The sequence below is a fragment of the Legionella sp. genome (genome assembly GCF_965140895.1).
GTDB lineage: Bacteria > Pseudomonadota > Gammaproteobacteria > Legionellales > Legionellaceae > Legionella.
In genome coordinates this window covers 1-101,908 of the sequence record NZ_CBCSKT010000004.1, presented here as the reverse complement: position 1 = coordinate 101,908, position 101,908 = coordinate 1, and the positions used below count along the sequence as shown (strand labels likewise).

Below are 101,908 nucleotides of genomic sequence, written 5' to 3'. Positions count from 1 at the left end.
CAATACTACTTGCGCAAAGGAAATATCCTTTAATGAACGCTCAAATATGGGTTCACATACCGTACGAATAGCACTTTCAAATTCATCCACGCGGGTGTCGCGAGCTACCCATCCTGATTCAACGTGCAATTGTGCAACACGTCGGTAATCTCGATTAAAGAAGGCGAGCAAGTTTTCTGCAAGATAGCGTTTGTCGTTATCATTTAGGGTACCCATGATCCCAAAATCGATGCAAATATATTGCGGGTCTTTAGGATGCTCATGAGAGACGAAAATATTACCTGGGTGCATGTCTGCATGGAAAAAACAATCGCGGAACACTTGGGTAAAAAAGATTTCTACACCGCGCTCGGCGAGTTTTTTTACATCCACACCTTGAGCTTTCAGGGTACTTAAATCGGAAACCGGAATGCCGCGAATACGTTCCATAACCAAGACATTATTGCGGGTATAATCCCAATAGATTTCCGGGATATACAAAATGTGGGAACCTTCAAAGTTACGCCGTAATTGTGCCGCATTAGCTGCTTCTCGGGATAAATCGAGTTCATCAAGCAGGGTATGTTCAAATTCTTTAACGATTTCTCGCGGTTTCAAACGTCGGCTTTCTGGCCAATAGCGATCCGCCCACTTGGCGATCGTGTGCATAATGCTTAAATCACTCTCAATTAACCGCCGCATATTCGGTCGTAGCACTTTAACAATGACCTCTTGACCCGTACTTAGGGTTGCAGCATGTACTTGGGCCATGGAGGCTGAGGCTAGCGCTTCCGGATCAAATTGTGCAAAGACATCATAGGGTGATTGGCCGTAAGCTTGTTCAATGATTTGCATGGCTTTTTCACTGGGAAAGGGGGGAACGCTGTCTTGCAGCTTAGTTAGTTCCAGTGCGATTTCCGGGGGTAAAATGTCTGGGCGCGTAGACAAGGCTTGGCCAAATTTAATAAAAATGGGACCTAGCTCTTCCAATGATTTACGCAAGGCCTGGCCATGGGTTAGATGCTCTTTACGAAACCAATTCCATGGATTTAAATAAACGATAAAGCGAAACGGAGCAAAAAGTCTTAGCGAGACCACGACATTATCGAGTCCATTTTTGGCTAAGATGTAATTGATGTGCAGTATACGAAAGAGTTGTTTAATCGATTTCATGGCGACTTATTAAATGATTTACATGGGCTTGTAAGCGTTCTACGCTCAACGACAATTCATCGACTTCCTTATAGAAGTCTTCCAATTCATTTTGGGAAGGCAGAATGCGTAATTCCTCTTGGAGGTATTCCGACATATTCTGACGCATTGATTCATCAATCCGTTTGGTAAAGGATAAGCCTTTACGCATAAAAGAACCAAGCTGATGGGCAACAACATCGCCGGTAAAATGAGCTAAATGACCTTCCCAATCGATATCCATTTCATCAAATAATTTTTTAACTTGCTGTCCCAGCTCCATATTACCGGACATGCGAATTTTATCGTTAAATAGGGAGCGGGCTTTGGAGGCCGGTAAGAGGCTAAGACGAATTAAACCAAGAGGACTGCTATGAATTACCGTATCTGCTTCGTCCTCAGAATGATCTAATAATTCGACAGTACCTTGGTTAAACTGAATAAAAAAACGGACATTTAATGGCGCAATAATCATTTCCAGTGTTTTGCCATTTAATTCCTGTAGTTTGAGGGGCATCTGCTCATCTAATAAGATGGCTGTATTTATTGCTTTTTGTAAGGCTTTTAATGAATATTTTTTTAACATAATCAACTCAATACTTATAAGCAATGTGTAAGGCCACGATTCCACCGCTTAGATTATGATAGGTACAATCTTCAAATCCGGCATCTTCAATCATCTTTTTCAATGTTTGCTGATTAGGGTGCATGCGAATTGATTCTGCAAGATATTGGTAACTCGCTTCATCTTGCGCAAAGAGTTTCCCTATTTTCGGTAAGACATTAAATGAATACCAGTCGTAAACAGGCTTTAAGCCCGGAAAGGTCGGTGTAGAAAACTCTAAAATCATCACCTTTCCACCTGGCTTGCAAACGCGAAACATGGAGCGCAGGGCTTCGTCTTTATCGGTTACGTTGCGCAGGCCAAAACCCATGGTAATGCAATGGAAATTATTGTCTACAAACGGCAGGCATTGAGCATTGGCTTGGACAAAATCGATGTTTTTGTATAGGCCTTCATCAAGTAAGCGATCGCGCCCTACATTGAGCATAGCCGAGTTAATGTCTGCCAAAACAACGCGGCCGGCATCGCCAACTTTTTTGCATAATAAGCGAGTAAGATCACCGCTACCTCCGGCTAAATCGAGCACTACTTGCCCTGGACGCACATGGCTTAATTCTATGGTATAGCGTTTCCATAAATGATGGATGCCTAAGGACATCAGATCATTCATCACGTCGTAGTTCTTCGCTACCGAATGGAAAACTTCAGCGACTTTCTTTTCTTTGTCATCCCAGCCTACCGAGGTATAGCCGAAATGTGTCGTTTTCTTTTGATCGCTCATAAATAGGGTGGGTTTATTAAGAAAGGCTACATGTTAACTGATCTTAAGCAAGATACCCAGTGTTGCCAAGAATAAATTCGTTGTGATTAATTGCTTGTCGGTGTAATTCATCGTCCAGATAGAGCCTGGATTATAAAAAAGAAGTGTTATCAATGAGCTATTTTATTTAAAAAAATCAATGTATTCTTTAGCCATTAAATGGAACGATGGATAGGACTAACAAAGTAGATGGTTAAAAAGCAGTTATTGATGTGTCTCTTATTGAGCTTCTTTACGTATCAAAACGCCCATGCCGGTGCCTGGGTTCGTGGTAAGGGGGAATTTCTTAATATTGCCACGGGACAATATTATCAAAGCACCAACTATTGGACGACTGGAGGTCATTTGCGCTCTAGCCCGATTTACAAAAAAGGCTATGGCAGTGATTATTTTGAATACGGTGTTACGGATAAATTCACCTTTGGCGGATATTTTTCTGGATTGCAAAGCCACACACAAGCTAATGGTACTCAAGGAGGCGGCAGTGATAATTTACTTTTAGGACGATTTTTACTCTGGAAAGGGGATTCGGTTGTTGTATCTACCCAGCTGCTTGTGGATGCTTTAGGGCATGGTGCTCATCTCAATATTCCACCGCAAAATGGTCGTTTAAATACCGGAGAGGCTCTGCTCATCGGTACGGGTGGTTCCTCAAAGAATAAAAAAATGAACTGGTTTTTTGATGCCTCGGTGGGAGTGCTCCAACGCTATGGTCCTGGAGATCAGGCCCAAGTAATTTTTGAGGGGGGCTTAAAGTTCTTCGACGATCGCTTTTGGCTGTTTATTCAAAACTGGAACACCATTGGCTTGGCAACTCCCGAAAAGGGTTCCTATAATTTACTTACGATCGCACCGAGTATTGTGTATTGGCCAACTAAAAAGATTGGTCTGCAGTTGGGGTTAACACAAGACGTTTACGGACAAAATGTAGGTGAGGGTATTGGGCCATTTGCGGCACTCTGGCTTTATCTCTAAGGATAGTATGTGAAACTCGGCGAATACCTTATCAGTCAGGGGCTAATTACTGAAGAAGAATTGCAGCACGCACTAGCAGAACAGAAACTCAAAGGTGGTAAGCTGGGCGATATTCTGCTGGCAACAACACCAATGAAGGCGCAAGATTATTACCGCTCGCTTTCTGCTCATTTCAAACTGCTCTTTGTGCAACTTTTAAAATATCCCATTGATGACAACTTACTGACTGAGGCCGAGAAAGATTTTTATTTAGAGCATGAGGCCATTCCAGTAAGCTATGCCAATAAATGTTATACTGTGGCAACTTCGGATTTAACCGAAGAAAACTTTGTGTCAATTAAAGCACATTGGGGGGCGAACACCACTATTTTAGGGACCTCCAAGTACGATGTGTTGGAAGTTCTGCAAAGACGTTACAAACACGCCTACCTGACAACCGCTATTGAGCAACTGGCCTCAGCCACTTATCACCTTAGCTCGAAACGTACGATTTCCACTTGGCAGCGTCTTTTCCTTTTCTTCGGGCTTATTGTGTTAGTTGCTTGGGCGGCTCAGGAGCCAAAACAGTTTTTTTTGGCATTGAATTGCTTTTTTATGGTGTCGATTGTCGGCATTCTTATCTATAAATTTACCTTATCGTTAATTGCTGCCAGCATTCATTCACATGTGAAGTTGCCCGAAGTGGTTACTGGTGCCGAGGAGGCGTTACCTATTTATACCGTTCTGGTTCCCTTATATAAAGAGAACGAGATCACCTTGCGAAATTTATGTATCAATCTTGAGAAACTGGATTACCCCAAACATAAATTGGATATTAAAATTTTATTGGAACAGGATGATGACGTTACCATTAACGTATTAAAAAGCTTTCAGTTACCGCGGTACATTAATTTTGTTTATGTGCCGGCATCAGAGCCACGAACCAAAGCGAAGGCTTGTAATTATGGGCTGCAATTTGCTCGGGGTAAATATTTGACCTTATATGATGCAGAAGATAGGCCCGATCCGCGACAACTCAAAATTGTATTAAATGAATTTGCCAAGGGAAATGATAAATTGGCCTGTGTGCAGTGCCGCCTAAATTTTTATAATGCCAATGATAATTGGCTCACCACCGTTTTTGCAATTGAATACATTTATTGGTTTGATCTGTTACTTCCTGGTTTAGAATATTTGAGGACACCTATACCTCTCGGTGGCACCAGCAATCATTTTAGAACGGATTTCCTGCGCATAGTGAATGCATGGGATCCCTTTAATGTGGCTGAAGACGCGGATCTGGGCGTGCGCCTGACACGATTGGGATATCATAGCTCGGTCGCTCCATCGACTACTTATGAAGAAGCAACCTGCCATGGCTACAGTTGGATCAAACAAAGAACTCGATGGATTAAAGGATACATGCAAACCTATCTGGTACATATGCATAGGCCATTGCAATTATTTCGCTCGCTGGGCATTCGCGGGTTTATTGGTTTTCATTTGTTCATTGGGGGCACCATCTTAACGAATCTTGCCAATATACTGCTGTGGATAGTTTTTTTCATGAGTTTTTTCAGCGACCTCTCTTTTTTATTCCCAGGAAATACCATGCTTTATGCGCGTATTAATTTCTTCATAGGCGCGGTATTGATGATTATGCTGAATATGTTTGCGGTGATGAAAAAAGACCCTAAAAATGTACGCTTTATTTTATGCGCACTGACCTCTCCACTGTATTGGCTTATGATGTCTATTGCCTCTTACCGGGCTTTATACCAATTGCTGTTTAATCCCAGCCATTGGGAGAAGACAACTCATGGAGTGAGCAAGACATTGAATTAAAACAAAGGGGGGCGGGCTAATCCCCAAAAATTAGGGAGCTGTAAAAATCACAGAATATGGCTGCGGTACGTTGCGACATTAATGGCGAATCTAGTCCCCGGGGATCTGCATAGTAACCATATTGTGGTATGGCCGGAGTATCCTGGATTTTTGTTCGGAGCAAAAACTCCTTTACAAACCGCAGTGAAATCCAGGGGTAATGACGGCTGTGAACTCACTATTATAAAGCAGACAGAGTCGCCAAATAACCCAGCTCATCCGGTGGTAAATTATTTTTTTGCGAACGCCACAAGCACTCAGCCAATTGCTCCATCATTAAATGCTCAACAGCCAATGGATCCGTATATTTTTTCAATAAAAGCTGATAAATCGCATTGATTCCCGTTGGACGATCCGTCGTTATTTGTTCGCGAATCCCCAGATGCAATCCCATATGTAAAAAGGGATTCGTTTCTCCAAGCTCTGGATAATAAGATTGCTGTTGAAACTTATTCTGATTTTCAATGGTTTTATGATATTCAGGATGCGCCAATATGACTTGTACAATTTCATTTTCTAAAGGGGTTAAAGGTTTTTTCTGCTGATACTTTTCCCAACTGTTAAAAAACATTTGTCGGGTTTCTTGAATGGTGTCGCCGTAAAACATGATGATTAATATCGCTATGAAAAGATCGAGTGTAACGGAATAAAATCAGAACAACAATGCTTGCTTGCAGAGGAATATCACAAATAGTTACATTGTTTTTGGTAAATAAGTTGACACTAATCGGTGCTTATGAGATATTCACTCTGCGAGGTTGGACTTGCTATGTGTCATTCCACTGGGTCAATTGGCGACACACTGATTGGCCCTTTCTAATTTAATGTCGTTCTAATAATTCCAAAACCAGATTCATCCCATCAGCACCTAATTTAATTCCAATGGTCACCATCAACAAACCACTAATTAATTCAATTCTTTTCCATACCGCATCGCGTGCTAAAACATCGGAAAAATATCGGGCTGTAAAAGTCAATGAGCTAAACCAGATGAAACTTGAAGTAATTACCCCCATTAAGAAATAGAGCTGTTGGTCAGGATATTCACTGCTGCCGCCACCAATTATGACTAGCGAGTCGATAATTGCATGGGGATTGAGTAAGCTAAAGCCTAATGCCAGGAGGATGATTTGGCTTTTGTTATGTGGTTGCAGCGTATGTTCAGTTGTCCTCTCTTGTTCAATAAAAGCATTTTTTAGCGCTTTCAATGCGTAAAATAGTAAGAACGCACAGCCAAAGAACATCATCCAAACTTGCAGCATCGGACGTATCGCAAGCAACTCATGCAATCCAGTGATGCTGGCGCAGATTAGGATTAAGTCGCAAACAAAACAAATTGTCGCTGAAAGTAGGGCGTGATTTTTACGAACACCTTGTTTGATTAGAAAAACGTTCTGTGGACCCAAGGCAATGATTAGAGATAAGCCCAAAAGCAGGCCATTTAGATAAACAAACATAGTAAAACAAATTAAATAAACTAAGAAGATCGCGATTATAACATTGCAACTTATCCGTTGTAGAGTATAAAATGCATCGGTTATTCTATCTCCTTATGAGAAGCGTGCAAAATAAGAACAAATAGGAGGGAGCGTGGGCTCTTTGTTACTAAGAAAGCTAACTATTGCTGCAACCGCAGCAGTGTTAGGCATGATGGGGCAATTATTACAAGCTGAAACTGCACCTGCGACTACTTCGCAGAAGTTATCGGTTATTGATGGTTATTACCCTGCTTATCCACCTACTGCCCCAGCTGAAGGTGCGCAACAAGAATTAATTAAGAAAGGGGAATATCTTTCTAAAATGGGCGACTGTATTTCTTGCCATACTGATGTGCACGCAGGGACTCCTGCATACGCCGGTGGCTTGCCTATAGAAACCCCTTTTGGAACGTTCTATAGTCCTAACATCACCCCAGATAAAGAAACGGGTATCGGTAAGTGGACCGAACAGGATTTTATTCGTGCGTTGAAAGACGGACATAACCCTGATGGTGATAATTTCTTCCCTGTATTCCCATACTACTATTTTTCTTTAGTTACTGAGGAAGATGCTCGTGCATTGTATGCATATTTCATGAACATACCTGCAGTGAGTCAAAAAAATAAGTCATTACCATTTCCTTTTAATGTTCCCGGTGCTCGTCTTAGTTTGTGGGGATGGAACTTATTGTTCTTCTATCCTGAAACTCGTGAGTTTGACTACGATAAAACTCAGTCTTCTGAATGGAACCGAGGTAGATACATTGTTGATGGCCTAGGCCACTGCAGCATGTGTCATACACCATTGAATCCATTCGGTGCCCCTAAGAATAAATATTATTTAACTGGTGCATTCATTGATGGTTTCTGGGCTCCTAATATTACTAAATTCGGTTTGGAATCAGCCAGCCATGAAGAAGTGGTTGATGTATTCAAAAAGAATCAGTTAATTAACAATGCTGGCCCAGTTGCAGGCCCGATGGCTGAAGTCAATCATAACAGTATGATGTATCTGACTGATGCTGATTTAATGGCGGTTGCGACCTACCTTAAAACCGTAGACACGAAAGACCCCTTAGGTGTACCACCCTCTAACGCTGCTCCAACCCTGGATCGCGGTAAGAAAGTGTATTTCACCGCCTGCGTGATTTGTCACCAGAATGGAGAAATGAGCGCGCCGCTTCTCGGTGATGCTGTGAACTGGTATTCACGCTTGAAGCTCAGTGGCTTAACAGGCTTGTATCGTCGTGCAATTCATGGATATAACTCCATGCCAGTTAAAGGTGCTTGCGTTACCTGTTCGGATAATGATGTTATTTCTGCAGTGGATTATATTCTTAATGAATCACTGACCCGTGCCGAATTAGCTGATCTCAAATCTGGGGGCGCTGCGAAATATCCTGCTAATGGTAAGGATATTTACAATGAAAACTGCGCTACTTGCCATAACGAAGGCAAGGATGGAGCTCCTAAAATTGGCGATAAAGAAGCGTGGAAGCCATTGATTGCTAAAAATATGGACGTATTGATTGGAAATACCGTGAATGGGAAAAATCATCCTAAAAATGGTGGTTGCAAACAATGTTCTGGTGGTGAAGTAATCGAAGCCATTAAGTACATGATCAGTAAATCTAAAACTGAAGGTAATTATTCATTGTGGTAGACGTGAAGCCTTAAAAGGGGCTTACTGACGACCTGGCTTGGCATCCAGGCTAGGTCATAAGTTGACGCCATTAACTTAATCGCAGTAAGTACTTACCGAAGTAGGTATTAAATCGCCAGGCTTGCTTGGCTTCTTGATAAGATGAGGAATTGGGATGTTAAACAGGTTACCTATCTGTAGATTAATAGCAATGCTTGCGGCATTGATAGTTGGTCAGCCAGTTTTTGCCGCCGATGCTGCAAACAATTGGCAGTTAAATATGAGTCAGGGTGTGACCCCTATTAGTCGGGATGTTTACAACCTGCATATGGTGTGTATGGCGGTTTGTGCCATTATCGGGGTTGTGGTCTTTGGTGTGATGATCTATTCCTTAATTCATCACCGAAAATCCAAGGGTTATAAGGCTGCTTCATTCCATGATAATCCACGATTAGAGCTTATTTGGTCGATTATTCCTTTTCTAATTCTTGTAGGATTAGCGGTTCCCGCTACTCAAGTTTTAATTCGTATGGATGACACCAAACAATCAGAACTCACCGTGAAAATTGTTGGTTATCAATGGCGCTGGCAATATGAGTATTTAGATCAAGGCATTAGTTACTTCAGTACCTTATCTACTCCTTTATCGCAAATCCAGAACAAACAAGCTAAAAGTGAGTGGTATCTTTTAGAAGTAGATAAACCCTTAGTTGTGCCTGTAAATAAAAAAATTCGTTTCTTGGTTACCTCAAATGATGTAATCCATTCCTGGTGGGTTCCTGAATTGGGAATTAAACGCGATGCAATCCCTGGATTTATGTATGAAGCATGGGCAACCATTGAAAAGCCAGGTGTGTATCGTGGTCAATGTGCGGAGCTTTGCGGTATTAACCATGGCTTTATGCCAATTGTTGTTGACGCTGTAAGTCAAGCAGACTTTGATAAGTGGGTTGCTGCGCAAACCTTAAAGCAAGACAAGTACGCAAGCGCAGAGGCGCAACCAACTGCTCAAAAAACAATGCAACGTAATGAACTCATGACTTTAGGAAAACATAAGTACGACCAGCTATGCGCTGCCTGCCATCGTGAAGATGGAAAAGGCCTACCGCCAATGTATCCAGCACTTAAAGGCAGTTCAGTTGCAGTAGGTAATCCTATTTCGCGTCACATTGATATTATCTTAAATGGTATACCAGGTTCTGCAATGCAAGCCTATAAAGATCAATTAAGTGATGATGAAGTTGCGGCGATAGCAACCTACGAGCGTAATGCTTGGGCTAATAACACAAACGATCTTATCCAACCTGCAGATGTGGCTGCAGAGCGGCAGAATGCGAATAAACAACCAACCATGGTGAATAAAGTTAACGCTGGAGGTTTAAAATGAGTTATACAATAGCGCATGACAATGATCATCACGATGATCATGGCCCTGAGCAGGGTAAAGGTGTTTTGGGATTTATAAAGCGCTGGCTTTTTACAACCAACCATAAAGATATTGGTACTCTTTATCTGTGGTTAGCTTTATTCAGCTTTTTTGCTGCCGGAGCTATGGCTTTAATCATTCGTGCGGAGCTATTTCAGCCTGGCCACCGTTTTGTTGATCCAAACTTCTTTAACCAAATGACGACCTTACATGGGTTAGTCATGTTATTTGGTGTGGTGATGCCGGCATTTACCGGAATGGCAAACTGGCAAATCCCGATGATGATTGGTGCGCCAGATATGGCTTTACCACGCTTGAACAACTGGAGCTTCTGGATTTTACCTTTTGCGTTTGCCTTGTTGTTTTCTACCATGTTTCATAGCGGCGGTGGACCTAACTTCGGTTGGACCATGTATGCACCTTTATCCACTAAATATGCTCCACCAAGCACCGACTTTATGATTTTCTCCATTCATATGATGGGTCTATCATCGATTATGGGTTCGATTAATATTATTGCAACCATCTTAAACTTACGTGCTCCAGGCATGACAATGATGAAAATGCCCATGTTCGCATGGACTTGGTTGATAACCGCATTCTTATTAATCGCGATTATGCCTGTATTGGCAGGTGCGGTAACCATGATGTTGGCGGATCGTCACTTCGGTACCAGCTTCTTTGAGGCAGCCGGAGGAGGGGATCCTATCTTATTCCAGCACGTTTTCTGGTTCTTTGGACATCCTGAAGTCTATGTATTGATTTTACCTGCTTTTGGCGTTATTTCTGAAATTATTCCTACCTTCAGTCGTAAGCCATTATTTGGTTACCATTTCATGGTTTATGCGACTGTAAGTATTGCCATACTGTCGTTTATTGTTTGGGCGCACCATATGTTTACCTCCGGTATTCCATTGGGGGCAGAACTATTTTTCATGTATACCACTATGTTAATTGCGGTACCGACTGGTATTAAAGTATTTAACTGGGTAAGTACCATGTTTAAAGGGGCGATGACTTTTGAAACGCCAATGTTGTTTGCCTTAGCATTTGTGTTCTTGTTCACCGTTGGTGGATTTACTGGCTTAATGTTGGCATTAGTGCCTGCGGATTACCAATATCAGGACAGCTATTTCGTTGTTGCGCATTTCCACTACGTACTTGTACCTGGGGCTGTCTTTTCTCTGGTTGCCGCAACTTATTATTGGTTGCCGAAGTGGACTGGTCATATGTACAACGAGTGTCTTGGTAAATGGCACTTCTGGTTGTCAGTAATTTCAGTTAACTTGGCATTCTTCCCGATGCACTTCTTAGGTTTAGCGGGTATGCCACGTCGAATTCCTGACTATGCACTACAGTTCACCAACTTTAATATGATGGCAACTGTTGGCGCCTTTATTTTTGGATTTTCGCAATTACTGTTTTTATACAACATTATTGCAACAGTAAGAAAGAAAGGCACTAAGAAGGATCTGGCGACTTCTCAAGTTTGGGAAGGAGCACAAGGCTTAGAGTGGACCTTACCTTCACCGCCACCATACCATACATTTACAACTCCGCCTCAGTTGAATGTATAGTTTTTTAGAGTAAATGTTGCATGAGTAATGAACGTAATCACCGTAAGTTACTGATGATTTTAACCGGTGTTGTATTAGGCATGTTTGCGTTTGGTTTTGCGCTGGTGCCTATATACAACAGCCTATGCCAGACCCTAGGGATCAATGGCAAAATCAAATCAGAAGCAGTAGCTTATGATGCGGCAACGGCTAAAATTTCTAAAGATCGAGAAGTTTTAGTTGAGTTCGTCGCAACTAATAATAGTGCCGTTCCTTGGGCCTTTTATCCCAAGACACGGAAAATAAAAGTGCATCCAGGGGAAATTGCCAGGCTGGATTTTTATGCGGAAAACAAAACGGATCATCCAATGACCGTGCAGGCAATACCGAGTGTAACACCGGGGATTGCGGCGAAATATTTGAAAAAAACCGAGTGTTTTTGCTTTGCTAGACAGACTTTGAATGGACATGAGGCAATGAATATGCCTTTGTTATTTCACTTGGATATAGATTTACCCGAAAAGATAAATACGGTGACGTTGTCATATACTTTATTTGATGTGACTGATAGAGAATAAGTATTCACGGGAATAAAAATAAAAAATGGCCGTTAGTGCGGACGAAGTGAAGCCCCCCAGTACCGACTGTTAATGATGCATCAGTTCTGGGGAGGGGGCACTAAGGCTTGCAATGACGAACTAAGCAGTGTTGTACTATTGAAATGCACACCAGTTATAACAAATTATTGATACAGGAGACGTAGATAGAATGGGAGCACACGGTACTTATTATGTCCCCAAGCCCAGTCACTGGCCTTTGGTTGGATCATGCGGATTAACCACCTTTTTGGTGGGTGCAGCGTCTTGGCTTCATCATGACTGGTATGGACCATACATCTTTACCTTAGGGCTGGCACTTATTGTCAGTATGCTGTTTGGTTGGTTTGGTCAAGTTATTTATGAAAATAACAAAGGTGTTTATGACCTGCAGGTTGATAAATCCTATCGTTGGGGTATGTGCTGGTTTATTTTCTCGGAAGTGTGTTTTTTCGGGGCATTTTTTGGTGCCTTATTTTACGCGCGTATGTGGATTGTTCCACTACTTGGCGGGGAAATACATCCCATCACTAATTATACCATATGGCCTGATTTCTCAGCGGCTTGGCCATTGTTGAATAACCCGGATAATCAAGTATTTACCGGTGCTCATGAAGCAATGGGGGCATGGGGTTTAGCAGCAATTAACACGCTGATTCTTTTAACCTCGGGTGTCACTATTACTTGGGCGCATTGGGCTTTAAAACTAAACAAACGTAAGCAATTATTATGGGGCATGTGCTTAACGATCGCCCTAGGTGTTCTATTCTTGACCTTTCAGGCATATGAGTATTATGAAGCCTATACGCACTTGAATCTAACGTTAGCCTCAGGTATTTATGGAACCACGTTCTTTATGCTAACGGGTTTCCATGGTCTGCACGTGACTTTGGGTACCATCATGCTGATCGTAATTACTGTACGTTGCAAACGCGGTCATTTTACGCCAGAACGCCACTTCGCATTCGAAGGCGTGGCTTGGTACTGGCACTTTGTTGACGTAGTTTGGTTATTCCTTTTTATCTTTGTTTATTGGTTGTAAATGGTTGATATTTGGTGCTCATAAAACCTAATTGTTTTTTATGAGCACACATACTAAACTCCCATCATTAAATACTCCGTCATGCTGATACTAAAACCACCAAGGCTAAGTGGCAGTAAGCTTTTCAGCCAGCTAATGGGATTGGTTTGTTTCTCATCTATTCATTGATTACTGTTCTTACGCATTTAAAGACTATAAAGCTTAACTTTAACCTGTTTTAAAGGATTAATGAATCAAGACGGGGAATTTACTCTACAAGCGTGTATTAATTAATAGACCAGGCTGGAATTGAATCTCTTCAATGTTCATTTGATAAATGAAATGGAGTTTAGCATGGGTAATTCCTTGAATACGTGCATGTCCACGGAAATATTTGCCCTGAAATGAAACCAGAGTTTTTTTCTCAAAATAATGGCTGCATTTTAACTCTAATTCACGATCAGACAGGCTGAGCATTTGCCCCATATAATCTTCCTGATTCAATTTTATCACTATAAAAACGGGATCTACAGGCTGAATCAACACATCAATCTCCATGATTTTGTGTGAAACAAAATGATCACAACTTATATGTATAGTCTAGTTCAAATAAGGGGTGTATGGATTTTTTCTTGCCAAATTTATTGGATTTTAATTAGTTCCTTCGAAGTTTTTTATGAAATCAAGTTGAGCTTATAAATATCTTTATGTATAATCAAAGAACAAAATTGTTCAGTTACAGTTTGCCCATAGACGCTTCACTGCATAGTGATAGCTAATAGAGAATTACACTATGAAAACAGCCAGCGAAGTCATAAAGGAACAATTCAACAAGTTAAACCAGCAATTTAAGTATTTCAAAAAAAATAGCAAGCACACTGGAGATTGTGAGCAGCAATTTATAGAGCTAGTTAACCTCTATGATAAGCAAGATGGGCAAAGCTTATGAGCAAGCATATAAATTGCTTGTACTCTTTGGTAGGAACGATTTAAAAACCTCTATGGATGCTCTTACACGCTATGTTAAAAATTTTAATTTTAAAGATAAAAAAAATAACTTAGATGAACTCGTGGATTTTAGCTTGCCAGTTTGTGCCGATAACTTACATTTGCCTACCTGGCGGGTGAGCATCATGGTGAACGGACCACAGGCGACAAAATTATTTGAGTATGCCACCGCGATTCAAAATATGCTAGGGTACACACCGAAAACCTTTGAAGAAATAAAAAAAGCAGTGGCGCAAATAAAATATGCGCGGTTTAAAGAGAATCCTGAACTTGCTGAACTATGGCAACAGTACGAGCTTCCAGAAGATGGTTTTAATAGGGCACTGGAATATAAACCTAATCCTATAGATATTATTCCTGATGCCTCGATTAGAGGCACGGGTGATGATGAGCGCTATCATTTGGTAAAACTACCTTCTAATGATCTTAACGCTTATGTGCTGGGTAAAATAGTACATTGTTGCCAATATGTAGGGGCGGAGGATGTTATGCGAGCAGTGAACAATTTATATCAATACACTATTCTCGACAAATGCGAACAAGTTATCAGAGGGTGTTCTAAACACACGTATTCTTGGGTAAGTGGTGCATTAATTAAATTACATGAAAATGGTTTATTAGATACCTATCTTCCCTTTCTTGAGCAATATCCAGATAAAGCGAATCTTGCTGAAGTGTGCTATGCGCTCGTTAATTTACATCACGTCCCTGAAAAAACGATTTTAAGTGGGGATTTGCACGCGTTTAATAATATAGATTTGATTAAGCAGCTCCTTAAGTCTTTACAGAATAACACTGTTCCTGTGGATGAGCAAATCACTATCCAGAAACAGCCTGAAGATGTATCTATGGAACCATCAACGTTTAGCCTACGCCAGTTTTTGGCAAACCTTTGGCAAGGTCTTAAGAATACGGTTAATCGCTTAATTCGTTTCGTTACCTCTCTTTTTACGTATAGTACCGATGAGCGAGTTCAAACCGATATGGGCCATCGTTTTGTTGATGAAACGAGGGATCCGATAACTGAGGATAGTTACTCGCGAATGGCGAACAACATTACATTGAATAGCGACGACTCCGCGGCAATAGCTCAATCAGCAAATAATAGTGCGACTAATAGAACCACAGTGGAGCCACCGGTACCTGACAGGAATGAGACTCGTACCGCAGTACGAGAGGAGCATGAAGAAGAACCTATAAGTATTCGGTCTTTTTTATAAGAAAAGGGGTTGTACGTCATCCTGGGGATGACGTGTTTTCTGGTCACGGAGCTAGCCTAATAACTGCTCCATAATTTTCTGCAAATCGTGCACGCCATCATATTGAATAACCAGCGAGCCCTTTCCTGATTTTCCAGGTTTTAACTTGATCGATGTTTGCAATTGTCGCGCTAAATTATTGACTTGTTCCTGATAATGAAAGGCGATTGGCTCATTACTTGATGTGCTTTCTGTTGCTGCTTTGCCTGCTTTAATCCGTTCTACTAATTTTTCGGTTTCACGGACAGATAGATTTTTCGCTACAATTAGCTGTGCCACTTGATTTTGCTGCTCTTCTTCAAGCATGAGCAGGGCACGTGCGTGCCCCATATCGATGTCACCATGCTCCAGTAGTTTTTTTACAGCCGTTGACAAGGCTAATAGGCGTAAATAATTGCTTACTGCCGTACGTGATTTACACAGCAGATCGGCAACTTGTTGATGAGTCAGTGAAAATTCATCAGTAAGACGGTGCATCGCGCGTGCTTGATCCATCGCATTCAAATCTTCGCGCTGTAAATTTTCAACCAAGGCAATAGCCATAGCGGTCTCATCATCAACTTGCTTTAAAACAACAGGAACCTCCGTTAATCCTGCAAGCTGACTTGCACGCCAACGACGCTCACCTGCAATGATTTCATAGTGGCCATCGCTGAGTTCACGTACGATCAGAGGTTGTAAAAGACCTTGTTTTTTAATCGATTCAGCTAATTCAGTTAAAGCAGCTTCTTCCATTTCACCACGAGGTTGATATTTTCCTGGTTGCAAGCAATCTACTGCTAGCTTAAGGCCATCAACTGGTGGTTTTTCATTTAAAAGGCTGCCATTGGGTTGGCTTAGCAAGGCGGATAGATTACGCCCTAAACCACTACGTTTTACTGTCATAAATTACCCCAATTATCCCGTTACGGTCTGTTTATTAATCAACTCAGAAGCAAGTACCATATAGGCCGCGGCTCCTGGTGATGTTTTGTCGTAGTGTAACGCTGGCATGCCGTGACTGGGTGCTTCTGCCAGTCGCACATTGCGCGGGACTACGGTTCGATAGATTTTGGTGGGAAAATGTTCTATTAGTTGTTTGGATACGTCGGAACACAGGCGATTACGCGCATCATACATGGTTCGAAGTACTCCCTCGAGATGCAGACGCGGATTCACCGAGGCTTTAACTTGTTCAATGGTCGATAAAAGTGCCGCTAAACCTTCTAATGCATAGTATTCGCATTGCATGGGGATGAGTACTGAATCTGCTGCAACGAAGGCATTAATGGTTAATGTATTCAATGCAGGAGGGCAGTCAATGAGTATATAATCATAACTGCTTTGTAAGGGTTGTAAGGCTTTATAGAGAAAAGTCTCGCGATGATTACGCTCCATGAGGCTGACCTCAGCAACGGTTAAATCATCATTACCTGGGATCAAATCATAGCCGCATGCGGTTGTCAGGCAGGCTTGTTCGGCCAGACAGTCATGCAGCAAGACGTCATTAGTGGTATGAACCAATTGGTTTTTATCAACACCACTGCCCATGGTAGCATTTCCTTGTGGATCTAAATCGATCAACAAAACCTGTTGACGATTTGCCGCCAGGGAGGCAGATAAATTAATGGCAGTAGTAGTTTTGCCTACACCACCTTTTTGATTGGCAATGGCTATGACTTTCGCCATGATATTAGTTCCTTGATTTTGTGTTTTCGATAAGCACGCAGCAGCGTTCACCCTCAACACCTTCAACAGTATAGTGTTCTACTTTGCAGTTTTGCTCTATTTCTTGCAGTTCGGCATCTGGATAACGGCCTTTCATTGCCAACCATATCCCATCGTTGGCTACGAGGTGCTTTGTCCAGTGAATCATTTGTGCAAGGCTGCTAAACGCTCGACTTATAACTGTATCAAAACCTTGAGTCGGGTGGTAGTTTTCAACGCGAATTTGTACAATTTCCAGATTCTTTAAATCAAGCTGTCGTTTTACCTCGTTAAGGAAGCGTGTTTTCTTCCCATTGGAGTCTAGTAAAACAAAACTTTTTTCTGGGAGCGCAATGGCCAATGGAATCCCAGGTAAGCCCGGGCCTGTGCCTACATCGATGATGCGTTTACCTTGTACCCATGGCACAATAGCCAGACTATCTAAGAGATGTTTGTTGACCATTGATTCCAGATCGCGGACTGCGGTCAAATTATACGCTAAATTCCACTTTTTAAGTAAGAATAAATAATCCAATAATGGAGCGCTAATTGCCTCAAGGTTAAATTGCTTCAGCCCTTGTTCAAGTAAATGTTTTATTGTTAATTCTTCGCTCATGCCTCAATCCGTTGTTTCTTTAAGTGAACGAGCAGTAGGGATAAGGCTGCCGGAGTTACTCCAGAAATACGGCCTGCCTGTGCTAATGAAGTTGGTTTTATCTTCGATAATTTTTGAATAACTTCCGTTGATAATCCCACTACTTCGGTGTAATCAAGTGCTTCAGGCAAAGCGGTATGTTCATGCTTGCGCATTTTTTCAATATCTTGCTGCTGTCTTTCTATATAGCCGGCATACTTATTTTGGATCTCTATTTGCTCACTGACTTCGGCAGGTAGCTCTGGTAGGCCGAGGTCTTCAAGCATTAATAAATGTTGATACGTAATTTCAGGACGCTTAATAAATTCAGACGCACGATTATCATGTTGCATCGGATTCTGAAGAATCTCTTTAAATAGGTCGTTATGAGCCACACGTACCCAAGAATTATGTAACAATGCTTGTGTTGACTCGATGGCTTCGCGTTTGGCTGAAAAATGCTGCCAACGCGCATCGCTCACCATGCCTAATTCTCGACCTTTAGCTGTTAAACGTAAATCGGCATTATCTTCACGCAGGAGTAAGCGATATTCTGCACGTGAAGTAAACATGCGATAGGGTTCTTGCGTTCCGCAGGTAATTAAATCATCAATTAACACCCCGATGTACGCTTCATCACGGCGTGGGCACCATAATTCTTTTTCCTGTACGAGTAGGGCTGCGTTCATCCCGGCGATGATGCCTTGCGCTGCTGCTTCTTCATAGCCTGTAGTACCATTAATTTGTCCGGCAAAGAATAAATTAGCAATGGGCTTGGTTTGCAAAAATGAGGTTAAGCCGCGTGGGTCAAAGTAATCGTATTCAATTGCATAACCAGGGCGAGTAATATGCGCATTCTCAAAACCTTTAATGGTACGTACAAATTGCACCTGCACATCAAAAGGAAGACTGGTGGAAATGCCATTAGGGTAAATTTCTTCGGTAGTTAAGCCTTCAGGTTCAACGAAAATCTGATGCGATAATTTATCTGCAAAACGTACAACCTTATCTTCAATTGAAGGGCAGTAACGTGGGCCAACACCTTCAATGACGCCAGCATACATCGGTGATTGATGCAAATTGTTGCGAATAATTTCGTGAGTTGCTTCGGTGGTGTGCGTAATATGGCAAGAAACCTGCTCTGGATGATCGCTGACGCTACCCATATAAGAAAATACAGGCAGGGGGGTATCACCGGGTTGCTCGGTCATTTGACTGTAATCAAGAGAGCGTCGGTCAATGCGCGGCGGGGTTCCTGTTTTTAAACGACCCACAGGTAAATCCAGAGCACGTAAGCTGTGTGCCAAAGCAATCGCAGGAGGATCTCCAGCGCGGCCACCTGCAGCTTGGCTCATCCCTACGTGGATTTTTCCACCAAGAAAGGTACCAACTGTAAGCACGATGGCACGTGCACGTAAGGTGTAACCCAGTTGCGTTATTACTCCAGTGACTCGTCCACCCTCAATAACCAAATCATCAACGGCTTGTTGAAATAGAGTTAGGTTCGGTTGTAATTGCAATTGCTCGCGAATGGCCTGGCGATATAAAACTCGGTCTGCCTGTGCACGGGTCGCACGTACGGCAGGTCCCTTGGACGCATTTAACGTACGAAATTGGATACCGGCTCGGTCCGCTGCCTTCGCCATGGCGCCATCGAGCGCATCAATTTCTTTCACCAAATGCCCTTTACCAATACCTCCGATTGCGGGGTTACAAGACATTTGTCCCAATAAATCCATATTATGGGTCAGTAATAAGGTTTGAGCCCCCATCCGTGCTGCCGCTAGAGCTGCCTCTGTGCCTGCATGGCCACCACCTACGACAATAACATCATATAATTTTTCAAGATTCATAATCTGGTCATTAATTGTGTAACAAAATGAGCAATTATACACTTTTTTTACAATAAAACGTAGTCTGTATTAGCGTATAGGCGTAACTTAAGGAATTTCACCAGTATTGGATAATTTACCTACTGCAAGTTTCACGTCTTTCCCCTTCATTCGCTGCGAGCCATGGAGAGCCGAAGGCGCGGGCGAGTAGTCCCTGGTAGCCTTAGGGCCGGATGTTTTTCCGTAGGAAAAATATAAGGCATCCGAAAAGGCGTCAGTCATTGGGGAGCGCAGATTTTTAGTCCCGAAGGGGACTCAAAATCAAGGGGGACCAGGACGTCCAGGGCCTTTAGCTTCGCGCGTTGGCGAGTCGATTTCGGGGACTGGGACGTCCCGGAATCTTTCACGAGGTAGCGCGACCCTTATCACTAAAGCTTTTTGTTTTCATCTGTAGAACATTTAATAAGCTCTTCTAATGTCGGTTGCATAAAATCATAACGTTCTTGTGAGAAGAACTCCAAACCTGGCATGCCCTTGCCTCTTTTTAACGCGTGATTTTCCTTAAGTTGACACCGATACGCATTAGCGCATTGTAATTGGGCTCTTAAGCCGGATTTATCGGTGGCAAACTCGTGGTTTTATTTTTAGGCGTGGCGTAAGTCTGCTTGAGATTACTGACACTCCGCCACAGCTCATCCCCATGCCACGAAGCCTTCTCACTCTCTTGATATAAGACTTGTGATAAAATGTGGACCTGTTTTTTAAATTGCATATCAGTCGAGAGACGCGTTAAATCCGCCAAATTTAATATTGACGCATCTGGCCAATGTAAATTCGCCCATTTCAATAAGCTATCGCGGCAACGCTGCGGGTTATTTTGGTGGCACGCATCATGGAGTGCTTGCAAGGTGCGCTTATAGGTTCCTTTTCCTGGAGCGCGGCTGCGTTTTTGCCAAGCCCATAAGCCTAAAGTAAGTAACCAGGCTAGCGCGAATAGGGCGGCAACAATCCAGGCCCAATTATTAGTTGCTGTAGGTAGTGATCTGGTTTCTTCGGTTTCATGGTTGGTTTGTGGTGTAAGTGCCTTACCCTGATTGGCGCTTAATGCATTGGATAGGCCCGTTTTCGAGGGTATGACTTCAAGAGTGCGTGGCGCTAAAACGGCAATCTCTTCTTTACCTGTTACGGTATTAAACCAAGGAAGTTTTAACTCGGGGATGGTTACTTTACCGATCTTATTAAATAAATAAGTGACCTTAATTTCTGAGCGGCTAACGATCTCGCCTTGATTCACTTGATTTCTTTCTTTTCCTTTCTCTGGGTAGACATTAAAGGCATCCGAGTCTGCAAAATGAAGGTTCGGTAGCAATTGCGCGGGAATGCCAATCCCTTCTAGAGTCATGGTGCGTACTAAAGTGCTGCCTTGGTCTATGGTTTGCCTTGGGTTTTCATAAGCGTCATTCAATTTAATTTGTTTCGCAGGAACCCAGGTTTGCCCACTAAATTGCGCGGGAATAGGCTGCACATCCAGGGTTATATCTTTGGTACTTGTTTTGATGTGTTGCGGATCAAAACCATAAATAAGTGCGGTAAATGCGGGTGAGGTAATCGTTAAGGGGCCGCTTTTTTGTGGAAAAATAGCATAACTTTGTTCCTCAACCAGGTAGGTCACATTATTTTTTTGCGTTTGATAGCGTTTGTCATTGCCTAAAGGAATTAGCAAAGCATTCTCTACCTTCGGTCCTTGATAGCTTGCATCCAAGAGTTGTTTGGAATTATATAGGCGTACTTTGTAGGTAATTTGTTGATTGAGATAAGGTTTTTTTTCATTAACTTCCGTAGTTAAAAAGATATCTTGCTGTTGCTGATCATTGCTGGTGCTTTGTATGGATGTGTCCACTGCCGAAACATTAATTGTTAACGGACTGCTGTGATCTGTTCCCATTCTTATAGCCGGGATGGTTACTGGGCCTACTTTTCGCGCCTTTAGGGTGATAACCCAAGTGCTGGAGGCCTGTGTTTGCCCGTTGATCACTGAGTAATTAACGCTTCGTTCGGTGCCCAAAATCATAAAATCTTTACGAAGAGGTGTTAAATCAGGAATGCCATTGGCGGATTGCAGACTAGGCTGCGTTAATAATAAGCGAAATGGCTCACCTTGGCTAATCTCAGCAGGATCAACTTGAATTTGTATTTCGGCATGAGCCAAGGTGTTAATTAAATAAAAAAAGCTAATTATTATTAATTTTTTCATTGATACCATCCACGTTCTCTTCTTAAGTGGTCACGTAAAAACTTTTCTCGCAGTAAGCCACCTGGATCATCAGGAATTAAGCGCAACCATTGCTCTTTTGCCTGTTGTTTCTCTTTATCTGCTTTACTGTTTTTCTTAGCTTGCTGGTCCTGTTTTTGCTGGTCCTGCTTTTGCTGGTCCTGCTTTTGCTGGTCCTGCTTTTGCTGGTCCTGCTTTTGCTGGTCCTGCTTTTGCTGGTCTTGCTTTTGCTGGTCTTGCTTTTTCTGGTCCTGCTTTTGCTGGTCCTGCTTTTTCTGGTCTTGCTTTTGCTGGTCCTGTTTTTTCTGGTCTTGCTTTTTCTGGTTCTGCTTTTGCTGATCGGGGTTTTTCTGTAAAAGTTGTTCCATCAATTTACGATTATCAATGGCATCCTGATTTTTAGGATTTTTGGCTAAAGCTTTATCGTAAGCAGCGATGGCCTCTTTATATTTACCCAAGTGAGCTAAAGCATTGCCTTCGTTATAATAGCCTTGTTCATCTGGTTGCTTTTGATAGAGTTCGCTAGCTTTTTGGTAATCTCCCGCACGATAAGCTGCCGCAGCTGCCCAGTCATCGCGGTTAAAGGTCGTCCCCGCTTCTTTATATTGCTGCTTGCTCATTAATTCTTGCCCTTGCTGATCAGGGGTAGACCACAGGTCTTGCCATTGCCAGGCTTGGGATGATAACGACAGGAGTGACGTAATTAAGAGGATTAAATAACGCATCATACAACGATCCTTTGCAGCCAGCCACGTTGAAATACCGGGAGCAGTAATAATAAAGCGGGGATTAAAAACCAACGCCCTTCATCACGCCATAATGGAATATCATCATCTTTACTCAAGGCAAATTGCTTTTGGGCGCTCGCATCGATCCACTGATCCAAATTACTGGCATCCGAAGTGTATCTTACTAATTGGCCCTCTCCTGCATCAGCAAAACGTTGAAATAACGGGTTCAAATTGGCATCGGCCTTAATGGGCATAATGGAGGTGAAGATTTCTGATGCTGCTAATTTCTTTACTTCCGCAATTGCATCTGTTGATGGGGAATCCGCGGTTAATACGAGAATTTGCCCATGATTATAACCTGCCTGTTTAATTAATAATGCGGCCTCAGTTACCGCACTTTCCAAATTATGGCCGGTTACGGGCATGATGTTTGGAGTCAATGAGGATAATAAAGCGCTAATGGTCTGGCCATCATCCGTAAGCGGAGAAACGACAAATGGTTCACTGGTAAACGCAACTAGACCAAATTGACCAATGTCCTTACGCGCAAATAAATCGCGCAACTTAAATTTAGCACGGCTTAGACGATTAGGGCTTAAATCTGACTCCATCATATTTTCAGACATATCTAACACCAAGACACGTGGTTGTATGGGCTTATAGGTCGTCACGGGAAATTTATGCCATGCGGGTCCAGCAATACTCGCAATCATAAAGAGGATGCTGAACAATAAGCAAAAAATTGCCCCCATTCGCTGTCTTTGTCCTTTCTTTTGCAGCAAATGATTAAGCAAATGAGGGTCACAAATTTCTGCCCATGCATGTAGCTTAGGATGCCTTTGCCAGCTGGCAAAGGCGAGTCCCAATAAAGGGAGAATCATAAGCAACCACAAAGGTCTTAAGAAATGAAAATCAGCGATCATGATTTAAAGGCCTCCGGATTTGCTCTAGTTGCAGGAGCTTTGATTTGCAAATCAGTTTTACTTGCCAGCCAATAGAGGCAGAGCAAGAGAGCTAAGCCAACAAACCATGGATAATAGTCTTTTTGCGGGCGGATGGTTGCTTGCTCTTGATTTACTTTTTCTAATTGACTAATTGTTTCATAAATGGTGTGTAAGCTTTCCATGTCGGTGGCACGAAAGTAGCGTCCATCCGTCAGTGCTGCGATTGCTTTTAAGGTATCTTCATCAAGATCCGCGGAGGCATTTTGCATGAGAAAGGCACTGGTTATAGCTCGAGGATCGGCAGTGGCACCTAAGCCAATGGTATATATTTTGATCCCTTCATCTTTTGCTAATTCAGCGGCTTTTAGAGGCTCAAGGACTCCTGAGTTATTTGCACCATCGGTTAAGAGAATAAGAATTCTTCCTTGTGGTGGCACACGCTCTAAGTGTTTAACGGCCAAACCGATGGCATCGCCAATGGAGGTTGTTTTTCCGGCTAAGCCTGAGGTTGCATCGATAAGGCGCAGCAAAACGGTTTGTCGGTCGTAGGTTAATGGTGTTTGCAGATAGGCGTTACTACCAAATAAGATGAGGCCTATTTTGTCGCCAGCCCGTGCTTGTACAAATTGTTCTGCGGCGTTTTTTACCACACTAAGGCGACTGGCTGGGCGTCCATTCAACATCATATCGGGTATTTCCATACTGCCCGATAAATCTAAGGCCATCATAATATTGTAGCCTTCACGCTCAACTGGTTTGGGTTCACCAATCCAACGTGGACCTGTTAAAGCAAAAACGAGCGATAACCAGATTAATGCGGGCAGTAATAAAGAGTATTGCGCGCTAAATGAACGTTGTGCTTGGCTGGCAATTTCTGCCACGGCCTTAAAAAATGGAACGTTTAAGGCCGTAGGCAGGTGAAGCTTGGCTTTGGGCATGAACAGCCAAAATAGCAAGGGTAAGGGAACGAGTAATAATACCCAGGGGTTGGCTACGGTGAACATGGTACTCCCCTTTGTTTAATCCAACGCTTGGCATGGGTGAACAATGGACTTAAATCGATGCTTGTATCGGTTGCTTTAAAGGGAGCATCTAACAGCAGTGCACGTATGGCATTAAAGTCTATGCCGTTGCTGGTTTGGTTCAAAAACTGCAACCAGGCATCACCATGCAAACTGGCAACTTCGGTGCGCGGATAATAGACTAGGGCCACCCGGCGCAATAATTCAGAAATTTGTGCGCTGCTGCTTGGCGTATTATGTTCTTTTTCATAGTTTTTTTGATAACTTGCTAATAAAACCAAGGCTTGTTTTTTGGCTAAGGCATAATGGTGTCGTCGATAGATATACGCAGCCAACACGACAACGAGCAGAATGAGCAGCGTAATGAGGGCATACCAGCCTGGTGCAAGTGGCCACCAGCCAATTGCACCAGGCAAATGAATGTCTTTAAGCTGGGTTAACGGATCGCTCTGATTAGCCACGAGACCTCCTGGAAAAAGTACGGCGTACCAGCTGCGTTAAATCAAGATCCGCTGTGGTTTGTACGTATTGAATGTGTACGCGTTTAAATTGTTCTTGCAACTGGTTTATTCGTTGCTGACAATATTGTTGATACGCTTCGTTTACCGAGCGTACTCGCGTATCAAGGAGTAATTCCTGCTGCCCATTGGTAATGGCATATTGTTGCGGCTTAGGAGGCGCTAATTCCACACGGTCACAAATATGATAGGCAATAATGTCATTATGACTGCATAAACGATTCAAGTGCTTTTCACATTCTGCATCCATAGTATAAAAGTCACTGATCAATACCAGGATACTACCTGGGCGGACTACTCGACGTAAACGTAATAGTGCATCACTTAACAGAGTGGGGGCGGCTTCACGTTGGGCATCGGTTTGTTCGGTGTATTGGCTTAGAGCGGCAAGCATGGGAAGAACGCTGGAATCGCGTCCTCGAGGAATAAATTCACTATGCTCGGTTGCAGAGAAGAACACTCCGCCCACGCGATCCCCTTGTTTCGTCACTGTCCAGGCCAACATGGCGGCTAAACGAGCGGCAACTACCGATTTGAAGGCAATCCGCGTACCGAAAATCATTGAGGGATTAAAGTCAGCCAGAATCACTACAGGCCGTTCGCGTTCTTCTTGAAAAATTTTAACATGGGGTCTGCCGGTACGGGCGGTAACTCGCCATTCCATGTGACGAACTTCGTCTCCAGCTTGATAATTGCGTACCTCGGCAAAGTCCATGCCGCGGCCACGTAATTTGGACAGATGATTTCCAGCACGAATCGCCCGTCCTTCGGGTTGATAGCGAATTGATTGCGCATAACGGCGCAAGTCGATCAATTCATTTAATTCTGCAATAACTCCATCAGCCATAAAAACCTCATGTTACGGAACAGCGACTAACCGTAATAGAAAATCAATAAAGTCGTCACTACTGATTCCTTCGGCTTCTGCTTCAAAACTTAATAAAATGCGATGCCGTAACACATCATGGGCAATCACATGAATATCATCCGGCGTGACGTAATCACGACCAGCAAGCCATGCATGTGCTTTCGAACAGCGATCCAGCGCAATCGTAGCACGAGGGCTTGCGCCAAAACGTAACCAACGACCTAATTCTTCATTGTATATTCCAGGGTTACGGGTGGCGACTACCAGCTGTATTAGATAATTTTCTAATGCCTCACTGGTATGTACTTTCAGCACTTGTTTACGCGCCTCAAATAAGGTGGCTTGTGGTAATTTTGCGAATACTGGCTTGGGTGCTGCCATCGCAGCCCCTAATGCTTCTCGACGTGATAGAGCCAAAATATCTTGTTCTATCTTCGCATCTGGATAGCCAATTTTCACATACATCAGGAAACGGTCTAGTTGCGCTTCAGGTAAGGGATAAGTTCCTTCTTGCTCAATCGGGTTTTGCGTTGCCATTACCAAAAATAATTCTGGCAAGGGATAGGTTTTTCCACCAATGGTGACTTGTCGTTCAGCCATCGCCTCCAGTAATGCCGATTGCACTTTCGCTGGAGCTCGATTGATTTCATCGGCTAGTAGGAGGTGATGAAATATTGGGCCTGGTTGAAATACGAAAGAGCCATTTTGAGGATGATAGACATCCGTCCCAGTCAAATCACCAGGCAATAGATCAGGAGTAAACTGAATGCGATGAAAATCACCTTCAACTCCATCGGATAATTCTTTAACTGCACGGGTTTTCGCTAAACCAGGTGCCCCCTCTACCAATAAATGACCATCAGCCAGTAAGGCAATCAACAAACGGGAAATTAAGCCTTCTTGCCCCAAAATTTGCGCATTAAGATGCTGGCGTAGTTGCGCTATTTGTTGTTGTACCGAATTGACAACTGTCTGGTCTTTTACTTGCTCCATGGCGATACCTACCGAGGTTTAAAAAAACTTATCCTAACGTGAAATTTACGTGATGCCAAGTGGTTACAAAAAAAGTAACCTTGATATGATGCTACATCAAGGCTACTTTTTAGCTATTGATAATCTGGATGCAATTCCAATGGCATCATCAGTTGTAAGCGTTGATACAAAGAAATAATTTCTTCGCAAAAGACATGTTGTTGCTGCTGATTTTCCCAGAGGTCATATTCTGAGCCTTTATGAAAAGCTTGTTGCCGGGATAGCGTTTTTAGCAGATCAATTTCCTGACGAGAAAAACCTAAATGGCTGTTTAATTCGACTAGCTCCATTAGGTTTTTATATTCTTTAATCGGACGCTGTTCGTGCAAGCAATATGCTTTTAAGGTTAATTGAAAAGCATGATACATCAGGGACGTAATTGGTGTAAGGATGAATAAGGCTTTACGTGAACTGATGGCTTCATAGTCTAGCTGTTGTAACAGATTATCCGCTGCATAAGCATGTTGGGTTGCAATATTAAGTAATTCCAATGGGGATAAATAATGTTTGTCCATAGTTAATGCATATTCCTGGTTAGTTCGATTTTTTGCAGAATAATGTTAAAATTATTGTCATTATAGCTTTGAATTAATTTGATGCACGCTTTTATTAATAGTCCTCTACAAATAGGGTCTCTTACTCTACCCCACCGTTTAATTCAGGGGCCATTGGCAGGGTACAGTTGCGCGCCATTTAGAACCTTATTTAACCGATATACCCCTCCAGCATACTGCGTTACTGAAATGAGCTCAGCGCTGGATGTGGTGCATCGCCATAGCCAAAATTCTCGTTATATTTACCGCTCACCTCAAGAGCAGCGCTTGGCCTATCAAATTTCAGGGACCGATCCTATGGTTTTAGCTCAGGCTGCGATGCAATTACAGACTTATGGTGCGGACCTGATTGATATTAACTGCGGCTGCCCAAAGCCTAAGATTCGCAAGAAAGGTGCGGGTAGTGCTTTATTAGAAACGCCAGAACTTTTAGAAGGCATCGTGAAGGCTGTACGTACAGCCATTACGATTCCACTTACGGTTAAAATTCGTATTCAAGATAGTCAAGACGATGTAGTTTTGGCACAAAAAATCGAAGCAGCTGGGGCTGATGCGTTAATCGTGCATGGTCGGCGGTGGGTTGATGATTATGATGTGGCGGTTAATTTTCAGCAAATTGCACGCATTAAGCAGGCGCTGAAAATACCGGTAATTGCTAATGGCGATATCGATTCCATTGCTAGCCTGCAGCAGGCAGTGGAGTTTAGTGTTTGCGATGCCTTCATGATTGCTCGTGCTGGCAGTGGGCATCCTTGGCTGTTTCAGGAATTATTGGAGCAGCGCATCATTAATGTAAGTGGGGTGGAAAAAGTCAGTTTATTTATGACCCATTTACAGGATTTGGCGGCATTGGAAGATGAGTTTAAGGCTATTTTACAAAGTAAGTCTTTGGTGCGGTATTATTTTGGGAAAAATCTGGATGCTGCTTGGTTGAATGGGTTTTATCAGTTGGATTCTTTGGCTGGTATTGAGGCGTTTATCGGGCATTTAGCCTGACACGGGGGTACAGCCATTAAGTTAGCGATTATATTGCTACCAGTGGTTGAACAATTTACTCTTAACTTAAAGGCGGTGAGGAAGAGGTCTTCCTCTAGTTCAAACTCCGACCCCCATCAACCTGTATGATTTGCCCTGTAATAAAGGGATTCTCTGCCAAAGCCAACACCGCCTGCGCAATAAACTCCGGATTCCCATGCCGTTTTAAAGGCGTTTCCGCAATAATTTTTTGCTGTATTTCCTGGCTTAAACTATTTTCATTTTCTGGCCAGGCAATCGAACCTGGAGCAACTGCATTGACGCGAATTTCCGGGGCAAGCTCCCGCGCCAGGCTTTTCGTCTGCATTTCCAGGGCGGCCTTCGTCTGGCAATAAACCGAGTAGCCTGAAAGTGGTTTTTCCGCATGAATGTCAGTAATGTTGATAATAGCTCCGGAGTTCTTCGCTAACAGCGGGCGGGCGGCAAGACTTAAGAAAAAGGGAGCTTTCACATTGGCATTAAAAAGAAGATCCCAATTCTGCTCTTCAGTCTGATGACAATCGCTGCGTATAAAAACCGAGGCATTATTTACCAACAAATGCAATTGTCCAGCCCACGCACTAAGGGCGGTTATCAGATCCTGTGCGGCATGAGCTTCGGTTAATTCTTTTTGTAAAACAAGGGCGCTATCTGTGCGTTGCTCATTTAATTGCTTCGCTAGCTCTTGTGCTTCGGCGAAAGTATAGCGACAATGAATTGCTACTTTGTATCCTGCACTATGTAGTTTTTTCACAATGGCAGCCCCAATACGTCGTGCGCCGCCCGTGACCAAAGCTACTTTTGCGGCTTGTTTGTTTATTGGATTCAATGTATGTTCCCCACTCTAGAAAAAATGCCAAGGATAATGGCAGTATTTAACGACATTATTAATAAGTTATGAGTATACAACAAACATTACAAGCACGGCTTAGTGACGGACAGGGGCTTCCTTTTGTGGAATTCATGCAATTGGTTTTATATGCACCGGGAGAAGGTTATTACAGTTCCGGTTTGCAGAAGCTAGGTAAGCATGGTGACTTTATTACAGCTCCTGAGTTAACCCCACTTTTTGGACAAACTCTGGCGAATCAATGCCAGCAAATTATGCAGGTGCTTAAATCGCCTAAGGTTCTTGAGTTTGGTGCTGGAAGTGGTGCGCTTTGTGTGGCTTTATTGGTCCATTTGGAGACACTCAATTGCTTGCCTGAACACTATTATATTTTGGAAGTGAGTGCCAATTTACGCCACCGACAGGCAGAGCTGGTTCAGCAAAAAATTCCTCATTTGGCTCATAAGGTAATCTGGTTAGAGCAGTGGCCAGAGACTCCTTTTAATGGGGTTGTGTTGGCCAATGAAGTCCTGGATGCTATGCCTGTGCATCGTTTTATGCTAAACGAAGACGGTATTTTCGAAAGTTATGTTATCCTTGACGAGCAGCAGCAATTAAAGGAAGTCTTTAAACCCTGTGACAATTCACCGCTACAGGAGTACATCCAGCAACGATTGAATATAGAAACGTTGCCTTATCTGTCTGAGGTGAATCTGTTTATTGATGATTGGATCGTAAATATTTACCGCAGCTTGAATCAAGGGACCGTGTTATTAATCGACTATGGCTTTCCGCGCCATGAGTATTATCATGCCGACCGCCGTCAAGGAACCTTGATGTGTCATTATCAACACCAAAGTCATCCTGATCCTTTACTGCATCCAGGAGCGCAGGATATTACTGCCCACGTTGACTTTACGCATGTGGCAGAAGCGGCACAACAGGCGGGGTTTCATGTTGCCGGTTATACTGACCAAGCCTCTTTTTTGCTCGCCAACGGTTTGCTGGGCTTAATTAATACGCTGGATGATGAAGTAGAACAAGTCAAAGCAAAACAAGCAATAAAACAGTTGACCTTACCTAGTGAGATGGGGGAGTTGTTTAAAGTAATCGCTTTAAATAAGGATATGGACATCGATTTACTTGGGTTTCAACTATTAGATAAACGAGTGAGTTTATGAAGATACAAAAATACCTGACTACGGTTGAGTTACAGAAAGAATCGATGAAGTTTTCGGCAGGACACACCACTATTTTTTCTGCCACTGAGCGAGAGCCTTTGCATGGCCATATGTATGGCGTTTATCTTGCCCTAACCACCTGGGTGGAAGAAAATGGCATGACCTTTGATTATCGTTATTACAAAAAGCGCATTCATCACTTATGCAGCCATTTGAATCAAACCTTTTTAATGCCGCAATTTTCGCCTTTTTTAGAATATGCTGATGATGAAGAGTATTACTATTTTACTTTTAATCACAAAAAAATCCCGTTTCTAAAAGAAGATGTGACGATGTTGCCCATAACCAACATTACGGTAGAAGAATTATCTCGCTGGTTTGTTAATGAATTAATTAAAGATATGGACGAGTTAGACCGTCATCGCATTGATAAAGTAGTGGTGAAGGTATTTTCGGCCCCTGGGCAATCTGCAAGCCATGAATGGCAAAGACCGGCATGAAAACGGTTTATCAGGTTTGTATTCCTCATACCAGCCGTGATTTTTTTGATTATGAAGCCGATGCAGGACTTAGTCCATGCCTTGGCGGGCGGGTATGGGTGCCTTTTCGCAAGCAGACGCGCTTGGGAATTGTGGTAGGCAAACTTGAATTAGCAGAAGTAACAACGCCATTAAAAAGCATTAGTGAAGTAATCGATAGCGAGCCTTTAATCCCGGACGATTTATTGGCTTTATGTTCCTGGATAGGAACCTATTATCAATCCGCATTATCTGAAGTGTTGCCTTTAGCCTTACCGAAAAAATATCGCTTAGGGCAGGCTTGCCAGTTACCTCAGGGTGATTTTTACCAATTAGCGCTGAGCGTTGATGAGGCAAAAAAAATAGTGCCGGCACGCGCGCGCAAGCGGTTGGAGTTGATAGACTTTTTAGCAAGCCATACGGAGCCTGTAAGTAAGCAATTGTTGGTACAGCAGGGTTTTACTTCAAGCCAGCTAGTTAATTTATTAGCTACAGGGGTGGTGGATTTATCCCAGCAGGATATTTTGCCTACCCAGACCACTACGACGCCATCTCATCCGTTACCATTACATCCTGAACAAGCCGTTGCGGTTGCCGCCATAAGTGAACAGTTACACCAGTATCAATGTTTTTTATTGCAGGGGGTTACTGGCAGTGGTAAGACGGAAGTATATTTACAGGTAATTGCTCAGGTTTTGGCGCAAGGCAAACAAGTTTTAGTATTGGTGCCTGAAATTGGCTTAACCCCACAATTACTCGCTCGTTTTACTGCACGCTTTAATGAGCCTATTTCCGTAATTCATTCCAATTTAAATGAATCCGAACGCCAAGTTGCCTGGCAATTAGCCAAAGAAAATAAAGTGCAAATGGTTATCGGCACCCGTGCTGCTATTTTTACCCCTATGCCTAATTTAGGTTTGATTGTTATTGATGAAGAGCATGATGCGTCACTAAAACAAATGGAAGGCGTGCGTTATTCTGCTCGTGATACCGCACTAATGCGTGCGCATCTGGCAAATATCCCGATTATCTTGGGTTCTGCAACTCCGAGTTTGGAAAGTTTATATAACTGCAAACAAAATAAATATCAGCGCTTACGTTTGACCCATAAGGCCTTATCTACCACGCCCTTGCATTATCAGCTGATTGATTTGCGGGCGCAAATGCTACAGCATGGTTTGGCCACACCGACGTTGAATGTAATTAAAGAACATTTACAAAAGAAAAATCAGGTTTTAGTGTTTATTAACCGCCGTGGTTTTGCCCCTGTTTTATTATGCCATCAATGCGGATGGATGGCAGATTGTCGTGCCTGCGATAGCCATTTAACCTTGCATAAGCAGGTTGGGCAAATGATTTGTCATCATTGTGGACTGACCCAACGCACCCCAGACCATTGCCGCAGTTGTCAAAGCCATGAGTTGATTCCAGTGGGGGCGGGGACCCAACGGGTGCATGAATTTTTAAGCTCCTATTTTCCAGATAGCAATGTGGTGCGTATTGATCGTGATGCGGTGCGTAAAAAGCATGCCTTAGATGAGCATTTGGAGATGATCCAACGAGGCGAGGCGCAGCTTATTGTCGGCACACAAATGCTGGCAAAGGGGCATCATTTCCCGCGTCTTTCTTTGGTGGTCGTATTGGATGCCGATTCGGGATTATACAACCAAGATTTTCGTGCTTTGGAGCAGTTAGGTCAGTTGCTTACTCAGGTTGCTGGGCGGGCGGGGCGGGCCGAGCGGGCGGGGCAGGTAATCATCCAGACGCATTTACCGGATCATCCTTTATTGAATTTATTGATTCAGCAAGGCTACGATCCCTTTGCCGATGCCTTACTGACTACACGCCAGCAAGCGCAGCTCCCTCCTTATCATTATCTTGCCGTGATTCGTGCACAAGGAAAAATTTCAAGTAGCGTATTAAACTTTTTGCGTGCAACAAAGGAGCAAATGCTCAATCACCCGCTGACGATTATGGGGCCAGCTCCCGCGCCTTTACCGCGTAAAGCAAATCAATACCGCATGCAATTATTAATTAAGTCGCCGTCTCGCAAAGTATTAAAGAGCTCTTTGACACAATTGCGGGAGTGGTTAACAATGAATAGATTAACTAATGGCATTCGCTGGAATGTGGATGTTGACCCTATGGACTTATCATGACTGAAAAAAAAATTACCGTACACGAAAAAACCTTTGCCATTGCTTGGGGCGATATGGACGCTTTAGGCCATGTAAATAATGCACGTTATTTTGACTATTTTCAGGAGGCACGCATTGAATGGCTACGTGAGCTGAATATAAAGATGACGGAGCAAATGGGTCCGGTGGTTATTCATGTTGCTTGTACTTATTTAAAACCGGTAGTATACCCTGCGACCGTAACTTTACGTTCCAGAATATATAATATGGGTAACTCCAGCATGATGATGGATCATGATTTGTACCAAGATGAAGTATTAATGGCTCAAGGCAGCTGTAAGGTCGTGTGGGTTGATTATACGAAAAATAAATCCGTACCATTACCCGATAGTATTCGTACTTTTTTGAGGGACGTATCTAATTGATTTAATATCGTCAGGGCTGAAAATCCCTGGTTGTCAAATGAATATCTCAAAAATAGTCTGGTTGCTTATTGATCGCGCCCTGTATTCTCGCTGCGTGCAAAAGTAAGGAAAAAGAACAATAAGTTACTGCCTTCACCTTAATCCCCCTTCACCTGTATCCACTTTGGAACATGATTGCAAGGTTCGATTAAGAAGCAACTTATTGTACAAGAAAGTTCTTTTCTATTTCTTTTTGTGTTAAATTTAGCTATTTTTGTCTGATATAAGGTTAAACAATGAGACCTCCTTTAAATGAAAACAATGTATTTGTTTTTGATGAGGACTTGAGTGCCCAGTTGTTTAAGAGGCTCCAAGGTAAACTCGGAGCAAGTACAAAATCATTTTTGTTTAAAAATATTAATAATAGTATTAATTACCAACGAAAATTCTTAGAAACAGTAAAAGAAAAACTGGGCGGAGCAATAACTGATTTTAGCAATTATGTCAGACCGGAACATTTCATAACAGCAAATATGCAGTGGAGCAAGCGACATAAAAGGAAGAAGAAGGACCCTCACATTAAGGTCAAGCTTATTGGGTTTTTGGCTGAAGAGGAGTCCAAAGAAAATGAGAATGCAACTGGAGAAAAGCCTAAGGAATTACAACTAGGTTTCAAGATGGCTGCCTGGTTTTTTTGGTTTAATTCTTCTGGACTCATTCGTTGTATGAAAGACGAGGATATGCCTAACGAGCGTATACTCTTCGCGCAAGACGTGATTACTCTAAAAAATAATAATCAGATTCGCCGTTTGATGAAGGGTTTTATTGAATATCTAATCAGTTGTAATGGTGCTGTGACTTATGATGAACAACAGTTTAATGAGGCTCATTTTGTTAAGTATTGGCTTGAATATTATGGAATTTGGGATAATGTGTCCATAATAAAAAAACAATATTTAGAGCAGTACTGCAAAAATAGGACCTTGCCAAACGTTATAGTGGCAAGTTGCGACTTAGCACATCTAGAAGTTAATTTGGATGCTTTATGTAAAGAACATGGTGTGGCAAAACAACAAGCATCAGAAGATCATCCAATAATATTAAGAGCCGATGATGTGATGCAGTTTGACGTTTTATTCAGTAATATTAATGATAAAGTTCTGGCGCTTGGCTGTATAAGGCCCTCCGCGGAATTGGCTCAATATATGGTAATTAAGCAATATGGCGAGTCTAATATTAAACTCCCCCGGCTCCCTGGTTATACTTTCCATAAGTCGATGTATAATTATACTGGTTTTGATCTATTGTTAAGCATGTTTTCAGAACAATATGGCCCGGTGATAGAACTCGATGATGATGTGCCTGGTGAACAACCTGTAGTGCAACAATCTGTAATTGAGCAAAAACCGATTGTTCATTTAGGCGGCTTTAATTTACCTATTCAGAAATCACTTGCTCGTGTAGAGAAGAAAGATGAAGGGGACTGGATCAGTTTGATATTTTATGAGTCCTCTGAGCTGAAACAAGTCCAGCAGGAACTACTCAATATCGGAATGGGTAATGGGCGCGTTAGTAACGAGCCTCGTAAGATTACGTATGAGCAGGACAACCAAAAAGATGTTTTCACCATGAAACTGAGCAAAGTAGAATATGAGGCCATCATGGGGGAGGGTGCTCAAGCTGAACCAGTCATAGATAACAATCATCCTCAATACTCTAACTTGTTGCGGAGCCACTTCTTTGGCGAGAGTTCGAAGTCTACGCATGACAGGCAAAAAGTAAATACTAACTTAACCATATCGTCCAATATAATGGTCTAAATTAGCTATTGTTGTATCAATCCATCGATGTGCGTTGGCACGTCGAAAAAGGAGCGGAGCTTCTGAATGAGGCGTGCACTAACTTGAGTACCCTAAATAATCCATTTTCCCAACATTCATTCCATAATGGCGTAAAATATCGTGGGTGGTGGTGAGATGAAAAAATATATTTGGCAGCAACATAGACAATAAGTAGGTGTGGGCGCTGAGAGAAATATTTTTCTGGCGTACTTTGATTTCAATAAGGCGATTATCATCGCCATTAAGTAGTTCAGGCTTAATATCCTGTAAAAAACCAGCTGTTTTAGTAAGACGCTCTTTTAGTTCGTCAAAAGTCGATTCGGTATCTGGAAAACGCGGGGTAGCTTGGCAACTCCATTGCAAATCAAGTTAATACTAAAAGCTTATTAGAGCAACGCTGGCTTGTAAAACTTGCAGTAGCAATTTAGCTATTTATGCAAATAGGATTAAAACGGTATGCTATAATCTAGAAAAAGCCAAGGAGCCGATGATGGAAAAGGCAGAATCAATAAAGCGCAACAAAATGGATGTAATGGATGCGATACATAATCGCCGGGCGGTACGCAATTATTTATCGCAAAAAGTCGATGCCGAGATTATTAATCAACTCTTAGACGCAGCCGCTCATGCCCCTTCAGCGCTTCATGAAGAATCTCGAGCATTTGTGGTGGTTCAGGATAAATCTTTATTAGACCGTATCTCTGCCAGTGCTAAGTTACTCACCAGCACCAAGGAGCATAAAAACTTGCAGGAAGAGCACGTTTTACAAGTGGTGCAACAAAAAGAGTTTAATGTTTTCTATAATGCGCCTATGTTAATTGTTATTTGTAGTACCTTTAAGGGCGAGTTTGTTAGTGCCGATTGTTGGTTGGCTGCTGAAAATTTAATGCTTTCTGCGCTGACTTTTGGCCTTGCTTCCTGTGTTATTGGTTTTTCAGTTCCGGCGTTAAATTTACCTGAATGGAAGAATGAGCTAGGAATACCTGAAAATATGACGGCTGTGGTTCCGATTATTCTTGGTTGGCCTGCAACGCCTACCTTAGCTACCGCTCATAATCCACCACAAATTCTCAAGTGGGTCTAGCTGCCGCTGTCATTCGGTTAAGATTTTATCCCGAGTGTAGGGGCGATCTCCAGCATCCGGTTCCATGCTTGCATCGGAGTTCCCTCCCCTCGTTTGGCTGCCTTTTTCCTTAGCTTAATGCCAATGCCTTCTTTACAAAAGAGTAAGGCTGGTTATGTTGAGATCAAGTTTGTCTATTTATACCCATATTGAATGTTCGGTAATTACGTATGCCCATATTTTTTGCTTTGTGCTTTTAATTGAGCATCGTATAAAGTACACTCCGCTTTTTTAATCAACGTTATTATTGAAATTATGCCACCAAAAAAAGAAAAACAAGTAAGTTTTGATCCTAGAACCGAAACCCATAAGTTTGTTAAGAATGTACACAATAAGGTTAAGACGATGCTCACGGAAGATACGACGAGAACAGAGGCTGCTGCGCAAATTAACGAGGCATTTACTACATATCTTGGACAGTTAAAGCAAAATTTTCCAATGATTGTGGTTGTCGATAACAGAGCGAGAGAAGTAGATCCTCGTATTACTGTTTATTATGTGTTGATGGATTGTTTGGCTAAAAATGATGCGAAGTTACCCTCCAGTTATAAACAGACAGACTTGGCGTTCCATGTTAGTGGTTGGCCAGTTGCTTCTGATGATGAGTCTTTTGTTCAATGGGGTGTTTTTACCAGGGCAGCAGTTGCCGCATTTCAAAAAGCATTTCCTGATGCTAATTTAACGGCATGGGCTGTTCCTCATTCTAATGCTCAAGTTGGGTCACAACCTGTTCCAGAAGAACTGGAAAATTATGATTTTGATGCTTGGCAAGCACCCGTAGAATTAACGGCTTTACGAGCGAGTATTAATGCAATGCATGCTTATGGTTTGCGCTTAAAATCTGCATGTCCTCAAAAAGCTCATGCAGCCATGCAATTGGCTATAGAGCTGACTCAAGATTTACAAAACTATTATGAAGCTTTACCTGAGGAGCAAAATAAGGAAGCTTTTGTAACCGCGTTTCATACGAAACTGCATTCTCAAGATGACTTAATGTCTACTCACCGTCATTATTCGAAAGTGGTTCTCGTTAATATTGCTATTGCGCTAACTGGCGTAGGCCTGGCCGCGATAGTTGTCTCGTTATTGATTCGCGGACATGGTTTTTATAGTTCGACTCAAGGCCAGAATACAGTGAATGATATTGACCAGCAATTTGATAAATCGCTAAAGGTAACGTAGTTCTTTAGTGCTGCGCTACCTATTTATTTTAGAGGATCACTTTTTATGACTATACTTGAAATATTTAAAACAATTTTTTGTTGTGGGAGTTCGACTGTCTCACCAGAAAAAGAGCGTATTTTGTCTGCAACAGGTTCTAGTCTTAATCCCCAGACTTATATCAATATAGGGGATATGCTAGGAGCGAGTGGAAATACAACCGTATCTGTGGGGGCAACGGTGGAAGAAGACGAAGACGATTATTCTCTGGGTAGAACACCACCTACAAAGTGGGTAGGAACGGGTAGTACTTCTTCTTCTCCTGCCTATGCTTTGGGCGTAAATACTCCGGAAAGTCTTCGTTCGAAACATCGGCGTACGTCTTCTTCGTCAACATCTATTGATGTTGAGCAGGACGTGGAACAGACGACAACACCTATAAAACAATCAACCGGTGCTAAGAGTACAACGTCATCGCCAGGTTACGGTTTAGGGTCCCCTACACCAAGTCACTTGTCAGAGAGAAGCGTTGGTAGCAGCAATTCTTCTCATGGTTATTCTTTGGGACAAGTTGACGATGACGAAGATACGCTTACACTGCAATTGGAGCCTTAATCGTAGGATGGGATTGATAATCCACAAACTCAAAATCTTCATAAACATAGTCAAATAAGGAACTTACTTTCCGTTTGATATGTAAGCGAGCCAAAGGGAATGGCTCCCTGCTTAATTGGGTACGTGCTTGTTCCACGTGATTTAAATACAAATGACAATCGCCACCCGTCCAAATAAACTCACCCGCTTCTAGCCCACATTGTTCTGCCACCATATGCGTCAGCAGGGCGTAGGATGCGATATTAAACGGCACGCCTAAAAAGACATCCGCGGAGCGTTGATACAATTGGCATGACAGGGTGTTATTGGCTACATAAAATTGAAACAGGGCATGACAGGGCATTAAGGCCATTTGCTCTAGTTCCCCTACATTCCAGGCACTGACAATTAAGCGACGGGAATCGGGGTTCTTTTTGATTTGCTCCAGTACTTCACTGAGCTGGTCAATATGACGACCGTCAGCGGTAGGCCAGCTGCGCCATTGTTTGCCATAAACGGGGCCTAAATCACCATGGTTATCAGCCCATTCATCCCAAATGGAGACGCCATTTTCTTTGAGGTAGGCAATATTGGTGTCACCCTTTAAAAACCACAGTAACTCATGCACGATGCTGCGCATGTGTAGCTTTTTCGTGGTGACTAAAGGAAAACCCTCACGTAAATCAAACCGCATTTGATGGCCAAAGACGGATAGGGTTCCCGTACCTGTTCGGTCGGTTTTTTCAGTTCCGTGTTGTAAAATATGCTCTAATAATTGCAAGTATGTTTTCATCGTTTAGCTCGCCACCATAAAAAAAGGCCCAATAGTATCATAGGAACGGATAAAATTTGACCCATAGTTAACCATCCAAATGCAAGATAACCTAATTGAGGGTCTGGTTGACGGAAAAATTCCGCGATAATGCGGCATACGGCATAACCGATAAGGAATACTGCCGATACTCGGCCAGCAGGGCGGGGCTTGCTGGCATAGCACCAGACTAAGATAAATAAACCAATACCCTCTAAACCAAATTCATAGATTTCTGATGGATGGCGAGGTTGTGCGTCAACGTGGCTATAAACCATGCCCCAAGGCATATCGGTTACGCGCCCCCAGAGTTCACCATTAATGAAATTACCAACACGCCCAGCGCCAAGGCCGATAGGAACTAAAGGCACAATAAAATCCCCGACTTCCCAGAAGGAGCGTTTGTATTTGCGCGCAAACAGCCATAAAGCGCCAATAACACCTAATAAACCACCATGGAATGACATTCCTCCTTCCCAGATTTTAAATAATGACAAAGGAGTATGGATTAATACAGGGAAATCATAAAAGAGCATGTAGCCAACACGACCACCGATGATGACGCCGAGTGCGGCATAAAAAATCAAATCACTAATTTGGTCTGAATTCCAATCTAATTTGTAGTGTTTCATGCGCCAATGAGCGAGAAGCCAGGCGCTCACAAAGCCAATGAGGTACATTAAGCCATACCAGTGTACCTGGATGGGACCCAGTGAAAACGCAACCGGATTAAGGTAAGGGTACTGAAGCATAAGCGATAAATTCCTTTAGAGAAGCATTTTTATTGAGGTTAAAATAAGCAATACGATAAAGCCATACTTTAATTGATGGACTGGTAATTTGTAGTGCAACTTCGTGCCTATGGGGGCGAACATACTGCTGGTAGCACCAACTAGAAGAATAGCTGGCCAGTAAACATAACCTAGGGTATAGGGGATTTCCGTTGTTTCATTGAGGCCGGTAATAATAAAGGTTATCGCGCCAATCACGGCTATAGTAAAGGCACATGAGTTGGATATGCCTGCAATTTTGCGTGCGGGGATACCACAGTAAATCATGAAGGGAACGATTAAAATTCCCCCTCCAACCCCGAGCAGTCCGGAAGTAAGGCCAATAAAAAAGCAGACGAGAAAGATTATCCATGGTTTAGGAAATGATTCAGAAGGCTCTTTGGACTTATCGAACAACATTTTGAGGGCAACAAAAAGTAAAAAAATACCAAAGAATATTTTTAACCAGGCATTAGGTATCTTCGCTGCAAGAACAGAGCCTGATATTGTCCCGGCAATTAAGCCCAGCCATAGTTTCTGCAGCACTGACCACAGAATATTGCCCACCTTGTGGTGCGCTATGACCGCTGAAAGCGAGGTAATAATCATGATGGCCAAAGAAGTACCAACGGCAACATGCATGAGCATCTCATGAGGAATCACCGCCATTTGTTGAAAGACAAAGACCAGGCTTGGAATGACAATTAAACCACCACCAATTCCAAATAAACCCGCAACAATTCCTGCAAAGGCGCCAATTAATAAGTAAATGACTCCATGAAGAATTACAAGCGTCACTATATGGATTTCCTAGCTCTAATTAAGCCGCCTAGGCCTTCTGTCTCCAATGCTTTTTCCAAATGCAGGCGAATTTCTGCGGGATGTTCGAATTCAAGTACTTCAGCAAGAATTTTGCGCGCATTGGCAATCGCAAAATTACGAATTACGTATTTTACGCGGGGTAAGCTGGCTGAGTTCATACTTAAGGTATCAAAGCCCATTGCAATTAATAAAATTACGGCTAAAGGATCACTGGCCATTTCACCACAAATACTCACTTCAACCCCGGCCGCATGGCCTCCTTCAACTACTTTAAGTAAAATGCGCAACATGGCAGGATGCATGGAGTCGTAGAGACTCGCTACACGCGCATTATTTCTATCTACCGCTAAAAAGTATTGGGTTAAATCGTTACTGCCAACGGAAATAAAGTCAACCCGTTTGGCGATTTCGCGTGCTAGATAAGCTGCGGCAGGAACTTCGATCATCACCCCTAATTTGGGTTTGGCGATGTTACAACCCTCTTCCAGCAATTCAGCATAGGCTTGGTCAATCAGATAAGTTGCCTCTTCTACCTCACTTAGTGTGGTCACCATCGGCAGCATAATACGTAAGTTATTTAACTCTTCACTGGCACGCATCATGGCCCGTACTTGCATTAGGAATACATCCGGGTGATCGAGGGTAACGCGTATACCGCGCCAACCCAGGTAGGGGTTATCTTCTTCCACTGGGAAATAGGGTAACACTTTATCACCGCCAATATCGAGCGTACGCATGGTCACTGGACGTGGGGCAAATGCTTTCAGGGTTTGCCGATAAATAATGGTTTGCTCATCTTCAGAAGGGAATTGATCCCGACTCATAAATGGAACTTCCGAGCGGTATAAACCAACTCCTTCAGCGCCCACGCTCATGGATAGACCGGCGTCCATGGCAAGTCCCGTATTCACCTGTAAGGAAATCTTATAACAGTCAGTGGTTTCTGCAGGCTTATCGCGAAGACTGACCAAGCTTTGGTTTAGCGCCCGTTCTTCTTGTTTTAAGAGTTTAAATTCAGTTAATACGGCTTTCGATGGCGAAACGTGTACCTGTCCAAAATAACCATCGACAACAATGGCGCGGCGGTTAACATACTCTAGTTTTAAACCACGAACCCCCATCACGGTGGGCACACCTAAGGCACGTGCTAAAATAGCGACATGGGAATTATTTGAGCCTTTGGCGGAAACAACACCTGCCAAGCAACCTTCGGGCACTTCAGCAAGGGCTGCAGCGGTTACTTCATCGCCAATCAAAATGGTACGGTTTGGATAAACTAATTCTTCATGCTGTGACCATTGTAAGGCCGCCAATACGCGTCGACCCAGATCCCGAAAATCACTAGCACGTTCTCGTAGATAGGAATCTTCCATGCTTTCAAACTGTGCCACATGCTTTTTGATTATCGTGGCTAACGCGGCTTGCGCACTGATTTTTTCTTCGCGAATGACTTGTACGACTTCCGCACCTAAGCTGTCTTTATCCAGGATACGTAAATACACATCAAATAATGCATGCTCTTCTTCCGCAACCACGGCCTTCATACGTCGCCCTAAGCGTAACATGTCATCTCGAGTCGCTTCTAAGGCCTCATAAAAGGTGCTGATTTCTTCATCCAAGGTTTCTACCGGATGACGAGGAACCGCATCAATATCCGCAGGGGGATATACCACAACCGCGGTACCAATCCCGATACCAGGAACAGAACCAATACCGGCTAAAGCGGTGGCATTGGATTCAATTTTTTCCATACCACCCATAGGCTTGGGCTGGGTTAATTCGGCTAATTCGCCCGTGGCTTCCGCATGAGCAATAATACCGCCCAGCTGGGCGGCCAGCGTAATTAGGAAGGATTCTTCCATATCATCAAAACAGCGTTGTTCGGTTTGCTGAATAATTAAAACACCGTAGAGTTTACGATGTTGAATGATGGGAACCCCAAGAAAGGCTTTAAAGCGTTCTTCACCTAATAATGAATGATGATAAAAATCAGGGTGGGAGGGGGCATCTTCCAGATTAATGGGTTCTTCACGTCGTCCTACTTGACCAATTAAGCCATTGTCGAGTGCGACACGAACTCGAGACTCGGCTTGTTTATTTAAGCCTTCTGTCGCGATGAGTACGTACTCAGCATGTTTTGTATCAATAAGGTAAACGGATACCGCCTCGGCATTAATGGCTTTATTAATTTGTTGCACCAATATGCCAAGGGCCTCGGAGAGCTGTTGGGCTGCGGTGACTTCTTGAACTATTCGTTTCAGTACCTTAAGCATCTACGCCAATGATTACCTCTTTTTCCGTTTCATACCGTAGGGAGTACGACGATTTTTTTTTAATAAAGGTTCTAACTCTTTTAAGGCCTGAGAATAAACTTGGCGCTTAAAAAAGATAACCTGCCCTTCTGGCTCATGAAAATCGATCCAACGCCAGCTATCAAATTCTGGCGAATCGCTCAGATCCAGTTTTACTTTTTGTTCACTGGCAACAAGTTTTAGTAAAAACCATTTTTGTTTTTGGCCAATTACTAAGGGCTCACTGCCATGACGCAAATATTGTTTCGGAAGTCTGTACTTAAGCCAACGCTTAGTAGAGCCTATTACTTCAACATCTTCTTTATCTAAACCTATTTCTTCATGCAACTCTCGGAACATTGCTTGGATTGATGTTTCCCCAGCGGCTAGTCCACCTTGTGGAAATTGCCAGGCATCATGTCCACTTCTTCTTCCCCAAAATACTCTGTTTTGGTCGTTGACTAGGATAATACCTACATTCAACCGATAACCGGCACGATCAATCACCATGATGTCACTGTTTAGACTAAATCGCTAATACCTTGATTTTTCCATAAACTGCAAGAACTTGGCAATTAAATCCGTAATTATTATTAAAAAAAATGTAACTAGTACTAAAATTTTGAGTGAACGGAGCTAATTAACGCGCAACATGTAATAAAACAAGAACTCACTTTGCTTTAACCTTGTTCAGGTTAGATATATAATTAGGACAAATACTCAAATCTAAAGTCTGATGAATAAACATATTTTAATTATTAACACCGGAGGAACGATCAGTTGTATTAAAACTGAAAATGGATATGAACCAGCGGTGGGATATGTTGCTTCCGCATTAAAGCAAATCCCATTATTAAAACATCAGGACTTACCCGAATATACGATCAAGGAGTATCATCCCTTGCTGGATTCATCAAATATGACCGTAAGCGATTGGAATCGAATCGCTAAAGATATTGCGGATCATTATGATGCTTTTGATGGATTTATTGTTTTTCATGGCACCGATACAATGGCTTACACGGCTTCCGCCTTATCGTTTATGTTGGAAAATTTAGCAAAGCCGGTCATTATCACCGGATCTCAGATTCCTTTATCTGAGGTGCGTAATGATGCAATTGATAACATTGTTACCTCGCTATGGCTTTGTGCGCATCAACCAATTAATGAAGTATGTATTTATTTCAATCAGCATTTATTGCGGGGTAATCGCACGCAAAAAATAAGTGCGCAAGGATTTAATGCCTTTGGTTCACCCAATTATCCGCATTTAGCAACCATAGGAATCGATATAAAGGTTCATCAGGAGCTATTATTACCGCCTTGCGAAAATCCATTTCGTTTGCAAATGGTTGAACCCCAATTCATCGCTAATTTCCGGCTCTTTCCAGGTTTTGCTTCTGATGTTTTAGCCTATATTTTAAATCAGCCTCTATGTGGTTTAATTTTGGAAACTTATGGTGCGGGCAATGCGCAAAATAATGATCCCCGCTTTTTGAGTTTGCTCAAAGATGCCTGTGACCGTGGAGTCATTATTATTAATTGTACTCAATGCCAAGAAGGACGGGTGGAAATGGACCAATATGCAACAGGCCATACTTTAAAGCAGGCAGGGATTATTAGTGGTCATGATATGACCCCTGAGGCTGCACATTGTAAGTTACTCTATTTATTGAGTAAAAAATTGGATATTCCGCAAATAAAAACCATGATGGAAATGAACCTTTGTGGCGAGTTGATGTCTTAATTTGCTCTATAGGTATTTATTGAAGCAACCCAGGGTTTTATGCTTCGAACTCTTTGGTTGCTTCGTGACGTGCTTCTTGCCGTGATGGCTAATAAATCGAGTTATATTTTATAACTCGCTCTATTGCAGATTTGCAGCGATTTTGGGTTTGTTTTCTTCACACAAATCTTTAATATCATCACTAGCATTCTCCATCGCTACTCTTAAACGTCCTCTGCTGGGTTTAATCGGCGATGCTTTAACATTGAGGCCAAGTCCGGAGAATGAGACGATGGGTAATGAGGCAACAGGCTTTGATTCTTCACAAATATCTGCATTTTCTCGCGTAATTGCTTTGATTGCGTCAGTAACAAAGGTTAGGCAAAGATCTGCATATTCATCTCGTTCGGTGTCTAAGCCATCGAGCTTTTTCTTACAATCGATAAGGTTTTTAATTAGACATTCCTCTTTCTTGGCTCGAATCTCGATGGGTGAGATAGAAACTTTGCTCGCAATGGCATCAAGGGCTTTGGTAAAAATATCCTCTTCGACTGGGCACATAATATTTTCACCTAAATAGTACGCAGCATAAAAGCAAAGAATATGGAATGCTTCCGTATTATCTTCCATATCAGCCAGTTTGAATGTCTGGGTGGAAATCAGATTATAAAAGCGGTCTAATGTTGAGTTGATATTAGTTAATGTTTTATTAAGAAGCCCTCGATCCCATTGTTTGAGCTTTCGTTGTTCTTGTACGATAAGATCGGTGTCAGTAACCAATTTTTTTAGGGCTGCGAGACTTCGTTCATCCGAATCCAGGCTATTGAAGGCGTCAATTTCTTTTTGTAAGTCTCTGGTTAGCTCTCGTTGTTTGTCAGAAAGATCCTTATCTCTAAACCAACTAAAAAGGGTTTTTTTATCTTCGGCGATGGAGTCTTCAATCGACTTAAGTAAAACTCTATTAATTAGATCTTTAGCTGCTTTAACAAATATCGTCATTGCTCTACTCCTTTAAATGCAATTTGTTTATCATAAACAAAACTTAATCTACTGATAACGTAAAAATTGCTTCATTGCATACCTGTTATTGTTTTTAACCTAGGGAATAACAAATCTCATGAATCTACACGTCGTAATATTAGCTGCAGGACAGGGCAAAAGAATGTATTCCAATACTCCTAAGGTGCTTCATCAGATTGCTGGAAAGCCCATGTTAGTTCGAGTAGTGGAAACCGCACAGCAATTAAATCCTGATGCAATCCATGTTATTTATGGTCATGGTGGTGAACAAATTAAGAACTCACTCCCTGACTTACCTGTACATTGGGTCCATCAGACAGAACAATTAGGTACCGGGCATGCATTAATGCAAGCGCTGCCTCATATTCCACCTCAAGCACAAGTTCTGGTTTTATCTGCTGATGTGCCTCTCATTCAAGCAGATATCCTTCGATCTTTAGTTGAATGTAGCAAACCAGCGGATATTCATCAATCCGTTTTGGCACTTTTAGTTGCCCACCTTGAAAACCCCTTTGGTTTGGGTCGTATCATTCGCGATCTTCAAGGCAAAGTTTATGCGATTGTAGAAGAAAAAGATGCAAATGAGCAAGAAAAGAATATTAAAGAAATTTATACGGGTATTTGTTGCGCAAAAGCGGAAAATTTAGCGCATTGGTTACCCCGCTTAAGCAATAAAAATGCACAAAATGAGTACTACCTAACCGATATTATTGCCTTAGCGGTGGCGGATGATGCAATGATTGCCACCCTAAAAACCAAGGATGTATCTGAGATTAATGGCGTTAACAATCGCTTACAATTACAGCAACTAGAGCGTATCTGGCAACATCGTGAAGCAGAGCGATTGATGCTGCAAGGGGTTGCTATTGCGGATGGCCATCGCTTTGATTTACGCGGGGAATTAATTTGTGGTAAAGACGTGTTCATCGATGTGAACTGTGTTTTTAACGGAAAGGTGGTTTTGGGAGATGGCTGTGTTGTCGGACCTAACTGCGTGTTGACTGATGTAACGCTTGGAGCCGGTACTGAAATTTATGCTAACAGTGTATTGGAAGGCTGTAGTATTGGTGATGAATGTGCGATAGGACCTTTTGCTCGTTTACGCTCTGGGACGCAATTAGCGGCAAAGTGTAAGATTGGTAATTTTGTGGAAACCAAAAAGGCAGTCTTTGATGAAGGCAGTAAGGCTAGTCATTTAAGTTATTTAGGCGATGTGCAACTAGGTAAAAAAGTTAATGTAGGTGCTGGGACCATTACTTGTAATTATGATGGGGTAAATAAGCATAAGACTGTGATCGAAGATGGTGCTTTTATTGGTTCAGATACCCAATTAGTAGCTCCAGTAACCGTTGGTGCTAATGCTACTATAGGCGCGGGCAGTACCATTCGTAAGAATGTGCCACCAAGTGAATTGACCCTGACGGAATCAAAGCAAAAAACAATTTATGGCTGGAAGCGCCCAGAGAAAAAAGATTAATCCATTAATTGAACCGTGCCTGTATTACGCTGCGCTAATACGGGCTACGGTTTTACTGACATTCTTTTCAATTTGATTGCAAAACTTCAGAATCAAGGGCAGTAACAAGATGGTGATAAACAATTTATACTGCCAAACATTAGCGACTAAATTAATAATTTGATCGCAAGAATAAATCCCACCAAACAATAGGCTGTAGTCAATCAAACATAATAATGAGTTCGCGCAGACATTCGCAATCAGGATCCGTAAAGGCCGTTGTACCGCATGACGCTTAAGATAATGTAGTAACAAGGTATTACTCATAAAGGTTGCGGATAAAGTTAGAAACGTTGCCGGCAATCGTCGCATCATAATATATTGGTAAAAAGATTCTGAGTTACAAAAGCAAGGCGATGGAAGAATCACAATGATCGATAATAAAATATCAAAAATCACTTGAGAGGCGATGATAATCAAGCTCAATTTTAAATTCGCTTTATAGCCCCATAACTCACCCATCAAGGTGCTAATCGCTAAGGTAACCGGAAAGAACAAGGCACTGGCGGCTAAAATCCAGTGACGATTAACCAAGGTGACAATACGATACTCGCAGGCCAGGCAAATCAGCATAATTACTACAGCAAAGCCACTTAAATAGTAACAGAGAGGGAATAGTTCATTATCACGTTGGAGGGTAAATGGAGTGTGTAGGTATTTTAAATAAATCATTAAATAGATGATGCCTATTACTAGCAGCAAGGAGGTGGCAATCATTAATGAATCGAGCATAATTTGGTTAAAGTTATGGAGATGCTCGCCTGCAAATAAAAGGAAAAAATTCAAAATAAAAAAGCTTAAGCCACCAAATAATGCTAAAAGCATACAGTGTTTTGTTGAAGAGAAAATCTTCGGAGTCCTAGCGCTGCCTAAGAGGTGGGGCACATAAAAACTGAGCACAAAGGAAATGGTCACCGCGAAGAATTTTTTAGGAAGATCATCAAACACAATTTGATAAACAGGATTTTCCCGCATGTGTCCTACGGTTGGTAAGTTAATTAATACATAAACGCCAAGACAAAAGGCATATAAAGACATGAGTGAAATATTTAGTATATGGCGTTGCTCTTTCTGCGTGCATTTACGCAATCCGATAAGATACAAACCTGCAATTATAGGGCAAATAATCGCATGAATAGAAAATACCAATCCTTTCAATACTACGATTTTAAATGAAACATTAATAAGTAAGATCAGGGACGTAACTATACCCATAGTTACGCAAAGAAATCCTGGTGCTTTGGGGGTGGACAATGTTTGATTCATATTCCGAGTATCTTGAAAGGTGTATTTTAATGGGCTAACCAGCTCGTAAATATAGCACTAGAGCACTTTAAATAGCAAGGTGTAATCATAAATGGCAGGGCGATCAGAAATGATGTTCATTTAACCAAGTTATTTTAATTAACTTAATTGTTTTTAATGTATTTTAAGGCTGGCTGTTAAGCCCCGCTCCGGGAGAGGCGCAAACAATCAAGGCTAGGCTTGTCAGTCTAGCCTGGTAGTCATTAAGTATTTACCATAACTAATTATTATTTAAAAATAATTGTTCTGTATGACTTTATTCAAAGAAGTTGACGTAGAAGATTCTTGTTCTGCTTCCATCCTTGGAGGCGGCTTTCGGTGAAGAAGTGCATAAGGGTTTAATTCTCGTTGACTTTGCCTCGAATTAATTTTTAAGTCGACTAATGGTTGGGCTTCCGTGGTTAGAGTCCGAAGTGGTTGGCTATCACCTTTATTTCCGGTTAGTAGTGGGGGTGTTTCACGGGACTCATGTAATGCAGACACTTGCGAATCGCTGGCCGTTGCTAAGGGAGGAGCTTCGCGCAAGTCGTGGCGTTGCAACCATTGCTGTAGTGCTTGCACAAACGTCCAAAAATCTTCATCAGAACATAAGGTTATAAGAAAGTCTGTGACCTTGGGTGAGATGCCATAGCGCTGATACAGTAGCTCTGGTACGGCTTTTCTTATGGTTGCAGCAACTAAGGGGATGTGCGAGTGAGTCAGGTTTGCTACAGGAATTCCAGCCATTTTTACAATATCGATAATATCAAGCCCAAGTTCGTGCATGTCTGGCCAGAAAATACGGAATACCGGATCATTGATTGCGGCTTTGGAGTCGTAATAAATGCTGGGAGCAATTTTCTTGGCGACTATTTTTAAATGACTTGGTTTCGGTCTGTCTAATCGCTCCAAGTCACTATTTAGTATTGCCGTTAGCTGTCTTAAAATGTCAGGCACGGAAATTAATGGTTTTTTATTGGGTTGAGGTTGAAATAGTCTGGCAATTTCAGCTTTGGAACCAGAAATAATCACATCAGCGAGAAAGCCAGTGGCTTTCCCATAGGTGACGACAGGGTCCAGTAAAGTATACTTTCCTGGAGCAACATAGTCGATTTTCATATGAGTTGCATTATTAATAAAAAATAGCATTAACATGTGGCGCATGGTTCTATGCGCTGCATAAGACGGTATGCCAACAGTTGATTGTAGTGCTTTGTCTAAAAGCATTTCGGTGATCACGTAGGCGACACCTAAAGACCATATTTTCGACCGCTCTGCTGAAGCCCTGTGCCGTTCGCAAAGATCTAAATTTGCGCCCCGAGTAATTAGATCGCCAGAAAAGCCTGTTTTTAAGATTAAAGCGACTATTTCACCAGCATAGGGTAGATAACTTACTCCCCCAGTTAATAAATCATTTAAGAATAATACGAAGAATTCACGAAGCGAGCCTTTTACCTTACGTTTTAAATTACAATGCTCCTTTTCGCAGGGTGTAAGTTCTTTATTTTTAGGTTTGGGCTTGGTTGTATTAAACGCGGCAGCACCCATGGTATCAATGGCCAAGGTTTGAGCGAGCATATGAGATGACCGTTGGGTAGTCCATACCCAAACTGCCCAATCAATGGCGGTAGCTGCAGGAATCACCATGGTGTTGTATAAAAGGGTCGTTTCTTCTTCTTGTTCACGTCCAGTTTTAACCGCTGTTTGTAATGAGGTATTTACCATATTGACTACGACTAAGGGCATAATCTGATAGACCGCGATATTAGTTGCTGCTTTAATTATTTTATATGATTGCTCCGAGCCTAATGCTGGAAGTGATGTTTTTAACGCTTGCGCTTGTTCTAATGTCGAAAACACCATGTTTACTGCAAACGTAGAGATTTTGACTGCAGGGGTATAGGTCCAGTCCCAAACCCATTTTACCGTATCGGTAACAGTATCTTTTGCTACTTGTGCTCCATTTACAATTGTATTCCACCATCCCATATTATTTCTCCCTGAAACATCGAAAATTCATTCTAGGGGCAAATTTTGAGGAATGCTATACCCCTAAACAATCATTTTTACATAGTGTAGAAATTTCGCGATTAAAAGGGTTAAATGTTATCATTTAGGGTGTTTTGTGAGCATTTATGCAAGGTTTTTATCGGTAAATTCACAGAGGTCTTGGATAATGCAGGTGCCGCACTTAGGTGCGCGTGCAGTACACACATAACGTCCATGCAAAATTAACCAGTGATGGGCATCCTGTAAAAATTCTGCAGGGATGTTTTTGATTAGCCCATGCTCAACCGCCAGAGGTGTTTTTCCTTTAGCAATGCCGATACGGTTGGCGACACGAAATATATGAGTATCTACGGCCATGGTCGGCTCACCAAAAGCCGTATTCAAGACCACATTCGCCGTTTTACGCCCAACGCCTGGTAATGATTCGAGCGCCTCACGTTGCCTGGGAACCTCGCCATGGTGATGTTGAAGTAATAAGGCGCAGGTCTTGATGATATTTTGCGCTTTACTATTATAAAGGCCAATTGATTTAACATATTCTTTTAATTGGTCTAAACCTAAATCTAAAATGTCCTGCGGTGTATTGGCTACCGGAAATAATTTCGTGGTAGCTTTATTGACGCTGACGTCTGTTGCTTGAGCTGAAAGAATAACCGCAATTAATAACTCAAAGGGCGAGTGATAAACTAATTCCGTAGTTGGATGAGGATTTTGTTCCCGAAAGAGGGTAAAAATTTCTCGAATCTTTTGCTTATTCATGCGTCTTCTTTGCCTTAACGCGAGCTAGGGCTTGTTGGATATAATCTTGTTTGGCTTTGATGTCTTGCGACTGAGTAGCCGAGTTGTTGGTTAACAGCCGTTTTTCTCGATAAGCCTGCTGCTTTTGATGCTCATCACGCAACATGCGGGTTTGTTTGTCATTAAAGCGTTGACGTGCCAAATCCTTATCATAATCCGGCTCCGGCAGCGTTACCATTTCAATGCAGTCCACTGGGCAGGGTGTCACGCATAAACCACAGCCAGTACACTCATGACTAATAACGGCATGCATTAATTTGCCGCTACCAATAATGGCATCTACAGGACAGGCTTTAATGCATTTGGTACAACCAATACAATCTGCTTCACGTATAACTGCTACCGATGGCGCTCGGGTATTTGCCATCGCCTCATCAAGATAGGAGCTTGCATCAAGATTAAGTAATGCCGCTAGCGCCTTAACGGTTTTCACTCCGCCAGGAGGGCATTTATTAATGGTGGCGCTGCCTTGCGCCAAAGCTTCGGCGTAAGGCAAGCATCCGGAATAATTGCACTCGCCACATTGAGTTTGTGGCAAAAGGGCATCGATTTCTTTAACTGAGGGCATTAGTCACCTGTTTTGATTGCTCGAGCATGGCGTCTATTTTTTCTTTTTCAACACGAGTTATTAAGGGTTGGAATGGATTCAGCTGATGGTTTAACAAGGGCGCATCAATCGCTGCCCAGGTTAATGGCTCACAATTTAAAAATTGTTCTGCAGCTTGCGCCATCAGAGGTAATACCGGTTTCAAGTAAGTCATGAGTACGCGGAACAAATTAATGCCCATAGTGCAAATATCTTGAACTTCTGCCAAACGATCTTCTTCTTTCGCCAGTACCCAGGGCTTATGAGTATCAATGTATTGGTTTACTTTATCTGCACAATCCATAATGAGGCGAATGGCGCGTGCGTAATCACGTGTCACATAGCCATCAATAATTGCTGGACGCATTTCCAATAATTCCGCATACAATTGTGGCTCACTAAGGCTATTACTTAAACGGTTTTCAAAACGTTTATTAATAAAACCGGCACAGCGGCTGGCGATGTTTACTACTTTACCCACTAAATCGGCATTAATACGGTTGGTGAAATCTTCAAAATTCAAATCCAAATCGTCAACACGCCCATTGAGTTTTGCCGCATAATAATAACGCAAATATTCAGGATGTAGATGATCCAGATAGGTGCGAGCCTCCAGGAATGTTCCGCGAGATTTAGACATCTTTTGTCCATCAACCGTTAAAAAACCATGGGTATACACGGCAGTAGGTAGACGATGATCGCTGGCAGCAAGCATTGCCGGCCAGAATAAGGCATGGAAATAAACAATATCTTTGCCTACGAAATGATATAATTCGGTTTTAGAATCCTTATCCCAGAATTCGGCAAAGGAAAGGTCTTGTTCATCGCAGTATTTTTTGAAACTTGCCATGTAGCCTATAGGGGCATCCAGCCAAACATAAAAATACTTATCGGTAGTCCCGGGAATTGGGAAACCAAAGTAAGGAGCATCTCGAGAAATATCCCATTGTTTTAGACCTGCAGCAAACCACTCATCGAGTTTATTCGCGACCTCTGTCTGTAAGTGTCCATTACGAGTCCAGTCTTTTAATAAACCTTCAAAACGCGGCAAATCAAAGAAATAATGTTCTGAATCTTTTTCGATGGGTTTGGCACCAGAGATTGCTGATACCGCATCAATGAGGTCGGTTGGTGAATAGGTGGAACCACAGACTTCACAATTATCACCATACTGATCCTTTGCACCGCATTTAGGACAGGTTCCTTTCACGTATCGGTCAGGCAGGAACATTTGTTTCAGTGGATCAAAGGACTGGCGAATGGTTTTTTTAACGATGCAGCCACTTGCTTGCAGTTTTTCATAAATAGCCGAGGCTAATGCCTGATTTTCAGGGGAATGGGTTGTATGATAGCAGTCGTAGTCGATAGCAAAACGCTTGAAGTCATGCTCGTGACTTAATTTAATTTCTGCGGTTAAGGCTTCAGGAGTAATGCCCATTTGCTCTGCTTTTAACATAATGGGGGTGCCGTGTGCATCGTCTCCGCAGACACTTATACATTGAATACCTAACATTTTGTGCGTGCGCACCCAAACATCGGTTTGAATGTGTTCTACCAAATGTCCTAAATGCAGATGTCCATTTGCATAGGGAAGGGCGCTAGTGACTAACATTTTACGTTCTGTATGGTTTATTGACATGTTCAATGACTCCTCATTACCCATAGTTTGTCGTAGGTATAAATGCGCCCGATTATAACGCAAACAGGGATTAAATGCTGCAGTAAACTGGATGAGAATAAAAAACGCGGCTCAAGCCGCGTTTTAAGTGATTATTTTGCTAAACATCTTAGTTAGCCGTTTGCAGTTGACTTCCAGTCGCGAGACCTAGCTCTTCAGCTTCATCGTATACTTCTTCTTTTGCACTTTTATGGACTGAGCTAGTGTGTACGGGTTTTTCATCCGTGCTTTGCTTTGCTGCAGTTGGGGCGCTATTTAAACGCTGCATTAGTCGTGGACCACTATTTCCGTGAGCGAGTTCCTCTGCTTGCATGCCTTCTTCTGGATGTTCAGGTTGCGGATTACATGCATTTTTAATCGCAGAAATCAAATTAGCCACAGAGGTTACGGCATAAGTAGCTAGTGAAGTCGCAGTAAAAGCCAGACCCGCTGCAAAGCCCATTTGCAATAATGGATCGGCACCAACAATGCCCGCGATGGAATAGCCATAAATAGCATAATCAGCTACTAACGTTAGAGCGGCAGGCCACAAATAAAGGGTTAAACCAACAGCACCACCAACAGCTAAAGAAGCCCAAAAAGCAATAGATATTGCTGCCTTATGATTGTCAACAAAAGAAGAGATTCCTCTTCCCAGTGCTCCGATGCCTTCTAAAACCAAACCTAAAAGCCCAGCAAATACAATTGGCTTCCCTTCTTTGTTTATTTTAACGTTACCGTCTTTATATCTTTCGGTAGAGCCAAAGACTAACTTAGCCATACCAAATAATATAGTTCCCGGAAGTTCTACTGCACCAATGGCAAAGTCTCTTAAACGTCCCATATATTCACTCCATGATAGTTATAAATCACCACAAAGCATAACAATGATTCGTAATGTCGTGAATCAAAAATGCTCAATTTGTTGTAACAGAAGTGTAAAGCCAATGTTCGCTGCAGCTCGTATTCATCAGTGTATTACGGATACGGCGAGAGATTATTGATACAGTGTTGGATCACTGACATTAGCACCAGCAAAACCTCGTTTTCTAAAGGTACAACTATCGCAATTGCCGCAGGCTCTGCCAGCATCATCTGCTTGATAACAGGAAACCGTCAAACTGTAATCCACGCCTAAGCCTAAGCCTAATTCAATGGTTTTAATTTTACTTAAATGTTGTAAGGGGGCATGGAGCGTAAATGAGTCGCCGTTTACCCCTGCTTTTGTTGCTAAATTAGCTAAAGTTTGAAACGCAGCGATAAATTCAGGACGGCAATCAGGATAATGAGAATAGTCGATGGAGCTTGCGCCAATGTAAATATCTCGGGCGCCAATTGATTCAGCGAAACCTAAAGCCATCGCCAAAAAAATAGTATTACGTGCTGGTACGTAGGTAACTGGAATTTCAGGGCTGTCCTGAAACTGGGGAACATCGAGCGAGGCATCGGTTAACGCGGAATTACGAAATAATCCCGTGTCTAAGTTAACAATTTTATGGCTTGCCGCTTGATAATATTGGGCGATACGTGTTGCAGCCAGCAGTTCGGCTGTATGTCTTTGCCCATAGGAAAAACTCATTGTATGGCATTCAAAACCCTGTGATTTGGCCAAGGCAAGGCAGGTTGTCGAATCCAAGCCGCCTGATAACAGTACAACCGCTTTTTTCATAATGTGCATTCTCGAACAGATTGGGTAATTGCCGGTAATTTTACCATAGTTCACAAAAAGTGGTTGACTTTTCTTAAGCACTTGATTGTTTTCTGTCTAATATATGAAAGATAGCGAAAATTTTAGTATCAAATGTGTAAATCGATGCAGGATTCGCTTGTTACCAAAATGATTGCTATGTTATAAAAAAGAGCATACTTATTTTTTTTACTACTACTATTATTAAAAGAAAGAATGAGTCGCCAGTAACTACTCAACTTTAGAGGTGACATGATGATAACAAGCAGCGGAATTCTTCAATCTTATCTTATCCATTCGCTTAATGCGAAGACTAAGTTACGCCATGAAGAATTGCTGAAACGTCATAAAGAGGAATTACTGAAAAATAATCTCTATGCTGTCGATGGTGGTTTTCTTACCCCCTTAACTTTTTATACCGGTATTTTAGCTGATACGGACGAAATTTTGATTTCGTACATGAGTTCTGAAAAAAAAGCTCAGCGAACTCATGATTTGCAAATTGCTTATTTACTGTTACTCACACAAAAAGAGTATGAGTTAAGGCATCAAAAAACCGAAAATATAGCGGATTATAACGAGAAGATCAAACAATGTGAAACAATGTTGGATAAACTTAATCCGGCTTGGCAGGCGCGCATTGATAAAGCGCCAGAACAAGCGTGTTTTACTGATGGTAAGCCCGTCAAATACTTAGGTATTGCTTTAGGTGAAGAGTTTGCTCAGCAATTAGTTGATTCTGGAAAATGCAAAACCATCAGAGAGTACATCGGTGCTTTAAACGGTAAGCGTTTGTACTGGGTATGGGGTTCTTCATTTTTGAAAACCATGCTGAGTCTGGTTCCTGAAGGCTTTCGTAATGCAGAACAAGCCGGAGAGATAGTTAAAATTCCAGATCCTTATACAGGCTGTTTAAGTTGGGGCTTATATTACTTCCGCTTCTCAATGAATTTCTTTTTATTGCTTAAACATACTGTTCAGCATCCGTGGATGAGCCAAGACGAAATTGATGAGGGCGTGATTAATCGTTTCAGCACCCAATGGGCACACCGTAAATTTACTTTATTGAATGACTCGCTGTGGGCAACTGCGAATTTACTGTGCTTCTTTTGGTTGACTGGTAAAGGCGTATTGGGAACTGCGGGAGACGCTCTAACCGTAGTCTTGTTATTATTCGATGCAAGTGTCGCACTTTGGGATTTTGCAGAGCAACAAGCCTTGCATAAGGCACAAATTCAACAATATCACGATGATATCAAGCAATTAAACGCTGAAATAAACAAATTAATTGGTGATGATGAAGCAAGTAAAGCAAAAAAAACACAACTGAAACTGCAAAAAAATGCTTTAGAGCATGAGATAAAACAGTGCATCAGCAATTGGACGCTGCAAAAAATAGGTTTATACACCAATATTGCTTATGCCGTAGGCTTAATGGCTGCTTTTGTGGTGATGGCGATGCCTTTTATACCTATTGCCGCGGGATTGGCTTCTACGCTTGGCATCGTTGGGGCGGTCGTTTGTTTTGCCATGACGGTTATAAATAATGCCGTTCAGAGCGGTATCGAAATCCATAAGACTAAATCTGCTTTACAAGATAATGAAGACAATTTTATGGTACAGGTAGGCTCATTGAAGCGTCAGATAGTACTTATAAAGTCACAATTGCCTGATGATGCAATGAAACTGTTGTTTTTGGAAATAAAAAGACTGGATGCAAGAACAGAGCACCAACAACAAACAATTAGTTTGCAAATCGCACACTTAATCCGCTCCATTACTTTGGAGGCATTTATACCGGCCGCAATTTTTTCTTGTTTGGTATTTATGCCATTGGGTATTGGTTTAAGTGCGCTTGCCGGAGGACTCGCTTTGGTAATGGCTTCTAATTTGTTAATTAGCTCTTCATTGACCCCTGATGAGGAAATGCTGAAGGTAAAACCCTTTGATTTAGACGAATATGATGACTTCTGTGCTCTACTTAAGGATGATAAGGCATCATCTAGGGATTATCATGCATTCTTTAAAAGTAAAGGGACTTTATTAAAGTACGAGTCCCAATCCTTAATCGACCAAAATGATGAGGATATTCGTCCGGTGTTATGAGCTAAAAACTATAGCCTGGATGTCGCGTTAGCAGCCAGGCTATGGATAAATTCCCCATCCTCGCTATCTAATTCGTCATCACTGAGCGTAGTGAGGGCGTTTCTCTCTCGCTCTGATCCATTGTGGGAGCGCCCTTAGACGATAAATGCCAATATTTCATACCCCGAGTTCAAAATTTTATCATTAAAAATCATGATGTTAGTTTGATTCAATAAAGGCTGGCTTTCAGAAAAGTCTTATGTATAATTGCTGAATCAAGCTCTTTCGGAGGGTAAGCAATGATAAAATCTAGCATTTCGTGCTTGTTTTTTGTTTCATTGAGCGTGAATGCCTCAGGTAGTTGCGATATGAATGCAGGGCTTTCTGATTCCAATGTTTTAGCACTTAGTTCTCAACCAGGTTTTTGCCAAACTTATGGTTATGAGGCAGGCAAACCCGAATGTTCTCATTTATCTAAAAATTCTTATCAAGCACGTCATCTCACCTTGCATGGCTTATGGCCCAACCAGAATGCTTGTGGGCAAAGTTATGGTTTTTGTGGCGTTTCTCAACGCAATAATCATTGTGATTATTCCCCTCTTGATTTATCTACTGAAGTGGCTGAAAGCTTACAAACAATGATGCCTGGCTATAAATATGGGAGTTGTTTGGAGCGTCATGAATGGAACAAACATGGAAGCTGCCAGGCATTAAGCGCCGATCACTATTTTACCCTCGCTATGCGTTTGGCTATCGAGATGGATCAATCTGCTTTTGGTAGTTATGTAACAGAAAATTCCGGTAAAACCGTAAGTCGAGAGTCATTACGTAAAATGCTTGATGAAACTTTAGGAAATAAAAACGCAGGTAAAGTTTATTTGGGATGTAAGCGAGGCATATTAGTCGATATTTATATTGAACTTCCCGCATTAGTTCCGGTAGATGAGCCATTAGAGTCCTTAGTTGATAAGGCACCTAATTATCATTACCATGATTCTTGTCCTGCAAACGTAAAAATTTCTGATTTCACCAAAGGTTCTATCCTCTCTGTGACTGGGGAAAAAAGAGTTAACCTGGGTTAGCCTTGAATGCAGCCAGCATTCCGCATGCGCGGGATGACGGTGTCGCAAGAAAAAACAGTAACAAAATTCTAGACTTAAGCGAATTTACCGCCTTGCACATTGAGAGAACTTCCTCTAATGTAGAGGGATTATAACTCCAGGAATGATGATTATGTTGAAGCGGTATGGTTCATTGATTTTAATTGCCTTTTTATTGGCATCTTGTGCCCATCAAGGAGTTAAAAGAACCCCGGTGGCTGTTCAGCCGACAGTTTATAAGAGTACAACCCAATATAAGCCGGTAGCTGGTTTTTCTCAGGTTGAAGCTCAAGGGCAAATCAATGTAACTTTGCATACTGGCTATCGTAAACCTCAGGTTGTGTTAAGAGGAGATCCTCGTGATTTAGAGCAGGTAAAGGTTTTTGTATCAGTAAATACACTTCACGTAGTTTTAGGTAAAGGCTTTCCACACCATGGGGCCGTACACGCTGACATTCAAGGGCCATATCTAGCTCGTTTTAGCTTTAAAGGAGAGGGAACGATTACCGGAAGCCAATTACGTACTGGCTCATTGGATCTCTTTATCGCTAATACTGGAACCACAAGATTAGGAGGCTCTATCGGTTTGCATCAGCTCGTGGTTGCCGGTAATGGTTTTACCGAGATCAGTGGCGTTAATAGTTCCGATGTAAAGATTAGCTTCTTACAAGGTTCACCTAAAGTTCAATTATCAGGCGTGGCAAGTATTACTACCTTAAACATGAAAAGCGATGCTTGGTTCAGCATGTACTGGCTTAAGAGCGATAGTTTGACCATTCGCGCTAAAGACAGAGCACGCATTCAGTTAGCAGGTACTGCAAATCGCTTGGATGTTGAGCTATGGGGTAGGGCGCATTTCAAGGGGTGTTATTTACGTGCACAGCGTAGTTTTGTCAGAACACATGGTCATGCGATTGCAGAAATTTCCTCAGTGAATCACCAAAGTACTCTAGCAACCGATGCCAGTGATATTTTTTACTATAATTTGCCCAATACTCGCGAAGATTTTATGGCCTACGATGGTTCCGTATTAGATATGCGTGAGTGGGATCGAGTTAATCTACGTGACTTTGATCGCTATAACAAACAATTCCCATAATATAGCCTGGTTATTTTCAACCAGGACTTCCTTAAACAAAGATACAATCCCGTATTAGCGCAGTTTAATACGGGATTACTGTTTGATGACAATCATTACTTTTCGTTAACACAAGCAACGATTTGTCCAAGATCATTATCTAAGGGCAACACATGCGCTGAATTTGCCAGCCAGTGCATGGAAACATTAGGCAAATCCTGAAATAGACGTTCCACCGCATCTGAAGGTACAACCGCATCATGCGCACCTAAAAAAAGATCAACAGGAGCATTTGGCGGAGTCCATTGATGTTGCAATACCAAATTAAACATTTCTTCAATGGCTGTAAGTGGCAAACGCTTATAAGAGATTTCTGCCTGGGCGTTGCTTCGTAAATTACCTGCAGCACCCCGTAATTCCTTGAAGCCTAAACTTTGTAAGAAGTTAGCTAGTTTTAAATTAGAAGTGACATTTATCTTAAGTTTTAAGGCTGGAGCCAAAAGAAACATATGATTAAATGCAAATCGTTCACTTAGTTTGCAGGCGAGTAAACCACCGAGCGAGAATCCCATTACATCAATCTTTTTGTAGGTCTTGAATAACTCTTCACAGGCACAGGTTGCTTCAGCAACCCAATCAGCAGCGGTTGCTTTGGAGAATGCGTCAATACTTTTTCCATGTCCAGGAAGGACTGGACACATAACCGCATCATAATTCTTTAATTGGGGGATGAGAAGCCGATATACTGCTGGGGTGGATGAAAATCCATGCAAGAGCAGAAGTGCTCGTTCATTTTTGTTGCTGTGATTATAAACTGATTTAATAAGAGAAAAATCTTCTTCTTTTAAATCATTTACTTGTTTCCCTTGACGAAAATAGCGAAAATCGTTTTTATTCATAGAGCCTTCATTGCAAAATTAATGTAAAAATAGGTCTGAAGAATTTATCAAACGGCTAATCTTGATATTATCTACACTATTAATAGTAGTCAAAAATGGCAGAATAGAGGTTATATTCTTATAGCTTGTTGATATATTGTTATGCACTGTGTGCTATCTTTATATTAGGGCGGTTTGTCGAGGGTCGATGAAATGAGTACTGGAAAAGATGAAATTTCGAAAAAAGAGGATGAAGCACTAGTCTCCACGCGTCAGATGTTTGATGCTGTCGGAGCAGAGGATGAGGCTATAGAGGCAGTGGAAGAGGCAGAGAGAAATGCTTCCGTAGACGATGCGGTTGCAGACGCTGATGCGGATGCAGAAAAGGCTGCAACCAACGAGGATTCACCAGTTCCTAAGCCTGCTGCTGCTGATGATGACAAAAAGAAAAAGCAGAAAGACCCGATGATGGAGCTCGTAGATGAGTTGAATGGTTTTGTTCAAGCAGTGAATGACCAGATCACGGGTTTTGTCAAAGAAAAAGGTAAGGATGCATGGGATAAGTTGAATGATACTGAGCCCATGAAAACCTTAAATGGCGCTATGAGTGAATTAAGCCAGTTTGCCAAAGATAAAATTGGCGAAAAGGTGGATAAGATAACTGATTCTCAAGAAGTAAGTGATGCAAAGGATTTTATTAAAGGCCTTCAAGATACCGTCAATGGCGCTTTTTCCAAATTGATGAACATGGCTGCAAATTCAGTTGCGAATGCTGTTAAGGGTATAACCTCGTCAGGTCCATCTACATCCCCAGATCCGGATCCCTCTCCTCAAGCGTCAGAGGACACTGCAGAGGATGCTTTTGCAAAAGATGGTATTGACGAACTGGATGAGCTAAATGCTGAACCTGAACTTGCGAATGAAGATGAGGTCGAGATAAGCGCGAAGATGGACACTCCATCGGATTCGTTAACCAGTACGACTGATGAGCCTATGAACGCATTATCTGACTCAATGGGTGATATGGGAGGCCCAGGCAGCGGAGCTCCTGGAGTGGATTCTGATCTGACCGAAGAGGTTTCTTCAGGTTTGTCAAACGCGATGTAATGAGTTGTTGATGGGCTTTATTGTTTCGCTAAAAAATCGAGCAAAACAAGAGGCCGACAGCCAAGGGGGATTATACCCCCTTTAATATGGGATGAAATTACACCTCAAATAACTTATGTGGCAAGCTCTCGATACGGCCAGCTTGTGTAACCACAACATAATTTAATTTACGCTGTAATTCACTAATCGTATCTGCTCCAGCATAAGTCAAGCCAGATCTTAAACCACCAACAATGTCACCAATAATGACGTCGGCATTTTCTTTGTAGGCTACTTCCGTGGCGACGCCCTCAGCGGTTTTCCACTCATGCATTTGCCCTAAGAAGTTTTCTTGAGCTTCTTTAGATGCCATACCACGGTAACGTTTTACCTTGCTGCCATCTTCTTTTTCAATAACTTGCCCCGGAGTAGGAGATGTACCCGCCAGCATACCGCCAATCATGACAAAATCCGCACCAAAGGCTAGGGCTTTAACGATATCTCCAGACGTTTTAATACCCCCATCAGCAACAATTGAGCGGTCTGAACGTGAGCAATCTTGAATACAGGTTAGCATGGGCACACCAAAACCGGTTTTAATACGCGTACTACAAACGGAACCACCGCCAATACCTGCTTTAATAATGTCCGCACCACAGGATGCTAAATAGTCTGCACCAGCATAGGTTGCAACGTTTCCAGCCATAATGCAGCGATCTTGCAGCAATAGTCTTAGATTTTTCAGCGTTTTACCCACATATTTTGCATGAGCATGCGCAACATCCACGCAGAAATAATCAGCGCCGGCATCACGCAATGCTTCAGCTCGTTCTAATTCAGCCGCAGTACAGCCAATGGAAACAAAAACTTTTCCAGTACATTTTTGGAATTCTTTGATGTTGTCTTCCACACTCATAAAGCGGTGTAGCGCACCCATTGCGCCTTTGCCAGACATAAAGTTAGCCATGTTACTTTCAGTAATGGTGTCCATGTTGGAGCTGATTACTGGAAGTTCTAAGCTGAGTTTAGCTAAGCGGTCGGTGCTGGTAGTGTCCACCACGCGTCGGGACTCGTGGTGGTTGTAAGAAGGAACAAGTAGAACATCATCAAAAGTGATGGCTTGATCGGTCATGATACATCCTCGTAAAACGTATACTATAAATGCTCTGCAGCATAAAATGCAAGTCTTGAACGCTCTCCTCGAGTTAAACTCATATGTGCACTATGTTCCCAGTGTTTAAAACGGTCTACCGCAAAGGTGAGTCCTGAAGTAGTTTCACTTAAATAGGGGGTATCAATTTGCTTAATATCGCCTAAACAAATGATTTTGGTTCCTGGACCCGCACGAGTAACCAGTGTTTTAATTTGTTTGGAAGTTAGGTTTTGCGCTTCATCAATGATGATGTAACGATTCAAGAATGTCCGTCCCCGCATGAAATTGAGTGAGCGTATTTTAATTTTATTTTGTAATAAATCTTGAGTTGCACCGCGTCCAAAACTGCCACCTACTTGCGAACTATGCAGCACTTCCAGGTTATCCATTAACGCACCCATCCAGGGGGTCATTTTTTCTTCTTCGGTTCCGGGTAAAAAGCCGATGTCTTCACCTACTGGAATAGTGACTCGCGTCATGAGAATTTCATTATAGCGATTTTGATCTAAAACTTGGGTAAGTCCCGCCGCAATGGTTAATAAGGTTTTTCCAGTACCCGCAGGGCCTTGCAGCGTAACAAAATCAATATCGGGATCCAGCAGTAAGTTCAGCGTAAAGTTTTGCTCTCTATTTTTGGCATTAATGCCCCAGACGGAATGTTTTGCTTGCGTGTAATCGCGTACTAATTGAACAATAGCCTGGTCTTTATCTAATTTTTTCACTATAGCCTGGAATTGGTTGTCTTCGGTACTAATACAGTCATTAGGGTTCCATTGGCTAATTAAAGGGCCGGCCACTTTATAAAAAGTTTTGCCACTTTCCTGCCATGAGCCCATGTCTTTGGCATGAGTATCCCAGAAATCATTGTCTAAGATATGTAAGCCTCGATGTAATAAATTAACATCATGAAGAACTTGGTCATTGTAATAATCTTCAGCAGGAATACCTAATATTCCGGCTTTAATACGTAAGTTAATGTCTTTAGAGACAATAATTACCTGCTTGCTGTTGTTGTATTTTTTTTGCAAGCCTAAAGCCGTTGCTAAAATGGTATTGTCTACTTTGTGGCCGGGCAGGGTAGTTGGCACTACTATGTCAAACTCATCGGTTTGGAAATAGAGTTTTCCACTGCTGGCTTTCTTGTCTGAATTAATGTAGCTAGGAATGGGTAAGCCGGAGGCAATTTGTGCATGTGAGGCATTACTCATCAGCTCAACTAACATGCGGTTAGTTTGTCTTACGTTACGTGCGACCTCTGATGTGCCGGTTTTATGGCTGTCTAATTCTTCCAAAACAACCATTGGCAAATAAATATCATGTTCTTCAAAATGATAAATGGCGGTTGGATCGTGCATTAAAATGTTAGTATCAAGTACAAACAGTTTTTTTTGTATGTTGCTAGTATCCATGATTCACCTCAGTTATCAAACAAAACTGTTTTTTATAACAACGCTACAGCACAGGAACAAAATTTCTTTTGCTTAACTCTAATTGTGCTAAGGCTAAGTACTTGAGTCAAGAACAATATTTTTATTTTTAAAACCGTTTTATGCTGAAACTTAGTCTATACTTAGGGTTCGGATGTAGTTATGAATTTAATATGCGCAACACGTCATCAACATGTCCTTTCACGCTCACTTTACGCCATTCATGGGCTAAGTTACCTTCAGTGTCAATGATAAATGTACTACGCTCAATACCACGCACTTGTTTTCCATACATACTTTTCATCTTGATTACATCAAAGAGCTGACATAATTGCTCATCTGCATCACTGATTAATTCAAAAGGAAAATTTTGTTTGGCTTTAAAGTTTTCATGAGATTTAATGCTGTCACGAGAAATACCAAAGATTTGCGTATTTAAGGCTTGAAATTGGGGATAGGCATTACGGAAGTCTTGACCCTCTGTAGTGCAGCCTGGGGTCGAGTCTTTGGGGTAAAAATAAAGGACAACATACTGTCCTTTATAATCGCTGAGATGAGCCTGTAGGCCAGAGGTTGCGCTAAATGCGAAATTTGCTACAGAGTCACCAATATTCATTACTCTCTCCCTGTCTTTTTCATAATTCGCGACCGGTCTCTACTCCACTCGCGGTCTTTGATGGTATCTCGTTTATCATGCTCTTTTTTACCCTTGGCCAGGGCAATTTTGAGTTTAATTTTATTCCTTTTCCAATACATAGATAAGGGGATAATCGTATAGCCTTGGCGTTCGACACTGCCAATCAAGGTATTCAATTCTTTTCTATTTAACAAGAGCTTGCGTGTACGTGTTGGGTCTGGAATTGAATGGGTTGAGGCCGTTAATAAGGGTTGAATTTGGGCGCCAAGTAAAAAGGCTTCTCCGTATTTGATAATCACATGAGAATCTGACAAATTAATTTTGCCCGCACGCAAGCTTTTGACTTCCCAGCCTTCAAGAGCGAGTCCAGCTTCGAACTGTTCTTGAATGAAGTAATCAAAGCCTGCTTTGCGATTCATGACAATGGTTGAATCGGGTTGTTTTTTACTGGTCATAATTTAAAGCCCGTACTTTTCTTTGTTTTTCTTGTGTTTATGTCTGTATTCTAATGGCAACTGAGGATAAACGCGTGCTAAGTCCGCGTCAACAGCCACTCGATTATCGAATACGAAACATTGGCCATCCCATAGTGATTTTTCTTTGGGCATGGTTTCAATATAGTGCAAAATCCCGTCTTGTAAATGGTAAACCTCAGGGAAGCCTAAATCTTTTAAATAAGCAGTTGATTTTTCACAACGGATACCGCCAGTACAGAACATGGCAATTTTTTTATCTTTTTTATCAAGTAAATGCTGTTCTACATATTCAGGAAAGTTTCTAAAATTTTCAGTATTGGGGTTTATCGCATTTTTGAAGGTACCTAAGTCATATTCATAATCATTGCGAGTATCAATAAGAATGACCTCAGGGTCTTGAATTAGCTCATTCCATTTTTCTGGAGAAAGGTAGGTGCCAACAGTTTTTAGCGGATCAACATTAGAAATGCCCATAGAAACAATTTCTGTGCGTAACTTTACTCTGGCCTTTTCAAAAGGATTTTCTTTATCAACGGTTTCTTTGAAGCGTAAATCGGCTAAACGCACATCTTGACGCATGCATTGATAAAAACGGTCTATATTTTCACGAGGACCAGCAACGCTACCATTAATCCCCTCGGCGGCTAATATAATGCTACCCTTAACATGGTGGGTGTTCATCTGCGCTAATAATGGCTCACGCATTGATTCATAATTGTCGATAGGAACAAATTTATAAAATGAGGCGATGATTACTTCTTGCATTGAACTGCCTGGGCGGTAACAAAAATAATCGCCGAAAATTAACATTTAATCACTAGTTAATCAATAGAGATGAATAAAACACATACAGCAAACCTCACTTTTCCTGATGTTCTCATACATGTATTTTGTGGATTTTTTGCGGAGCGAAGAGAATACATTTATTCTCTCCTGGAGGCCATTATAAAGTTAAGCAAATGCGTTGACAAAAACTAACCAGTGATCATACTGTTATATACAAGGACAAATAACTTTTAGTAAAAAAATTGGATGGTGGCATTAGGAATGTCACGGAGAAGTTATCAGGGACATCTGTATTCGTGGTGTACAGATTTTATAAGGAGATAATATGGTTAATTATACTAGCGTGTGTCGTTGGTTTTTCGCACTAATCTTGTGCATTCCCCTTGTTAGTTTTGCTGTCCCTAAGCCTGTAAAGTCTATAGTGCTTTTTGGTGACAGCATGTCAGATATAGGCAACACCACCCACTTACTTAAAAGTCTACGCCAGGAAGATGATCCTGCATTCTTAGTAGCACCATTTAAAATCTTCGTATTAAACAAAATGGTTGAGTTTGCAGACGAATACTATGTACCTCAAATGGTTTTAGAATCGGGTATGGCGGTAGTTACTGAGTTTTTTGACAAAGAGTTAGCACCTTATATTGCTAATTTAATTAGTAAAATTAGATTAGTACCCATACTACCTGGTCAGCCTTATTGGAATTCCAGATTCTCTAACGGTAAAGTTTGGAATGAATATTTAGCGAAGATGATTTCCGTAAATCAAAACGACGAAGATGTTTATTTAAATCGTTCCTTTGCGGGAAGCTGGGCTGTCACTTATGACTATCAATTAACGGTTTGGAACTTAATTCGTCATCCCCTCGGCACGATTAAAAACCTGATTGTAGGCAAGCTAGTACCTCCAAGTCTTGGTCTGACGGTACAAGCGTACTTAATGGAGCACCAAAAGCTTAGCGATGAAACCGTATTCTTCCTTTTTGCCGGAGGTAACGATTACATTAATGTTTTATTCTTTGAAGATAATTACAACACGGCAGTAATGAGCGCTTATGTTGATAATGTTCTGTCTGGTTTAGGTTCTTCAGTGAATAAATTAATGCAAGCTGGTGCACGTCGCTTTGTTATCATGGGCGTTCCACACATCGGGGATACTCCACGTGCGGTGAAAACTACGGATCGCGAAGTGTTAAATGCCGCAGTTGATCAACACAATGAGCGTTTACGCACACACATTCAAGAATGGCAAAAACTGTACCCAGATTCTGATTTTATGTTCGTGGATATGAGTGAATACATGCAGCGCGTGTTAAGTGAGCCACAAACTTATGGATTTACTAACACAACTGATGCATGTATCGATGTGAAATTGCCAATGTATCATGAATTCAATAATTCACCATTTGCCAACAACTTTGTTTTACGCTACGTGCAAGTGCTGAAATATAGAGACAGCAGTTTTGCGGCGGGTGAAAAGAACTACACTGTCTGTGACAAACCGGAACGCTATTTATTCTGGGATGAGATTCATCCCAGCACTCGGGCACATGCTTATCTTGCCTTTGAAGTATGTAAGGACATGAAATATCACGGTTATGGTGTAAACTGTAAAAATCCACTTGATTAATTAGGTGGCACTCAGATTAGGGGAAAATGTACCCTAATCTGAAGTTTTATGTTGCAATAGATTCCAATATCTTCATTTTTTTGGTGGATTAATTCTCATTGTGTTCTAAAATTACCTTTATGACATAAATAGGCTTAGTTCTTTTTGGAGATGTTTGTGGCATAATTCTGATTTTTCTACTTATCCCCAAGATACTTTACAATGCTTGGTTTGGTGTGAACCGTTTTTCGCCTTTGGCGTAAACCACAATCGCACAGTGAGAGTATTTGGGAATATTATACGTTAGCAAGTGTTAACACGAGGAGCTGGTGATGTGCGGAATTATGGGTGCTGTTTCTGAAAGGGATATCAGTAAGGTCTTGTTGGAAGGTTTGCGGCGTTTGGAATACCGTGGTTATGACTCTGCAGGAATTGCGGTAATTGATGGTGATTCGCAGTTGAAGCGTGTCAGAATTCAAGGTAAGGTGCAAAACTTGGCTGATGCCATGTTGGAAACCGCTGTTTCGGGTAATACGGGAATAGCCCATACACGTTGGGCCACTCATGGTAAGCCCTCAGAGCTGAATGCACACCCGCATTTATCACATGGTGAAATCGCCCTCGTTCATAATGGTATTATTGAAAACCATGAGCATTTGCGCCAAGAGTTAATGGCTAAAGGCTATGCTTTTACGTCAGAGACAGATACCGAAGTTGCAGCGCATTTAGTTCATTATTATTATCTTAAATCAGAAAATTTATTAGAAGCGGTACAAACTGCGGCAACTGAAATGCATGGCGCCTTTGCTTTAGGCGTTATCCACCAACATCGTCCCTCTGAGTTAGTTGCGGTGCGTAAGGGTAGTCCCTTGGTTATCGGCTTGGGTATTGGTGAGAATTTTATCGCTTCAGATGGTTTGGCATTAAAATCATTTGCGCAATCAGTTTTGTATCTCGAAGAAGGTGATAGTGCTTTGATTACGGCCAAGCAAGTTACTATTTACAATGCATCCAAAGTTCCAGTGCAACGCCCAACTCATCTATTAAGTAGTGATTCAGAAATCGTGAGTAAAGGGCGATATCGCCATTTCATGCTCAAAGAAATTTTTGAACAATCCAAAGTTTTAACGGATACCGTTGAAGGGCGTGTGAATAGTCTTGAAGTGCTTAGATCTAGCTTTGGTGAACGTGCCTCTCATTTATTTCCTTTAGTGAAACAAATCCATATTGTTGCTTGTGGAACCAGTTATCATGCGGGCTTGGTTGCTAAATATTGGCTGGAATCCTTAGCTGGTTTACCAACACAGGTTGAAATTGCTAGTGAATACCGTTATCGCGATGTGGTTGTCCCTAAGGATACCCTATTTATTACCGTATCTCAGTCAGGGGAAACAGCCGATACGCTGGCAGCGTTAACTAAAGCAAAATCCTTAAATTATCTTGCTAGCCTGGCAATTTGTAATGTAGCAACCAGTACCTTAGTACGAGAAGCCGATTGTGTCTTTTTAACGCGTGCGGGCACTGAGATTGGCGTTGCGTCTACTAAAGCGTTTACTACCCAATTAGCGGCGTTTTTGATGCTGTCTGCTGCTCTTTGCCATGATCTGCGCGCAGAAGATGTAATTACGCAATTGCAAGAATTGCCACGATGCTGTGAGCAGGTATTGCAAATGAATGACGAAATCGAAGAGTTATCGGCTTTGTTCGTTAATAAGGCCCATGCCCTATTTTTGGGACGCGGTGTGCAATATCCGGTTGCATTGGAAGGGGCTTTGAAACTCAAAGAAATTTCCTACATTCATGCCGAAGCTTATCCTTCCGGAGAGTTAAAGCATGGTCCTTTAGCCTTGGTTGATGAAGACATGCCCGTTATTGCGGTAGCACCCAACGATGAGCTTTTGGATAAGTTGAAATCTAATCTACATGAGGTGAGTGCACGTGGTGGTCAGTTGTTTGTTTTTGTAGATGGAGCGCATGCTTGGAAGGCAAACGGAGCACGTTTAATTGAGGTTGCTTCTTGTGGCTCCTGGATTGCACCTATAGTGTACACAATTCCGTTGCAGTTATTAGCTTATCATGTTGCCGTTGCAAAAGGTACGGATGTGGATCAACCACGTAACCTTGCCAAATCGGTAACTGTTGAGTAATAATGTCGCGATTTTTTATCATGTATTCGGGGATGTAAATGACTCAAGAAATGTTGACGTCAGCGTCAATTATTGCGCAAGAACTTAAGGTTAACGTTGCGCAGGTTGAAACAGCGATTCGTTTGCTGGATGAGGGAGCAACAGTGCCTTTTATTGCACGTTATCGTAAAGAGGCTACTGAAGGATTGGACGATTCGCAATTGCGTTTTCTTGCTGAACGTTTACTTTATTTGCGTGAATTGGATGAACGTCGTGAAGTGGTCTTGCAGTCCATTCGTGAACAAGAAAAATTAACTCCAGAGTTAGAGAAAAGCATTCTTGCCGCAGACACTAAAACTCGTCTTGAAGATTTATATCTGCCTTATAGACCGAAACGCCGCACTAAAGCGCAAATTGCGGTGGAAGCAGGCTTACAACCCTTAGCGGATGCGTTATGGAATGATCCTTCTTTGGATCCAGATGCTCACGCGGTGCAATTTATTAATGCTGAGGCTGGGGTCGAAGATGCAAAAGCTGCTCTTGAAGGTGCTCGTCACATATTAATGGAGCATTTTGCTGAAAATGCCGACTTAATTAATGAATTACGCGAATACTTATGGCAGCATGCGGTTGTGAAATCTGTGGGGAGTTCGAAGAAAAAAGAAACTGTGAATAAATTTGCAGATTACTTTGAATACGAAGAACCCATTAAGAAAATCCCTTCTCATCGTGCTTTGGCTTTATTCCGCGGTCGTCGCGAAAGTGTATTACAAGTTAGCCTGACCTTACCTGAGACGGATTTGGCTTATGGCGAAACTAAAGTTGCAGCTCACTTTAAGATTACTGATCAACAAAGACCTGCGGATCCATGGTTATTAGAAACGGTTCGTTTAACCTGGAAAGTGAAGTTATTCACTAAACTTGAGTTGGAGTTATTGACGCGTTTACGTGAAATGGCTGATGAAGAAGCCATCAAAGTATTTTCCAGAAACTTGCGCGATTTACTCCTTGCTGCTCCTGCCGGTCCACAAATCACCATTGGTCTTGATCCTGGGATTAGAACTGGAGTGAAAGTAGTTGTGGTTAATGCTACTGGAAAGCTTTTGGACTTTTCTGTTATTTATCCATTTGCGCCACAAAACGAATGGCATCAATCAATTACTGATCTGGCTAAGCTTGCTGCAAAGCACCAGGTGAATTTAATTAGTATTGGTAATGGAACTGGTTCTCGCGAAACAGAACGTTTAGTCGCTGACTTAATTAAAATGTACCCAGACTTAAAACTGACTAAAATTGTAGTTAGTGAGGCTGGTGCATCGGTTTATTCTGCTTCTGAAGTTGCGGCAAAAGAATTCCCTGATTTAGATGTGACCTTGCGCGGAGCGGTTTCTATTGCTCGTCGTTTACAAGATCCTTTGGCGGAATTAGTAAAAATTGAAGCGAAGTCTATTGGGGTCGGTCAGTATCAACATGATGTAAACCAAGCCCGTTTAGCACGTAGCTTAGAAGGTGTTGTTGAGGATTGTGTGAACGCGGTTGGAGTGGATGTTAATACTGCTTCCGCAGCGTTATTATCGCATATCTCTGGTTTAAACGAGACTTTAGCGAAGAATATTGTCCAATATCGCGATGAACATGGTGCGTTTAGTAACCGCATGCAATTGAAGAATGTTAGCCGTATGGGTGAAAAAGCATTCCAACAAGCTGCTGGATTCTTACGTATTATGAATGGTGATAATCCCTTGGATGCATCTTGTGTTCACCCTGAAGCTTATCCATTAGTAGAAAAAATTATTGCGGATAAAAAGGTCGCAATTTTAGAGCTTATAGGCAATAAAGACACTTTAAACAGCGTTAATGCGGCCCAATTTGTTGATGACCAATATGGTATTCCAACAATTCGTGACGTTTTACGCGAATTGGAAAAACCTGGTCGTGATCCTCGGCCTGAGTTTAAAACAGCACAATTTAAAGAAGGTGTTGAAGACATTGCCCATTTACATGAAGGAATGATTCTGGAAGGTGTGGTAAGTAATGTCACTAACTTTGGTGCCTTTGTTGATATTGGGGTGCACCAGGATGGCTTGGTTCATATTTCTGCAATGACCAATAAATTTATTACCGATCCACGCACCGTAGTTAAAGCGGGTGATATCGTTACGGTCAAAGTGGTTGAAGTGGACAAAGAGCGCAAGCGTATTGGTTTAAGCATGCGTTTGGAAGAAGAAGCTACTGCTCCAATTGTTAAGAAAAAAGCGAGGGCTTCAGACGCTAAAAAGCAGCCTGATGGTGCTAGACCAGAACATCGGAAGAAACCTGAGATGGCTAAAAAGGCCGAACCAGTGAAAAAGACGGTGTTTAACACGGCTATGGCGGATGCGTTAGCGAAGCTGAAGCGAAATTAAAGCTAGAACGTAGCCCGTATTACCGTAGCGTAATATGGGTCTATGTGCCACAAAAACTCGTATTACGACGCTGTCTAATATGGGCTATTCGTTTTGTGGAGAGGGTATAGGTGAGGGGCTAGCAAAAGCCCCAACCTACATAACTAATAAGTGGTGGAACCCAATGACTCATTCCCCAAAAGGCGAATTAACCATCCAAACTTTGGCAATGCCTGCCAATACGAATGCCAACGGTGATATATTTGGTGGTTGGATCGTATCGCAAATGGACTTAGCCGCTGGTGTTTTGGCAAAAAAACTAGCTGTTGGGCGAGTAGCAACCGTTTCTATTCATTCAATGTCCTTTTTAAAACCAGTTCATGTAGGTGATCTAATCAGTTGCTATGTCACCCTCGTTAAACAGGGCACCACCTCTATGACCATGAATGTAGAAGTATGGGCCTTGCCTGCTGCAACGCAAGGCGAACCTTATCAAGTGACCGAAGGTGTTTTTATTTTTGTCGCTATTGATGAACAAGGAAAATCAAGACCGGTGCCTAAAATAATATGACCAATGATTCGGTAGAATTGCAACGTTTACTTACGGAGATGGCAACACTAATTGAGCAAAAGGCCGATCCGGATCCTCAATTATATATGCTGTTTTTTCAACAACCAGAACTCTCTTTTAAACTCGTTGATATTATTAATAATCTTGATGAAAGCCTGGATGATGGGCTTGCTGTTTATTCAGCCTGTGTTTTTGCCTTAGATATTTGTGTGGCTCAGTTGCAAGGCGCTGCTGAGGCCAATAATAAATTAAGTGCAAAGGTTTTATTTAATTTGATGGACCATTTGGCAGAGCTTATTTATTCGCAAAAACACAGTTTAAGCTTTTGGCTACCCATTTTGAATTCCTTTTATGAAGCGCATGTTGAATTAAGTGAAGAATTAAAAAATGCTTATTTTGATTTGGCAAATCAAGAAGAGGATCGTATTGAGGATGAGTTACTTAATGGCGAAGAGCTACCCTCACACTTAGATGCCATTCGCGATTTAATTCAAGAATTATCTGATCTCAGCGTTTTTGAAATAGCAGAAAACTTTTTCGCGCAAAGCTATGCTATGCCACCTGATTTCTTCACAGATTTAATCATCGATTTGTACAGTATTGAAGAGGGCGCGGATATCGCCTTATTTACCTTGTTGCATCCCAAAGCCGAGGTGAGAGACATTGCGATTACCACCTTGGGGCAAATTATCGATCAGGTTACCTTTTCCTCCGCCTCATTATCGCGTTTGCAAAATATAATGTATTGGTACCCAGAACGTTATCATCCACTATTTAACAGCTGGATAAAAATTCAACGTAAAAAAGGTGTGGTGTTTGCTCCTGAAAGTGAAAAAGCGACTGTGCTCATTAAAGCAACGGAAGTCGATGGCACCGGAGCCCAGGGTATTTTTATTCATGCACGCAAAAATAGAAAAAACCGACTTTGTGGCTTATTACTCAAGTTCAATATAGGGATTAAAGATGCGTGGATGACACCGGTTGTTAGTATCAAGGAAGTGAAAGATTATTACGGCCAGGCATTTGATGAAAATGTCACTTTGCGTGATGTGGATTTACCTTATTTCATTATGATGGTTGAGCATTTCCTAGCAGAAACCATAGCGCATGGTGATATACCTCATGTGCATTTCTTAGAGATTCAAGAATTATTAGGTTTGCGCCTACGCCCTCACAAATTGGATTTAGATGAGATTTTCGCACAACTTAGTGTGCAAATAACGCCATTTACACCAGAAGCAATTACAGAATCCTTACAGCGCTCAAAGTCTTGGTTAAAAAGCAAAGCTTTTACAGAGTCTTGGTATATAGAAAATCAGGTAATTGATAAAATAGTGAATCATTACAGTAGCTTTGTCGATGGCATCCGGGTGTGTAATTTAGAAAAGGCAATGACAGAGGTCTTTGCCGAAGAAATGGAGTATCATCGAGATAAATGGCAGTTTCATTTCCTCTGGATTGCATTGTGGATGAAATCCAAAGAACGCCTGAATGAAAAAATCTGGCGAGATAGTTTTCTGATAGCCTATTCCATTCATGGTGGTGTGGCATTAGAAGAGATTCCGGTGATGCGGGAAATTTGTCGTCAGACGGTAATTAATAGTGTGGAAACAATGCATGAGCGCAGAACGCATTTAAGCCAGGAGTAGTTGGACTGTAGCCCGATTCTCTCGCCCTTTCCCGCGCTCACGTACCCCCTATTACTCAAATTTCTTTCGCGAGCAGGGGGGCGTTGATGCGTTTTAACGTTAGAATCATCGCCTGAATATGCTATACGGCTACCGGGCAACGTCCTTTGTTATGGATTAATCATGTTGCAAAAGAATAAAAATAAATACATAAGCTACATCGATGGACTAAGAGCTTTTGCAGTTATTGCTGTTGTATTATTCCATTTAAATGTCCCCCACATCACCGGTGGTTATGTGGGGGTAGATATCTTCTTTGTCATTAGCGGCTTTTTAATCACTCGCCTGATTGTGAATGAATTGGAACAAACAGGCTCCTTTAATTTTACTAACTTTTATTGCCGCAGAGTAAAACGTATTTTTCCGGCACTCTTTTTTACCTTACTCTGTAGCCTGGTGGCCGGACTTATTTTACTAGCACCAAGTCATTTGCGCGCGTTAGGACGCACTATAGCTGCGGCCGCATTTTCAATCTCTAACTGCCTCTTTTTATTTGAAAGCGGCTATTTCAATGCGAACGCCATCTACAAGCCTTTATTACATACCTGGTCTTTAGGCGTTGAAGAACAGTTTTATTTTGTTTGGCCATTTATTTTATTTATTGTAGCAACCAAGTTAAACAAGCGATTTTTGCCGTTGACGATTATTGTTTTAGGCTTAATTAGCTTAGGCTTAAATTTACTATTCCAAAAGAGTTATCTTACAGCGCTATTTTATTTGATGCCTTTTCGCTTTTTTGAGTTTTGCATTGGCGCGTTGATGGTTTGGCTCATTAAATACAAACCAAAGCAGTCGTTTTTCTCCGAGCTGGCTGGTCTTCTCGGTTTGGGGATGATGCTGTATGCCGTGCTCCTTTTTAGTAAAGACACCTTGTTTCCTTCGTATAATGCCTTAATTCCTACCTTGGGTGCAGCCTTAGTTATTTATGGGGGTAATGCCAGGTACATGGGACGGCTTTTTAGCAATAAGATTGCGGTAGGTTTAGGGTTAATCAGCTATTCACTGTATTTAGTTCATTGGCCAATACTTGTATTTTATTCCTATGTAAGTGCCACAGAAATTAGCACCACTGGAGTACAGTTATCGCTCATCCTTTGCTCCTTATTGGCCGCTCTGTTTAGTTATTATTTCATTGAGCAACCATTTAGACATACACCAACCCAAGGTACGAAAGCACAACGTACTTTGATTTTGCAATGGATTCCAGGCATTGCTTTAACCGCAAGTTGTGGATTTGCTTTATATTTAAGCTATGGCTTATTATGGCGGATTCCTGCACTTGATGGCCCGCAATTTAGCCCTGGGCAAATTGCTTTGGACCATCACAAGGCTCATTTTGGCGGCCAAGGCTTTCCTTACCCATTTGGCTGGACCTATAAAGCAGAACATGATGCACCAGATATTGTCTTGCTAGGAGACAGTCATGCGCAAATGCTGCAGTATGGATTAGCAAATGAAATCGCCAGGCCCTACCATAAATCCATATACATGGCCGGCTCAAGCTGTTTGATTCTCCCTGATTTATCACGTACTACTCCAGGTGAGGATTGGAATACGATCTGTCCTAATGTATTAAAACAAGGTTTGACGCAGTTACAGAAAAAGCCAGATTCAATTTTGATTATTTCTCAATACTGGTTATTCCAAATTTTAATGGCTAAGGATTTAAGCAATCAACAGGCATGGCATATTGATTTAATGAGCAGCAAGCGCAAAGATTATCAGCCCTTATTGGCTAAGCTTGATCAATTGCGACAATTAATTGGAAATAGATCCTTAATTATCTTAGGCGATGTTCCTGGGGCGGGCATTAACGATCCTTTTGCCTGTTTAACACGACCTGGTTTATCTAAGACTCATTGTTTGGCAAAAATTGATACGCGTACCCAATCAAATATTAAAGCGCTTAATATTAATAAGGTTCTCAGATATTTTGCGCAGCATAATCCGCAAACCTATTTCTTCGATCCTTATTCGGTATTTTGTAATGAAACGATTTGTCATTCGTTGAATGCTCAAGGTGAGCCTTACTATAGCGATGACAATCATTTATCCGAAGTTGGTTCCAGTTATTTATTCGCTGCACTGAAACCACGGTTGTTGCCCATAATTTCATAGATGCCTCCGGATTGCCTACAACGTACTTATGTACTCGAATTACCGCGGCTTGACAGCGGTATCCATAAGTAGGCAGTGACAGCAATATAAAATCCGTACACCAGGGGTAAGACGCCGTAATTCGCTCTTTAATACGCTACATAACACTATCTGAGGCAAGGACTACTTAAGTAAGTCTCCTTAGTAGCTTACACGTTCAGACTTCATCAAAAAAAGTAAATAAAACACGTATCTACACGCTCAATCTGTATGAAATACATGCGCTCCTTGCTATGATAATCGCATTTTAACGTGACAGTTGTTTTTTCTGTACTCCGTAGTACTCAAGGTTTTAGAGTTCAGATAAGTTAAGGGTGGTTGAATGAAGGTTTTGGTGACTGGTGCCGCAGGTTTTATTGGGTTTCATGTAGTACAAAAATTATGTGAGCGAGGGGATGAGGTTATTGGGATTGATAATCTTAATGATTATTATGACGTGAACCTTAAAAAGGCACGCTTACAAAAATTAGCGGATTATTCCCAGTTTAAATTTATTCGTATGGAGCTGGCTGACAGAGAGCTGATTGCGCAATTATTCGCTGAGCATGAATTTCAACGGGTGATCCATTTGGGGGCGCAAGCCGGAGTGCGTTATTCGCTAGAAAATCCACATGCTTATATTGACAGCAATCTTGTTGGTTTTATGAATATTCTCGAAGGCTGTCGACATCATCATATTGAACATTTGTCTTATGCGTCTTCAAGCTCAGTTTACGGTGCGAATAAAACCTTACCGTTTTCGGTTCATGATAACGTGGACCATCCTTTAAGTTTGTATGCCGCAACCAAAAAAGCGAATGAATTGATGGCTCATACTTACAGCCATCTTTACCAGTTACCCACAACCGGACTACGTTTTTTCACCGTTTATGGTCCTTGGGGGCGTCCGGATATGGCAATTTTTAATTTTACACGTAAGATTCTTAATGATGAACCCATCGATGTTTTTAATTTTGGTAATCATCGCCGCGATTTCACCTATATAAATGATATTGTTGAGGGTATAATCCGCGTCCATGATCGAGTAGCACAACCAAATTTAGAGTGGTCAGGGGAGTCTCCTGATCCAGGAACCAGTGCGGCACCTTGGCGAGTTTACAATATTGGCAACAGTAGCCCTGTACCCTTGCTCCGCTATATTGAGGTTCTGGAAGAATGTTTAGGTAAAAAAGCAAAAATGAATTTATTGCCTATGCAGCCTGGTGATGTGCCTGATACTTATGCTGATGTCGATGCCTTAATGCAGGATGTTGGTTATAGACCAGGAACTCCAGTGGAAGTAGGTGTGAAGCATTTTGTCGCGTGGTATCTTGATTATTATGCAGTATCTAAGAGTCAAAATATAAAACAACAAGTCAACATAGAAGTATGATGAATAGGGGAAACCCACAAAGAATGGATGAAATTTTGATGTTAACATCGGTTGATGAACGAAAACTTGCTCTAATCGGTCTAGGCTATGTCGGTTTGCCCCTGGCTGTTGAATTTGGCAAAGTACGCTCAGTCATGGGCTTTGATATTAATGACGAGCGCATAAATGAATTAAAACAAGGGCATGACAGTACCTTAGAAGTAAGCCGTGCGGAATTACTGGAAGCGCGCCATTTATATTTAACGGCTAATGTGCAGGAAATTGCTTTTTGTGATACCTACATCATCACTGTGCCTACCCCCATAGATGAATACAAGCGTCCAGATTTTACCCCTTTAATCAAGGCTAGTGAGCTGGTTGGCTCCATATTGCAATCTGGAGCGGTTGTCGTTTACGAATCTACGGTTTATCCGGGGGCAGTGGAGGAGGTTTGTGTACCTGTTCTTGAACGGATGTCTGGTTTGACGTTTAACCGTGATTTTTTTGCCGGTTATAGCCCAGAACGAGTAAATCCTGGTGATAAACAACACCGAGTCACCAACATTATGAAAGTAACCTCAGGGTCTACGCCTGAAGTTGCAGGAATCGTTGATGAGCTCTATAAGCAAATTATTGTGGCAGGAACTCATAAGGTTGAGAGCATTAAGATTGCTGAGGCCGCAAAAGTTATTGAAAATACCCAACGTGATTTGAATATCGCGCTGATTAATGAGTTAGCTATTATTTTCAATAAAATAGGCATTGATACTGAGGCGGTGCTAAAAGCTGCTGAGACTAAATGGAACTTTTTATCTTTTCGTCCAGGTTTAGTTGGAGGACACTGCATTGGTGTGGATCCCTACTATTTAACACACAAGGCACAGGCGATAGGCTATCATCCGGAAATCATTCTGGCCGGACGACGCTTAAATGACAGCATGGGGGCTTACGTTGTTTCGCAATTGATTAAATCGATGGTCAAAGAGCGTATCCATGTTCAAGGAGCCCGGGTTTTAGTCATGGGTTTAACCTTTAAAGAAAACTGCCCAGATATTCGTAATACGCGTGTGATTGATATTATCAATGAACTTAAAGAATATAATGTTGCAGTTGACGTGTGTGACCCTTGGGCTGTCGCGGAAGATGTTACTCATGAATATGGGTTAAGCCTGCTTGAACAACCAGAACAACAAGCATATGATGGAGTTGTCATCGCTGTTGCTCACCAACAGTTTAAAGAAATGGGCATCACCGCGATCCGTTCTTTTGGTAAAGCGCAGCATGTGCTTTATGATTTGAAATATCTATTCCCCGCTGACAGCAGCGATTTACGTTTGTAGGAGCAAGATGAGCGAGCGACGATTGTTGTTCATAGTTAATGATGCAGCATTTTTTATCTCTCATCGCCTACCTTTGGCTATTGCGGCTAAGGGAAATGGATTTGAGGTACATGTCGCTACTCCTGAAGCTCACGCTAGTGCACAGATTAAAGATGCCGGATTAATTTTTCATGCGATTCCTTTATCCCGCAGTGGTAAAAATCCCTTCGTGGAATTAAAAAGCTTATTTGCATTTTATCGTTTGATGCGTAAAATGAAACCAGATTTGGTACACTTAGTCACGATTAAGCCGATTTTGTATGGTGGCTTAGTTGCGCGTATGCTGAAAGTTCCTGCAGTTGTGGCTGCAGTTTCCGGGTTAGGCTATTTATTCACCACGCAGCAAACCAAGACTAAACTGTTGCGTCAGGGGGTGAGTCAATTATATAAACTTGCCTTAGGCCATGCTTATCTGAAGGTAATATTTCAAAATCCTGATGACCGCCAAGTCTTTGTGCAAAATGCGACTTGCACTGTGGATCAAACCATATTGATTCGTGGCTCCGGCGTGGATCTAAATATTTATAAGGCCTTGCCAGAACGCACTGATAAAATTGTGGTGGCGATGATTTCGCGCCAATTAAAAGATAAAGGGGTGTTGGAATATGTGGCTGCGGTCAAGCAACTTAAAGCTAAGGGCATTGCAGCACAGTTTCTGTTAGTTGGTGATATTGATGAAGGAAATCCTGCTTGCATCGATAAAGAGCAATTAGCGCAATGGCGCAAGGAAGGGGTTGTTGAACTCGTGGGGTTTCGTGATGATGTTGCCCAATTAATGGAGCAAGTGAATCTGGTCGTATTACCCTCTTATCGAGAGGGCTTACCCAAGGTATTGGTTGAAGCTGCAGCATGTGGGCGGGCGGTGATTACCACGGACGTTCCCGGTTGTCGTGATGCAATTGAACCCAGCCATACGGGTTTATTAGTACCTGCTCGTGACAGCCAGGCTTTAGCGTTGACAATGAAACAATTAATTGAAGATCATGCTTATCGCCAACAATTAGGCAATGCAGGACGGGTATTGGCAGAGCGAGAGTTTGCTATAGAACGGATTGTTGATGCTCATCTTAATATTTACAAAGAGCTTTCTTTATTAACGCGAGGATGTAAGTCATGATTTGGGATTTGCCTAATTTGTTGGTATGCCTAATGATTGTTTTTGCCGCGTACTTATTGGGCAAAATTAAGGCCTCGCATGCACTTTGTTTGGCGCTTCTCAGTTTTGCTCCCTTTTGCTTGAATGGAGTATTATTTGATCCGCGTTATATGCCCGATCAGTTTACTTATTGGCGTATGCTAAGTGCCATAAGAGACTTTAATTACAATTCTAATTTTTATAATTCACGAGTCACCGAAGCCGCTTATATGTATGCCCTTTTTCCCCTACCTTTTGTCGAAACGGTAAATAGCCTGGGTTTTTTTAATAAGTTTTTAATGATTTCGGTATTTATCTGGGCTTCAGCGGTATTAAGACTACGTGGTTGGGTTTTATGGTTTTTACTATTTTATCCTAGCTTAATCTTATACAGTTCTTTAGGCTTGCGTGATATGTTGATTTGCACGATGATGCTCATGGCCTTATGGACCTTAATGCGCGGATGGTACTTAGTTACGCTTATTTGCCTTATTTTGCTGGTGCAGATAAAAATGCAAAATGCCTTATTAGTCGTACTCTTTTCGGCCGTGTATCTTTTTGATAAGTACAGCAATCTGCATTATACGAAGAAACAATTGTTCGCACTATTTGCCGCCTTTGCTACTTTGTTATATCTAGCATTTCCCTTTATGGTTAATAAGATTGAATATTACAGACTAAGCATGTATTTAGAAGATGGTGGTCAGTTGGCTGATTACCATGCCATTGTTAGTTTGGGTGATTGTCTCTGGCAGATAGTCTTAGGGTTGTTTCGGGCCTTATTTTACCCATTGCCGTGGATGGCAAAGACTAAATTGCAGCTGTTACAATCCTTGGAAAATATTGCGGTTGTCGGAGTACTGGCTGTATTTACCTGGCGTTCTTATCAGGAACTGCCAAAACAAACACTGATGTGGTTTTGCTTCTTCCTTTCAGGGATGTGTATGTACGGTTTAATCGTTAGCAATGTGGGTACCATCGTTCGCTATAAATTGCCTTTCATCGTAGTGTATTTAATTTTCCTTAGTTATGAGCGTGTTCGATATAACCCTAAACAACTACGTCCGCAGTCTTATGCATTGGCTAGTTAAATTATATGAATGCGAATAGGATATACAAATGACTAACCCAAATAAGATTATCCATATTATCACTGGATTAGAGGTAGGAGGAGCCGAGCAGATGCTTAAGCGTCTTTTACTGTCAGATCCGCACTCTATAAACAATGTACTAGTTATTTCACTCAGTGGTTTGGGTACTATCGGCAAAACCTTGCAAGAACAAGGTTTCGTGGTTCATGCATTTAAATTTAATCGTTTATCGGCTATTCCCGCTAACTTTTGGGTTTTGGTTAAGTTATTAAAGGCACATAAATCCGCAATAATTCAAACCTGGATGTACCATGCTGATTTTTTTGGTGGTTTGGCTGCTCGTATGGCGGGTTGTCGCAACGTGATTTGGGGTATTCGCAATACTTATGTACCTCGGAATAACCGGATGACTTATGTGTTGATGCGTTTTTGCGCATTGCTTTCTTATCTGATACCTAAGAAAATTATTTGTGTCGCAGAAGCGGCCAAAAGCACTCATGTATCTTATGGCTACAATGAGAAAAAAATGTTGGTTATCCATAATGGCTTTGATTTTTCTCGTTTTGATGCGCGACAAATTGATGCAACCAAAGTACGGCATGAACTAGGACTCGGGGCTGATGATTTTATTGTCGGCTGTGTTGGCCGCTTACATTTGGATAAGGGACAAGATGTTTTTATTAATGCCGTCGCTCTTTTGGAGCGCGCGCATAATCAAACGGTCCGTTTTTTATTAGTTGGGCGTGGTTGTGATTACAATAATACTGAATTGTTAAAACAATTGGATTCTTTTGGTTTAACCCCATCATTTCTTTTGCTTGGCGAGCGCCATGATATTCCCGAGTGCTTGGCGGCAATGGATGTATTTTGCATGCCCTCACGTACCGAAGGTTTTCCTAATGGTTTAGGTGAGGCCATGTCTATGGGCTTGCCTTGTGTGGCCACTCATGTTGGCGATGCCAAGGCCTTAGCCGGCGATACTGCGGTAATTGTTGCCGCAGACGACCCGATGGCTTTAGCGGCCGGATTAACCAAAGTCATTTGTATGCCCGCGGAGCAGCGCCGATTTTTAGGTGAAAAGGCTGCCATTCGTGTACGCGATCAGTTTTCTATAGACAGAGCTCGAGAACGTTTTTATGCGTTGTATCGGGATATTGAGGAGTTATCTCATTAATGTGCGGATTTTCAGGAATTTTATCTCGTACGGATTGGGCATCTGGGGCAGAACAATTGTTGTCTGCTATGTGTCAGTCTATTGCACATCGAGGTCCTGATGATCAGGGTATCTGGTTTGATGTCCAGGCTGGCATTGGATTAGCCCATACACGCCTTGCTATAGTTGATTTATCTCCAGCGGGACATCAACCGATGGCTTCGGCTAATGGTCGTTACATGATTGTGTTTAACGGGGAAATTTATAACCATTTAAAACTCAGAGAGGAACTAGCGCTACCCACTTGGCGCGGCCATTCGGATACAGAAACCCTGCTGGCAGGTTTTGATGCCTGGGGTATTGAACAGACGATTGAACGCAGTATAGGCATGTTTGCGTTTGCCCTTTGGGACAAACAATCGCAGACATTAACCTTAGGACGGGATCGGGCTGGTGAAAAACCGCTTTACTATGGTTGGCAGAATGAGGCCTTTCTTTTTGGCTCGGAATTAAAAGCGCTTAAGGTCCATCCTGATTTTAAAAAGGAGCTTAATCCCGATGCTTTAGCTCTTTTTTTGCGTCATAACTATATTCCTGCGCCGCATTCAATTTATAAAAATATCTATAAATTAGCACCGGGGTCATTCTTACAGATCTCTTTAAGCAATCCACAGCCAGTCGTGAAAAATTATTGGTCTGCAACTCAGACGGCATTGGCCGGTTTTTCTGCCCCGTTTAAGGGCGATGCAAATGAAGCTATTGATGAACTAGAGCGTCAGGCAAAAGATGCGATTGCCCAACAAATGATTGCTGATGTACCGCTAGGTGCATTTCTTTCTGGAGGTATTGATTCCTCAACCGTGGTGGCATTAATGCAAGCGCAATCGTCACGGCCTGTTCGTACTTTTTCGATTGGCTTTCATGAAACGAATTATAATGAAGCCAGGTATGCTAGAGCGGTTGCCGATCATTTAGGAACCCAGCATACCGAGCTTTACGTGACCATTGAAGATGCCTTAGCAGTCATTCCCAAATTATCTACCTTATACGATGAACCTTTTTCGGACTCGTCACAGATACCTACTTTTTTAGTTTCGGAATTGGCGAAGCAACAAGTTACGGTGGCCTTAAGTGGTGATGCGGGTGATGAATTATTCTGCGGTTATAATCGTTATACGATGACCTCAAAACTGTGGAATAAAATTAATAAAGTGCCTCTGCCCATACGTAGGGGAGCAGCAACCGTAATGCGGCAGATTTCACCTCGAGCCTGGGATCGCGTTTCTTCGGTATTGCCCGTGTTGAAGCATTATTCACAAGTAGGCAGCAAAGTGCATAAAGGTGCCTATGTCTTAGCCAGTGCTTCGGTGAATGAAGCTTATCGCCGCTTGGTTTCCCATCATGATAAGCCTTACTCTTTACTCGTCTCCGAAGGGGTTGAGCCTAATGTGTTTATGGACCAACACCATGCTGATTTATCCCAGCTGGATGATGTGAATCGAATGATGGCAATGGATTTTGTTTCTTATTTACCGGACGATATTTTAGTTAAAGTAGACCGCGCGGCGATGGGAGTGTCTTTGGAGACACGCATACCATTTTTAGACCATCGTTTAATTGAGTTTGCCTGGACCTTACCCTTGTCGATGAAATTACGCGATGGACAAAGTAAATGGCCATTACGCCAATTATTAGATCGCTACGTCCCACGGGCCTTAATCGAACGCCCGAAAATGGGTTTTTCTATTCCTTTATCAGAATGGTTACGTGGCCCTTTACGTGATTGGGCAGAGACATTACTCAATGAGCAACGCCTGCAAAAAGAAGGTATTTTCAATTCCGCCGCAATACGCCTCATGTGGCAGCAACACCTACACGGAAAAGGGAACTTCTCTGCACTATTATGGAATATCCTAATGTTCCAAGCATGGTGGGAAGCGCAATAGCTCATCACTTTGCATCAAGCTTTCCTTAAACGGAAGCCAAATCAGAACCACTAGCAATGGTACTGAATTTCATTTCAAGACAGTTGCTACTATGAGGGTAGATGAACTCTCAAGACAAAGTTGACGAAGAATGCTTTTTAACCCGCACTCGTGCATCAAAAAACTTCCGCAATAGGGCCATCACAAAAGAAAACTTAACCAACAATAAATTTAACAACACCGAACTCAGCGAAATAAAACCAATCTTCAAAATCCAAGTGAGCTTATCCTCCGGTGTCCCAATCAAACCATTCAACGTGGCAACCGTCAGCAAAGAAAGTAACACTATAGGCAGTAAATCCACGCATAGCCAACGCAGATGGGTATTTTTAATAAAGCGACGATGCACAAAGGCCGTCCAAATGAGAAAGAAGCTAATGTTTGCTAAGAACCACACCTTCGCAGCACCAATCATCCCAAAATGCAGTGTCGCCCAGATGATGGATGGAATTAGCACCAGAGCAAAACAGGTATTACCAATCAAATGTAAACGCATGGTGCCATTCGCATATTGTAAATAATAGGGGAAGGTCGTAAATGCCAGGGCCGCATTGCCAAGGGCATACAAACGCAAGACCGGTGCTGTTGCTGTGGCGACACTAAGGTTATTTGTCCACAACCAGAGCACTTGCTCTGGAAAAAAAGCTAAAACAATACTAGCGGGAACGGTAATTGATGCAACAAATTGAGTTGCCTGCCGATATAAAGTAAGCAGCTCCTTATCTTTGCCCTCGGCTTTCAATTTAGCCAAACGTGGCTGCAGCACCATGCTAAATGGGGCACTAAACAGCATAACCCCACTGGCAGCCAGCACCCCTAAGGTAAAATAACCATACTCGGTAAGAGATAATAATTTGGAAAGAATCAATTTATCCGTTTGGGTGATGACTATCCAAATAGAAGAGGTGACCGCAATGCTTAATGCAAAGGGAATAATTGGTTTGATGCTCGCCATTAGATCCGCAAGTTTCCAGGAGAGTTTTTGCCCCTGAGGTAGGCTTGGAAATTCGCGAATGGCTTTGCTGGCAAGAAAAGCTAACTCAAAAAGCGAGATGACGATTTGATAGAAAAAGAATAAAAAGGGTGTGGTGCCTATATAGATTAAAACCAATAAGACGCCCAAGTACCGTAATGTAGTAAAGACCCAAGTATAATAACTTAACCATACAAAACGTTCAGCACCGATTACGGTATAGCGGTATAAACCACACATCCAGCGCAGTCCGATACTGGCGGCCATTAATTGTAAGGCAACTTGGATTTCTTGGGCCGGAATGGTTTGAGCCTGCAACCAGGAATGGGACATGTAGGGAGCTAGTAAAAACAGGACTCCCGTACCCATCAGCATAATAACTAAAAACAGTAACTGCAGTACTCGCAATAATTCGCGGTAGTTTCGGGCGCTGATTGCGCCAGCACGCATGCGGGCAGTTTCACGGGAAATACTTGGGCTTAAACCTAAATCAAGAACATTAAACCAACTTTGTAAGGCGGTAAAAAAACCAACGAGTCCATAAGCCTCTGCCCCCATGTATTTGAGGTATAAAGGTAAGATAAGTATGCCTGCCAACGTCATATAAATCTGACTGGCATAATTAGCAATAAGGTTTTTTTTAAAACTCACTTCAATCCTGGCTTGCGAAAAGTCGATTACATACTGCCGATACTAAAGGATGATAATACGTAATTTTTCCTTTCTGTCAACAGCCACTAAAGCCTATTCTTTGACAAAGAAGCCATTACTATTTAGTATCCTGGGCCAGGTGTGTAATCCGCTCCTTTATCCGATTTGGTACGTCAGCATTTGCTTGCAAAGGAGCGTGTTTCTCAGGGCATTGCCGTAGTCAGGCTACATCATTTAAAGTTAATCCACGACTGGAGTAGTTAACGATGCAAACAGAAGGTATTGGTGATAAGCGTGATCTCAGTATGGTGGACATGTTACGCCTTTTTTATCAGAACAAAGTATTGATTAGTTTATGTATGGTACTCGGTTTCGTCTTAGGTTGTGTCGCTATTTATTTTAGCAAGCCAGTCTATGAGGCTAAAATTAAACTTTTTTCGGCTAGTGAAGGGGAGATTGCCGAGCTTAATCAAGGACGCTCCTGGGAGAATTCACCATTGCAACCGATCACAGTTAAAGACGTTAATAATGTATTTAATGATGTCTTACAGTCGGAAGAGGCGAAACATTATTTCTTTGAACATTATTATCTTCCAGCATTACCTGCAAGCTCAAAAGAAGGACGTACTACAACACAACTGTATACGGCTTTTTCACACATTTTTGCCGTTGTTCCCAATCCGAGACAAACGAATGACCGTTTCTTAAAATATACTGTGGCAATTCGGGGTTTCGATGCCAAGCAAGTAACAACGTGGTTAATGCAATTTATTAGTGTAGTAAAATCACAATCATTAAACGCTTTACTAAAGGATATGCAGCAGCAGAATACTGTGCAGGCAAATAATTTACGTCATCAAATCGACATTGCGCGCAAAACAGAACGAGCCAAACGCCAAGACCGCATCATCCAGTTAAAAGAGAAAGTACGCACGTTGCAGTTAGCTAGTGCACGCACCTTTTGGGATGATGAGGCGATAATGAATGATGCTAATGAATCTCCGTTCACTATGGAAATGATGCAGGCTGAAATAAAAAATTTATCAAAGCGTACATCGGATGATGCCTTTATTCCTAACCTGCGTGACTTGCAAGCAAAACTCGCATATTACCAGTCATTTAAGATTGATGTAGATAAGGTTGCTGTATTTCATCAAGATGGCGTTCTGGCAATCCCGGTTGATCCCATTGCACCACGGAAAAGATTAATGCTAATGGTGTCTTTAGTTTCGGGGATGTTTGTAGGATTTCTCTTGGTCATGTTGCAAATCGCCTGGCGTAAAAATACAGGAAAATTTGCTCACGCGACAACAAATTAAAATGAGTGTAGCCAGGTTGTTTGTAACTAATGGCTCTTATTGAGGGTTTTTTATCTAATAATACTTCCGAATTACCGCGGTTTGGCTGCGGTAATTCGGTCCTTAAATAGAAAATAGGAACCTGAGGGGGAGGGCTATATTTTAATAATTTCCATACTATTAGTCCCTCCCGGGGTACCAATAGTTCGACCACGCGTTAACAAAATAAATCCATTTTTCTCAAGATGCTGAGTCGCAAGTAATTCATTAATAACTTGTTGGTTTAAATTTTCTGCCGTAAATCGATGATAGTCCATAAATACCGGTACAACATTCTGCACTAAACTAAGACGACCAATAGTGCGCTTATTTGCTGAAATCGCAATAATTGGCACGGTACTTTGCTGTCTGGAAATCCAGACAGCGGTGTCCCCAGATTCGGTAAGGGTCACAATCGCCTGAATCGGAAAATGATTCGCCGCATGCATAGTTGCCATCGCAATTGCTTGGTCAGCACGTTGATAATGACAGGTTTCAGAAGCACTATCATAATAAAAACGTGCATGCTTTTCCGCACTCAAGCAAATCTTATTAACCATGGTTAGTACTTTTACCGGAAACTGTCCACTAGCCGTTTCTGCCGAAAGCATTACTGCATCGGTTCCATCTAAGATAGCGTTGGCAACATCAGAAACTTCAGCACGAGTAGGTTGGGGATTGCTAATCATGGATTCCATCATTTGGGTTGCAGTAATCACTACTTTATCCAAACGACGAGCCTGCCCAATAATATGCTTTTGAATCGCAGGTACTTCTGCTGCGCCCACTTCAACCCCCAGGTCACCACGTGCAACCATGATGGCGTCGGATTCTTGAATTATTTCTGTTAAACGCGCTAAAGCCTCACTACGTTCAATTTTGGCAATAATGGGAGTGGGAAGCCCACCAAACTCTCGCATTAACGCACGGGCATTGCGAATGTCTTGGGCATCTTTTACAAAGGACAGACTGATGTAATCTACTTGAGCTGTGAGTGCCGTAAGTAGGTCTTTTTTATCTTTTTCAGTTAAGGTGCGGGCAGCTAATCCTCCCCCCTTTCTATTTAAGCCTTTCAGATTTGTTAAAACCCCACCTTCAATAACAGTGCAATGAATTTTTGAACCGTAAATTTTTTTTACTTGTAATTCAATTAAACCATCATTGATAAGTAAAAAATCACCCGGAGCCAGTTCCTTATCTAAATTAGGATATGCGACTGAAACCCAGCGTTCATCACCTAATTCATCGGTATCCTCACAGTCCAAAGTAAAATCTTGCCCCTCCTGAAGGGTAATGGATTTATCTTTAAAACGACCTATGCGGATTTTCGGACCTTGCAAATCGGCCATTACTGCTAGAGGCTGTTGTAATTCTTCAGCGATTTGACGCACTAAGGCAATTAATTCTATGGCAGAAGCATCCGCATGTGAGAAGTTGATACGCACCACGTCAACCCCAGCGGTTAACATGGCACGAAGAGTTACAGGGTCATTACTCGCTGGCCCTAATGTGGCAACGATTTTAGTCTGACGTAACATGCTGAGCTCGCTCCTGCAAAATAGCAACGGCTGGTAGTGTTTTGCCTTCCAAACACTCCAGGAATGCCCCACCCCCTGTGGAGATATAAGATATTTGCTGATTGAGATCGTACAAATCAATCGCAGCTAAAGTATCACCACCCCCAGCGATTGAAAATGCATCGCTTTCCGCAATGGCAATTGCTAAAGCACGTGTGCCGTAAGCAAATTGGGCAAACTCAAAAACACCAACGGGTCCATTCCAGATTATGGTTTTTGCTTCATTAATAATGTCTACATAGTCACTTACAGTCACGGGACCAATATCGAGAATCATATCGTCAGCAGCTACATTATGCAGGGACTTGTTATAGGCCGGACAAGTTTCACTGAAGGTTTTGCCAACCACAACATCGGTAGGTAATGGAATCCGACAGCCTTTTTCTTCGGCTAACTTAAGAATGGCGCGTGCTTCATCAAGTAAGTATTCTTCATAAAGCGATACCCCAATTTCAAAGCCTTGGGCTTTAAGGAAGGTATTAGCAATACCGCCTCCAGGAATCAGGTAATCAACCATGCCTACTAATTGACGTAACAAAGTCAATTTTGAAGACACTTTAGCACCACCAACTATGGCCACGATTGGCTTTTGTGGGGCTTCCAAAACTTTTTTCAGAGCATTGAGCTCTTTAACCAATAACGGTCCGGCTACGGCAATAGGAGCAAATTGAGCTACTCCATAGGTAGAGGCTTGGGCTCGATGTGCAGTACCAAAGGCATCCATGATGAACACGTCACAAAGGCTGGCTAGTTTTTTAGCCAGTTGCTCATCATTGCTTTTTTCGCCGGGATTAAAGCGGACATTTTCACAAATCACTAATTCACCAGGACGAGCGCCTACGCCATTGAGGTAATCAGTAACAAAATGGACTGGGTAATTTAAGTTTTGCTTTAAGTATTCAGCAACAGGGGCTAAAGAAAAGCGCTTTTCAAATTTGCCTTCTTCTGGTCGGCCAAGATGCGATAGGACCATCACTGCAGCCCCAGCCGCTAAAGCGGCCTCCAGGGTTGGTAGGGCTGCTTGCAAGCGTTGGTCGCTCGTAATTATCCCTTCTTTGATTGGCACGTTCAAATCTTCACGAATTAGTACTCTCTTACCAGAAAGATCTACATCGCTCATTTGGATCAGATTCATTATTATCTCCGCAAGGGGGTTAGCAGTTCATCATCTTATGCGCTGTATCTAACATACGATTGGAGAAACCCCACTCGTTATCATACCAAGCAACGATTTTTACCAACTTACCAAATACTTTCGTTTGCGTGGTATCAAAAATAGCTGAGGCAGGATTATGATTGAAATCAGAAGAAACTAAAGGTTCATCATTGATTTTCAATACATGGCTTTGTGCTTTGCTCACAATAGCATTTACTTCATCAACAGACGTTTCACGGTGGGCAGTGAATGTTAAGTCAATTACCGAAACGTTAATTACGGGTACACGCATTGCAAACCCATCTAGTTTTCCTGCTAATTCGGGTAAAACTAATCCTACAGCTGCCGCAGCACCTGTTTTTGTAGGAATGATATTATGCGCTGCAGCACGAGCACGGTGCAAGTCTTTATGACTGCCGTCTAAAAGCACTTGGTCATTGGTGTAGGCATGTACGGTGTTTAATAGACCATGCTCAATACCTAGAGCATCATTCAACGGTTTAACTACTGGAGCTAAGCAGTTTGTGGTACAGGAAGCATTAGAAACCACCAGGTCGCCTGCTTTCAATTGGTGGTCGTTAACGCCATAGACAATTGTGGCATCAACATTTTTACCTGGAGCAGAGATTAATACCTTTTTAGCCCCCGCAGTAATGTGTTTCATTGCTGATTCGCGATCAGTAAAATATCCAGTACATTCAAAAACCAAATCAATATTTAATTCTTTCCAAGGCAGCTCTGATGGGTTGCGTTCAGCAGTAATGTGAATTGCATGGCCATCAATAATCAGCATATTGCCTTCAGTAGTTACTTCGCAAGGAAAACGACCATGGGTTGTATCATGGCGGGTTAAATGAGAGGTTATTTCAATCCCTGATAAATCATTGATCGCAACGACCTCAAAGTCATTTTGTCGGTTGTATTCAAAAATAGATCTTAGAATACAACGACCAATGCGGCCATAGCCATTAATCGCGACACGTATAGTCATACTACTTCTCCTTTGCTGCCCTTTAAGCGCAGCGGTTTACATTATAATTAGTTTGCGTTTTCAGTTAACATTTCTAATGTTTTAACGATTCGCTCCACGGTAATTCCCAAGGAATGATACGCTTGTGTTGCGGGAGCAGAGACACCGAAACGATCGAGACCAATAACAGCACCATTTAACCCAACGAATTGATACCAATAAGCAGAACTTGCCGCCTCAATTGCAATGCGTGTTTCCACATCTTTAGGTAATACTTGGTTTCTGTAACCTACATCTTGTGCTAAGAAACGCTCAGCACAAGGCATGGAAACTACGCGTACTTTAAATCCCTGGGATTTGACCTGCTCGGCTGCAGCAAGGGCTAATTGCACTTCAGAACCGGTAGCGATCAAAAGTGCATCGGGACGTCCATCACAATCGACAAGGATGTAGCCGCCTTTTTTAATTAATTCGGCAGCATTTTCCTGATGAGGTAATGCGGGTAAATTTTGTCGGGAAAGCAGTAATGATGTTGGGCCATTATGATGCTCTAAGGCCGTTTGCCAGGCTACCGCGGTTTCCATTAAATCTGCTGGGCGCCAAACCGTCATATCTGGAGTCATGCGCAACATTGCCGCATGTTCAACTGGTTGATGGGTAGGGCCATCTTCGCCAAGGCCAATAGAATCGTGCGTAAATACATAAATAACACGCTGCTTCATTAAGGCACTTAAGCGTATGGCATTACGAGCATAATCAGCAAAAACCAGGAAGGTACCTGCATAAGGAATAAATCCGCCATGAACTGCTATCCCATTCATGATGGCGGCCATAGCAAATTCACGTACCCCATAAGATAAATAATTGCCGGTAAAATCTTCATGGCTGATGGCTTTGCTACCTGACCAATCAGTATTATTAGAACCAGTTAAATCCGCCGATCCGCCTAACATTTCCGGTAATAAGCTTGCAAAATGCTCAATGCATTGTTGTGATGATTTACGCGTGGCAATGGCTTTTTCATTTTGCAGGCATTTGGTTAAAAATGCTTGGCTATGACTTTGCCAATCATCAGGCAGATCGCCATTAATGCGACGTAAAAAGTCACGGTGTTCTAGTGGATGTTTTTGTTGGTAGTCATGTAACAGACTTAACCATTCTTGTTCATCACGTTCACCTTGTTCCACGTGGTTCCATTGTTGATAGATGTTTTCGGGAATTACGAAGGGGGTGTGATGCCAATGAAAGAATTCACGGGTTTTTTCAATGTCTTTAGCGCCTAAGGGGGCGCCGTGTGATTTTTCACTACCGGCAACCGAAGAACCAAGACCAATGATCGTGTTACAGATAATCAGCGTTGGTTGGCTGGTATTGGCTCGCGCTTGGATAATTGCCTGTTCAATTGCCGCCATATCATGGCCATCAATAGCGTCAATTACTTGCCAATTATAGGCTTTAAAGCGAGCAGCAGTGTCATCCGTAAACCAGGATTCAACCTTACCGTCGATGGAAATACCATTATGGTCATAAAAGGCAATAAGCTTCCCTAGTCCTAGAGTCCCAGCTAAAGAACAGGATTCATGAGAAATCCCTTCCATTAAGCAACCATCACCTAAGAACACATAGGTGTAATGGTCAACCAGGTCATATTCGTCTTGATTATAATGACTGGCTAACGCTTTTTCTGCTAGTGCCATACCTATTGCATTTGCTAAACCTTGCCCTAGCGGCCCGGTTGTGGTTTCTACTCCTGGCGTATGCCCCAATTCCGGGTGGCCTGGAGTTTTCGAGTCTAATTGACGAAAATTTTTAAGCTCATCAATAGATAGATTATAGCCTGTTAAATGCAACAATGAATAAAGCAACATCGAGCCATGACCATTAGACAAGACAAAACGGTCGCGGTTAAACCAATGGGGGTTTTTAGGGTTATATCTTAAAAACTTTTTCCACAATACCGTTGCAATATCCGCCATACCTAAAGGCATCCCAGGATGTCCTGATTGGGCTTGCTCCACTGCGTCTATACTTAAAATGCGGATGGCATTTGCTAATTCTTGTGACAAGTTCATGTGCTCTCTGTAATGCGCTGGGTTTGGTGCGCTATTGTCGCTCAGAAGACATGAATCAGCAAGAAAACACATTTATTTTTAATCATTCTTTTATGAGTGATTCCGAGATTTCTGGCGAATAATACTTTAAAAGAATAGTTGAAGTAGTACCGAGATCTAGGATATAAAGAGTTAAATGTAAGTACAAATGACGATTTCCGAGGCAGGAAAGAGCATTTATAAACATGTTAATTTTACTTATTGTGTAATTTTTGATACAATCAGGACGCATTTTTATTTTGCTAACTTGTTTTTATGCACCATAATTATGTAGTTATTTGATATCCATTAAGTTATTACGGACGTCATGAATCCAGTTATTAGACGATTACAAAAAACACTGTTTACCAATTACCCACTTGGGATTGACCATTCCAACCCTGAGAATTGGACCTTCTCTGAGTCGATTCAGGAGCTTGGAGTTGATTTTTATCGCGAAATTATTCCCTCTCATCTTATTTTAAATATGGAGTACAGTCTGCTTGGACAGCAGATTCGGATTAATTTATTAGGTGAGCGACTCGTTCCAAAACAACAATTGGTTGAGCAGTTGATTTCCGCTATTTTTTTAGCAGAATTGTTAGAAGAGGTTTACAAAAATTATCTAATAGTTCCGCGGGAAGTAGAGCGTTTGCGTACCCAGAAAAAGCTTTATCGTGAAATTTTAATCGAGCTTAAGCATCCTCCTCCGAAACCATGTGATAAAAATGAGCCAATCACCGTAGGATCATCCTTGTCTCAGCAAGTGCGCCAGCGAACCCTTGATGTTAACTTATATCGCTTATTGCTAGTGCGCTCTAAACGCGCTCTGGATTTAATCGCGGCATTAGATTGCAGTGCCGATTGGTATCGTCATATCATGCGCGATTTGGGGCGTTGTACAGACCCATTCTTACCTCATTTAGCCTTCCTTTTTTATGCACCACGTTTAGCGGTCAATCTAGGCTTACTGATGAAACACCTACTGCCTGGCTCTTGGATGGAGCAACCAGAAAAAGATTTAGGTTGGCAGGTACGTCTTCAAAGCCAATTATTACGGCGTTGGTTTGAGTTAGGTAACGACATTGCCTGGGTTGGGTTAGGCTATGTCAATGGCTATCTTTTAACAGGGGCTTATGCTCCCGTTGCTGCCTATTTGTCCATTGCCTTTTTTGGCTATGATGTGGCTTTAGCAGCGATACGTGCATATATTGAGCTTAATCGAGTGTATGAGATGCGCCGCCAATATCAACAAATGTTTGATTGTATTGAAAATGAAGCCGAACGAGAAGAAATAAGCCAACAGTTACGGGTTTTAAATCAACAAATAAATTTTGAATTATTGCGTTTTATCTCCCATGTCACAACGACTACCGGCATTTTCTTGGCCATGGGGTGTGGGGCTCCCTTCTTTGCAACAACTCCTGCCATTGCTTTAGCCGGAGCAATTTGTCTTGTGGTAATTTGTTTAATCAATTTTGCCTTAGTACCGGTTATTAACCAGCAAAGACCTAGAGACATCATTGAAATACCTGAGGGTGGCATAAAGAAACTTGGCTTTTTCGCCACGAAAGAGCAACCATCTGATTCGCTAGTGGATGATGAAGAGAACATTCTTGATTCCCGTTCTCAGCTCTAGAGCCTTTATCAATTGAATGCTATGCTTTTGTTACTTACATTAATTTTAAAGGTAAAGCATGTCCGCGCCAGTTGGATTACCACAATTTAGCCATATTGATACAGAGCGATTTAAGACTCATCTTGAAGGGATGTTAAAGAACCATTTAGAGCAAGTGGAGCTGCTCATCAAGAATAATCACTACTACACTTGGGATAACCTAATGTATCCCCTAGAGGATATGGATGATGAGTTGGCGTGTTTTTGGTCGCCATTCTCTCACCTGCATTCGGTGATGGACTCTCCAGTATTTCGTGATTGTTATGATGAATGCTTGCCTTTGCTTTCCGCATATGAGGCGGCGATGGGGCAGAATCATGATTTGTATATGGCAATTAAATCGATTGATACGCATGCTTTAAATGCCACCCAGAAAAAGTTAATCGCAGACAGCCTACTTGGTTTTGAGTTGTCAGGGGTAGCCCTCGAGTCACAAGATAAAAAGCGTTTTGAAGAAATTCAAACGCGTTTGGATGAGCTTTCTAATCAATTTGAACATAATATTTTGGATGCTTCTCAAGCCTTCACCATACATATTACCGATCCTCAACGTGTTGAGGGAATTCCTGAGCACGCATTAAATACCGCCAGAGAATTGGCTGCAGAAAAAGGCCTTGATGGCTATCTATTCACTTTAGAAGCTCCGAGCTATCAAGCCATAGTTACTCATGCTGAAGACCGCGCTTTACGTGAAGAAATATACCAAGCTTACGTAACCAGAGCTTCGGATCAAGGGCCTAATGCAGGTACTTTCGATAATACGGCTAACATGAATGAAATACTCGTGTTACGCCATGAGCAAGCGAAGCTGTTAGGATTTAATAACTATGCGGAATTATCCTTAGCCACCAAAATGGCTGATTCTACAGAGCAAGTCATGGGATTTATGAATGACTTGGTCAAACGTGCACATCATCAAGCAGAAGGTGAGTTTGCTGCCCTTAAAGACTTTGCCGCCAGCAAATGGGATTTTGCCCCCCTACAGCCTTGGGATGTAAGTTATTTATCTGAAAAAAGAAGACAAGATTTATTCACCTTATCGCAAGAAGATTTACGTCCTTATTTTCCACAACCCAAAGTGATGCAAGGCTTATTTGATTTACTGAAAATCCTTTATGGGATGACGGTTCAGGAAATTAAAGGAGTTGATGTATGGCATAAAGACGTACAATGTTATTGTGTGGTTGATGACCACGGACAAGTACGTGGCTATGTGTATACCGATCTGTTTGCAAGACCCAATAAGCATAGCGGTGCTTGGATGGATTCTTTACAAAGCCGAAGAAAATTAGAAGATGGCAGCGTCCAATTACCCATCGCTACCTTAACCTGCAATTTTGCAAAAGCATCAGCGAATAAACCAGCAATGCTATCCCATGATGAAGTAGAGACCTTATTCCATGAGTTTGGCCACTGCTTGCATCATATGTTAACGCAGGTGGACTATCTTGGTGCTTCGGGAATTAATGGCGTGGAATGGGATGCCGTGGAATTGCCCAGCCAATTCTTTGAAAACTGGTGCTGGGAAAAGAGTGCCTTGGATATACTCACCGCTCATGTAGATACTCAAGAACCTTTACCCGAAGTGCTTTATGAGCGTTTACTTGCCGCCAAGAACTTCCAATCAGCAATGGCGACGTTACGACAAATGGAATTTAGCCTATTTGATTTTCGTATCCACCAGGAATATCAGGCCAATAACGCGTCTTTCGTCAGTGATGTTTTAGCGGATGTACGCTCCAACGCTTGCATAGTCCCCGTAGTTCCCTACAGCCGCTTCCAGCATAGTTTCAGCCATATTTTTGGTGGAGGTTATGCGGCGGGTTATTACAGCTACATTTGGGCAGAAGTACTATCCAGTGACGCGTTCTCCCGTTTCGAAGAGGAGGGAGTACTCAACCCGAAAACAGGGCATGATTTCCTACATGCTGTTTTAGAAGTAGGAGGTTCCAAAAAAGCGGCAGAAGCCTTCCAAGATTTCCGCGGACGCCCGGCAACTGTAGATGCCTTACTGCGACATAGGGGCATTCAGGGATAAATTCGCAGACATCATTGCCAACGAAGTGAAGCAACCCAGGGTTTCGTGTTCCGAATCCTGGATTGCGCTTCGTCACTACCTTTCTGCCGTTGATGAATTCCAGCTCGATGATAAGGGCGCGATAATTTTTTATCACTATTTTAAAGATCATGCCCATCTTTTTATATTTTATGTTATACTTAAAGTGTACAAATTGGGGGCGACCTGGCTTCGACGTGGGTTGCAAAACCAGAGGTGCATGCCGAGAATGAGATCTCTCGTAAATCAGGCTCAAATAAACATAAATGCAAACGATGAAAACTTTGCTGGTGAAGCTATCGCTGCCTAATCCGTAGTTATAGTTAGCCACAGTGTACTGGCCTATAAACCCGGTATCCCGTTGACCGAGCTCGCTTATTGGTATCGAATCAACGGTCATAGAAGATAAGCTAGTGTCTTAGTCTCTCCCGGATTAAGATTACGAAACTCAGGGAATCGCTGTGTAGAATCCTGCCCGTCGGAGAATGCACAGTTAAATTAAAAGACAAGGCTACGCATGTAGAGCTGAAGGCAGAGGGCTTGCGGACGCGGGTTCGATTCCCGCCGCCTCCACCATAACTTAATCTTAGATGTTCCTGAAAAGTCCTTTTAACCCTTGTAAACACTAGGTTTTACGAGGTTAGGCTTCCTAGCTATTCCCAATAATTCCCTTGATGTCCTGCGCTATGTGTTGGTACTATTGCTGGTATTTCCGATACCAACACGATGTGATACCAACAAAATGAAATTAACACTTGCAGAAATTAAAAAAAAGCGTGAGCTGGATAAACCGTTAAAGCTTTCTGCTGGCCAAGGATTATTTTTACTGATTCAACCTAATGGTAAAAAATATTGGCGTTATTCCTATCGTTTTGAAGGAAAACAAAAAACACTCGCTTTGGGCGTTTTTCCTGAAGTAAGTATAGAGGAGGCACAGGATCTATTCATTGATGCCCGTGCATTGCTAAGAAAATCGAAGGTTGATCCTGGGGAACATCGTAAGGCTTTAAAACAGTCGCAGACAAGCCAGGAAATGGACAGCTTTGAAGTGGTGGCTCGTGAATGGTTTGCTAACCAATCCAGCATATGGGTTCCCTCTCATGCAGATAAAATCATCCGCCGTCTTGAACGAGATATTTTTCCATGGCTTGGTGCATCACCTGTTTCCACTATTACAGCACCACAATTATTAGCTGCTGCCAGACGGATTGAAGAACGGGGAGTAAAAGAGACTGCTCGCAGGGCTTTATTAAATTGCAGTCAGATATTTCGTTATGCGATTGCAACAGGCAGAGCAGAACATGATCCGGTGCCTAATTTAAAGGGGGCGTTGCAACCAGTTCAAACGAAACATTTTCCAACAATTACAGATCCTAAGGCTATTGGTGAGTTGTTAAGGGCTATTGATCAATATCATGGAAGTTTTGTTACAAAATGTGCTTTGCAACTTGCGCCATTAGTGTTTGTACGTCCAGGCGAATTAAGAGCGGCGGAATGGGATGAGATTAATCTTGATAACTCTGAATGGAATATTAGAGCAGAGCGCATGAAAATGCGTGTTGCTCATTTAGTCCCATTGTCCAAACAAGCTATAGCTATATTGCGAGAGCTTTATCCTCTAACAGGTCATGGAAAATATGTGTTTTCTAGCGAGCATACCAGTACCCGTCCTATGAGTGAAAACACACTTAATTTTGCTTTACGCCGTATGGGATTTGCCAAAAGTGAAATCAGCGTTCATGGATTTCGTGCGATGGCGAGAACATTGCTTGATGAGATTCTGCATATCAGACCAGATTATATTGAACACCAGCTAGCTCATGCGGTACGCGATCCTAATGGACGTGCATATAACCGAACATCACATCTGCCAGAACGCCGAGTTATGATGCAAGAATGGGCGGATTATCTGGATAACTTAAAGAGGAAAGAAACATGCGTAATTCTTTAGAAGAACTCGAGTTTTGTAAAAAAATGGAGTCTGATGAAGGAAGCCAAATTAAGGAGCAGCTCAAGGCAGAAAAATTTTCGAAAGATGCTCTTTTAAACCTTGCGGCAGAAGCGTTTGCTAAAACGAATATGCAGAATAAATATATTTTGTTTTTGGCAAAAGAAAATGCAAATCTTAAAATTGCTTTAGGTTCAAAAGACAATCCGGAAAAGGCAGCGGCACTTACATCTGAAGTATTAGCAATGTATCAAGAGTTAATGACTCAGCTAGCAATAGACATGGATACTTTAAGAGTAAAGCCACTTCGTGAAAACCAGAAAAAAGCCACTGATACAACAACCAAGTATACTCCAGAAGATCATATTCGATGGGATAAGATTGATAAGGAAATCGACCCAGAAAGAAAGCGCAAGAAAAAAGATGTTGCTGAATTAATAAGAAAACGCCTAAATCTACCTCCAGCAGCACAGCAATCTATCCGAAAAGCTATTAGAAAAAATTAAATAATCTTGGTAAGCCCTTTGGGTGTACCAAGACATCCGTTATTAAATACGTATTCCCTAAATATCTTAAGGAATACGTAAGATGAAAATTCGTCCTGAAGAACCAGAAAAACTAATACGTAGGAAAAAAGTCGAAGAAATTACGACATTATCACGTTCAAGAATTTACTACTTAATGCAAAAAGACCAATTTCCCAAGCCAATCTCATTGGGGAAAATGTCTGTAGCGTGGATAGAATCAGAAGTTCAAGAGTGGGTTAATGCTCGAATTACAGAGTTTCGTAAATCAACGGAGACTTTGTAATGAAAAATCAATATTTTCAATCGATAATTGTTAAGGGAGCAGCAAGACGCTATATTCTGGACAACATAGAGCGATTTGAATTACTTCCCTGTGTATCTTCAGATCCATATACTTTATTTTTTATCGGTGCAGGAGAGTATTTTTCTTCACTCATACAACCTGATGTCAAATGCGAGTGTAGTGAGAAATGTACTGATGTATTCAAAAAATTGAAACTTCGCCCCAAGGTAAATGAGCCCTTCCCTGAAGAATGTGACTTAACACCAATAGTTGAGTTTTTGAGATTGGGAGGTTTGTATGGATACAACACTCCTACTGTCTAATGATTCTACGTTATCCAACGCCCCCACTATCATCAAAAGCCGCGAGGAGCTTCTTAAGGCACTTCCTGGCTATATGACTCACCCAGATTGTCAAAGATGGTTGCTGCACCGTAATAAAGTTCCTTACTATTCTAACGGGAGTAAACGGAATGGCTCGCTTGATTCACCAAAAGATCAACGCCAATTGGTAAATTTTGATGTGGCGTATGGAGTTTTGGCAAAGGGTGATTTTTCAGGGTTGGGTTTTGCACTTGGATCAAACGGTAAAGGAGGTCATTGGCAAGGGATTGATTTAGATGATTTAGCTGCTCATCCCGAGTTTTATTCTCTCAAATTGCCTGGATATATAGAATTAAGCCCCAGTGGAAACGGCCTACATAGCATAGGCTATGGTCGTGATTTTGCTCCATTGGGGAGTAATACAACCGGTATTGAAGCCTGCAGTGGTGGCAGATATTTTACAGTTACAGGACACATATTCAACGAGTTTTTGGGATTGAATATACCAGAGCAAGCAGTATGTCTTGCTACCTGTGTAGAACAAGTATTGCGCCCCATGCATGGCGCTGCAAGAGTTCTGAGCAAGCAAGTAATGGTAAATAACCCTAAAAGAATGATTACACTATCTCCTGATCAAATGGAAGATCTTCGCTCAGCATTGTTTTCAATGCCCGCAGATGATCGAAGCCTTTGGATTGCAATGGGACAAGCATTACGCTGGGTAGAGGGGGGTAAAGAGTTGTGGGCTGAATGGAGTGAAACAAGCTCTAAATATCAGCGTGATAGTGACCTTGCTCGCTGGGATGGTTTTCCGGGGGATAATACAAATTATAAAGCCGTGTTTAAGCGTGCACAGGAAAATGGTTGGGTGAATCCTCGTAAACACCAATTGATGAATTCAGATAAGATATTTGGTAATCAGCCCCAATTTATATCACCATTGCCGCTTCCTCCACCCATATCCAGTTTTGGATGGCTAGAAATCAATGTTGCAGATGTATTAACTAATTCACCGAAACCACCACAATTTCTAATTGAAGAACTGTTACCTGCTGAGGAGGTAACCCTGCTTTCTGCTCATGGAGGTACTGGAAAATCCATGTTAGCTTTACAAGCTGCTGTTTGCTTGGCTACCAGCAATTTATTTATGAATAAAAAGGTGATGCATAGTCGTGTATTATTTTACTCTGCAGAGGATAAAACAGAAACTATAAGGCATAGATTCAAACAAGTTTGCCGACAAATGCAATTAGTCCCCAAAGAGGTTGCACCCCATATCCAATTTATTGATGCCACAGAAGATCCTTGCCTATATCAAGAAACTGGACCAACAGCTGCGTATTATGAATTGCAGGCACGTATTCAATCATTTGGTGCAAGTGTAGTTATCATTGATAATGCTAGTGATACCTTCGATGGTAATGAGAATAGCCGTCCTCAAGTAAGAGCTTTTCTACGTGCGCTTAAGAAATTAGGTACGGTGCTATTACTTACTCATATCGACAAGAACAAAGCTAAGGGGGAGAGCAATTCAGAAGGTTATAGTGGTTCTACCGCATGGCATAATAGTGCCAGATCACGCTTATTTTTAACAAGAAACAAGACTCTGGAATTAATCCATCAAAAATCAAATTATGGAAAGCTCTCAGAACCAATTCACATGACCTTTTCCACTGATTTTGTTTTGATTCCCTTGAATACCAATCCAGTTAATGAAGAGGCAACTCTTATTACAATATTGTTCTTGATTGATA

88 protein-coding genes and 1 other RNA gene are annotated in these 101,908 nt (G+C 42.0%); 45 read left to right on the top strand and 44 right to left on the bottom strand.

Features of this window, described 5'->3' with window-relative positions; all coding sequences use genetic code 11:
• The 3 genes from ACQY7T_RS00890 to ubiE form a co-directional block, all read right to left on the bottom strand.
• Positions 1-1,152, bottom strand: a 1,152-nt coding sequence (locus tag ACQY7T_RS00890; protein WP_428410855.1) for an AarF/UbiB family protein, incomplete at its 3' end; no start/stop codon positions are given.
• The gene (locus ACQY7T_RS00885) at positions 1,139-1,756 is read right to left on the bottom strand and encodes a ubiquinone biosynthesis accessory factor UbiJ (protein WP_428410854.1); all 618 of its coding nucleotides are present in this window, start codon (positions 1,754-1,756) and stop codon (positions 1,139-1,141) included. The genes ACQY7T_RS00890 and ACQY7T_RS00885, both read right to left, overlap by 14 nt.
• Positions 1,757-1,763: 7 nt before the next feature.
• A complete protein-coding gene (gene ubiE, locus ACQY7T_RS00880; protein ID WP_428410853.1) occupies positions 1,764-2,516 on the bottom strand; it encodes a bifunctional demethylmenaquinone methyltransferase/2-methoxy-6-polyprenyl-1,4-benzoquinol methylase UbiE in 753 nt (250 codons plus the stop codon).
• A gap of 249 nt (positions 2,517-2,765) precedes the next feature.
• Between ubiE and ACQY7T_RS00875 the strand changes: the two genes are divergently transcribed.
• Positions 2,766-3,530 carry a hypothetical protein gene (locus ACQY7T_RS00875; protein ID WP_428410852.1) on the top strand — a complete coding sequence of 255 codons (765 nt, stop codon included), beginning with the start codon at positions 2,766-2,768 and terminating at the stop codon, positions 3,528-3,530.
• A 9-nt stretch (positions 3,531-3,539) separates the two neighbouring features.
• Entirely contained in the window at positions 3,540-5,354 is a 1,815-nt protein-coding gene (locus tag ACQY7T_RS00870; RefSeq protein ID WP_428410851.1) for a glycosyltransferase family 2 protein, read from the top strand.
• Positions 5,355-5,574: 220 nt separating this feature from the next.
• On the opposite strand, the gene ACQY7T_RS00865 is transcribed toward ACQY7T_RS00870, so the two are convergent.
• Together ACQY7T_RS00865 and ACQY7T_RS00860 are read right to left on the bottom strand one after the other, a co-directional pair.
• Entirely contained in the window at positions 5,575-6,000 is a 426-nt protein-coding gene (locus ACQY7T_RS00865; protein ID WP_428410850.1) for a DUF1841 family protein, read from the bottom strand.
• A gap of 214 nt (positions 6,001-6,214) precedes the next feature.
• Complete coding sequence (locus ACQY7T_RS00860) at positions 6,215-6,850, bottom strand: LysE/ArgO family amino acid transporter (RefSeq protein ID WP_428410849.1); 636 nt, start codon at positions 6,848-6,850, stop codon at positions 6,215-6,217.
• A gap of 133 nt (positions 6,851-6,983) precedes the next feature.
• On the opposite strand from ACQY7T_RS00860, the gene ACQY7T_RS00855 reads away from it, so the two are divergent.
• The 5 genes from ACQY7T_RS00855 to ACQY7T_RS00835 all read left to right on the top strand — a co-directional run bounded on the left by ACQY7T_RS00855 (position 6,984) and on the right by ACQY7T_RS00835 (position 13,133).
• Positions 6,984-8,534, top strand: coding sequence for a c-type cytochrome (locus ACQY7T_RS00855; protein WP_428410848.1), 1,551 nt, complete (start codon positions 6,984-6,986; stop codon positions 8,532-8,534).
• Positions 8,535-8,688: 154 nt separating this feature from the next.
• Positions 8,689-9,900, top strand: coding sequence for a cytochrome c oxidase subunit II (gene coxB, locus ACQY7T_RS00850; protein WP_428410847.1), 1,212 nt, complete (start codon positions 8,689-8,691; stop codon positions 9,898-9,900).
• Complete coding sequence (gene ctaD / locus ACQY7T_RS00845) at positions 9,897-11,516, top strand: cytochrome c oxidase subunit I (RefSeq protein WP_428410846.1); 1,620 nt, start codon at positions 9,897-9,899, stop codon at positions 11,514-11,516. The genes coxB and ctaD overlap by 4 nt, the downstream gene beginning before the upstream one ends.
• A 20-nt stretch (positions 11,517-11,536) precedes the next feature.
• Positions 11,537-12,073 carry a cytochrome c oxidase assembly protein gene (locus tag ACQY7T_RS00840; protein WP_347572576.1) on the top strand — a complete coding sequence of 179 codons (537 nt, stop codon included), beginning with the start codon at positions 11,537-11,539 and terminating at the stop codon, positions 12,071-12,073.
• 190 nt (positions 12,074-12,263) lie between these two features.
• Positions 12,264-13,133, top strand: coding sequence for a cytochrome c oxidase subunit 3 (locus ACQY7T_RS00835; RefSeq protein WP_428410845.1), 870 nt, complete (start codon positions 12,264-12,266; stop codon positions 13,131-13,133).
• Between the two features lie 252 nt (positions 13,134-13,385).
• On the opposite strand, the gene ACQY7T_RS00830 is transcribed toward ACQY7T_RS00835, so the two are convergent.
• Positions 13,386-13,658 carry a hypothetical protein gene (locus ACQY7T_RS00830; protein WP_428410844.1) on the bottom strand — a complete coding sequence of 91 codons (273 nt, stop codon included), beginning with the start codon at positions 13,656-13,658 and terminating at the stop codon, positions 13,386-13,388.
• Between the two features lie 247 nt (positions 13,659-13,905).
• Between ACQY7T_RS00830 and ACQY7T_RS00825 the strand changes: the two genes are divergently transcribed.
• Positions 13,906-14,061 carry a hypothetical protein gene (locus ACQY7T_RS00825; protein ID WP_428410843.1) on the top strand — a complete coding sequence of 52 codons (156 nt, stop codon included), beginning with the start codon at positions 13,906-13,908 and terminating at the stop codon, positions 14,059-14,061.
• Positions 14,045-15,340 carry a hypothetical protein gene (locus ACQY7T_RS00820; protein WP_428410842.1) on the top strand — a complete coding sequence of 432 codons (1,296 nt, stop codon included), beginning with the start codon at positions 14,045-14,047 and terminating at the stop codon, positions 15,338-15,340. The genes ACQY7T_RS00825 and ACQY7T_RS00820 overlap by 17 nt, the downstream gene beginning before the upstream one ends.
• Positions 15,341-15,391: 51 nt before the next feature.
• Here ACQY7T_RS00820 and ACQY7T_RS00815 read toward each other — a convergent pair whose 3' ends face one another.
• From ACQY7T_RS00815 to ACQY7T_RS00760, 12 genes are all read right to left on the bottom strand, one after another.
• Positions 15,392-16,264, bottom strand: coding sequence for a ParB/RepB/Spo0J family partition protein (locus ACQY7T_RS00815; protein ID WP_428410841.1), 873 nt, complete (start codon positions 16,262-16,264; stop codon positions 15,392-15,394).
• A gap of 12 nt (positions 16,265-16,276) precedes the next feature.
• Complete coding sequence (locus ACQY7T_RS00810; RefSeq protein ID WP_428410840.1) at positions 16,277-17,047, bottom strand: ParA family protein; 771 nt, start codon at positions 17,045-17,047, stop codon at positions 16,277-16,279.
• Between the two features lie 4 nt (positions 17,048-17,051).
• A complete protein-coding gene (gene rsmG / locus ACQY7T_RS00805) occupies positions 17,052-17,681 on the bottom strand; it encodes a 16S rRNA (guanine(527)-N(7))-methyltransferase RsmG (RefSeq protein ID WP_428410839.1) in 630 nt (209 codons plus the stop codon).
• Positions 17,678-19,552, bottom strand: a complete 1,875-nt coding sequence (gene mnmG / locus ACQY7T_RS00800) for a tRNA uridine-5-carboxymethylaminomethyl(34) synthesis enzyme MnmG (protein ID WP_428410838.1) — start codon at positions 19,550-19,552, stop codon at positions 17,678-17,680. The genes rsmG and mnmG overlap by 4 nt, the downstream gene beginning before the upstream one ends.
• A 583-nt stretch (positions 19,553-20,135) precedes the next feature.
• Positions 20,136-21,785, bottom strand: a complete 1,650-nt coding sequence (locus ACQY7T_RS00795) for a BatD family protein (protein ID WP_428410837.1) — start codon at positions 21,783-21,785, stop codon at positions 20,136-20,138.
• A complete protein-coding gene (locus tag ACQY7T_RS00790; RefSeq protein WP_428410836.1) occupies positions 21,782-22,531 on the bottom strand; it encodes a tetratricopeptide repeat protein in 750 nt (249 codons plus the stop codon). The genes ACQY7T_RS00795 and ACQY7T_RS00790 overlap by 4 nt, the downstream gene beginning before the upstream one ends.
• Entirely contained in the window at positions 22,528-23,457 is a 930-nt protein-coding gene (locus tag ACQY7T_RS00785) for a VWA domain-containing protein (protein WP_428410835.1), read from the bottom strand. The genes ACQY7T_RS00790 and ACQY7T_RS00785 overlap by 4 nt, the downstream gene beginning before the upstream one ends.
• The gene (locus ACQY7T_RS00780; protein ID WP_428410834.1) at positions 23,454-24,482 is read right to left on the bottom strand and encodes a VWA domain-containing protein; all 1,029 of its coding nucleotides are present in this window, start codon (positions 24,480-24,482) and stop codon (positions 23,454-23,456) included. The genes ACQY7T_RS00785 and ACQY7T_RS00780 overlap by 4 nt, the downstream gene beginning before the upstream one ends.
• Entirely contained in the window at positions 24,470-24,961 is a 492-nt protein-coding gene (locus tag ACQY7T_RS00775) for a DUF4381 domain-containing protein (RefSeq protein WP_428410833.1), read from the bottom strand. The genes ACQY7T_RS00780 and ACQY7T_RS00775 overlap by 13 nt, the downstream gene beginning before the upstream one ends.
• On the bottom strand, positions 24,954-25,865 hold the full coding sequence (locus ACQY7T_RS00770) for a DUF58 domain-containing protein (RefSeq protein WP_428410832.1): 912 nt from the start codon (positions 25,863-25,865) through the stop codon (positions 24,954-24,956). The genes ACQY7T_RS00775 and ACQY7T_RS00770 overlap by 8 nt, the downstream gene beginning before the upstream one ends.
• Positions 25,866-25,877: 12 nt before the next feature.
• Complete coding sequence (locus ACQY7T_RS00765) at positions 25,878-26,879, bottom strand: AAA family ATPase (protein WP_428410831.1); 1,002 nt, start codon at positions 26,877-26,879, stop codon at positions 25,878-25,880.
• A gap of 113 nt (positions 26,880-26,992) precedes the next feature.
• Positions 26,993-27,433 (bottom strand): hypothetical protein, encoded by a 441-nt coding sequence (locus ACQY7T_RS00760; protein WP_428410830.1) that lies wholly within the window; start codon positions 27,431-27,433, stop codon positions 26,993-26,995.
• Positions 27,434-27,514: 81 nt separating this feature from the next.
• Here ACQY7T_RS00760 and ACQY7T_RS00755 point away from each other — a divergent pair, with 81 nt between their 5' ends.
• On the top strand, positions 27,515-28,468 hold the full coding sequence (locus ACQY7T_RS00755) for a tRNA dihydrouridine synthase (RefSeq protein ID WP_428410829.1): 954 nt from the start codon (positions 27,515-27,517) through the stop codon (positions 28,466-28,468).
• A 94-nt stretch (positions 28,469-28,562) separates the two neighbouring features.
• Here ACQY7T_RS00755 and ACQY7T_RS00750 read toward each other — a convergent pair whose 3' ends face one another.
• Positions 28,563-29,315 (bottom strand): pteridine reductase, encoded by a 753-nt coding sequence (locus ACQY7T_RS00750; protein WP_428410828.1) that lies wholly within the window; start codon positions 29,313-29,315, stop codon positions 28,563-28,565.
• 68 nt (positions 29,316-29,383) lie between these two features.
• Between ACQY7T_RS00750 and ACQY7T_RS00745 the strand changes: the two genes are divergently transcribed.
• From ACQY7T_RS00745 to ACQY7T_RS00725, 5 genes are all read left to right on the top strand, one after another.
• Positions 29,384-30,496, top strand: a complete 1,113-nt coding sequence (locus ACQY7T_RS00745) for a class I SAM-dependent methyltransferase (protein WP_428410827.1) — start codon at positions 29,384-29,386, stop codon at positions 30,494-30,496.
• Entirely contained in the window at positions 30,493-30,996 is a 504-nt protein-coding gene (locus tag ACQY7T_RS00740; RefSeq protein ID WP_428410826.1) for a 6-pyruvoyl trahydropterin synthase family protein, read from the top strand. Before ACQY7T_RS00745 ends, ACQY7T_RS00740 begins: the two co-directional genes overlap by 4 nt.
• Positions 30,993-33,173: a primosomal protein N' gene (locus tag ACQY7T_RS00735; RefSeq protein WP_428410825.1), complete on the top strand. Its 2,181-nt coding sequence runs from the start codon at positions 30,993-30,995 to the stop codon at positions 33,171-33,173. The genes ACQY7T_RS00740 and ACQY7T_RS00735 overlap by 4 nt, the downstream gene beginning before the upstream one ends.
• On the top strand, positions 33,170-33,577 hold the full coding sequence (locus ACQY7T_RS00730; protein ID WP_428410824.1) for an acyl-CoA thioesterase: 408 nt from the start codon (positions 33,170-33,172) through the stop codon (positions 33,575-33,577). Before ACQY7T_RS00735 ends, ACQY7T_RS00730 begins: the two co-directional genes overlap by 4 nt.
• A 275-nt stretch (positions 33,578-33,852) precedes the next feature.
• Positions 33,853-35,376 carry a hypothetical protein gene (locus ACQY7T_RS00725; RefSeq protein WP_428410823.1) on the top strand — a complete coding sequence of 508 codons (1,524 nt, stop codon included), beginning with the start codon at positions 33,853-33,855 and terminating at the stop codon, positions 35,374-35,376.
• A 78-nt stretch (positions 35,377-35,454) separates the two neighbouring features.
• Here ACQY7T_RS00725 and ACQY7T_RS00720 read toward each other — a convergent pair whose 3' ends face one another.
• Entirely contained in the window at positions 35,455-35,760 is a 306-nt protein-coding gene (locus ACQY7T_RS00720) for a DUF1993 family protein (protein WP_428410822.1), read from the bottom strand.
• A 127-nt stretch (positions 35,761-35,887) separates the two neighbouring features.
• On the opposite strand from ACQY7T_RS00720, the gene ACQY7T_RS00715 reads away from it, so the two are divergent.
• From ACQY7T_RS00715 to ACQY7T_RS00705, 3 genes are all read left to right on the top strand, one after another.
• Positions 35,888-36,481 carry a nitroreductase family protein gene (locus ACQY7T_RS00715; RefSeq protein WP_428410857.1) on the top strand — a complete coding sequence of 198 codons (594 nt, stop codon included), beginning with the start codon at positions 35,888-35,890 and terminating at the stop codon, positions 36,479-36,481.
• Between the two features lie 294 nt (positions 36,482-36,775).
• Positions 36,776-37,702 (top strand): hypothetical protein, encoded by a 927-nt coding sequence (locus ACQY7T_RS00710; protein ID WP_428410821.1) that lies wholly within the window; start codon positions 36,776-36,778, stop codon positions 37,700-37,702.
• A gap of 45 nt (positions 37,703-37,747) precedes the next feature.
• Positions 37,748-38,296, top strand: coding sequence for a hypothetical protein (locus ACQY7T_RS00705; protein WP_428410820.1), 549 nt, complete (start codon positions 37,748-37,750; stop codon positions 38,294-38,296).
• Here the strand turns inward: ACQY7T_RS00705 and thyA are convergent.
• The 5 genes from thyA to ACQY7T_RS00680 are packed head-to-tail and all read right to left on the bottom strand — an operon-like array spanning position 38,274 to position 43,479.
• Positions 38,274-39,068 (bottom strand): thymidylate synthase, encoded by a 795-nt coding sequence (gene thyA / locus ACQY7T_RS00700; RefSeq protein WP_428410819.1) that lies wholly within the window; start codon positions 39,066-39,068, stop codon positions 38,274-38,276. The two genes, ACQY7T_RS00705 and thyA, sit on opposite strands and share 23 nt — an antisense overlap.
• Complete coding sequence (gene lgt / locus ACQY7T_RS00695; RefSeq protein ID WP_428410818.1) at positions 39,065-39,838, bottom strand: prolipoprotein diacylglyceryl transferase; 774 nt, start codon at positions 39,836-39,838, stop codon at positions 39,065-39,067. Before lgt ends, thyA begins: the two co-directional genes overlap by 4 nt.
• A 15-nt stretch (positions 39,839-39,853) precedes the next feature.
• Positions 39,854-40,654, bottom strand: coding sequence for a sulfite exporter TauE/SafE family protein (locus tag ACQY7T_RS00690; protein WP_428410817.1), 801 nt, complete (start codon positions 40,652-40,654; stop codon positions 39,854-39,856).
• Positions 40,654-42,951: a phosphoenolpyruvate--protein phosphotransferase gene (gene ptsP / locus ACQY7T_RS00685; RefSeq protein ID WP_428410816.1), complete on the bottom strand. Its 2,298-nt coding sequence runs from the start codon at positions 42,949-42,951 to the stop codon at positions 40,654-40,656. Before ptsP ends, ACQY7T_RS00690 begins: the two co-directional genes overlap by 1 nt.
• Positions 42,952-42,963: 12 nt before the next feature.
• Positions 42,964-43,479 (bottom strand): RNA pyrophosphohydrolase, encoded by a 516-nt coding sequence (locus tag ACQY7T_RS00680; RefSeq protein WP_428410815.1) that lies wholly within the window; start codon positions 43,477-43,479, stop codon positions 42,964-42,966.
• Positions 43,480-43,705: 226 nt separating this feature from the next.
• On the opposite strand from ACQY7T_RS00680, the gene ansA reads away from it, so the two are divergent.
• Positions 43,706-44,716 (top strand): asparaginase, encoded by a 1,011-nt coding sequence (gene ansA / locus ACQY7T_RS00675; protein WP_428410814.1) that lies wholly within the window; start codon positions 43,706-43,708, stop codon positions 44,714-44,716.
• A gap of 120 nt (positions 44,717-44,836) precedes the next feature.
• Here the strand turns inward: ansA and ACQY7T_RS00670 are convergent, their stop codons facing one another.
• On the bottom strand, positions 44,837-45,694 hold the full coding sequence (locus tag ACQY7T_RS00670; protein WP_428410813.1) for a hypothetical protein: 858 nt from the start codon (positions 45,692-45,694) through the stop codon (positions 44,837-44,839).
• Between the two features lie 118 nt (positions 45,695-45,812).
• Here ACQY7T_RS00670 and glmU point away from each other — a divergent pair, with 118 nt between their 5' ends.
• Positions 45,813-47,192 (top strand): bifunctional UDP-N-acetylglucosamine diphosphorylase/glucosamine-1-phosphate N-acetyltransferase GlmU, encoded by a 1,380-nt coding sequence (gene glmU / locus ACQY7T_RS00665; RefSeq protein ID WP_428410812.1) that lies wholly within the window; start codon positions 45,813-45,815, stop codon positions 47,190-47,192.
• A gap of 24 nt (positions 47,193-47,216) precedes the next feature.
• On the opposite strand, the gene ACQY7T_RS00660 is transcribed toward glmU, so the two are convergent.
• The 7 genes from ACQY7T_RS00660 to queC form a co-directional block, all read right to left on the bottom strand.
• Positions 47,217-48,497, bottom strand: coding sequence for a VUT family protein (locus tag ACQY7T_RS00660; protein WP_428410811.1), 1,281 nt, complete (start codon positions 48,495-48,497; stop codon positions 47,217-47,219).
• Between the two features lie 270 nt (positions 48,498-48,767).
• Positions 48,768-50,504 carry a hypothetical protein gene (locus ACQY7T_RS00655; protein ID WP_428410810.1) on the bottom strand — a complete coding sequence of 579 codons (1,737 nt, stop codon included), beginning with the start codon at positions 50,502-50,504 and terminating at the stop codon, positions 48,768-48,770.
• A gap of 144 nt (positions 50,505-50,648) precedes the next feature.
• Positions 50,649-51,284, bottom strand: coding sequence for an endonuclease III (gene nth / locus ACQY7T_RS00650; RefSeq protein ID WP_428410809.1), 636 nt, complete (start codon positions 51,282-51,284; stop codon positions 50,649-50,651).
• Complete coding sequence (locus tag ACQY7T_RS00645) at positions 51,277-51,891, bottom strand: RnfABCDGE type electron transport complex subunit B (RefSeq protein WP_428410808.1); 615 nt, start codon at positions 51,889-51,891, stop codon at positions 51,277-51,279. Before ACQY7T_RS00645 ends, nth begins: the two co-directional genes overlap by 8 nt.
• The gene (gene metG / locus ACQY7T_RS00640; protein WP_428410856.1) at positions 51,878-53,521 is read right to left on the bottom strand and encodes a methionine--tRNA ligase; all 1,644 of its coding nucleotides are present in this window, start codon (positions 53,519-53,521) and stop codon (positions 51,878-51,880) included. The genes ACQY7T_RS00645 and metG overlap by 14 nt, the downstream gene beginning before the upstream one ends.
• Positions 53,522-53,696: 175 nt before the next feature.
• Positions 53,697-54,410 (bottom strand): hypothetical protein, encoded by a 714-nt coding sequence (locus tag ACQY7T_RS00635; protein ID WP_428410807.1) that lies wholly within the window; start codon positions 54,408-54,410, stop codon positions 53,697-53,699.
• Between the two features lie 153 nt (positions 54,411-54,563).
• Positions 54,564-55,235: a 7-cyano-7-deazaguanine synthase QueC gene (queC, locus tag ACQY7T_RS00630; RefSeq protein ID WP_428410806.1), complete on the bottom strand. Its 672-nt coding sequence runs from the start codon at positions 55,233-55,235 to the stop codon at positions 54,564-54,566.
• Between the two features lie 270 nt (positions 55,236-55,505).
• Between queC and ACQY7T_RS00625 the strand changes: the two genes are divergently transcribed.
• From ACQY7T_RS00625 to ACQY7T_RS00615, 3 genes are all read left to right on the top strand, one after another.
• Positions 55,506-57,359 (top strand): hypothetical protein, encoded by a 1,854-nt coding sequence (locus ACQY7T_RS00625; protein ID WP_428410805.1) that lies wholly within the window; start codon positions 55,506-55,508, stop codon positions 57,357-57,359.
• 278 nt (positions 57,360-57,637) lie between these two features.
• The gene (locus ACQY7T_RS00620; protein WP_428410804.1) at positions 57,638-58,420 is read left to right on the top strand and encodes a ribonuclease T2 family protein; all 783 of its coding nucleotides are present in this window, start codon (positions 57,638-57,640) and stop codon (positions 58,418-58,420) included.
• Positions 58,421-58,571: 151 nt separating this feature from the next.
• Positions 58,572-59,537, top strand: coding sequence for a GIN domain-containing protein (locus ACQY7T_RS00615; protein ID WP_428410803.1), 966 nt, complete (start codon positions 58,572-58,574; stop codon positions 59,535-59,537).
• Between the two features lie 95 nt (positions 59,538-59,632).
• Here the strand turns inward: ACQY7T_RS00615 and ACQY7T_RS00610 are convergent, their stop codons facing one another.
• Positions 59,633-60,415 carry an alpha/beta hydrolase gene (locus ACQY7T_RS00610; protein ID WP_428410802.1) on the bottom strand — a complete coding sequence of 261 codons (783 nt, stop codon included), beginning with the start codon at positions 60,413-60,415 and terminating at the stop codon, positions 59,633-59,635.
• A gap of 192 nt (positions 60,416-60,607) precedes the next feature.
• On the opposite strand from ACQY7T_RS00610, the gene ACQY7T_RS00605 reads away from it, so the two are divergent.
• Complete coding sequence (locus ACQY7T_RS00605) at positions 60,608-61,501, top strand: hypothetical protein (RefSeq protein ID WP_428410801.1); 894 nt, start codon at positions 60,608-60,610, stop codon at positions 61,499-61,501.
• Positions 61,502-61,598: 97 nt separating this feature from the next.
• Here ACQY7T_RS00605 and ACQY7T_RS00600 read toward each other — a convergent pair whose 3' ends face one another.
• The 5 genes from ACQY7T_RS00600 to ACQY7T_RS00580 form a co-directional block, all read right to left on the bottom strand.
• The gene (locus ACQY7T_RS00600; RefSeq protein WP_428410800.1) at positions 61,599-62,612 is read right to left on the bottom strand and encodes a guanosine monophosphate reductase; all 1,014 of its coding nucleotides are present in this window, start codon (positions 62,610-62,612) and stop codon (positions 61,599-61,601) included.
• A 23-nt stretch (positions 62,613-62,635) separates the two neighbouring features.
• Positions 62,636-64,042 carry a PhoH family protein gene (locus tag ACQY7T_RS00595; RefSeq protein ID WP_428410799.1) on the bottom strand — a complete coding sequence of 469 codons (1,407 nt, stop codon included), beginning with the start codon at positions 64,040-64,042 and terminating at the stop codon, positions 62,636-62,638.
• 178 nt (positions 64,043-64,220) lie between these two features.
• Positions 64,221-64,676, bottom strand: a complete 456-nt coding sequence (locus ACQY7T_RS00590; protein ID WP_428410798.1) for a peroxiredoxin — start codon at positions 64,674-64,676, stop codon at positions 64,221-64,223.
• Complete coding sequence (gene smpB, locus ACQY7T_RS00585) at positions 64,676-65,152, bottom strand: SsrA-binding protein SmpB (RefSeq protein ID WP_428410797.1); 477 nt, start codon at positions 65,150-65,152, stop codon at positions 64,676-64,678. Before smpB ends, ACQY7T_RS00590 begins: the two co-directional genes overlap by 1 nt.
• A gap of 3 nt (positions 65,153-65,155) precedes the next feature.
• Positions 65,156-65,938: a rhodanese-related sulfurtransferase gene (locus ACQY7T_RS00580; protein WP_428410796.1), complete on the bottom strand. Its 783-nt coding sequence runs from the start codon at positions 65,936-65,938 to the stop codon at positions 65,156-65,158.
• 346 nt (positions 65,939-66,284) lie between these two features.
• Between ACQY7T_RS00580 and plaC the strand changes: the two genes are divergently transcribed.
• The 12 genes from plaC (at position 66,285) to asnB (ending at position 84,546) form a co-directional block, all read left to right on the top strand.
• Positions 66,285-67,586, top strand: a complete 1,302-nt coding sequence (gene plaC, locus ACQY7T_RS00575) for a lysophospholipase/glycerophospholipid:cholesterol acyltransferase PlaC (RefSeq protein WP_428410795.1) — start codon at positions 66,285-66,287, stop codon at positions 67,584-67,586.
• Between the two features lie 311 nt (positions 67,587-67,897).
• On the top strand, positions 67,898-69,712 hold the full coding sequence (glmS, locus tag ACQY7T_RS00570; RefSeq protein ID WP_428410794.1) for a glutamine--fructose-6-phosphate transaminase (isomerizing): 1,815 nt from the start codon (positions 67,898-67,900) through the stop codon (positions 69,710-69,712).
• Between the two features lie 38 nt (positions 69,713-69,750).
• Entirely contained in the window at positions 69,751-72,096 is a 2,346-nt protein-coding gene (locus tag ACQY7T_RS00565; protein WP_428410793.1) for a Tex family protein, read from the top strand.
• Between the two features lie 163 nt (positions 72,097-72,259).
• Positions 72,260-72,646: an acyl-CoA thioester hydrolase YciA gene (yciA, locus tag ACQY7T_RS00560; RefSeq protein ID WP_428410792.1), complete on the top strand. Its 387-nt coding sequence runs from the start codon at positions 72,260-72,262 to the stop codon at positions 72,644-72,646.
• Positions 72,643-74,295, top strand: coding sequence for a hypothetical protein (locus ACQY7T_RS00555; RefSeq protein ID WP_428410791.1), 1,653 nt, complete (start codon positions 72,643-72,645; stop codon positions 74,293-74,295). The genes yciA and ACQY7T_RS00555 overlap by 4 nt, the downstream gene beginning before the upstream one ends.
• A 162-nt stretch (positions 74,296-74,457) precedes the next feature.
• On the top strand, positions 74,458-76,452 hold the full coding sequence (locus ACQY7T_RS00550) for an acyltransferase family protein (protein WP_428410790.1): 1,995 nt from the start codon (positions 74,458-74,460) through the stop codon (positions 76,450-76,452).
• A 361-nt stretch (positions 76,453-76,813) separates the two neighbouring features.
• The gene (locus tag ACQY7T_RS00545) at positions 76,814-77,863 is read left to right on the top strand and encodes an NAD-dependent epimerase (RefSeq protein WP_428410789.1); all 1,050 of its coding nucleotides are present in this window, start codon (positions 76,814-76,816) and stop codon (positions 77,861-77,863) included.
• 23 nt (positions 77,864-77,886) lie between these two features.
• Positions 77,887-79,182: a Vi polysaccharide biosynthesis UDP-N-acetylglucosamine C-6 dehydrogenase TviB gene (gene tviB, locus ACQY7T_RS00540; protein ID WP_428410788.1), complete on the top strand. Its 1,296-nt coding sequence runs from the start codon at positions 77,887-77,889 to the stop codon at positions 79,180-79,182.
• Between the two features lie 7 nt (positions 79,183-79,189).
• Positions 79,190-80,338: a glycosyltransferase family 4 protein gene (locus ACQY7T_RS00535; RefSeq protein WP_428410787.1), complete on the top strand. Its 1,149-nt coding sequence runs from the start codon at positions 79,190-79,192 to the stop codon at positions 80,336-80,338.
• Positions 80,335-81,447 (top strand): hypothetical protein, encoded by a 1,113-nt coding sequence (locus ACQY7T_RS00530; RefSeq protein WP_428410786.1) that lies wholly within the window; start codon positions 80,335-80,337, stop codon positions 81,445-81,447. The genes ACQY7T_RS00535 and ACQY7T_RS00530 overlap by 4 nt, the downstream gene beginning before the upstream one ends.
• Before the next feature lie 28 nt (positions 81,448-81,475).
• The gene (locus ACQY7T_RS00525) at positions 81,476-82,621 is read left to right on the top strand and encodes a glycosyltransferase family 4 protein (RefSeq protein ID WP_428410785.1); all 1,146 of its coding nucleotides are present in this window, start codon (positions 81,476-81,478) and stop codon (positions 82,619-82,621) included.
• Positions 82,621-84,546, top strand: a complete 1,926-nt coding sequence (gene asnB / locus ACQY7T_RS00520; RefSeq protein ID WP_428410784.1) for an asparagine synthase (glutamine-hydrolyzing) — start codon at positions 82,621-82,623, stop codon at positions 84,544-84,546. The genes ACQY7T_RS00525 and asnB overlap by 1 nt, the downstream gene beginning before the upstream one ends.
• A 109-nt stretch (positions 84,547-84,655) precedes the next feature.
• Here the strand turns inward: asnB and ACQY7T_RS00515 are convergent, their stop codons facing one another.
• Positions 84,656-86,209, bottom strand: a complete 1,554-nt coding sequence (locus ACQY7T_RS00515; protein WP_428410783.1) for an oligosaccharide flippase family protein — start codon at positions 86,207-86,209, stop codon at positions 84,656-84,658.
• Between the two features lie 266 nt (positions 86,210-86,475).
• Between ACQY7T_RS00515 and ACQY7T_RS00510 the strand changes: the two genes are divergently transcribed.
• Entirely contained in the window at positions 86,476-87,528 is a 1,053-nt protein-coding gene (locus ACQY7T_RS00510) for a Wzz/FepE/Etk N-terminal domain-containing protein (protein WP_428410782.1), read from the top strand.
• Positions 87,529-87,662: 134 nt separating this feature from the next.
• Here the strand turns inward: ACQY7T_RS00510 and pyk are convergent, their stop codons facing one another.
• Genes pyk through tkt form a run of 4 tightly spaced genes read right to left on the bottom strand, consistent with a single transcriptional unit; the run spans position 87,663 to position 93,321 of the window.
• A complete protein-coding gene (pyk, locus tag ACQY7T_RS00505; protein WP_428410781.1) occupies positions 87,663-89,084 on the bottom strand; it encodes a pyruvate kinase in 1,422 nt (473 codons plus the stop codon).
• On the bottom strand, positions 89,068-90,258 hold the full coding sequence (locus ACQY7T_RS00500; RefSeq protein WP_428410780.1) for a phosphoglycerate kinase: 1,191 nt from the start codon (positions 90,256-90,258) through the stop codon (positions 89,068-89,070). Before ACQY7T_RS00500 ends, pyk begins: the two co-directional genes overlap by 17 nt.
• Positions 90,259-90,277: 19 nt before the next feature.
• Positions 90,278-91,270 (bottom strand): type I glyceraldehyde-3-phosphate dehydrogenase, encoded by a 993-nt coding sequence (gene gap, locus ACQY7T_RS00495; protein WP_428410779.1) that lies wholly within the window; start codon positions 91,268-91,270, stop codon positions 90,278-90,280.
• Positions 91,271-91,317: 47 nt separating this feature from the next.
• Positions 91,318-93,321 carry a transketolase gene (gene tkt / locus ACQY7T_RS00490; RefSeq protein ID WP_428410778.1) on the bottom strand — a complete coding sequence of 668 codons (2,004 nt, stop codon included), beginning with the start codon at positions 93,319-93,321 and terminating at the stop codon, positions 91,318-91,320.
• Positions 93,322-93,667: 346 nt separating this feature from the next.
• Here tkt and ACQY7T_RS00485 point away from each other — a divergent pair, with 346 nt between their 5' ends.
• The 8 genes from ACQY7T_RS00485 to ACQY7T_RS00450 form a co-directional block, all read left to right on the top strand.
• Positions 93,668-94,978, top strand: coding sequence for a hypothetical protein (locus tag ACQY7T_RS00485; protein WP_428410777.1), 1,311 nt, complete (start codon positions 93,668-93,670; stop codon positions 94,976-94,978).
• Between the two features lie 58 nt (positions 94,979-95,036).
• On the top strand, positions 95,037-97,055 hold the full coding sequence (locus ACQY7T_RS00480) for a M3 family metallopeptidase (RefSeq protein ID WP_428410776.1): 2,019 nt from the start codon (positions 95,037-95,039) through the stop codon (positions 97,053-97,055).
• A gap of 195 nt (positions 97,056-97,250) precedes the next feature.
• Positions 97,251-97,649, top strand: a transfer-messenger RNA (tmRNA) gene (ssrA, locus tag ACQY7T_RS00475).
• Positions 97,650-97,815: 166 nt separating this feature from the next.
• Positions 97,816-99,024 carry a tyrosine-type recombinase/integrase gene (locus tag ACQY7T_RS00470; protein ID WP_428410775.1) on the top strand — a complete coding sequence of 403 codons (1,209 nt, stop codon included), beginning with the start codon at positions 97,816-97,818 and terminating at the stop codon, positions 99,022-99,024.
• Positions 99,009-99,527: a hypothetical protein gene (locus ACQY7T_RS00465; RefSeq protein WP_428410774.1), complete on the top strand. Its 519-nt coding sequence runs from the start codon at positions 99,009-99,011 to the stop codon at positions 99,525-99,527. Before ACQY7T_RS00470 ends, ACQY7T_RS00465 begins: the two co-directional genes overlap by 16 nt.
• Positions 99,528-99,609: 82 nt before the next feature.
• The gene (locus tag ACQY7T_RS00460) at positions 99,610-99,831 is read left to right on the top strand and encodes a helix-turn-helix transcriptional regulator (protein WP_428410773.1); all 222 of its coding nucleotides are present in this window, start codon (positions 99,610-99,612) and stop codon (positions 99,829-99,831) included.
• On the top strand, positions 99,831-100,154 hold the full coding sequence (locus ACQY7T_RS00455; protein ID WP_428410772.1) for a hypothetical protein: 324 nt from the start codon (positions 99,831-99,833) through the stop codon (positions 100,152-100,154). The genes ACQY7T_RS00460 and ACQY7T_RS00455 overlap by 1 nt, the downstream gene beginning before the upstream one ends.
• Positions 100,129-101,908, top strand: a 1,780-nt coding sequence (locus ACQY7T_RS00450; protein WP_428410771.1) for an AAA family ATPase, incomplete at its 3' end; no start/stop codon positions are given. The genes ACQY7T_RS00455 and ACQY7T_RS00450, both read left to right, overlap by 26 nt.

Excerpts from the sequence above, each read along its gene's own strand:
- ACQY7T_RS00755 (WP_428410829.1), top strand. The coding sequence starts at position 27,515 with ATGCACGCTTTTATTAATAGTCCTCTACAAATAGGGTCTCTTACTCTA.
- ACQY7T_RS00660 (WP_428410811.1), bottom strand. The coding sequence starts at position 48,497 with ATGAATCAAACATTGTCCACCCCCAAAGCACCAGGATTTCTTTGCGTA.
- ACQY7T_RS00635 (WP_428410807.1), bottom strand. The coding sequence starts at position 54,410 with ATGGGACGTTTAAGAGACTTTGCCATTGGTGCAGTAGAACTTCCGGGA.
- ACQY7T_RS00710 (WP_428410821.1), top strand. The coding sequence starts at position 36,776 with ATGCCACCAAAAAAAGAAAAACAAGTAAGTTTTGATCCTAGAACCGAA.
- ACQY7T_RS00550 (WP_428410790.1), top strand. The coding sequence starts at position 74,458 with ATGTTGCAAAAGAATAAAAATAAATACATAAGCTACATCGATGGACTA.
- ptsP (WP_428410816.1), bottom strand. The coding sequence starts at position 42,951 with ATGCTTAAGGTACTGAAACGAATAGTTCAAGAAGTCACCGCAGCCCAA.
- smpB (WP_428410797.1), bottom strand. The coding sequence starts at position 65,152 with ATGACCAGTAAAAAACAACCCGATTCAACCATTGTCATGAATCGCAAA.
- ubiE (WP_428410853.1), bottom strand. The coding sequence starts at position 2,516 with ATGAGCGATCAAAAGAAAACGACACATTTCGGCTATACCTCGGTAGGC.
- ACQY7T_RS00600 (WP_428410800.1), bottom strand. The coding sequence starts at position 62,612 with ATGACCGATCAAGCCATCACTTTTGATGATGTTCTACTTGTTCCTTCT.
- ACQY7T_RS00510 (WP_428410782.1), top strand. The coding sequence starts at position 86,476 with ATGCAAACAGAAGGTATTGGTGATAAGCGTGATCTCAGTATGGTGGAC.
- ACQY7T_RS00780 (WP_428410834.1), bottom strand. The coding sequence starts at position 24,482 with ATGTTCACCGTAGCCAACCCCTGGGTATTATTACTCGTTCCCTTACCC.
- ACQY7T_RS00655 (WP_428410810.1), bottom strand. The coding sequence starts at position 50,504 with ATGGGATGGTGGAATACAATTGTAAATGGAGCACAAGTAGCAAAAGAT.
- ACQY7T_RS00840 (WP_347572576.1), top strand. The coding sequence starts at position 11,537 with ATGAGTAATGAACGTAATCACCGTAAGTTACTGATGATTTTAACCGGT.
- asnB (WP_428410784.1), top strand. The coding sequence starts at position 82,621 with ATGTGCGGATTTTCAGGAATTTTATCTCGTACGGATTGGGCATCTGGG.
- ACQY7T_RS00820 (WP_428410842.1), top strand. The coding sequence starts at position 14,045 with ATGGGCAAAGCTTATGAGCAAGCATATAAATTGCTTGTACTCTTTGGT.
- ACQY7T_RS00465 (WP_428410774.1), top strand. The coding sequence starts at position 99,009 with ATGCGTAATTCTTTAGAAGAACTCGAGTTTTGTAAAAAAATGGAGTCT.
- ACQY7T_RS00790 (WP_428410836.1), bottom strand. The coding sequence starts at position 22,531 with ATGATGCGTTATTTAATCCTCTTAATTACGTCACTCCTGTCGTTATCA.
- ACQY7T_RS00590 (WP_428410798.1), bottom strand. The coding sequence starts at position 64,676 with ATGAATATTGGTGACTCTGTAGCAAATTTCGCATTTAGCGCAACCTCT.
- ACQY7T_RS00670 (WP_428410813.1), bottom strand. The coding sequence starts at position 45,694 with ATGACGATATTTGTTAAAGCAGCTAAAGATCTAATTAATAGAGTTTTA.
- ACQY7T_RS00770 (WP_428410832.1), bottom strand. The coding sequence starts at position 25,865 with ATGGCTGATGGAGTTATTGCAGAATTAAATGAATTGATCGACTTGCGC.
- ACQY7T_RS00535 (WP_428410787.1), top strand. The coding sequence starts at position 79,190 with ATGAGCGAGCGACGATTGTTGTTCATAGTTAATGATGCAGCATTTTTT.
- ACQY7T_RS00745 (WP_428410827.1), top strand. The coding sequence starts at position 29,384 with ATGAGTATACAACAAACATTACAAGCACGGCTTAGTGACGGACAGGGG.
- ACQY7T_RS00825 (WP_428410843.1), top strand. The coding sequence starts at position 13,906 with ATGAAAACAGCCAGCGAAGTCATAAAGGAACAATTCAACAAGTTAAAC.
- ACQY7T_RS00455 (WP_428410772.1), top strand. The coding sequence starts at position 99,831 with ATGAAAAATCAATATTTTCAATCGATAATTGTTAAGGGAGCAGCAAGA.
- ACQY7T_RS00810 (WP_428410840.1), bottom strand. The coding sequence starts at position 17,047 with ATGGCGAAAGTCATAGCCATTGCCAATCAAAAAGGTGGTGTAGGCAAA.
- ctaD (WP_428410846.1), top strand. The coding sequence starts at position 9,897 with ATGAGTTATACAATAGCGCATGACAATGATCATCACGATGATCATGGC.
- ACQY7T_RS00740 (WP_428410826.1), top strand. The coding sequence starts at position 30,493 with ATGAAGATACAAAAATACCTGACTACGGTTGAGTTACAGAAAGAATCG.
- ACQY7T_RS00705 (WP_428410820.1), top strand. The coding sequence starts at position 37,748 with ATGACTATACTTGAAATATTTAAAACAATTTTTTGTTGTGGGAGTTCG.
- ACQY7T_RS00885 (WP_428410854.1), bottom strand. The coding sequence starts at position 1,756 with ATGTTAAAAAAATATTCATTAAAAGCCTTACAAAAAGCAATAAATACA.
- lgt (WP_428410818.1), bottom strand. The coding sequence starts at position 39,838 with ATGCTTCAGTACCCTTACCTTAATCCGGTTGCGTTTTCACTGGGTCCC.
- yciA (WP_428410792.1), top strand. The coding sequence starts at position 72,260 with ATGACTCATTCCCCAAAAGGCGAATTAACCATCCAAACTTTGGCAATG.
- ACQY7T_RS00760 (WP_428410830.1), bottom strand. The coding sequence starts at position 27,433 with ATGGACAAACATTATTTATCCCCATTGGAATTACTTAATATTGCAACC.
- ACQY7T_RS00715 (WP_428410857.1), top strand. The coding sequence starts at position 35,888 with ATGGAAAAGGCAGAATCAATAAAGCGCAACAAAATGGATGTAATGGAT.
- metG (WP_428410856.1), bottom strand. The coding sequence starts at position 53,521 with ATGTTAGTCACTAGCGCCCTTCCCTATGCAAATGGACATCTGCATTTA.
- ACQY7T_RS00595 (WP_428410799.1), bottom strand. The coding sequence starts at position 64,042 with ATGGATACTAGCAACATACAAAAAAAACTGTTTGTACTTGATACTAAC.
- queC (WP_428410806.1), bottom strand. The coding sequence starts at position 55,235 with ATGAAAAAAGCGGTTGTACTGTTATCAGGCGGCTTGGATTCGACAACC.
- ACQY7T_RS00875 (WP_428410852.1), top strand. The coding sequence starts at position 2,766 with ATGTGTCTCTTATTGAGCTTCTTTACGTATCAAAACGCCCATGCCGGT.
- rsmG (WP_428410839.1), bottom strand. The coding sequence starts at position 17,681 with ATGAGCGAAGAATTAACAATAAAACATTTACTTGAACAAGGGCTGAAG.
- ansA (WP_428410814.1), top strand. The coding sequence starts at position 43,706 with ATGAATAAACATATTTTAATTATTAACACCGGAGGAACGATCAGTTGT.
- ACQY7T_RS00860 (WP_428410849.1), bottom strand. The coding sequence starts at position 6,850 with ATGTTTGTTTATCTAAATGGCCTGCTTTTGGGCTTATCTCTAATCATT.
- ACQY7T_RS00795 (WP_428410837.1), bottom strand. The coding sequence starts at position 21,785 with ATGAAAAAATTAATAATAATTAGCTTTTTTTATTTAATTAACACCTTG.
- glmS (WP_428410794.1), top strand. The coding sequence starts at position 67,898 with ATGTGCGGAATTATGGGTGCTGTTTCTGAAAGGGATATCAGTAAGGTC.
- ACQY7T_RS00610 (WP_428410802.1), bottom strand. The coding sequence starts at position 60,415 with ATGAATAAAAACGATTTTCGCTATTTTCGTCAAGGGAAACAAGTAAAT.
- ACQY7T_RS00620 (WP_428410804.1), top strand. The coding sequence starts at position 57,638 with ATGATAAAATCTAGCATTTCGTGCTTGTTTTTTGTTTCATTGAGCGTG.
- ACQY7T_RS00470 (WP_428410775.1), top strand. The coding sequence starts at position 97,816 with ATGAAATTAACACTTGCAGAAATTAAAAAAAAGCGTGAGCTGGATAAA.
- ACQY7T_RS00765 (WP_428410831.1), bottom strand. The coding sequence starts at position 26,879 with ATGGAGCAAGTAAAAGACCAGACAGTTGTCAATTCGGTACAACAACAA.
- ACQY7T_RS00565 (WP_428410793.1), top strand. The coding sequence starts at position 69,751 with ATGACTCAAGAAATGTTGACGTCAGCGTCAATTATTGCGCAAGAACTT.
- ACQY7T_RS00555 (WP_428410791.1), top strand. The coding sequence starts at position 72,643 with ATGACCAATGATTCGGTAGAATTGCAACGTTTACTTACGGAGATGGCA.
- tkt (WP_428410778.1), bottom strand. The coding sequence starts at position 93,321 with ATGAACTTGTCACAAGAATTAGCAAATGCCATCCGCATTTTAAGTATA.
- plaC (WP_428410795.1), top strand. The coding sequence starts at position 66,285 with ATGGTTAATTATACTAGCGTGTGTCGTTGGTTTTTCGCACTAATCTTG.
- ACQY7T_RS00500 (WP_428410780.1), bottom strand. The coding sequence starts at position 90,258 with ATGAATCTGATCCAAATGAGCGATGTAGATCTTTCTGGTAAGAGAGTA.
- ACQY7T_RS00625 (WP_428410805.1), top strand. The coding sequence starts at position 55,506 with ATGATGATAACAAGCAGCGGAATTCTTCAATCTTATCTTATCCATTCG.
- ACQY7T_RS00525 (WP_428410785.1), top strand. The coding sequence starts at position 81,476 with ATGACTAACCCAAATAAGATTATCCATATTATCACTGGATTAGAGGTA.
- thyA (WP_428410819.1), bottom strand. The coding sequence starts at position 39,068 with ATGAAAACATACTTGCAATTATTAGAGCATATTTTACAACACGGAACT.
- ACQY7T_RS00725 (WP_428410823.1), top strand. The coding sequence starts at position 33,853 with ATGAGACCTCCTTTAAATGAAAACAATGTATTTGTTTTTGATGAGGAC.
- pyk (WP_428410781.1), bottom strand. The coding sequence starts at position 89,084 with ATGTTACGTCAGACTAAAATCGTTGCCACATTAGGGCCAGCGAGTAAT.
- ACQY7T_RS00485 (WP_428410777.1), top strand. The coding sequence starts at position 93,668 with ATGAATCCAGTTATTAGACGATTACAAAAAACACTGTTTACCAATTAC.
- coxB (WP_428410847.1), top strand. The coding sequence starts at position 8,689 with ATGTTAAACAGGTTACCTATCTGTAGATTAATAGCAATGCTTGCGGCA.
- tviB (WP_428410788.1), top strand. The coding sequence starts at position 77,887 with ATGGATGAAATTTTGATGTTAACATCGGTTGATGAACGAAAACTTGCT.
- nth (WP_428410809.1), bottom strand. The coding sequence starts at position 51,284 with ATGAATAAGCAAAAGATTCGAGAAATTTTTACCCTCTTTCGGGAACAA.
- mnmG (WP_428410838.1), bottom strand. The coding sequence starts at position 19,552 with ATGAATCTTGAAAAATTATATGATGTTATTGTCGTAGGTGGTGGCCAT.
- ACQY7T_RS00460 (WP_428410773.1), top strand. The coding sequence starts at position 99,610 with ATGAAAATTCGTCCTGAAGAACCAGAAAAACTAATACGTAGGAAAAAA.
- ACQY7T_RS00545 (WP_428410789.1), top strand. The coding sequence starts at position 76,814 with ATGAAGGTTTTGGTGACTGGTGCCGCAGGTTTTATTGGGTTTCATGTA.
- ACQY7T_RS00615 (WP_428410803.1), top strand. The coding sequence starts at position 58,572 with ATGTTGAAGCGGTATGGTTCATTGATTTTAATTGCCTTTTTATTGGCA.
- ACQY7T_RS00480 (WP_428410776.1), top strand. The coding sequence starts at position 95,037 with ATGTCCGCGCCAGTTGGATTACCACAATTTAGCCATATTGATACAGAG.
- ACQY7T_RS00580 (WP_428410796.1), bottom strand. The coding sequence starts at position 65,938 with ATGCAAGAAGTAATCATCGCCTCATTTTATAAATTTGTTCCTATCGAC.
- ACQY7T_RS00680 (WP_428410815.1), bottom strand. The coding sequence starts at position 43,479 with ATGGTGATTGATCGTGCCGGTTATCGGTTGAATGTAGGTATTATCCTA.
- ACQY7T_RS00730 (WP_428410824.1), top strand. The coding sequence starts at position 33,170 with ATGACTGAAAAAAAAATTACCGTACACGAAAAAACCTTTGCCATTGCT.
- ACQY7T_RS00605 (WP_428410801.1), top strand. The coding sequence starts at position 60,608 with ATGAGTACTGGAAAAGATGAAATTTCGAAAAAAGAGGATGAAGCACTA.
- ACQY7T_RS00645 (WP_428410808.1), bottom strand. The coding sequence starts at position 51,891 with ATGCCCTCAGTTAAAGAAATCGATGCCCTTTTGCCACAAACTCAATGT.
- ACQY7T_RS00815 (WP_428410841.1), bottom strand. The coding sequence starts at position 16,264 with ATGACAGTAAAACGTAGTGGTTTAGGGCGTAATCTATCCGCCTTGCTA.
- ACQY7T_RS00785 (WP_428410835.1), bottom strand. The coding sequence starts at position 23,457 with ATGATCGCTGATTTTCATTTCTTAAGACCTTTGTGGTTGCTTATGATT.
- ACQY7T_RS00865 (WP_428410850.1), bottom strand. The coding sequence starts at position 6,000 with ATGTTTTACGGCGACACCATTCAAGAAACCCGACAAATGTTTTTTAAC.
- ACQY7T_RS00735 (WP_428410825.1), top strand. The coding sequence starts at position 30,993 with ATGAAAACGGTTTATCAGGTTTGTATTCCTCATACCAGCCGTGATTTT.
- ACQY7T_RS00835 (WP_428410845.1), top strand. The coding sequence starts at position 12,264 with ATGGGAGCACACGGTACTTATTATGTCCCCAAGCCCAGTCACTGGCCT.
- gap (WP_428410779.1), bottom strand. The coding sequence starts at position 91,270 with ATGACTATACGTGTCGCGATTAATGGCTATGGCCGCATTGGTCGTTGT.
- ACQY7T_RS00530 (WP_428410786.1), top strand. The coding sequence starts at position 80,335 with ATGATTTGGGATTTGCCTAATTTGTTGGTATGCCTAATGATTGTTTTT.
- glmU (WP_428410812.1), top strand. The coding sequence starts at position 45,813 with ATGAATCTACACGTCGTAATATTAGCTGCAGGACAGGGCAAAAGAATG.